Origin of the sequence: Bifidobacterium minimum (assembly GCF_000741645.1) — a bacterium.
Lineage (GTDB): Bacteria > Actinomycetota > Actinomycetes > Actinomycetales > Bifidobacteriaceae > Bifidobacterium > Bifidobacterium minimum.
In genome coordinates, this window is the sequence record NZ_JGZD01000009.1 from 459781 (window position 1) to 575123 (window position 115343).

The 115343-nt window shown below is 64.3% G+C and carries 89 protein-coding genes, 3 tRNA genes, 6 pseudogenes and 1 riboswitch (2 of these 99 only partly in view); of the genes and pseudogenes, 79 read left to right on the plus strand and 19 right to left on the minus strand.

The genetic code is table 11. The features are described 5' to 3' along the window. Nucleotides 1–190 carry the end of a DEAD/DEAH box helicase gene (locus tag BMIN_RS05680; protein WP_026647292.1) on the plus strand. Its footprint begins 2405 nt before the window's first position, so only the last 190 of its 2595 coding nucleotides appear in the window; its start codon lies off the left edge, out of view; it ends in the stop codon at nt 188–190. A gap of 10 nt (nt 191–200) precedes the next feature. Beyond that, nucleotides 201–1643: a replication-associated recombination protein A gene (locus BMIN_RS05685; protein ID WP_022860519.1), complete on the plus strand. Its 1443-nt coding sequence runs from the start codon at nt 201–203 to the stop codon at nt 1641–1643. Here the strand turns inward: BMIN_RS05685 and BMIN_RS05690 are convergent. Both BMIN_RS05690 and BMIN_RS05695 read right to left on the minus strand, forming a co-directional pair. Then, a complete protein-coding gene (locus BMIN_RS05690) occupies nt 1640–4045 on the minus strand; it encodes an energy-coupling factor transporter ATPase (protein WP_022860520.1) in 2406 nt (801 codons plus the stop codon). The genes BMIN_RS05685 and BMIN_RS05690 overlap by 4 nt on opposite strands. Further along, nucleotides 4032–4647: pseudogene (locus BMIN_RS05695) on the minus strand (ECF transporter S component). The gene BMIN_RS05690 and the pseudogene BMIN_RS05695 overlap by 14 nt, the downstream one beginning before the upstream one ends. Nucleotides 4648–4653: 6 nt before the next feature. After that, nucleotides 4654–4804, minus strand: a riboswitch (FMN riboswitch). Between the two features lie 162 nt (nt 4805–4966). On the opposite strand from BMIN_RS05695, the gene BMIN_RS05700 reads away from it, so the two are divergent. The 3 genes from BMIN_RS05700 (at nt 4967) to BMIN_RS05710 (ending at nt 8073) form a co-directional block, all read left to right on the plus strand. Then, entirely contained in the window at nt 4967–5992 is a 1026-nt protein-coding gene (locus BMIN_RS05700; protein WP_152595196.1) for a glycosyltransferase, read from the plus strand. 114 nt (nt 5993–6106) lie between these two features. Further along, nucleotides 6107–6874, plus strand: a complete 768-nt coding sequence (gene ppgK, locus BMIN_RS05705; RefSeq protein ID WP_022860523.1) for a polyphosphate--glucose phosphotransferase — start codon at nt 6107–6109, stop codon at nt 6872–6874. 5 nt (nt 6875–6879) lie between these two features. After that, the gene (locus BMIN_RS05710) at nt 6880–8073 is read left to right on the plus strand and encodes a pyridoxal phosphate-dependent aminotransferase (RefSeq protein WP_022860524.1); all 1194 of its coding nucleotides are present in this window, start codon (nt 6880–6882) and stop codon (nt 8071–8073) included. A 106-nt stretch (nt 8074–8179) separates the two neighbouring features. On the opposite strand, the gene BMIN_RS05715 is transcribed toward BMIN_RS05710, so the two are convergent. Together BMIN_RS05715 and BMIN_RS05720 are read right to left on the minus strand one after the other, a co-directional pair. Next, nucleotides 8180–8986, minus strand: a complete 807-nt coding sequence (locus BMIN_RS05715) for an ATP-binding cassette domain-containing protein (RefSeq protein WP_162138745.1) — start codon at nt 8984–8986, stop codon at nt 8180–8182. A 115-nt stretch (nt 8987–9101) separates the two neighbouring features. Further along, complete coding sequence (locus tag BMIN_RS05720) at nt 9102–11312, minus strand: hypothetical protein (protein ID WP_026647296.1); 2211 nt, start codon at nt 11310–11312, stop codon at nt 9102–9104. Nucleotides 11313–11365: 53 nt separating this feature from the next. Here BMIN_RS05720 and BMIN_RS05725 point away from each other — a divergent pair, with 53 nt between their 5' ends. From BMIN_RS05725 to BMIN_RS08990, 4 genes are all read left to right on the plus strand, one after another. After that, the gene (locus BMIN_RS05725) at nt 11366–14815 is read left to right on the plus strand and encodes a tetratricopeptide repeat protein (protein ID WP_022860526.1); all 3450 of its coding nucleotides are present in this window, start codon (nt 11366–11368) and stop codon (nt 14813–14815) included. Between the two features lie 128 nt (nt 14816–14943). Next, complete coding sequence (gene ligA, locus BMIN_RS05730) at nt 14944–17601, plus strand: NAD-dependent DNA ligase LigA (protein WP_026647298.1); 2658 nt, start codon at nt 14944–14946, stop codon at nt 17599–17601. Between the two features lie 94 nt (nt 17602–17695). Beyond that, entirely contained in the window at nt 17696–18823 is a 1128-nt protein-coding gene (locus BMIN_RS05735) for a P-loop NTPase (protein ID WP_022860528.1), read from the plus strand. A gap of 405 nt (nt 18824–19228) precedes the next feature. Then, a complete protein-coding gene (locus tag BMIN_RS08990) occupies nt 19229–21151 on the plus strand; it encodes an ATP-binding cassette domain-containing protein (protein WP_081647945.1) in 1923 nt (640 codons plus the stop codon). Nucleotides 21152–21305: 154 nt separating this feature from the next. Here the strand turns inward: BMIN_RS08990 and glnA are convergent, their stop codons facing one another. From glnA to BMIN_RS05770, 4 genes are all read right to left on the minus strand, one after another. Continuing rightward, the gene (glnA, locus tag BMIN_RS05755) at nt 21306–22742 is read right to left on the minus strand and encodes a type I glutamate--ammonia ligase (RefSeq protein WP_022860531.1); all 1437 of its coding nucleotides are present in this window, start codon (nt 22740–22742) and stop codon (nt 21306–21308) included. 96 nt (nt 22743–22838) lie between these two features. Continuing rightward, nucleotides 22839–23624 carry a DUF4191 family protein gene (locus BMIN_RS05760; RefSeq protein ID WP_022860532.1) on the minus strand — a complete coding sequence of 262 codons (786 nt, stop codon included), beginning with the start codon at nt 23622–23624 and terminating at the stop codon, nt 22839–22841. A gap of 208 nt (nt 23625–23832) precedes the next feature. Next, entirely contained in the window at nt 23833–25341 is a 1509-nt protein-coding gene (locus BMIN_RS05765; RefSeq protein WP_238565631.1) for an FAD-dependent oxidoreductase, read from the minus strand. An 88-nt stretch (nt 25342–25429) separates the two neighbouring features. Continuing rightward, complete coding sequence (locus tag BMIN_RS05770; RefSeq protein ID WP_022860534.1) at nt 25430–26053, minus strand: DUF3043 domain-containing protein; 624 nt, start codon at nt 26051–26053, stop codon at nt 25430–25432. A 104-nt stretch (nt 26054–26157) separates the two neighbouring features. Between BMIN_RS05770 and BMIN_RS05775 the strand changes: the two genes are divergently transcribed. From BMIN_RS05775 to BMIN_RS05785, 3 genes are all read left to right on the plus strand, one after another. Then, nucleotides 26158–27528, plus strand: coding sequence for a dipeptidase (locus BMIN_RS05775; protein WP_022860535.1), 1371 nt, complete (start codon nt 26158–26160; stop codon nt 27526–27528). Nucleotides 27529–27799: 271 nt separating this feature from the next. Next, nucleotides 27800–28435, plus strand: coding sequence for an ECF transporter S component (locus BMIN_RS05780; protein WP_022860536.1), 636 nt, complete (start codon nt 27800–27802; stop codon nt 28433–28435). Nucleotides 28436–28448: 13 nt separating this feature from the next. Further along, nucleotides 28449–31109 (plus strand): ATP-binding cassette domain-containing protein, encoded by a 2661-nt coding sequence (locus BMIN_RS05785; protein ID WP_022860537.1) that lies wholly within the window; start codon nt 28449–28451, stop codon nt 31107–31109. Between the two features lie 103 nt (nt 31110–31212). On the opposite strand, the pseudogene BMIN_RS05790 reads toward BMIN_RS05785, so the two are convergent. Together BMIN_RS05790 and BMIN_RS05795 are read right to left on the minus strand one after the other, a co-directional pair. Continuing rightward, nucleotides 31213–31865: pseudogene (locus BMIN_RS05790) on the minus strand (ABC transporter ATP-binding protein). Between the two features lie 218 nt (nt 31866–32083). Beyond that, nucleotides 32084–33790 (minus strand): ABC transporter permease, encoded by a 1707-nt coding sequence (locus BMIN_RS05795; RefSeq protein ID WP_022860538.1) that lies wholly within the window; start codon nt 33788–33790, stop codon nt 32084–32086. A gap of 234 nt (nt 33791–34024) precedes the next feature. Here BMIN_RS05795 and BMIN_RS05800 point away from each other — a divergent pair, with 234 nt between their 5' ends. The 12 genes from BMIN_RS05800 (at nt 34025) to argH (ending at nt 48679) form a co-directional block, all read left to right on the plus strand. Further along, a complete protein-coding gene (locus BMIN_RS05800) occupies nt 34025–34927 on the plus strand; it encodes a TrmH family RNA methyltransferase (RefSeq protein WP_022860539.1) in 903 nt (300 codons plus the stop codon). A 64-nt stretch (nt 34928–34991) separates the two neighbouring features. Further along, nucleotides 34992–36059, plus strand: coding sequence for a phenylalanine--tRNA ligase subunit alpha (pheS, locus tag BMIN_RS05805; RefSeq protein WP_022860540.1), 1068 nt, complete (start codon nt 34992–34994; stop codon nt 36057–36059). Nucleotides 36060–36066: 7 nt separating this feature from the next. Continuing rightward, nucleotides 36067–38667, plus strand: a complete 2601-nt coding sequence (pheT, locus tag BMIN_RS05810; RefSeq protein WP_026647302.1) for a phenylalanine--tRNA ligase subunit beta — start codon at nt 36067–36069, stop codon at nt 38665–38667. Between the two features lie 47 nt (nt 38668–38714). Then, entirely contained in the window at nt 38715–39383 is a 669-nt protein-coding gene (locus BMIN_RS05815; protein ID WP_051913498.1) for a hypothetical protein, read from the plus strand. A 135-nt stretch (nt 39384–39518) separates the two neighbouring features. After that, a complete protein-coding gene (gene argC / locus BMIN_RS05820; RefSeq protein ID WP_022860543.1) occupies nt 39519–40613 on the plus strand; it encodes an N-acetyl-gamma-glutamyl-phosphate reductase in 1095 nt (364 codons plus the stop codon). Next, entirely contained in the window at nt 40610–41779 is a 1170-nt protein-coding gene (argJ, locus tag BMIN_RS05825; protein ID WP_022860544.1) for a bifunctional glutamate N-acetyltransferase/amino-acid acetyltransferase ArgJ, read from the plus strand. The genes argC and argJ overlap by 4 nt, the downstream gene beginning before the upstream one ends. Before the next feature lie 41 nt (nt 41780–41820). Then, entirely contained in the window at nt 41821–42777 is a 957-nt protein-coding gene (gene argB / locus BMIN_RS05830; RefSeq protein WP_022860545.1) for an acetylglutamate kinase, read from the plus strand. 85 nt (nt 42778–42862) lie between these two features. Then, nucleotides 42863–44155 carry an acetylornithine transaminase gene (locus BMIN_RS05835; protein WP_033395306.1) on the plus strand — a complete coding sequence of 431 codons (1293 nt, stop codon included), beginning with the start codon at nt 42863–42865 and terminating at the stop codon, nt 44153–44155. A gap of 103 nt (nt 44156–44258) precedes the next feature. Further along, complete coding sequence (gene argF, locus BMIN_RS05840; RefSeq protein ID WP_022860547.1) at nt 44259–45224, plus strand: ornithine carbamoyltransferase; 966 nt, start codon at nt 44259–44261, stop codon at nt 45222–45224. A 10-nt stretch (nt 45225–45234) separates the two neighbouring features. Then, nucleotides 45235–45783 carry an arginine repressor gene (locus BMIN_RS05845; protein WP_022860548.1) on the plus strand — a complete coding sequence of 183 codons (549 nt, stop codon included), beginning with the start codon at nt 45235–45237 and terminating at the stop codon, nt 45781–45783. A 73-nt stretch (nt 45784–45856) separates the two neighbouring features. Next, nucleotides 45857–47095, plus strand: coding sequence for an argininosuccinate synthase (locus tag BMIN_RS05850; RefSeq protein WP_022860549.1), 1239 nt, complete (start codon nt 45857–45859; stop codon nt 47093–47095). Between the two features lie 81 nt (nt 47096–47176). Continuing rightward, nucleotides 47177–48679, plus strand: a complete 1503-nt coding sequence (gene argH / locus BMIN_RS05855) for an argininosuccinate lyase (protein ID WP_022860550.1) — start codon at nt 47177–47179, stop codon at nt 48677–48679. Between the two features lie 171 nt (nt 48680–48850). On the opposite strand, the gene BMIN_RS05860 is transcribed toward argH, so the two are convergent. Further along, the gene (locus BMIN_RS05860; protein WP_022860551.1) at nt 48851–49795 is read right to left on the minus strand and encodes an aminodeoxychorismate lyase; all 945 of its coding nucleotides are present in this window, start codon (nt 49793–49795) and stop codon (nt 48851–48853) included. A 238-nt stretch (nt 49796–50033) separates the two neighbouring features. Between BMIN_RS05860 and BMIN_RS05865 the strand changes: the two genes are divergently transcribed. The 10 genes and pseudogenes from BMIN_RS05865 to BMIN_RS05915 all read left to right on the plus strand — a co-directional run bounded on the left by BMIN_RS05865 (nt 50034) and on the right by BMIN_RS05915 (nt 62574). Beyond that, entirely contained in the window at nt 50034–50840 is an 807-nt protein-coding gene (locus BMIN_RS05865) for a putative hydro-lyase (RefSeq protein ID WP_022860552.1), read from the plus strand. Continuing rightward, on the plus strand, nt 50824–51729 hold the full coding sequence (locus BMIN_RS05870) for a LamB/YcsF family protein (RefSeq protein ID WP_238565632.1): 906 nt from the start codon (nt 50824–50826) through the stop codon (nt 51727–51729). Before BMIN_RS05865 ends, BMIN_RS05870 begins: the two co-directional genes overlap by 17 nt. Next, a complete protein-coding gene (locus BMIN_RS05875) occupies nt 51726–53669 on the plus strand; it encodes a 5-oxoprolinase subunit B/C family protein (protein ID WP_022860554.1) in 1944 nt (647 codons plus the stop codon). Before BMIN_RS05870 ends, BMIN_RS05875 begins: the two co-directional genes overlap by 4 nt. Before the next feature lie 14 nt (nt 53670–53683). After that, a complete protein-coding gene (locus BMIN_RS05880; RefSeq protein ID WP_026647305.1) occupies nt 53684–55429 on the plus strand; it encodes an acetyl/propionyl/methylcrotonyl-CoA carboxylase subunit alpha in 1746 nt (581 codons plus the stop codon). 107 nt (nt 55430–55536) lie between these two features. After that, nucleotides 55537–56475 carry a glutamate cyclase domain-containing protein gene (locus BMIN_RS05885; RefSeq protein WP_051126244.1) on the plus strand — a complete coding sequence of 313 codons (939 nt, stop codon included), beginning with the start codon at nt 55537–55539 and terminating at the stop codon, nt 56473–56475. Between the two features lie 197 nt (nt 56476–56672). Further along, nucleotides 56673–57988, plus strand: a pseudogene (gene tyrS, locus BMIN_RS05890) (tyrosine--tRNA ligase). Between the two features lie 884 nt (nt 57989–58872). After that, nucleotides 58873–60126 (plus strand): annotated as a pseudogene (locus tag BMIN_RS08600) (tetratricopeptide repeat protein); the annotation flags it as partial. Between the two features lie 515 nt (nt 60127–60641). After that, complete coding sequence (locus tag BMIN_RS05910) at nt 60642–61682, plus strand: HAD-IIA family hydrolase (RefSeq protein ID WP_022860560.1); 1041 nt, start codon at nt 60642–60644, stop codon at nt 61680–61682. 3 nt (nt 61683–61685) lie between these two features. Further along, nucleotides 61686–61841, plus strand: coding sequence for a hypothetical protein (locus BMIN_RS08605; RefSeq protein ID WP_022860561.1), 156 nt, complete (start codon nt 61686–61688; stop codon nt 61839–61841). Continuing rightward, entirely contained in the window at nt 61834–62574 is a 741-nt protein-coding gene (locus tag BMIN_RS05915) for a TlyA family RNA methyltransferase (protein ID WP_022860562.1), read from the plus strand. The genes BMIN_RS08605 and BMIN_RS05915 overlap by 8 nt, the downstream gene beginning before the upstream one ends. Here BMIN_RS05915 and BMIN_RS05920 read toward each other — a convergent pair. From BMIN_RS05920 to BMIN_RS05930, 3 genes are all read right to left on the minus strand, one after another. After that, entirely contained in the window at nt 62556–63233 is a 678-nt protein-coding gene (locus BMIN_RS05920; RefSeq protein WP_022860563.1) for a hypothetical protein, read from the minus strand. The genes BMIN_RS05915 and BMIN_RS05920 overlap by 19 nt on opposite strands. Before the next feature lie 309 nt (nt 63234–63542). Beyond that, nucleotides 63543–64193 carry a potassium channel family protein gene (locus tag BMIN_RS05925; protein ID WP_022860564.1) on the minus strand — a complete coding sequence of 217 codons (651 nt, stop codon included), beginning with the start codon at nt 64191–64193 and terminating at the stop codon, nt 63543–63545. A 151-nt stretch (nt 64194–64344) separates the two neighbouring features. Next, nucleotides 64345–65808 carry a potassium transporter TrkG gene (locus BMIN_RS05930; protein WP_026647307.1) on the minus strand — a complete coding sequence of 488 codons (1464 nt, stop codon included), beginning with the start codon at nt 65806–65808 and terminating at the stop codon, nt 64345–64347. Between the two features lie 149 nt (nt 65809–65957). Between BMIN_RS05930 and BMIN_RS05935 the strand changes: the two genes are divergently transcribed. The 3 genes from BMIN_RS05935 (at nt 65958) to BMIN_RS05945 (ending at nt 69458) form a co-directional block, all read left to right on the plus strand. After that, nucleotides 65958–66923 (plus strand): NAD kinase, encoded by a 966-nt coding sequence (locus tag BMIN_RS05935; protein WP_081647960.1) that lies wholly within the window; start codon nt 65958–65960, stop codon nt 66921–66923. After that, entirely contained in the window at nt 66916–68649 is a 1734-nt protein-coding gene (gene recN, locus BMIN_RS05940) for a DNA repair protein RecN (RefSeq protein ID WP_022860567.1), read from the plus strand. Before BMIN_RS05935 ends, recN begins: the two co-directional genes overlap by 8 nt. A gap of 149 nt (nt 68650–68798) precedes the next feature. Continuing rightward, the gene (locus BMIN_RS05945) at nt 68799–69458 is read left to right on the plus strand and encodes an HAD family hydrolase (protein ID WP_022860568.1); all 660 of its coding nucleotides are present in this window, start codon (nt 68799–68801) and stop codon (nt 69456–69458) included. Nucleotides 69459–69564: 106 nt separating this feature from the next. Here the strand turns inward: BMIN_RS05945 and thrC are convergent, their stop codons facing one another. After that, nucleotides 69565–71055 carry a threonine synthase gene (gene thrC, locus BMIN_RS05950; protein WP_022860569.1) on the minus strand — a complete coding sequence of 497 codons (1491 nt, stop codon included), beginning with the start codon at nt 71053–71055 and terminating at the stop codon, nt 69565–69567. 313 nt (nt 71056–71368) lie between these two features. Between thrC and BMIN_RS05955 the strand changes: the two genes are divergently transcribed. From BMIN_RS05955 to BMIN_RS06000, 10 genes are all read left to right on the plus strand, one after another. Beyond that, nucleotides 71369–72688: a glutamate-5-semialdehyde dehydrogenase gene (locus BMIN_RS05955; RefSeq protein WP_026647308.1), complete on the plus strand. Its 1320-nt coding sequence runs from the start codon at nt 71369–71371 to the stop codon at nt 72686–72688. After that, nucleotides 72685–73281, plus strand: a complete 597-nt coding sequence (locus BMIN_RS05960; RefSeq protein ID WP_022860571.1) for a hypothetical protein — start codon at nt 72685–72687, stop codon at nt 73279–73281. Before BMIN_RS05955 ends, BMIN_RS05960 begins: the two co-directional genes overlap by 4 nt. A 92-nt stretch (nt 73282–73373) precedes the next feature. Beyond that, entirely contained in the window at nt 73374–74060 is a 687-nt protein-coding gene (nadD, locus tag BMIN_RS05965; RefSeq protein WP_026647309.1) for a nicotinate-nucleotide adenylyltransferase, read from the plus strand. 189 nt (nt 74061–74249) lie between these two features. Further along, nucleotides 74250–75269: a ribose-phosphate diphosphokinase gene (locus BMIN_RS05970; protein ID WP_022860573.1), complete on the plus strand. Its 1020-nt coding sequence runs from the start codon at nt 74250–74252 to the stop codon at nt 75267–75269. Nucleotides 75270–75345: 76 nt separating this feature from the next. Beyond that, nucleotides 75346–75416 (plus strand) — tRNA-Gln (locus BMIN_RS05975). Nucleotides 75417–75484: 68 nt separating this feature from the next. Continuing rightward, entirely contained in the window at nt 75485–76867 is a 1383-nt protein-coding gene (glmU, locus tag BMIN_RS05980; protein WP_022860574.1) for a bifunctional UDP-N-acetylglucosamine diphosphorylase/glucosamine-1-phosphate N-acetyltransferase GlmU, read from the plus strand. Between the two features lie 3 nt (nt 76868–76870). Beyond that, nucleotides 76871–77308: a ribosome silencing factor gene (gene rsfS, locus BMIN_RS05985; protein ID WP_022860575.1), complete on the plus strand. Its 438-nt coding sequence runs from the start codon at nt 76871–76873 to the stop codon at nt 77306–77308. After that, a complete protein-coding gene (locus BMIN_RS05990; RefSeq protein ID WP_022860576.1) occupies nt 77301–78062 on the plus strand; it encodes a histidine phosphatase family protein in 762 nt (253 codons plus the stop codon). The genes rsfS and BMIN_RS05990 overlap by 8 nt, the downstream gene beginning before the upstream one ends. Nucleotides 78063–78367: 305 nt before the next feature. Next, the gene (locus BMIN_RS05995; RefSeq protein ID WP_022860577.1) at nt 78368–78571 is read left to right on the plus strand and encodes a hypothetical protein; all 204 of its coding nucleotides are present in this window, start codon (nt 78368–78370) and stop codon (nt 78569–78571) included. A gap of 580 nt (nt 78572–79151) precedes the next feature. Further along, on the plus strand, nt 79152–80501 hold the full coding sequence (locus tag BMIN_RS06000) for an alpha-amylase family protein (RefSeq protein WP_026647312.1): 1350 nt from the start codon (nt 79152–79154) through the stop codon (nt 80499–80501). 45 nt (nt 80502–80546) lie between these two features. On the opposite strand, the gene BMIN_RS06005 is transcribed toward BMIN_RS06000, so the two are convergent. Together BMIN_RS06005 and BMIN_RS06010 are read right to left on the minus strand one after the other, a co-directional pair. Beyond that, nucleotides 80547–81371: an aldo/keto reductase gene (locus BMIN_RS06005; RefSeq protein WP_022860579.1), complete on the minus strand. Its 825-nt coding sequence runs from the start codon at nt 81369–81371 to the stop codon at nt 80547–80549. Then, the gene (locus BMIN_RS06010; protein WP_026647313.1) at nt 81322–81726 is read right to left on the minus strand and encodes a pyridoxamine 5'-phosphate oxidase family protein; all 405 of its coding nucleotides are present in this window, start codon (nt 81724–81726) and stop codon (nt 81322–81324) included. Before BMIN_RS06010 ends, BMIN_RS06005 begins: the two co-directional genes overlap by 50 nt. 257 nt (nt 81727–81983) lie before the next feature. Here BMIN_RS06010 and BMIN_RS06015 point away from each other — a divergent pair, with 257 nt between their 5' ends. The 8 genes from BMIN_RS06015 (at nt 81984) to BMIN_RS06050 (ending at nt 91108) form a co-directional block, all read left to right on the plus strand. Further along, nucleotides 81984–82991: a DMT family transporter gene (locus BMIN_RS06015; RefSeq protein ID WP_022860581.1), complete on the plus strand. Its 1008-nt coding sequence runs from the start codon at nt 81984–81986 to the stop codon at nt 82989–82991. A 36-nt stretch (nt 82992–83027) separates the two neighbouring features. Continuing rightward, the gene (locus BMIN_RS06020) at nt 83028–84044 is read left to right on the plus strand and encodes a hypothetical protein (RefSeq protein ID WP_152595190.1); all 1017 of its coding nucleotides are present in this window, start codon (nt 83028–83030) and stop codon (nt 84042–84044) included. Nucleotides 84045–84240: 196 nt separating this feature from the next. Beyond that, nucleotides 84241–84313, plus strand: a tRNA-Ala gene (locus BMIN_RS06025). 435 nt (nt 84314–84748) lie between these two features. Next, complete coding sequence (locus BMIN_RS06030) at nt 84749–85750, plus strand: VanZ family protein (protein WP_022860584.1); 1002 nt, start codon at nt 84749–84751, stop codon at nt 85748–85750. Between the two features lie 130 nt (nt 85751–85880). Next, on the plus strand, nt 85881–87287 hold the full coding sequence (locus BMIN_RS06035) for a DHA2 family efflux MFS transporter permease subunit (protein WP_022860585.1): 1407 nt from the start codon (nt 85881–85883) through the stop codon (nt 87285–87287). A 193-nt stretch (nt 87288–87480) separates the two neighbouring features. After that, nucleotides 87481–88926 carry a cation:proton antiporter gene (locus BMIN_RS06040; protein WP_022860586.1) on the plus strand — a complete coding sequence of 482 codons (1446 nt, stop codon included), beginning with the start codon at nt 87481–87483 and terminating at the stop codon, nt 88924–88926. 181 nt (nt 88927–89107) lie between these two features. Next, the gene (locus BMIN_RS06045) at nt 89108–90313 is read left to right on the plus strand and encodes a sensor histidine kinase (protein ID WP_022860588.1); all 1206 of its coding nucleotides are present in this window, start codon (nt 89108–89110) and stop codon (nt 90311–90313) included. 114 nt (nt 90314–90427) lie between these two features. Further along, nucleotides 90428–91108, plus strand: coding sequence for a LuxR C-terminal-related transcriptional regulator (locus BMIN_RS06050; RefSeq protein WP_026647315.1), 681 nt, complete (start codon nt 90428–90430; stop codon nt 91106–91108). A 315-nt stretch (nt 91109–91423) separates the two neighbouring features. Here the strand turns inward: BMIN_RS06050 and BMIN_RS06055 are convergent, their stop codons facing one another. After that, nucleotides 91424–91639, minus strand: a complete 216-nt coding sequence (locus BMIN_RS06055) for an ADP-ribosylation factor GTPase-activating family protein (protein WP_022860590.1) — start codon at nt 91637–91639, stop codon at nt 91424–91426. A gap of 244 nt (nt 91640–91883) precedes the next feature. Between BMIN_RS06055 and BMIN_RS06060 the strand changes: the two genes are divergently transcribed. The 6 genes from BMIN_RS06060 to leuS all read left to right on the plus strand — a co-directional run bounded on the left by BMIN_RS06060 (nt 91884) and on the right by leuS (nt 99059). After that, nucleotides 91884–92900, plus strand: a complete 1017-nt coding sequence (locus BMIN_RS06060; RefSeq protein WP_022860591.1) for a YdcF family protein — start codon at nt 91884–91886, stop codon at nt 92898–92900. Continuing rightward, on the plus strand, nt 92900–93067 hold the full coding sequence (locus BMIN_RS08610) for a hypothetical protein (protein WP_022860592.1): 168 nt from the start codon (nt 92900–92902) through the stop codon (nt 93065–93067). Before BMIN_RS06060 ends, BMIN_RS08610 begins: the two co-directional genes overlap by 1 nt. After that, complete coding sequence (locus BMIN_RS06065) at nt 93064–93897, plus strand: histidine phosphatase family protein (protein ID WP_022860593.1); 834 nt, start codon at nt 93064–93066, stop codon at nt 93895–93897. The genes BMIN_RS08610 and BMIN_RS06065 overlap by 4 nt, the downstream gene beginning before the upstream one ends. 179 nt (nt 93898–94076) lie before the next feature. Then, nucleotides 94077–95030, plus strand: coding sequence for a magnesium transporter CorA family protein (locus tag BMIN_RS06070; protein WP_022860594.1), 954 nt, complete (start codon nt 94077–94079; stop codon nt 95028–95030). Between the two features lie 143 nt (nt 95031–95173). Next, nucleotides 95174–96067 carry a transporter substrate-binding domain-containing protein gene (locus tag BMIN_RS06075; protein WP_022860595.1) on the plus strand — a complete coding sequence of 298 codons (894 nt, stop codon included), beginning with the start codon at nt 95174–95176 and terminating at the stop codon, nt 96065–96067. A 19-nt stretch (nt 96068–96086) separates the two neighbouring features. Then, the gene (gene leuS, locus BMIN_RS06080) at nt 96087–99059 is read left to right on the plus strand and encodes a leucine--tRNA ligase (RefSeq protein ID WP_022860596.1); all 2973 of its coding nucleotides are present in this window, start codon (nt 96087–96089) and stop codon (nt 99057–99059) included. A 692-nt stretch (nt 99060–99751) separates the two neighbouring features. On the opposite strand, the gene BMIN_RS08995 is transcribed toward leuS, so the two are convergent. Next, nucleotides 99752–100087: a hypothetical protein gene (locus BMIN_RS08995; RefSeq protein ID WP_238565634.1), complete on the minus strand. Its 336-nt coding sequence runs from the start codon at nt 100085–100087 to the stop codon at nt 99752–99754. Here BMIN_RS08995 and BMIN_RS09195 point away from each other — a divergent pair. The 18 genes and pseudogenes from BMIN_RS09195 to BMIN_RS06170 all read left to right on the plus strand — a co-directional run. Then, nucleotides 100059–100199, plus strand: a complete 141-nt coding sequence (locus BMIN_RS09195; RefSeq protein ID WP_420796718.1) for a ComEA family DNA-binding protein — start codon at nt 100059–100061, stop codon at nt 100197–100199. The two genes, BMIN_RS08995 and BMIN_RS09195, sit on opposite strands and share 29 nt — an antisense overlap. 152 nt (nt 100200–100351) lie before the next feature. After that, complete coding sequence (locus tag BMIN_RS08095; protein ID WP_162138747.1) at nt 100352–101995, plus strand: ComEC/Rec2 family competence protein; 1644 nt, start codon at nt 100352–100354, stop codon at nt 101993–101995. Nucleotides 101996–102053: 58 nt separating this feature from the next. Further along, on the plus strand, nt 102054–103061 hold the full coding sequence (gene holA, locus BMIN_RS06095) for a DNA polymerase III subunit delta (protein ID WP_026647317.1): 1008 nt from the start codon (nt 102054–102056) through the stop codon (nt 103059–103061). 232 nt (nt 103062–103293) lie between these two features. Beyond that, nucleotides 103294–103791 (plus strand): annotated as a pseudogene (tsaE, locus tag BMIN_RS06100) (tRNA (adenosine(37)-N6)-threonylcarbamoyltransferase complex ATPase subunit type 1 TsaE); the annotation flags it as partial. A 191-nt stretch (nt 103792–103982) separates the two neighbouring features. After that, on the plus strand, nt 103983–104861 hold the full coding sequence (tsaB, locus tag BMIN_RS06105; protein ID WP_026647318.1) for a tRNA (adenosine(37)-N6)-threonylcarbamoyltransferase complex dimerization subunit type 1 TsaB: 879 nt from the start codon (nt 103983–103985) through the stop codon (nt 104859–104861). Then, entirely contained in the window at nt 104858–105460 is a 603-nt protein-coding gene (gene rimI, locus BMIN_RS06110; RefSeq protein WP_022860602.1) for a ribosomal protein S18-alanine N-acetyltransferase, read from the plus strand. The genes tsaB and rimI overlap by 4 nt, the downstream gene beginning before the upstream one ends. Further along, nucleotides 105457–106500, plus strand: a complete 1044-nt coding sequence (gene tsaD, locus BMIN_RS06115) for a tRNA (adenosine(37)-N6)-threonylcarbamoyltransferase complex transferase subunit TsaD (RefSeq protein ID WP_022860603.1) — start codon at nt 105457–105459, stop codon at nt 106498–106500. Before rimI ends, tsaD begins: the two co-directional genes overlap by 4 nt. A 165-nt stretch (nt 106501–106665) precedes the next feature. After that, nucleotides 106666–106741: transfer RNA gene (locus tag BMIN_RS06120), tRNA-Asn, on the plus strand. A gap of 222 nt (nt 106742–106963) precedes the next feature. Beyond that, nucleotides 106964–107725 carry a DUF1345 domain-containing protein gene (locus BMIN_RS06125; RefSeq protein ID WP_022860604.1) on the plus strand — a complete coding sequence of 254 codons (762 nt, stop codon included), beginning with the start codon at nt 106964–106966 and terminating at the stop codon, nt 107723–107725. A 14-nt stretch (nt 107726–107739) separates the two neighbouring features. Further along, on the plus strand, nt 107740–108156 hold the full coding sequence (locus BMIN_RS06130) for an energy-coupling factor transporter transmembrane component T (RefSeq protein WP_051913499.1): 417 nt from the start codon (nt 107740–107742) through the stop codon (nt 108154–108156). A gap of 163 nt (nt 108157–108319) precedes the next feature. Next, on the plus strand, nt 108320–108988 hold the full coding sequence (locus BMIN_RS06135; protein ID WP_051913500.1) for an ABC transporter ATP-binding protein: 669 nt from the start codon (nt 108320–108322) through the stop codon (nt 108986–108988). A gap of 139 nt (nt 108989–109127) precedes the next feature. Then, nucleotides 109128–109316 (plus strand): hypothetical protein, encoded by a 189-nt coding sequence (locus BMIN_RS08620; RefSeq protein WP_051126219.1) that lies wholly within the window; start codon nt 109128–109130, stop codon nt 109314–109316. 139 nt (nt 109317–109455) lie between these two features. Beyond that, on the plus strand, nt 109456–110730 hold the full coding sequence (locus BMIN_RS06145; RefSeq protein ID WP_022860606.1) for an ROK family transcriptional regulator: 1275 nt from the start codon (nt 109456–109458) through the stop codon (nt 110728–110730). 80 nt (nt 110731–110810) lie between these two features. After that, a complete protein-coding gene (locus BMIN_RS06150; RefSeq protein WP_022860607.1) occupies nt 110811–111707 on the plus strand; it encodes a carbohydrate kinase family protein in 897 nt (298 codons plus the stop codon). Between the two features lie 269 nt (nt 111708–111976). After that, a complete protein-coding gene (locus tag BMIN_RS06155) occupies nt 111977–112777 on the plus strand; it encodes an amino acid ABC transporter ATP-binding protein (protein WP_022860608.1) in 801 nt (266 codons plus the stop codon). 147 nt (nt 112778–112924) lie between these two features. Next, entirely contained in the window at nt 112925–113758 is an 834-nt protein-coding gene (locus tag BMIN_RS06160) for a glutamate ABC transporter substrate-binding protein (protein ID WP_022860609.1), read from the plus strand. 110 nt (nt 113759–113868) lie between these two features. Then, complete coding sequence (locus BMIN_RS06165) at nt 113869–114546, plus strand: amino acid ABC transporter permease (RefSeq protein ID WP_022860610.1); 678 nt, start codon at nt 113869–113871, stop codon at nt 114544–114546. After that, a pseudogene (locus BMIN_RS06170) lies at nt 114543–115343 on the plus strand (amino acid ABC transporter permease); its annotated part runs 87 nt beyond the window's last position; the annotation flags it as partial. The gene BMIN_RS06165 and the pseudogene BMIN_RS06170, both read left to right, overlap by 4 nt.

Consider the following 115343-nt stretch of genomic DNA (forward strand, 5'->3'; position numbering starts at 1 on the left):
TGACGATTCGTCGGAGGCTCGGGATCATCGATGGCGTGTCCGTCAGGTGATCGACGACTCGGACGGCGACCGCGACTGGGCGATCACGGCGAGCGTGGATCTCGATGCCACCCAGGAGCGCGGCGAGGCGGTTTTCGTGGACTATTCCGTCGGCAATGACATCGAACAGACGTTCGACGCGTCCGACTAGACTGGGTGCCATGACCGAGGATCTGTTCTCCGCGAGCGGCGTGGACGATGAGGTGACCAGACCGCTGGCCGTGCGCATGCGTCCCCGCACCCTTGATGAGGTCGTGGGGCAGGATCGTGCTCTGGCGCAGGGATCCCCATTGCGCGGGCTGGCCGACCCGGCGTCGGCCGGATCTCTGACGTCCCCGACGTCCGTTCTGCTGTATGGCCCCCCGGGCGTGGGAAAGACCACGCTGGCGAATATCGTCGCGCGTCAGTCGGGCCGCGTCTTCGAGGAGCTGTCGGCGGTGACGTCGGGGGTCAGGGATGTCCGCTCGGTGCTGCAGCGCGCCCATGAGCGTCTGGTCACCAGCGGGCGTGAGACGGTGCTGTTCATCGACGAGGTCCATCGGTTCTCGAAATCACAGCAGGACGCCCTTCTGCCCAGCGTGGAGAACCGTGACGTCACCTTCATCGGGGCGACGACGGAGAATCCCAGCTTCTCGGTTATCGCGGCGCTTCTGAGCAGGTCGGTGGTCGTGCGGCTGGACTCGCTGGGTGCCGACGATCTGCGTTCGCTTGTCCTGCGGGCGGTCGTCGACGAGCGGGGTCTCGACTCGAAGGTGTCCGTCGACGACGATGCCGTCGATGAGATCGTGCGCATGTCGTCCGGGGATGCGCGGAAGGCGCTGACGATTCTCGAGGCGGCCGCCAATGGGGTGGACCCCGACAAGCCCGTGATCGACGTCGGCGTGGTGGGACGCGTCATGGACGTCGCCACGGTGAGGTACGACCGCGACGGCGACGATCACTACGATGTGGCGTCGGCCTTCATCAAATCCATGAGGGGATCGGACGTGGACGCGTCGCTGCATTATCTGGCGCGCATGCTGCGGGCGGGGGAGGACCCGAGGTTCATCGCCCGAAGGATTATGATCGCCTCCGCGGAGGAGGTCGGCATGGCCGCACCGCAGATTCTTCAGGTCACCGTGGCCGCGGCGCAGGCGGTCGCTCTGGTCGGCATGCCGGAGGCGCGGATCATCCTCTCCGAGGCGGTGATCGCCGTGGCCACGGCGCCCAAGTCCAATGCGAGCTACGAGGCCATCAACAAGGCGCTGGCGGATGTCGACTCCGGTCGCATCGGTCCCGTTCCACGGCATCTGCGCAATGCGCCGACGGCCCTGATGGCGAGTTGGGGAAACCATCAGGGCTATGTCTACGCGCATGACGCGCCCGACGCCGTGGCCGCACAGCAGTATATGCCCGACGATCTGGTGGGGACCGAATACTATCACCCCAACAACCGCGGATACGAACGCGAGGTGGGACCGCGATTGGACGCCATACGGGCCATTCTGGCGTCGGCGCCTCGATCCGGGACGGCGCCTCGATCCGGGACGGTACCGGAGCCGCGGGCCGACGGATCCGCGCAGTCCAGCCGGGATGGGGACGGGACCGACCCGGAATCCGACTAGAAGGCGACTCCCAGAACGATCAGCGCGATCACGTACAGGACGCTGACGATAATCGCCACGACGTCCATGGCCCCGATGGACATCGCCCGCCAATGGGTGCGTTTCCCATCGGCCTCGTAGCAGCGTGCGTCAAGCGCCAGACTGAGGTTGTCGGCATGCCGTAGGGTCCCGGCGAAAACGGGTATCGTGATGGCGACGAGCGCCCGGATGCGCCGGCCCGGGCTTCCGGATCCCACATCCCCGCCGCGCGCGGACTGGGCGTCGATGATCGAACGCGTTTCCTCGCCCAGCGTGGGTAGAAAACGCAATGCGAGACTGAGAACCAGGGCCAGGGCGTCCGTATGGATGCCGAGGCGTTTCCAAGGCGACAGCAGGGATCCCACAGCGTCGGTGATGCGCGTGGGCGTGGTCGTCAGAAGGACAAGGGCCCCGATCACGATCACCAGCGCGAAACGGCATGAGTACAGGACCGCCGTGCGCAATCCCTCATCCGTGACGACAAGCGGTCCCCATGCCAGCAGCGTCGTCCCCGTCCTGATCACAAGCACATTGAGCAGTCCGGTGACCGCAAACAGGACGAGAAAAGCGCGGATCGAACGACCCAGCCGGCGCGCCGGAACACCCGACAGGGTGACGAGCAGAGCGGTCAGCACGGTCGTCAGCGCCAGCTGCATGGGGTTGGTGATGGAGAATGCGGTGAACATCAGGGGCAACGCGCTGAGAAGCTTGACCCGGGAATCCATGCGTTCCAATGGTGCCGGACGGTTATGCGAGGGGTTCCGGCCGCTCCCGCCGGTGGCTCCCTCGTTGCCGGGGAGGGTCACGACGCGGGACGCCTTGCGGATCTGGCTTCTCTCGTGGGTGATGAGGATGACCGCTACGCCGTTTTCCGACATCATGTCCAGAAGATTCTCCACGCGGGCGACGGCGATGCGGTCCAGCCCGGCGGTGGGCTCGTCCAACACCAGGACCCGGGGCCGGGATGCGATGATGCCGGCGATGGCGACCAGACGCTGCTGTCCGCCGGACAACGCGAATGGCGAACGGTCCGCCAGGGATGACACGCCCATCATTGCGAGCGCCTCGTCGACGCGGTCGGCGACCTCAGCCGGGGGAAGGCCCTGATTGCGCGGACCGTACGCCACGTCGTCCCGGACGGTGTCGGCGAACAGCTGGCGTTCCGGATGCTGCATGACGAATCCCACGTCCCGGCGCAGCGAACGGCTTCGTCGTGATCTCTTTCGGGTCATGTCATGACCGGTCACCATCAGCGTTCCCGAGCTCGCAGCGCGGCCGAAGCCGCAGATCAGCCGTGCCAGAGTCGTCTTGCCCGAGCCGTTGGGGCCGGTCACGGCGACGCGCTCGCCGGCGTGGACGTCCAGATCAACATCGTGGAGGACCACCCGGCCGGTGTCCCTGTATCTCAGGCACAGATGGCGGGCGAAGACAAGCGGCTCGTCATCATGCGTCCCGGTGTCTGATGTTCCGGTGTCTGATGTCCTGGTGTCAGGCGTTCCGGCGCCGTGCCCCGCGTCTTTCGCCTGGACGTCTTTTGCCTGGGTCCCGCCGCATGAACGCCCGCCGCATGAACAGGAATGAATGCGCGTCTTCGGAGCGCATCCAACGTCGCCGGCTTCTCCGGCTTCTCCAACGTCTCCAACGTCTCCAACGTCACTGGTGTCGCCGGCGGCGTTCCGGTCGTCCTCGCCGGGTGGCGAATCGGACACGATGCGGCCGTGCTCCATGCGTATGACGCGATCGGCATGGCGGGTCTCATCGTGATGGTGGGTGACGTGGATGATGGTCGTCCCGCGCTTCTGGAGGGAATCGAGGATGCGGAGGACCGATCGGCGTGAATCGACGTCAAGCATGGCCGTGGGCTCGTCGAACACGATCATGTCGGGGCCCATCGACAGGGTTCCCGCGATGGCCACGCGCTGCTGCTGGCCTCCGCTCATGCGGGTGGGATCCGACGCCTCATGCCCGGACAGCCCCACTGCGGCAAGTGCGGAGTCTACCCTCGTTCCCATGACGGAACGAGGCATGGCCAGATTCTCCGGGCCGAAGGCCACGTCATCGGCGACGACCGTCGTGACGATCTGATCCTCCGGATTCTGGAAAACCGCGCCAATGGAGCGGCGCGCCCGCCGATAGCGTTCAGGATGGACGCCGTCATGATCACGGACCGTCAGCCCCAGAAGCGTGACCACGCCTTCGTCGGGGGCCGCCAGCCCGGACATGATCCGGGCCAGCGTGGACTTCCCCGACCCGTTGGGCCCCACCAGACAGATCCTCTGTCCACGGGTGATGGACAGATCGACGCCATCGACGGCCCAGGTCCGTCCCGCATCATAGCTGAGACGGACTCGGGCGAGGGTCAGTGCGTTCTCAGCGTTGGACAAGATTCGACACCGGTTTGTATATCAGGAACGTCACCACGCTATGCAGGGCGAATTTGAGGACATTGAAGGGAAGAAGTACCGGAACGATCATCGCGGCGACCGCGGCGACGCTCATCTTGGCATAGATGGGAGTGATCAGCAGATTGCCGAGGATGGCCACGGCGAGCGCGGCGACGGATCCGACGACAAGCGCCAGAGCCGCGCCCTTGCGCGTGTGCATCCGGCGGTAGATAAGTGATGCCGGGACGCTCAGGGCCAGAGCCACGGCGACCGCCATCACCGTACCCCACGGATTGGTGAGGAGATGGGGTGCGAATCCCAGAACGCTTACGATGGCCGCCGCCGAAGGGCCGAAGATGAATCCGGCGATGAGGCAGACGATGCCGGAGGGGTCGTATTTGAGCCATGGTGCCGCGGGCATGAGGGGGAACTCGACGAAGGCTGAGTGCCATGGCCAAGGCGACGAAAAGCGCGTATACGGCGATGAGACGCGTGGACCAGCGTCCCGAATCCGAAACGCCCGTCCCGTGGGGGGATTCGGTCCCGTCCGTTGAGTGGCTGCTGGAATGCGTCGTGTTGGAGGCATGATTGAATGTGCTCATGGAAGAGCCTCGTTTCTTTCATCCGGACTGTAACCGTTGGCTCCGGACTTCGACCGGGATCAACCGTCCTTCGACGGGTCGCGGGCTTCGCAGGGAATCGACATCATCGAATATGCGCCACCGCCAGTAAGGATTTTCACCTTCCCTGAAACTTGCAGGATCATCTATACACCCAACGGCGATGGCCCGCAAGGCCGTTCCCAGAAGGCGCCCGATGCCGGAGAGTTCGGTGGTGCGGCGGCGGGACTCGGCGGCGGATGGGCTCATTCCCGTCTGTCCCAGCCGGTGCGACAATGGACGTATGAGCTCTGATACCGATATGGCCAACCCACGCGAATCGGCCACCAAGGATGCCCCTATCGAACGGCTGGCGATGGTGGTCGTCACCTATAAGCGGCAGGAGCTTCTGTCCACGTTGCTGGACTCGATCGAGCGGCTGACGGTTCCCGTATGGAGGATCGTCATCGTCGACAACGAGAACAGCCCCGAGACGGAACGCATGGTAGATGCGTTCCGGGAGCGGGTGGCGCAGCTGTGGGGTGACGCCGATGCCGATGCCAGTGGAGCGCACGGCCGTGTCGTGTACGCCCCGCAGTCCGAGAACCGAGGCGGCGCGGGGGGATTCTCGGCGGGCGTCGGTCTGGCCTACGGTCTTGGCGCCGAATGGTTCTGGGTTATGGACGACGACGTGGCCGTCCTGCCCGACGCCATCGAGAGACTGGCTCCATGGACCCGATCCCACGACGTCATCCAGGGAAGCCGGTACGACTATGACGGAGGGCCGTTCTACTGGCAGTATGACTTCCTCGTTCCCCTGGGAATCCCCAATCCCATAGCCCCGTCGGCCTTCGGCCCCGCCGGATACCGCGTGATGGACACGCTGTGCTTCGAAGGGGGGCTGTTCCGCCGACGCGTCGTCTCACGGATCGGACTGCCCGATCCCCGGTTCTTCATCTATTGGGATGACACGGTCTATGGCTATCTGGCCAGCAAGGTCGCCACGCCCATCATCATCCCCGACATGATCCTCCGGCGCACCCGTGAGATCGGCAACTGGGACATCGCGGGCGTCCGTCAGCTCAATTCCACGTCGGATATGAACAGGTACCACATCATGCGCAATCGTGGCTACATGGCCCGATACTTCATGGTTCACGGTGATTTCCGGCCGTTCCTGTTCGCCGTCGGCACCGTAGCCACCTTCGCCAAGGAGCTCATCCGTCTGGTGGCCGTCGACCGTTCTCACGTATGGACGGGGATCGGACGTCTTCTCGCCGGATGGCGGGACTCGCGATCGATTCTGCGCGACGGTTCCTGGAGTCCGATGCCTCCCCTTGGCGATTGACCCGTGCCACGGTCCGTGACGGCGGGATGACGCGCGCGCCATCCGCGTTACAATGTCACGGTACCGTCTGACGGCATGGGTACGACACGCAAACATCTCGGGGAAAGGTCGATGATGATTGAGACAGCACAGGCGTTCGGCGTCGATATTGGGGGTTCCGGGATCAAGGCCGCTCCGGTCGATCTCGGCAAGGGGGAGTTCGCGCAGCCGCGTCTGAAGATCGCCACTCCGGAGGAGTCGACGCCCGAGGCCGTGGCGCAGATCGTCCGGCAGCAGCTTGAGCATTTCGAGGTTCCGGCCGAGACTCCCGTGGGAATCGCTTTCCCGGCTCCCATCAAGCCCGGGAAACCGTTGAATTTCATGGCCAATCTGGATAAATCGTGGATCGGCGTCGACGTGACGGCGGTTTTCTCGGAGGCGTGCGGAAGACCGGTGACGGTGGTGAACGACGCGGACGCCGCGGGAATAGCGGAGCAGCAGTTCGGCGCGGCGAAGGGGCAGAAGGGGCTGGTCGTCGCCACGACGCAGGGGACGGGCATCGGGACGGCGCTGATCTACAACGGAGTGCTCATTCCGAACACCGAGCTCGGCCATATCGAGCTTCCCGACGGCAAGGGGGACGCCGAGAAGTACGCGGCCTCCTCGGTGCGCGACAGGGAGGGCATGAGCTACAAGAAGTGGGCCAAGCGCCTGACGAAGTACTACGGTCTTCTGGAGAAGTATCTCAATCCCGATCTTTTCGTCGTTGGCGGCGGAGTCAGCCGGGTCAGCGAGAAGTTCCTTCCGTATGTGGACATCGCGACGCCGATAGTCGCGGCCACTCTGCATAACGACGCCGGCATCATCGGAGCCGCCTACTACGCCACGACGAAGGCGCACTGAATTCCATGGACTCGTCGGTCTCCCGCCCCATCACCTTCTCCTCGCGGATGGGACGGGACACCCCCAACGCCATCGCGCGCGCCGAGAGGCGGGCGCGCGCGGGGGGACGTGTTCTTCGCAGTCTGAACGATTCCAATCCGACGCGGCATGGTCTGGCCCCCGATGTTCTTCCGGGCGTCTATGAGGCCGATCCCCGTGGTCCCCGGCCCGCCAGGGAGGCCGTGGCGTCCCTGCTGTCCCGACGTCAGGGCGGGCACCGCGTCGATGCGGATCATGTGTACCTCATGGATTCCACGTCCCAGGCGTATGCATGGCTGTTCATGCTGCTGTGCGATCGGAACGACGCCATTCTGGCTCCCCGTCCGGGCTATCCCCTCATCGAATCCCTTGCCACCCTCACGGGAGTGCGGGTCGAGCCCTATCACCTTCGATACGACGGCTCGTGGACCGTGGACATCGGGGACGTCGAGAGACGGCTAAGCGGACCCGAGGGCCATCGCATACGCGCGATCGTCATGATCAATCCCAACAATCCCACCGGATCGTTCATCCATGAGCCCGAACGCGACGCCGTGGTCGCGCTGTGCCGTCGCCATGGCGTGGCGCTGATCGCGGATGAGGTGTTCTATCCCTATCCTCTTGAGCCGCTTCCGGGCCGATGCCGTCTGGCGGGATGCGGGGAGGTGCTGACCTTCGCGCTTGATGGACTGTCCAAGAGTCTGGCGGCGCCGCATGCCAAGGTCGGATGGATCGAGGTGTCCGGTCCGCGCGGGGATGTGGACGACGCCATGCGGCTGCTGGATCGCATCGCCGATGACTTCCTTCCGATGGGATCGTGCGTGGCGGGCAGGGTTCCGCAATTGGTGGAGTCGATTCCCGAGCAGGTCGGGAGGGTCTCCCTCAGAACAAAAGCGAATCTTGAGGCGTTGAAGCGGACGCTTGCTGAGACTCCGGGCTGTCTTCTGTCGCTGCTCAGGCCCGAGGGAGGATGGAACGTCCTGCTGAGGATGCCCGCGACTGTCGATGAGGACGACGTCGTGCTCACTCTTATCCGCGACCATGGCCTGACGGGGCAGCCGGGATACTTCTTTGACATGCCGGGGAACGGCTATCTGGCCCTGTCGCTGCTGCCGGAGCCGGACGTCTTCCTCGACGGGGTCAGGGCGGTGACTGGCGTCGTCAACGACCTGACGTCATAGGCGACCTGACGTCATAGGGTCATGGGTCTGACGACAACCGACTCGGAATCATGCAATCCGGAATCATGCAATCCGGAATCATGACCCGTCCCCTGTGCACGGCCGTTCAGCGTGCGCGGCCGTTCAGCGCCGCGTCGATCAGGGCGTCGTACCGACGCACTCCTTCGGACAGGGGGCATTGGGCGGCCAGAGCGCCGCGGTCAAGCACCAGCGCCTCGAACGTGGGATGGCCGTCGGCCATAAGGGTGGCGAACGTCATGTCATGGGTCGAGAGGACGATCTGCGCCCCGCAGCGCAGCAGGACATCCGCGACCTCCCTCACCTGCGGCCCCTCCAGGCCCCGGGTCGGTTCGTCGGCCACGATGAGCCACGGATCGTGTGCCAGCGCCGTCGCGAGTGACAGCAGATGCGAGTGCAGGGAGTCCAGGGACGATACGGCCGCCGCTCCGTGGCCGCTCAGATGGCAGACGGCCAGCAGGTCGGCCGTTCTCGCGAGCGTGTTCGAGCCTTTGCCGTGACCGTCGCGGACGGACGCCGATACCGTGTCCGCCACGGTCGGATCACGACGGGCAGGGATCGTGATGGTCCTCGTCGATGAGACGATGGAGTCCGGAACGCGCCTGTTCCGTTTTCCCGAGGTCGACCATGAATGCGATCCATCGGCCGTGGTGACGGTGAGCGTTCCCCGTGTGGGGGAGAGTTCACCCGCGATAAGCCGCAGAAGCGTGGTCTTCCCCGATCCGTTCAGACCCACGACGACGGTGACCGGGGAGGATATGTCGCAGGAGGGCATCGTCAGGGCATGGGTGCCGTCGGGATAGGAGTAGTCGACGTCGCGTAGGCCGATGGTCAGCGCCTGACGGGAGCGTGGGACGTCTCCGCGCCGGAGGAAGGGAAACCGAGGAACACGCATGGCTCCATAGTATGCGGTCCCTCTGGATCCATGGCCGCGACGGGTCATGGTCACGACGGGTCATGTCCATGACGGTTCACATCCGGGTCGGGATCACATCCGGGCCGCGGACGGGTCACAGCCACGGCAGGAACCATGACTGCACCGTGTGGAACAGCATGGGATCCGAACGTATCAGCGCGTTGTCGCGTCCGATCACCAGCATCGAGGACACCGCCGCCAGAATGGTCCAGAAGAGCACCATGAGCAGTACCGTCCGCATCGTGATGGTCAGGATCCGTCGTGTGATCGACCGCCCCGTCTTGTCCGGCGCCGGCAGGCTGGATGGTGGCGGCGCCGGAAGCAGCCATGCGAGCACGCATACGGCCGGGATGGAGAGGATCCATCCGAAGTCGGACATGTACCGCCATCCCAGACCGCCCTTGATCGTGTCGAGCGTCATCATCATCAGGCCCAGCGCCGTGCATGACGCGAGAACGGGCCACATTCCCGTCCCTCGCCATCGGCGGCGCATCAGGGGAGCGGCCAGGGACAGCGCGACGAGCGGACAGGACACGAACAGGCCCATCGTCAATGGTTCGGTATAGCTCCAGTGCGTCAGAGGGGTGGGGGATGTGGCCAGCCAGGGGAACGAGTCGATCGTATGGAAGGGAAGCGCGAGGTAGTAGCCCATCATGGGAAGGATGTTCGCCGCAGGAGTGCTGTAAGCGGTCATGTCCACGACGGTGATCTGATAGTCCACTCCGAAGTCGAAGAGGGAACCGAATCGTATCCGGTTGTACCAGAGCAGGGGTGCTACAACAATCGCCGCGGGAAGGATGCTCACGCCGGCCGCGGTCAGCAGTCCGCGAACGGCGTGCCCGGCATGAGGCCGTATGGTCGTGGCGATGATCTGGGACAACTGGCGATGGAAGATGGGAATCGCCAGCAGTGACAGCATGATGAACGAGGGTCGACTCCCCAGATTGGCGGCCATAAGCAGGGATCCGGCCGCGATCCGAGGAATGCTGACACCTGGTGCGGTGCCCCAGCGCGCCACCCATCGGCCCGTTCCGTCGGTTTCCGCCGTCAGCCACAGGATGAGGCCAGCCGCGCTCAGAGCGAGGGAGAATACCACGGGAACGGAATAGAAGTCGCGCTGGTACGCCAGATAGGCCGCGCCGGCCCCGAGAACGCTGACGGTGACGGCCATGGAGGCGATGGCCAGCGAGACGTGCGGCCGTATGCGGCGGATGAGAAGGAGAACGAGGGCGCTGTCGAGGATGACGAAAACCGTGAGAAGGAGGGCCACCGCACATGATGGTGGCATCGTCGCCCCGCCGGACACCCACAGACGGGAGACGAGATGGTAGGGGAGGAAGAGGGCCACGGCCGGAAGGACTCCGAAATAGGAATACCACCGGCCGTCATGGAAGGCATAGTCCCAGTAGATCGGCGTCACCCCTTCCCTCAGCAGGCGCTCGCGCTCTATCGGGTCATAGGGGTTCGCGCTCGAGGCGAGCTCCTGCGGAACGGGAAGATCGAGCCATGTGTGGCCCTGCGACAGGGCTTCGGCGACATGGCCGTACTGGTTGAAGTCATAGGTGTAGTTCCCCGGCGCGTGGAACGAGAGAGATCCCGGCGAGATCAGCTGGGGGATGACGTACGCGGCGCATCCCACGCCAAGCGCCATCCACGACCCCACGAGAACCGCCCGCTGACGGCGGCGGCTCAGATCGAGCTCGATCGTCCACCACGACGATCCCGGCCTCCACGCGATGAGCAGCAGCCCCAGCGCGGTCATGGCCAGAACACGCGTGACGCTTATCTGGAAGGGAACGTGGACGTTCGCTCTCAGCGCCGATACCGGCAGCAGCGTCCCCTTGGGTTCCTGCACCCAGAGGCGGATGGTCGCGGTCGCCGTGGTGCGCAGATAGAGGGAGCGGGGAACGTCCACGTCGATCGACCGTGTCCGGCCGGCGTGTCCGTCGGAGTCGAGACGGACATGAACGGTGGACGGCACCGGACGCATCCGGCGTTCCGAGACGGACCGTCCGGTCGCCGACGTTGATGAGACGGGGTCGATCCGGGCATAGGATGACGAGCCGTCGGCGGAGACGTCCATCCATGCGGTAGTCGGGTCGGTCACCTGAAGCAGTCCCGAATCCAGCCGCGACAACCCCGGCCCCAGCGTGTTCGCGGCGGAGGTGCTGTCCGTGCTCGCCGACAGGGTGCTCCAGAAGGGGAGGTTGAACACGCCGATCTCCAGAACCAGTATGGACGCCGCCACAAGGGCGACGGCCATCATGGTTCCGCGCCGTCGGATCCGGCTGTTGGGGGAGGTCATCACACCGTTATTCTATAAGCGTTATGTCTCAGAGCCTTGGAAGGATGATTGCCATGCCGAGATTGACCAGGTTCGCCGATGCGTTCGTTGATTCCGTGCGTCATATCGGCCGGTCGCTCAGGCTGCTGCTGACGCCGCCCGATGGCCTCGTGGACGCCTCCGGTGATGACCCGGATCCGTCGGCGTCCGATCGACCCTCATCGGATCGGGGGCCGGAGGAGTCCGGGACGGCGGAAGGTCCCGCCCGGTGGGCGAAGCCGCTGCCGTTGTGGGTGAAACGCCGCGTATACGAGGGGATGCGCCTGCGCCCGCAGGGGTTGGCCCTGGGATGGGTGCAGATTCCGCGTCCGGCGTCGCGTGGATTCTCGATCGGCGTGTTCCCGGAACGGGGACGCTTCGCCCAGATCGCTTTCGCCGACGGGCATGGCCGGGTCTTTCTGGGGTCCGATCCGGAGATGGACACGTGGGGCCGAGAGCCCGATTTCCTTTTCACGAAGGAGTCCGACATCCCGAACGGCGGTCATGGCGTGACGCCGGATGCCCGGCGCCTCCGTGGCGCGTCGCGGCCGGTGCCGGACGTTCAGGGCAGCATGGTCGGGCGTGATTCGACGGGGGAAACGATGTGGCTGGCGTCATGGACCCGTGTCGGAGGGCTCTACTCGCTGGAGCAGCTGCGCGAAACGCTTCCCGAAGAACTCCGCGTCTCGCTGCGCTTCCGCGACGCGGTGACGCTGGGGTTCATCGCGTCGTACTTCCTTCCCCGATCCGAGGGCGCGCTATGGGGCTTTGGTTCGGGGAACATCTTCAGAAGACTCAACCGGGAGGCGCCCATAGGAGCCATCCGCGGAAGCGTCGCCGACGCCCGCATGGCCCGGTCGCGCGGTCTGAGGGTGTCCGGATTGGAGGAGTACTTCGTCGACCTCATGGATCAGGCGGGGGCGTTGGAGCCCATTCCCGCGCTGGAGGCCGTTCATGGGGCCGAGCCGCTTCACCTGTTCGCGTCAAGCTATTCGGGAAGCTACATCCTCGGGTGGAACTCTTCCCTTCCCTTCCCCGCGATACTGCGGTCGTTGCGGATCGAGGGCAACCTCAACCGCTTCGCGGCGGTGAGCTCCTGTCTGGAGCGTGGCATGAGGCAGGGCACGGGGTTGTCCGAGGACACGGTGACGCATGAGCAGGCGGCGCAGATGGACGCCGCGCTTCTCGCGGATCCTGCGCTGATGGCGCTGCGCACGCAGGATGACGCCGTCGTCGATCCCCTCCATGACGATGGCGTGGCGGCGGTCGTGCGGTTGATGGACATCGCGGCGCGGACCGCGCGGACGATGGCCGAGGAGAATCCCTCGCCGTATGCGGGCGCGGGCCGGAGACCACGGCCATCGGAGTGGGTGTACCGCCAGACGATGTCCAGGCTGCTGAGGAGTCTGCGTCTTCCCTACCGGTTCGACGTCGAGTTCCGTGCCAATATCGATGAGGGCAACGTCGCGCTGGGCTTCACCACGGCGGGCGTCTCGATGATGCCGACCCGCCGATACGACGAGTCGTCCGGTCGCTGGATCCATTTCGACGAGGACCAAAGGTCGGCCATGAGCGCGGACTACAACCTCCGCATCGGGCTGATCATGGCGGCGATCGGATTCGGGGCCGACGCGGGTGTGTCCACGGTGTCCCTGCACATCGACTCCCTGGGACTGGAGGAGGCCGTCGCCGAGCAGGACTGCGCCATCGAACGCCTGATGAGCCAGGCGCTGAACGCCTTCGAAAGCATCCGCACGACGGACAACGGATTCCGTGGGTCCAAGGCGGATCCCAAGGACGGCGACCTCCATGGGGATTCCGTGGTGTCCGCCCAGGTGGGGGAGGCCATTCGCCATTCCGATCATGATGATGGACACGATCACGATCATGATGATGGACACGATCACGATCACGATCACGATCACGGACATGACCATGACCATGACCATGAATCCATGGACCATCGTTTCGAGGAGCTCGTCCGGGACGCGCAGATCGACGAGGTCGCCTTCAGCGTTCCCACGGACAACGGCGTCGGCGAGGACGACGGACAGGGGGAGTCCGGTGATGCCTCCGCCGATGGCCCGCAGCCATCCACGGCGGATGACGGGGAGGACGACGATTCCGGCGTCACGACGGATCCGCTGGCCGCCTTGCGGAGCAACCCCACCGTGCGCAACGTCGTCACCGTGACCTTCACCCGTGATCGTTTCGTGCGGATGCTCGGCGCCTACGGCCTGACCGATCCACGGAGACTGTACCGCTGCTTCGAGGCGTCGATGGACGTCGATGAGCACGGGGGGCTTCGTCCCGTCGACGCGGGATTCGACCTGCGTGACGCGCGCTTCGCTCCCACGGGTTCGCAGGAGGAGCCGGAGTTCTCCGAAATGAGACCGTCGGATGTCGCGAGGACGGTTCTGGGCATCGATGACGTCACCGGTCTCTCCATCCAACGTGTTGATCTGCTGCAGCGGGCGGTGGCGGAATTCCATCGCCTCGCCGCGCGCAACGAGGTCGACAGCGTCACCCGCGCCCAGAAGGCCATACGCGTGATCGACGCGGTGGGTGATCCCGAGCTGCGTGATATCTCGTCGCAGATCGGCGGGGCGATCATCGACGGGCAGGACACTCCCGACCCCGTGTTCGAGATATCCACCGCGCTGGATGCGGATCGGGTCAAGGCTCGCGACCTTCTTTTCTCGGGGCAGGCCGGCGAGGCCGTCGACCATCTGGAGAAGGCCGTTGCACGGGTGGATTCGATCTTCGCGTCCGCTCCGGGGGTGCCCCGGTACTTCAACTCCTATGCCGAGCGCGTCGTCTACAACAGGCTGTTCGCCACGCCGGAAGAGAAAACGGTTCTGGTCCCCGACAATCTCTTCTACGCCCATATCGAACTCGCGGACGTCCTGGCCCAGATGGGAGGCTCCCAGGCGGCACTCGCGCATCTCAACGCGCTGGTGGCCTATGCGCCGGCCTATGCCCTGACGCACATGAAGCTGGCGATCCAGCTGGCGCGTGATGAGGATTGGGATTCGGCGCGCGCCGCCTGCCTCAACGCCCTGCGCGTGTCGCTTGATCGTGACGACGCCGCTTTCGCCTACTATCGCTTCGCCTACGCGGCATGGATGCGTGACGAGTTCGATCTCGCGGCCGCCTCCTATATCGTGAGCGCCTCCATCGCGCCCGGGCACATCGCGGCCCTTGATGGTGAGCTCCACGAGCTTGCCGTTCGCATGAAGTCACAGCATATGGGAGTCCCCGCCGACGTCGACTCGGCCCGGGCGATCCTCAGGGACAACGGCATCCCCCTGTGGCCTCACACGGAGGTGTCCCAGATCGTCAGGGACGCGGCGCGCGTGTGCGTGGACGAGGGACTGTTCGTTCCGGCCCGCACCCTCTCGCTTGCGGCCGCGCGCATGACGGACGCCGACGTGGAGGGGCTCGACCTCGTCCAGATGCAGTTCCTCCGTTCCCTTAACGCGTGAGGGATGAGAGCCGCGATGACGGACAGCGAAGGACGAGGACGACAACGAAGAACGAGGGACGACGAAGAACGCGTGACGGCGAAGGACGAAGGAGGAGAGGCTCGATTGGTGATGGCGAAGGAGGGGACATGGCAATGACAAGGGGGATGGCACCGGCTGCGGATGATGCCCCGGACGCAGTACGCCTCGACGGGGCGCGGCTGTTTTCCGCCGAGGATATCGCCTCGCTGACGGATTCCGACGCCGACGCGATGGCTCTGGACGAACTTGACGTGGCCGCGCTGTCGACTGAGATCGCCCAGCGTCTGTGGACGAAGGTGGCGGCGTGGGTGGAGTCCGATCAGGTTGCCTACTATGACCGGGACTCGCCGGTGTCGTCGGACGCCGCCTATGACGCCCGCATGAGATGCCTCCAGCGTCTTGAACGCGCATTTCCCGTGCTGGACTCGGACCAGTCGCCCACACGACGGGTGGGTGGTCGTGCCTCCACGGATTTCGCCTCGGTAACGCATCCGTCGCGCATGCTGAGCCTCGATGACGTCTTCTCGATCGGCGAGCTGCGGGATTGGTACGATGGCGTGATCCGAGATCTGGAGTGGAACGCGGACGAACCCCTGCCCATGACCTGTGAGGTGAAAATCGATGGGCTGGCTCTGAACCTGCTGTATCGTGACGGCGTTCTCGAGCAGGGTCTGACCCGTGGCGATGGCGTCACCGGCGAGGACATCACACCCAACGTGCGCACCATAGCCACCATCCCGAAGACGCTGTCGGGCCCCCCTGACGGCGTTCCCGAATTCGTCGAGATCCGCGGCGAGGTGTTCATGCGATGGGATGATTTCCGCGCCCTGAACGATTCGAACGAGGACGCGGGGCGGGCCCCCTTCGCGAATCCTCGCAATGCCGCGGCGGGATCCCTCCGTCAGAAGGACCCCCGCATCACCGCAACGCGAAGGCTCAGCTTCTATGCCCATGGGATCGGACGGCTGACATGGCGCCGCTCCCTTTCGGAATCCGCGCATGACCCGATCAAGGACCAGTCGCAGGCCTACGACCTGTACACGACATGGGGGATACCCGTCTCCCCGCACAACAGGCGGGTCACCTCGTTCGATCAGATCGTGGCGATGATCGACTATTACGGCGAGCACCGCGGCGACATCGAGCACGCCCTGGATGGCATCGTCGTCAAGGTGGACGATCTGGCCCTTCAGCGTAGGCTGGGCACCACGTCACGCGCGCCACGATGGGCGATCGCCTATAAGTATCCGCCGGAGGAGGTCAACACCGAGCTTCTCGACATCCGCGTCCAGGTGGGCCGTACGGGCCGGATAACTCCCGTGGCGATCCTCAGGCCCGTGTATGTGGCGGGATCGACCGTCTCCCGCACGACGCTTCACAACGGATACGAGGTCAGGCGCAAGAACGTGCTTATCGGCGACGTCGTCGTGGTCCGCAAGGCGGGCGACGTCATCCCCGAGCTCGTCGGTCCCGTCCTTGCGCAGCGCCGGGGCCGGGAGGATTCCCTGCGCGAGTTCGTGATGCCTGCACGGTGTCCGTCGTGCGGGACGCCCCTGGCGCCGGCCAAGGAGGGGGACAAGGACATCCGCTGTCCGAACGTCGAATCCTGCCCCGCGCAGCTTACGGAACGCGTGATCAGCCTTGCGGCCCGGAAGGCCTTCGACATCGAGCATCTGGGCGAGCAGAGCGCGATAGCGCTGACCAATCCCGAGCTTGACCGGCCCGATTCCGTTGCATCCTATGCCCCGGATCTTCATGAGATCGTCGTCGCGCCCGGAGAGGAGCCGGAACCGTACCGGCCCGCGGAGGGACTGGAGCTTCCCGCCCCGCAGCGTCCCGTCCTTGACGGCGAGGCGGGCATCTTCACGCTGAATGCCGAGGCGCTGCGTGACGTCCGCGTCTGGAGGGAGATTCCCATCATCGAGGTCGACCATCGTCTCGGTGACGACGGCCGGCGGCACAAGAAGACGCGTCGGCGGGGTGGATCCGGTCTGTGGCGGCAGGTCCCGGCGTTCTGGACGACTCCCGCCAAAGCCGCCAAAGCCCCCAAGGATGCCGGAGACGCCGGAAACACCGGAAACATCGGAGAGGACGGGGACGCCCGATTCGTGATCCCCGAGGATGCCGTGGTCGTCGGCCATATCCGGCACGTCCGTAGGGATGGGACGGTTATCGACCAGCCATTGATCATCAGACCCGCGGAGAACACCAAGGCCATGCTCGACGAGATAGACAAGGCTCGTCACGCCGATCTGTGGAGGGTTCTCGTGGCGTTGTCGATCCGCCATCTGGGTCCGCCGACCGCGCGTCTCGTGGCCTCGAGGTTCACCGCCATCGAGGATCTCGAATCCGCCACCGTCGATGAGCTGTCGCAGATCGATGGCGTCGGTCCCGAGATCGCCCGATCCATCGTGGAATGGTTCGAGGCCGCCCGCGATCCGGATGACTGGCGTGGACGGATTCTGAGGGCCTGGACGGCGGCGGGTGTGGGATCCGTCGTCGACAGGCCGGACGTCGCCCAGACGCTGGCGGGATTGACCATCGTCGTGACGGGTTCGCTGGAGGGATTCAGCAGGGATTCCGCCAAGGAGGCCATCGTCGACCATGGGGGAAAGGCCTCGGGGTCGGTTAGCTCGCGTACGGACTACGTCGTCGTCGGGGCGAACCCCGGCTCGAAGGCCACCAAGGCCGAGGAACTTGGCGTTCGGACGATCGACGAGGGACAGTTCCGCGCGCTGCTCGAGACGGGATCCATCGACCGTTGAGATTTTGTCGTCATGGATTTTGTCGTCATGGACTCTGGCATGCCGCGTGCCCGCACGATAGTGTGATCGGGTACGCACAAGGAGGCGGGGACGGATGACGGATGCAGATGAAAGGACCCGGGCGATCGAGGGGGATGTCCTCGACAGGCTCGCCAGGGTCATCGATCCGGAACTTGGACGGTCGGTCACGGATCTGGGCATGATCACCGGAGTGAAGGCGCGTCCTTCGAAGGATCATCCGGATGAGGTCGATCTGACGGTCCACGTGGAGCTCACCATCGCCGGATGCCCATTGTCAAGGACCATCACCGATCAGATCACCGGTGCCGTGGCGTCCTATCCGGGCGCCCATCTGACGCCCCATATCGAGGTGTCCACGATGAGCGCGGACAAGCTAGCCGATCTCGTGGCATCGCTGAAGGCGGAGCGCCGTCGCAACCCCTTCACGAAGGACACGTCCCGGACCCGGATCTTCGCCATCGCGTCCGGCAAGGGAGGGGTGGGAAAGTCCTCGGTGACCGCCAATCTCGCGGCCACCTTAGCCGCGCTGGGCTACAACACGGCGGTTATCGACGCCGACATATACGGCTTCTCGCAGCCTACGCTTTTCGGCGTGCACCAGCAGCCCACGAACGTCGACGGCATGCTGATGCCGGTGGTCGCCTGGGGCGTCAAACTCATATCGATAGGGATGTTCGCGGGATCCGAAAGGGCGATTCTGTGGAGGGGCCCTCGGCTCCAGCGTTCCCTTGACCAGTTCCTCTCCGACGTGTGGTGGGGGGAGCCCGACGTCCTTCTTCTGGATATGGCCCCCGGCACGGGGGATATGGCGATATCGGTGGCGCAGGCGCTTCCCAACGCCGAGCTCGTCATCGTCACGACCCCGCAGATCGGCGCTTCGCAGGTCGCGGTGCGGGCCGGGCTTGTGGCTCTTCAGGTCCCTATGAGGGTATGCGGCGTGGTCGAGAACATGAGCTGGTTCGAGCATCGCGGCGAGCGGCTGCGTATCTTCGGCGAGGGAGGCGGCAGACGGGTCAGTGAGCAGCTCACCACGGCGTTGGGCGTCGACGTGCCGCTGCTGGCCCAGTTGCCTCTGGAAACCGACATCCGCGAGATTGGCGAATCAGGGCGGCCCGTGGTGCTCGATCAGTCCGGTGCGCTCGCCGACACGCCGCTCGCCTCGGAATTCGCGTCGCTCGCCCGTCGGCTTATGGGGTGCTAGCATGGTGCCCGCAATCATCCTCGATATGCCAGAGGGTGCCGTGGCGAACAAAGGGGACGGAGCCTTGCGCAGCCGATAGACGACGAATGCATGATGACGCGATGCGCGGCGGAGATGCCATGCGCGGGAATGCCATATGACCGTATCGTCGCGCACTGTCCGCGCATCCGCGGCGGTTCCCCGTCGAACGGTTCCCCCTCGCGATCATCATGCGTTCATCGTCAATGGACGGAATCGGGAATGCTGCATGTCTTCCGCCGCGAACCGTATGACGCGCAGAGAACCATATGGATGGTCACGCCCGTGCCGCGTTGAACGCCTCTTTTCCGATTCCGGACCGTGGATTTCGTCCGTTTGCCATGCGCCGTTGCCGGCCATGAGCCATTGTCGTAATCGGAGTGTTCAATGTCTCAACCTTTTCAACCCTTTCAACGATCGACCATCCAATGTTCGTCGCTGTCGTTCAGTTATCCCCAGTCCGCCGCGCCTTTGTTCTCGGACATCACGTTCACGCTGTCGAAAGGCTGGACCGCCGTACTTGGGGACAACGGCATCGGCAAAACCACGCTGATGCGCGTCGTCACGGGCGATCTGCATCCGAGTGCGGGATCGGTCGCGCCAGACCCGGCCGATGTGGTGTCGTACTATTGCGAGCAGCGCATCGACATGCCGCCGCTCGGCATCGACGCCTTCTGCGACGATTGGTCGCCCGAGACCCTCAGCATCAGACGCCTGCTGGGCATCGGCGACGACTGGCCATACCGGTATGGCACGCTGTCCGGAGGAGAGGCGAAGCGGCTGCAGATAGCCTGCGCGTTGAGCGGTCGTCCTGATCTTCTGGTCCTCGACGAGCCAACCAACCATGTCGACGAGCCGACGCGCCATGCCATTGTGACGGCGCTGCGCGGATATCGCGGCATCGGCGTCATCGTCAGTCACGATCCCGGACTGATCGACGCCGTATGCGGGCAGTGTCTGTGGCTTCGCAGACGTCATATCGGTGGAGTGAACGTCACGGTGGCAGAGACGTATCCCGGCAACTACACGTACAGCGCCGAGCGGATCAGGAATGCGGACAGCCATGACGACCGTGAGATGGAGCGGGCCAGGGCCGATCGCATGCGGCTGAGCGCGGCGCGCGACCAGCGTTTCCGGGCCGTGCAGCATGCGGAGGCGATCAAGCGGAAGGCGGGATTCCGTATCGACCCCCACGACCATGATGCGTTGGACAGGCGCAAGGGGGCCAAGGCGACAAGCGTGGACGGCCACAGTACGCGGTCGTACGCCGGCATGGAAGGCCGGCTGAATCGTGCGCGTCGGCGGGTCGAGACGATGAGTACGGCTGCTCAGCGCTATGACGGCGATATCTGGTTTCTCAATTCCGTCAGCGGACACGGCGAGCTCATGCGTCTGGAGCCGGGAACCATCATGTTCGGAGAGGATCATGCCGGAACGGGCGATGCGAATCCCGACGCTCGGGCGCTCTCCGCCGCGGGTGCCGCCGCAGTCAACGCCACGACGGGCACGGACACAAGTACGGACACAGGTACAGATACAGATACAGATACAGATACAGGCACAGACACACGCACAGACACACGCACAGACACAGGCACAGACACAGGCACAGGCGATGATCGGCCGGATGATTGCGGCGAGTACGCGCGGTTGATCATCGACGGACAGCGGAGCGAGGAAAGGCGACATGACGGTCAACCGGGAGATGGCCAAGGTGGTGCGGGAGACGGCCGTGGTGGTGACGCGACGACGCCACCCGGTGGAGTTAATGGCGATGGAGTCAATGGGGCCGATGGGCGTCACCCCATCGGGCTGCGGACTCCGATGCTGAGCGTCGGGCCGCATGACCACATCGGCGTCAGCGGGCCGAACGGACTGGGAAAGACGACGCTGATCAACCGTCTGCTGCAGTCGGCCGCGGACGTTCCGAAGCTCGTCATCGACCAGACGCTGCCGCCCGATTCGGGTGGGCGGACGCTGGCCCGATTGCGTGGGCTGCGTCCCGAATCGCGCTCGCGCGTGATGAACGCCTATGCCCAGCTCAACTCGGATCCGGATCGGTTGCTGGATGGTCAGGGGAATGGGGAACCGTCTCCCGGTGAGCTGCGCAAGCTGCTGCTATGTCTGGGCATCGTCGACGAGCCGCAGCTCATCGTTATGGACGAACCGACCAATCATCTTGATCTGGGATCGAAAAAAGCGCTGGCCGCGGCCTTGCGTGATTTCACCGGAGCCGTCATCCTGGTCAGTCATGAGGGGTGGTTTCTTGACGCCGCGACGGATATCCGATGGACCATCGACCGTCCATAGCAGTGTCCATGCCCATGGTCGTCCGGCATGGAAAGGCGAGCCGACGCGGAAAGACGAGACTCGTCGCGAATACGATAGCGTCCGCACCGAGCTTATTCTCGGTGCGGACGCTATCGTTCGGAATCGTCCGATGCTCAGATCAATCCGCGAGACTTCAGATGTTGAAGTACAGCTCGTACTCCAAGGGGGTCGGAGCCAGACGCGCCTGATCCACCTCGCCGCGCTTGAGGTCGAGCCACGTCTCGATGAGATCCTCGGTGAACACGTCACCGGCCGACAGGAAGTCGTGATCCTCCTCGAGCGCGTTCAGGGCCTCGGAGAGGGATCCGGGAACCTGCTTGATTCCCGCATGCTCCTCGGGAGGAAGCTCATACAGATCCTTGTCCACGGGAGCCGGTGGCTCGATGTGGTTGAGTATTCCGTCCAGACCGGCCATCAGCTGCGCGGAGAAGGCCAGGAAGGGGTTGGAGGACGGGTCGGGGGCGCGGAACTCGATGCGCTTGGCGGCGGGGCTTGTCCCGGCGAGCGGGATACGGATGGCCGCCGAGCGGTTGCGGGCCGAGTAGACCAAGTTGACGGGCGCCTCGAAGCCGGGAACCAGACGGTGGTAGGAGTTCAGCGAAGGGTTCGTGAAGGCCAGCACGGAGGACGCATGCTTGATGAGGCCGCCGACGTACCACCGGGCGATGTCCGACAGACCGCCGTAACCCTTCTCGTCGTAGAACAGGGGCTTGCCGTCACGCCACAGCGACTGGTGGCAGTGCATTCCGGTGCCGTTGTCGCCCGCGATGGGCTTGGGCATGAAGGTGACGGCCTTGCCCGCCAGAGCCGCCGTCTCGTGGACGATGTACTTGTACTTCATCAGATCGTCGCCGGCATGCTGCAGGGTGTTGAAGCGGTAGTTGATCTCCTGCTGGCCCGCTCCGGCGACCTCATGGTGGGAGCGCTCGAGGACGAGGCCGACCTTCTGGAGATTCGCGACCATGTCGTCGCGGAGATCCTGGTTGTGGTCGATGGGCGGAACGGGGAAGTATCCTCGCTTGACGCGGTTCTTGAAGCCGATGTTGGGCGTGCCGTCTTCCTCGGTGTCCACGCCGGAGTTCCATGGGGCCTCGATCGAGTCGACCTCGTAGAAGGACCTGCGCATGCTGTTCTCGTAGCGGACCTTGTCGAAGATGAAGAACTCGGCCTCGGGAGCAAAGGACGCGGTGTCCGCGATCCCCGTCGACTTGAGATACGCCTCGGCCTTGCCCGCCACCTGACGGGGGTCGCGCGAATAGGGTTCGTCGGTGATGGGATCGACGATCGAGAACGCGACGTCAAGAGTCTTGTGCTTGCGGAACGGATCGATGAACGCCGTCGACACATCAGGCACGAGCTTCATATCGGACTCGTTGATGGCCTGGAATCCTTGGACGGAGGAACCGTCGAACGGCATTCCCTCATCGAAGGCGTCCTTGAGGAATTCGCTTGCGGGCACAGTGAAGTGCTGCTGGACGCCGATCAGATCCGTGAAGCGCACGGAGACGTACTCCACGCCCTCCTGATTGATCAGAGCCTCGGCATCCGCCTTGGTTTCGAGTGCAGTCAATGGACCGCTCCTTTCATAAGAACCTACGCCTCACCAGTCTAAAAGGGTGGTCCGCACTGACTCGCCCTGCTGGGTTACGAGCATGTTTCGTTCGTGTCAGCGCCCACGCATGGATCGGCGGCTCATTCGCGGAGGGTGCAGCGGGTCGATGCCCTTGGGGACGCCGTATCCCTTGGCCAGCTGCAGCGTCCTGAGACGGTCGTTCAGCGTGGCCAGCTCCGGTTTGGTGAGGATGAAGCGCCTCCGCGGGTGGATCCGTGCAAGCAGCCCGTTCGTGTGGCCGGACGGTTCGTAGCTTTTGCACCGCAGAACCGTGCGCCGCAGGTCCTTGAGCTTGACGTCGTGCGGCCCGGTGCCCACGATGATCCGGTAGACCGGAATCGAGGATCCTGCGGTCACGCCATGGATGGCCCGCTCCTGACGGTCCATGGCCTTGATGAGGCGATCGCCGTTCCCCTCGCCGAGCAGGTACACGCCGTTGTATCCGGTGCCCCGCCATATCGCGTCCTTCGTCCGGGGGTCGATCCAGACGGGTTCCTGCGGGAAGGAGAATCCCGCCTTGCTGATGTTGCCGAGGATGCCGATCGCGGCACCAGGCTTGCCTTCGAGCTGGGCGTAGCCCACTCGATCCGCCCTGTTGGTGAGAACCATGGTGAAGAGCAGCATGCCGAGCATCACCGCGGTGATGACCACGAATATCCAGGTGATGACGGACCAGCGGAATATGAGGCCGATGACGACGGCGGCCACGACCGGGGCGACGAAAGCGGTCCACACGAGCCAGGGCATGGTTTTGTCGCCGGCATACGTGTATCGGTAAATCTGTATGAGCTGCTTAACCATTCCCGGTTTCTTGCCGGGACGGTCCTTGGTCGCTGCCATGAATCTCCTCACCTTGGCGAACGTCTCACCCTCGCGGGCCTTCTACGAACACTGCGCTACTTTACCAGTCGGGGACAACGCGTCATGCCCCTCCAGCACGTCGCGGCACGGAGTACCAGTACGTCGTGACGCGGGGTATTCGCGTCTTGGGGGGTTCGCGTCCATGGACGGATGCCGCGCGACGATCGGGACCGATGGCCCATCGACCTCATCGCGTGTGCAGGGGACGCCCATCCGCTTTGAGAAGCGCCTCGCCCAGGGTCTCGCTCATCGTGGGATGCGGATGGATCAGAGCCGACGCCCGATGGAGCGGACTATGCTGTCCGACGAGCTGCTGGGCCTCCGCGATGAGGTCGCCCGCCAGCGGGGATGCCATATGCACTCCCAGAACGATCCGCTCGGAGGATTCCTGCGGCCGGATCCCGCTGACGATGGACAGCGACCCGGCCGATCCCGACATCAGCATCCTGGCATTGGCCATCATCGGATAGATGCTCTCCTCGACGTCGGTGACGTCGTCACGGCGTCGCGCGGCCTCCGCGGTCATCCCCACGCTTGCGGCCTCGGGCGAGGAGAAGACCACGCTGGGGACGGCGTCGTCGTCCACGGGGTCGGGCGATAGTCCCGCGATGGATTCGGCGGCCACGATGCCCTGGGCGAAAGCCCTGTGGGCCAGGGCGGGTCCGGGGGTGATGTCCCCGACGGCACGGATTCCCGGAACCGATGTGCGTCCCCAGCCGTCGGTGGGGACGCATCCGGCCTCGTCGCGGGCGATGCCCAGATCGTCCAGCCACGGCATGTCCGTCGCGGGATCCCTGCCGATGGCGGCCAGCGCGTATTCCCCGTAGGCGCTTTTCCGCTCTTCGGACCCTTCCACCGTGTAGTGGACGGTGGCTCCGAGATTGACGCCGGTGTCGACCGTGACGACGCGGGAATGCGCGACGACGTCGACCCCCTGACGTCGCAGTTCCCGCGTGATCGTGGAGGAGGTCCGGCGATCCCAGGAGGACAGCACCCTGTCGTGTCTCATGAGCAGGGTGACGGAGCATCCGGCCTCGTTCCACATCGAGGCGAATTCGACCGCGATCGCTCCGGACCCCACGATGACGACGCTTGAGGGGAACCGATCGAGGGAGAGGGCATGGGTCGAGTCGATCAGCGCTCCCGAGAACGGGATCCCCGGAAGGGGACGTGGGGACGATCCCATCGCCAGAACTATGGATCCGGCGTGGACATCCATCGATCCACCCGCATCCTCGGGCACGCCGGCCCGCTCCGTGCACTCGACGGCATCCCTTCCGGGGGAGGGGGATACGCGGACGCGTCCCGGCTGGGTGACCATGGCCTCGCCGTGGAAGACCGGTACGTGACGGTGTGCGAGAAGGCCCGAAAGCCCCTTGGTCATGGTGTCGATGATGCCGAGGCGATAGGAGCGCAGACGCCCGAAATCGATGCCGTCGACGGAGGCGTTGATGCCCAGCTCCCGGGCATGCCGGATCGTCCCGATGGCATGGGTGGCGGTTATCAGAGCCTTCGAGGGAATGCACCCCCGGTTGAGGCATGTGCCTCCGACGACCGCGTCCCTGTCTATCAGCGCGACCGACAGCCCCAGCTCGGCGGCCCGCAGCGCGGTCGAGTATCCGGCTGGGCCGGCCCCGATGATCGCGATGTCATAGTCCCGCCTCTGGTCCTGCTCCTGAGTCACGTCCTGGGTCACGGATGCTCCCTTCACAATCGACGGGTGTCATGCCGGCGCCCGTCCATGGGCGACGGCCGAGAAGACATGTTTCCGGCTCCCGGACCCGTCATTCGGGCCAGTGGCCGCGTTTGTCGTGAGTGGGCTTGGGAAGCCTCCAACGGCGTATCTGCAGGCAGCGCGACCAGGCGTAGGTCGCCGACCGGGATCCCTTCGCCACCGCGCGGTCGCCGAACTTCGCGACCAACAGCTTCCTGAGCCGGCGCCACATGATGACCACGTCGATGATGGCGGCGAAGAGATACACGTACATAAGCAGAAGGATGATGGTGGTGAGCCCCGGCGAGATGGAGGTCAGAACCATGGCCACGATGATGATGGCGAAGGCCACCGGCATGAAGAACTCGGCCACGTTGAAGCGGGCGTCCACATAATCGCGGATGTAGATGCGCCAGGGCAGTCTTTCCGATGCGGGCATGTGCGCGAGATCGCCGGATCTCATGGCATCGTACTGGGCGTTCTCGCGCTCCTTGATGCGCTTGCGCGCGGCTTTGGCGCTGGCCTTGCGGTTGGCGGGAACCATGGGACGGAGCCTCTCCTGCTCGGCCTCGCGGCGTTTGGGCGTCGGCCTTCCCTTGCCGTTCCGCTCGTCCTCGCCGGTGGGGTTCCGGCGCTCGTCGGCGTCATTGTTCCCCTGCCCGTCTTCGGGCTTCCTTCCGAACTTCCATGTCATGTTTGCAGGCTACGGTGACGCCTAGACTCCGCGCGACCATGCAGGCCGTGCGAGATTGACGGGCCGGCACCACGGCCACACCGCATCATGAGGAGGGCACGCATATGTCTTACCACTCTCCGGAGGAGCTCCGGACCAGAGTCGCCGAGGGATTCACGGATGTCATCGCCATGCTCGAACGCAAGATCGCCCTGCGTTCCGTATCCTCCGAGGGCATCGACGGGGAGCACATGCGCCGATCCGCGCAGTTCGTGGCCGACCGTCTGCGCGATGTCGGCGTCGAGGCCCGGGTCGTCCGATCCACCGGCGCCTCGGTCGGCGCATGGGAGGTCGTGGGCTCGCGGATCGTCGATCCCCACGCGCCGACGGTTCTGTTGTACGCCCATCATGACGTGCAGCCGGTTCCGGATGCGGGGGAATGGGACACCGATCCCTTCGTCGCCGCGATCCATGGCGATAGGATGTACGGTCGCGGATCCGCGGACGACGGCGGCGGAATCGCCATGCACTATGGCGCGCTGCGGGCTCTGGGGAGCGATCTCGGCGTGAACGTCAGGGTTTTCATCGAGGGTGAGGAGGAGATGGGATCGCCCAGCTTCATCCCCTTCATCGAGGCGCATCCACAGGAGTTCGAAGCCGATGTGATCGTCGTCGCCGATTCGGGGAACTGGTCGGCCGGGATTCCCAGCCTGACCACCAGCCTGAGGGGAAACACCTGCGTCGACGTCACGGTCACCGTGCTGGATCATCCGGTTCATTCGGGGCAGTTCGGGGGGGCCATTCTCGACGCCGTGACGCTGTCGTCCATGGTGATCGCCTCCATGTATGACGAGAACGGCGATCTGGCGGTTCCCGGCGTGACGTCGCAGGAGCCCGTCGGAGGGCTGCAGCGTGATCTGGATGAGGGCACGGTCCGGACCGATGCCGGCGTCGTCCCCGGCTACCGCATGGCGGGAACGGGAAGTCTGGCATCGAGGATGTGGACCAAGCCCAGCGCCACCGTCATCGGATTCGATGCCCATCCCGTGGAGGGATCGTTCAACGTCATCGCGCCTCAGGCGCGGTTCAGGATATCCCTGCGCACCGCACCCGATCAGGATCCCGCCGAGGCGCAGAGGGCTCTGTCGGACTTCCTCGTCGCGCATGCTCCCTGGGGATGCCGCGTCGAGGTGACTCCTCTGGAGAATGGTCGCGGATGGGCCATGGATCCGGATGCGCGCGCGACGGAGGACGCCCTGGACTCGATGAGGACCGCCTTCGGTACGGATCCGGTCAACAAGGGCGAAGGCGGGTCGATACCGTTCATCCCCGAGCTCCAACGCCTGTTCCCGAACGCGCAGGTCCTTGTGACGGGGCCGGAGGACCCCCAGTCCAATGCCCACAGCCCCAACGAGTCGATTTCGATATCGGGGCTCCGCAAGAACATCCTCGCCGAGGCGCTGCTGCTCGACGCGCTGGCGTCGTCCGTGCGGTAGATCGGCGCGGGACGCGGCATGGACCGAATCATTCCCGTGAATCGTGAATCATACGAATCACCCGCGTGTCCTGTGATCCGCTCCATCTGACCGGGCCTGCCTCTAGACTCGGCAATCGACACGGGGGCTGTGCATGAACGCATGGCTGAGATGAGGCCGGACGGCCTCGACCGCATGAACGTGAATCCGGGTAATGCCGGCGCACGGACGTCGCGAATCCCGTGCCTTACGAGATGCTCCATGGAGCATCGGATGAAGAAAGGCACAGAAAATGTCACAGGACAACAGCAGAACGGATGCGGAGACTTCATCGGCGTCTATGCGGTGGCGCGTGGTGGACATCGCCGTCGCCTCGGTGATCGCCGTGGCCAGCGCGTTGATATATTGGGGCGTCGCCATCGCCACCTATGCGCCGTGGAGCGCGTTGGAGGCCATCGTTCCGGGACTCGCCGGAATCTTCAATGGATTATGGCTTTTCGCGGGGCCCCTTGCCGCGATCATCGTGCGCAAGCCCGGTGCGGCCGTCTACGCCGAGGTCGTGGCGGCCGTGCTCGAGGCGTTGATGGGCAACGTCTGGGGCGGCGTGGCCACGGTCCTCATCGGACTGGTTCAGGGGTTGCTCGCCGAAGCGGCTTTTCTGGCGTTCGCCTACCGCAGATGGACGCTTCCCGTGGCCGCGCTGTCGGGCGCGCTGTCCGGGATCGGATGCTGGGGATACTCCTTCTTCACGCACCTCCAGGCCATAAGCGCCACGGGCAGCTACGGAATCATGTATTTCGTCACCACCACGTTGTCGGGCGCCGTCATCGCGGGAGTGCTGATGTGGTATCTCTATATCGCCATCGCCAGGACCGGGGCGCTTGATGCGTTCGTGTCGGGACGTCAGATCCGCGGAACGCAGGACTAGAGGCAGCAACCATATGTCGACAAGCAGCGAACGCGTCCGTTCCTCCGACGCGGTGGATCCGTCGTGCACCCGGGATTCCGTCTCGAAGGGCGCGGGCGGCGCTTCCCCCGAGGCTTCCGGGCGCGGGCGAGGCGCTTCGCTGCGGTTCGTCGATTGGGGGTTCCGCCACGCGTCTCGACGGCGGTTCGCCGTGCGCGGACTCAACCTCGACATTCCCGCCGGGCAGCGGGTTCTTCTTCTGGGCGCTTCGGGAATCGGCAAATCGACCATTCTCGAGGGATGCGCGGGGATTCTCGGCGTCGATGCCGGCGAGTCCCCGGAATCCCGGGCAGTGGAATCCCGGTCAGCGCGGACGCAGACAACGCAGACGCAGACAACGCAGACAGCGCAGACGCGGCGTGTGGAGGATTCCGATGGGGGAGTGAGCGAGGGGCGGGTCCTCGTCGACGGGGTCCCCGTCGCGCGCGCGCGTGGACGGGTCGGACTCGTTCTGCAGGATCCTGAGTCCCAAACCGTCTTCCATCGCGTGGGGGACAATACGGCCTTCGGCCCTGAGAACCTTGGGATCCCCCGCGAGGAGATATGGCGGCGCGTGGAGGACGGCCTCGCGCAGGTCGGTCTTTCCGGCATCCAGCTGCACCATTCCACCGCGCATCTCAGCGGCGGGCAGACGCAGCGTCTGGCGTTGGCCGGGGTCCTGTCCATGAAGCCCGGTGCGATCCTTCTGGATGAGCCGACCGCCAATCTGGATCCGGACGGAGTCGATCAGATCGTCGCCGCGGTGGGAAGCGTCCTTGAATCGACTCATGCGACGATGCTTCTGGTCGAGCATCGCGCGCAGCCATGGATGGACATCATCGACAGAGTCGTCGTTCTCGGCGTTGCGGGGAATGGGGATGACCGTGAAACGGTTGTCGTCGCGGATGGGACTCCCGATAAGGTGTTCGGGAATCCGACGATCGACTTCGATCGGCTGGGGATATGGGTGCCGCGGCGATACCGGCATGACGGTGGCCGCATCGGCGTGGTCCATGTTGACGGGGAGCCCGCGTATGGCGCGAAGGAGGGAACGGGGGACCCTCTTCTGGTTGCGACCGGACTGTCCATCGGTCGTTCGGGACGGGCGTTGGCCGGGAACATCGACCTCGCGTTTCGCACGGGTCAGATAACGGCGTTGGTCGGTGCGAACGGAGCCGGCAAATCCACGCTGTCGCTGACCCTTGCGGGATTGCTGAAACCGGTCGCGGGGGAGGTCCGTGCATGCGGTGATCTGGCTCGTGGCGTCGACGACCCCCATCCGCTGTCGTGGAGTTCACGGGAGCTGGCCGCCAGAATCTCCTACGTGTTCCAGAATCCCGAGCATCAATTCGCACGAGGGACCGTTCTCGACGAGGTCATGCTGGGGCCCCTGCGCACGGGCATGGACGAGGAGAAGGCCAGGGCGCGCGCCGAGGATCTGCTTGCCCGATTCAATCTCGGACGGTACGCAAGGGCCAATCCCTACACGCTTTCGGGCGGGGAGAAGCGCCGTCTCACGGTCGCCGCCGCGTTGGCGGCCGCCCCCCGGGTCCTGATTCTCGACGAGCCGACCTTCGGACAGGACCGGCGCACCTGGATGCAGATCGTCAGACTGATCCGCGGACTGCGCGGGGATGGCGTCAGCGTGATCGTGGTCACCCATGACAGGGAGCTGGTCTCGGCCCTGGACGCTCGAGTCGTCGAACTCGTCCCCTCGGGTGCTGACGGTGAATGGGTGGCTAAGGAGAGCCCGGTCACATCGTCCGCGCCGTCCGAGCCGTCCACGTCGGTCGGAGCGGTCGGAGCGACGACGGATCAGGATGACGGACGTCACTCATCCATCAGGATCGCCGTCAGCCCGGTCAGCCATCGGTCCGAGGACGAGAAGCCGTCAAGCAGATCCCCCGTGCTGGCGTCCCTGAACCCCTCCATCCGACTTATCGGGGCTTTTCTGGTGTCGCTTCCCCTTCTTTTTAGTCTGGACGTCGTGTCGGCCGGCGTCGCGTTGGGATTGGAGATGGTTCTGCTGGCGGTGATCGGGTATGCCCCATGGCATGTGGCGCGTTCGTGCTGGCCGATAATCGTCGGCGCTCCGGGATCGGCCCTGGCCGTTCTTCTCTATGGGAAGACGGGAGGGGATGTCTGGTGGAGCTGGGCGATGATCGTCGTCAGCGATAAGTCCGCGACCCTTGCCGTGGCCACCGCGGTGCGCATACTGGCGGTCGGCATCCCCGCCATCGTGATGGTTCTGGGCGTCGATGCCACGGATCTGGCGGATTCCTTCAGCCAGATCCTGCATCTTCCGGATCGGTTCGTGTACGGGGGGCTGGCCGGGATGAGGCTGTTCTCCGTGCTGCGCGACGACTGGTCCGCCCTGGCCGCCTCGCGCAGGTCTCGTGGCCTGGGCGACGACAGCGCGGTGAGGTCCTTCATGCCGCAGGCCTTCGCCCTGCTGGTCCTGTCCATACGACGGTCGACGTCTCTGGCCGTGGCCATGGAGGCGCGGGGCTTCGGCGGCGACATGGCGCGAACCCATGCCCGGATCAGCGCCGTCCACGTCCGTGACGCGGTGTTCCTCGCGGTGTGTCTGGCGGTTCCTCTCGTCGCCCTGTTCACGGCGTGGTGGTGCGGAACGTTCGCTTTCCTTGGAGGCTGAGGCCTCGTTGCGGATCGTTCCGTACCACTCGTTCTCTCGCTGCCCTCTCGCCGTTCTCTCGCCGCCACGCCCCGGGTGGCGGCGTTCCGGCTAGCGATTCCGGCTAGCGCTTCCTTCTGCGCTGCAGCGGTGCCAGCTCGAAAACGTCGTCCGAGGCGTCGGCCACTTGCGGGCTGTGCGTGACGATGATCACGCAGCGGTTCTGCTCATGGGCCAGGGACCGGAATATGCCCATGATGTCGCTTTGCGTCGTCATGTCGAGGTTGCCCGTCGGCTCGTCGGCGATGATGACTTCCGGGTGGTAGCCGATGGCCCGGGCGATGGCGACGCGCTGCTGCTCGCCTCCCGAGAGGTGCAGGATGCGTTCGTTGGCGTATTCGGGAGGAAGATGCACCTGCTGGAGCAGATCCTGGGCCAGCTCCTTCTTCGGACGGTCGAACGTCTTTCCGGAGGCGTCCATGGACAGGATGATGTTCTCCGACACCGTCAGGGAGGGAAGAAGATTGAAGCTCTGGAAGATGACGCCGATGTCATGGCTGCGGTAGCCGTAGCGATCCTGCTTGGCCAGATCGCGTCCCTGATACAGGACCGCTCCGTGGGTGGGCGTCGTCAGCCCGGATATCAGGGACAGCAGGGTGGTCTTCCCCACTCCTGAGGGGCCGGTGATGGCGTGGACCCTGCCGGCGGAAAAGCTGTGGCTGACATCGTTAAGAACTTTTTCCCGCCTTTCGTGTAGGAGTAGCTCACCTCGCGCATCTCCAGAACCGGCGTGGCGTCGGACGTGGCCGATGGATCGGCGGCGGGGGTCGCCTCGGTGGGGTGAGTGGGTGGGATGTCCGCTGATGTTCGTGGTTTCTGTGATGCTGTTTTGGTCATGGATGGCGTCCTTGTGCCTTGTTTCCTTGTACCTTGTTCCGTAGGTGTGGAGCTGTCTGCGTCGGCCGATGCGTGGCCGCGGGATGAGTGAATGTCTGTCATGACCGTTCCGCCAGTATCTGGAGGGGTTCATAGCGCATGACGAACACCACGGCCACCAGTGACGACACCAGGGTCAGCGCCAGACCGATCAGCATCAGTTGGCCCACGACCGTCATGTTCACGCTCGCATTGATGGACGAGAGATATTTCGTCGTGCTGGTTCCCCAGGATCCCGGCCCGTTGGAACTCGACGACGGGGCCTGGCTGGTGGTGGACGAGTTGGTCGACGAGCCGCTGCTGCCGGAGGTGGATGATCCGGATGTGCCGCTCTGTTGTCCGCTTCCTCCCGCAGTGCCGTTCCCGCCCTGCATCTGACGGCCGAACCGCTGCATTTGGCTGGTCTGCTGGCTTTGCTGGGACGAGACCTGGCTTGCCAGAAGCTTGTTGGACACGGGCACCGACGTCACGGCTCCGGCCGCCGTGCCTATGGCCAGTCCGATCATGGTCACGACAAGAAGCTCCAGAACGAACTGCGCGGCGACCTTGGCCTTTTTCACGCCGATCGCCGTGAGCACCCCGACCTCGTATTTGCGTTCGCGGACCGTGAAGAGGTTGAGCGCCACGAGGACTACCGCTCCGACGCCGAGGACGACCAGAAGAAGAGTCAGGGCGAAGGACGAGAGGTTGTTCAACGGCACCAGGCTGGATTCGTACTGATCCACATCCGTGGAGCTCACCGTGTAGTCGCTGGAGAGACCGGCCTTCTTGACGTCCTTGACGAAGGTCTCGTAATCGTCCTTGCTGGAGAAGACGTAGGTGTACGTCAGCTGCGCGGTGGCGTCGTCTCCGGTGGTGGAATCCATCCCCAGGGATTTGAGCGTGGAGACCGAAGTGTAGATCGCGTTCGCCGGATCCGACGCCGTGGAGGAGTTGGGGCCGCTCATCGTGGACCCGGAATCGCTCGAGTTCTTGTAGATGCCCACGATGGTGAGCTTGTGGGTCGTGGACGAGTCGCTCGAATCCGCGACGCTGATGGTGTCCCCGACGCTGAGGTCGTTGAAGTCCGCCAGCGATTTGGAGATGATCACGTCACCGTCGGAGGCGGAGGTGTAGCCGAACACCTTGCCCGATGACATGGTGAAGCTGCCGTTGCTGGCGTTGGACACCGCGGTGTCGGAGGAGAAGCCGACGAGTTGGAAATCCCCTGACTGCGTCTGCTCCATGGTCGATCCGGGCATGCCCGACTGCCCGGATTCCCCCGGTCCCTGCTGCGAGTTCGACGAATCGGACGAGTCGGAGCTCGACGATGAGGACGAGCTGGAATCCGAGCTCTCCACGGGCTGGAAGAAATCGGTTTTGGCCACTGATGCGGTCAATGAGTAGTACGTTTTCGCTACCGCCGATGATGACTTCGCGTATTTCTTGTAGGCCGACAGGGTCAGCTGCTTGTCGCTCAGCGACTTGCGCAGAGAATCGAAGTCCGGCGTTCCGGAGCTTGACGATGACGACGATGACGATGACGATGACGACGATGACGATGACGATGACGACCTTTGCTGGCTGATGAGCTTGCTGCGGTCGAGATCTATCTGCGCGGTGATCGTCGTGTTGCTCAGTCCGGATTCGCGCGCCGTCTGCGCCGCCTGACGGATCGAGAGGCCGATGGTCGCGGCCGCGGCGATGATCGCCACGATGATGATGATCAGTATGTTGCGCCCCTTCGAGCGCGTGACGCTTCGCAAAGCGTTCTTCACTATGAACATAGGAGTCCTTGTGATGGATGGCCAGTGTGTGGCGCCGCCGGTGGGGCGGCATGGAACCGTAAGACACCCGGCGCATTGCCATGACCTGCATCGGGCATGGACGTGGTGTGTGGAATGGATGAATGGTTGCTGTGAATAGACGTGGACGATTCTGAGAACGGTGATCGTCGCATGACCAATGCCGAGCGGCGACGGCGCGCGTGACCGGGCGAACGCCGGGCGTACAGTGGGACCATGCCCGTGGATTCCATAGTGACAGACAACCCGCGTTCGGGACGAATACGCAAGGCCGCGGATCTGGCCGACGCGCGGTGCCGAAAACGCTTCGGACGGTTCCTGGTCGAAGGCCCCCAGTCCGTTCGCGAGGCGGTGTCGTGCGCGCCCGGGACGCTCCGTGACCTTTTCGTCGACAAGGACCTCATGGCCGCCCCGGGGGATGCCGCCGGGACGGAACGCTCGGGTGGCGCGCGGATCGCGGCCATAGTCGGTCAGGCCGTGGACGCCGGAGTGTACGTGCATCCGGTCACCTCCACGGTTATGCGCCATCTGGCCCCCGAGGCGCAGGGAATCGTGGGAGTGGCGGACATGCCCTCCCCGGACGGCGCCGTTGCGGGGGATGTCTCCGGGGGGCTGGTCGCGGCGTTCTGGCAGATACGCGATCCCGGCAATGCGGGTGCGGTGATTCGCGTGTGCGACGCCGCGGGATGCTCGCGGGTGGTGTTCGTGGATGAATGCGTCGATCCCTATTCGCCCAAGGTCGTGCGTTCGACGGCCGGGTCGATGTTCCATCTTCCCATAGCCCGCATGGGAACGGAGGAGTTCCTCGATTGGGCCCATCGCCGCGCGGGGGACGTGATGGCGGCCGATGTCCACGGGTCGCCGGAGCGTCCTCCCGAATCCCTGCCGGATGTGGCGGCCGCCATGCCGTCCGTCCGCGGGGTCAGCGTGCTTTTCGGCAACGAGGCCCGCGGCCTTCCCGATGGCATCCTCTCGCGGGTGGAGCGCGTCGTGTCCATCCCCATGTATGGTCGTGCCGAGTCGATGAACCTCGCCACCAGCGCCGCCGTGATGCTGTTCACCATGGCGATGGCGGACCGTGGTATGTCGAGTCGTGTTGGGAGAATCGTGCGTCGATGAATGGCCTGTCGGCTCACCGGGGGAAGCGTTCCCCTCAGGGCCGGTCGATGCGGAAAGGGAACTTGTGTCACAGGATGCGGTGTTCGATGCGCAGGCGGTGACCGATGCGGTCAACGCGGGCGTCGATGAGATAGCTCAGGCCTCCAGCTCCGAGGAGCTCGCCTCCATCAGAACTCGTTACGCGGGCCCTCAGTCCGTGCTTACTCTCGCCGGTCGGTCCCTGGGATCGCTTCCCGCGGATCGCCGCAAGGATGCCGGGAAGCTTGTCGGCAGGCTCAAGGCCGAATTCGGGCGCGCTCTGGCCGCCCGTCAGGCTGACGTGAGCCGGGAGGAGGAGGAGCGCGTTCTGGCCTCCCAGAAGGTGGATATGACGCTTCCGGTGCGCAGGAAGCCGTTGGGCTCGCGCCACCCGCTTGCGAAGCTTATGGAGGACGTCGAGGATCTCTTCGTGTCCATGGGATGGCAGATATCCCAGGGACCCGAGGTGGAAAGCGAGTGGTACGACTTCGACGCGTTGAACTTCGGCCCCGACCATCCTGCGAGGCAGATGCAGGACACCTTCTACGTCAAGGGAAATCAGGCCCGGGACGCCGCGGGATTCGTGGGATCCAACATGGTTCTGAGGACCCAGACGTCATCCGATCAGGTCCGCGCGCTGCTCACTCGCGGCGTTCCCCTGTACATCGCGTGCCCCGGACGGGTGTTCCGCACCGATGAGCTGGATGCCACGCACACGCCCGTCTTCCATCAGTGCGAGGCGCTCGCCGTCGACAGGAATCTGACGATGGCCGATCTCAAGGGTGTTCTCGACAAGCTGGCCGTCGCGATGTTCGGACCGGAGGCGAAAAGCCGACTGCGTCCAAGCTACTTCCCCTTTACCGAGCCCAGCGCCGAACTCGACCTCTGGTTCCCCGACAAGAAGGGGGGCCCCGGATGGATCGAATGGGGCGGCTGCGGGATGGTCAACCCCAATGTGCTGAAGTCGGCCGGGCTCGATCCGGATAAGTACACCGGTTTCGCCTTCGGCGTGGGTATGGAGCGCACTCTGCTCCTGCGTCATGACATCAACGACATGCACGATCTGGTCGAGGGTGACGTGCGTTTCAGCAAGCAATTCGTGATGGGGGAGTGAACGGCACATGCCTATGGTGGACATTGATTGGCTCAAGGAGCATGTGGAGGTTCCCGAAGACCTCACATACGAGCGTCTCGCGGCGGATCTCGTCAGGGTCGGCCTTGAGGAGGAGGAGATTCATCCCTCTCAGGTGACGGGGCCCATCGTGGTGGGGTACGTGGTGGATGCCACCCCCGAGCCCCAGAAGAACGGCAAAACCATCAACTGGTGCCATGTCGATGTGGGTGACCGATACAACGCCGTCGATGAATCCGGGCGCAAGGTGCCACGAGGAATCGTGTGCGGGGCGCCCAACATGGCCGCCGGCGAGAAGGTCGTCGTCACGCTTCCCGGTGCCGTCCTGCCGGGGGATTTCCGAATCGAGCCGCGCAGGACCTATGGCCACGTCTCGGACGGCATGTGCGCGTCCGAGCGTGAGCTGGGACTGGGCGACAACCACGACGGCATCATTCTGCTCGATCACTACGGGCTGCCTTCGCATGAGGCGGAGTCGCTCAAACCGGGCGATGACGTGATGGGGCTTCTCCATCTCGACCAGCCGATCCTCGAGATCAACATCACGCCCGACCGTGGGTACGCCTTCTCCTACCGCGGCGTATGCAGGGAATACCATCATTCGACGGGAGCCGCGTTCTCCGATCCCGTCGATCGGCTCAACAAAAGCGTTCCGCAGGCGGCGGATCCGGCGACGGCCGAGGTCGAGGTCGAGATCGAGGACGGCAACCCCATCCACGGCGTCGCAGGCTGCAGCCGCTACTACGCGAGGACGGTCAGAGGATTCGACCCCGGGGCGTCCACGCCCCAGTGGATGCGGCGCAGGCTCATCCGCGCGGGGATCCGTCCGATCTCGCTGGCCGTGGACGTGACGAACTACGTGATGATGGACCTGGGCCAGCCGATGCACGCCTACGACCTCGACAAGGTCGAGGGTCCCATCGTGGTTCGCCGCGCCCTTGAGGGCGAGAGCCTGACGACCCTTGACGGCAAAACCCATGAGCTGAGCGTCGAGGATCTTCTCATCACCGACTCGCCCCAGGGAAACCGTGGATTGCGAATCCTCGGACTCGCCGGGGTGATGGGCGGTCTCTACGGGGAGGTGACCGCGGATACCCGCAACGTGCTTCTTGAGGCTGCGTGCTTTGACCAGGTGTCGGTGGCCCGTTCCGCCAGAAGGCATAAGACCCCATCCGAGGCATCGCGACGCTTCGAGCGGGGCGTGGATCCGCGGATCCAGCCGGCCGCCGCGCAGATGGCCGCGGAGCTTCTGTCGAGGTATGGGGAGGGCAATCCTTCGGAGCATCCCACCGATGTGGACCATACGACCCGGCGTCGTCCCATCGCCTTCCGCGCGTCCGAGGTGTCTCGCCTGACGGGTCTCGACACCGATGTCAATCGCATCAGCGACATCCTCACGGATATCGGATGCACCGTGGCCGGCGGCGGAAACGGGGAGTTCTCCGTGTCCGCCCCCAGCTGGAGGCCGGACCTCAACGAGGCGTGCGATCTCGTCGAGGAGGTCGCGAGGCTCGTCGGCTACGACGAGATTCCGGTGACGGTTCCCCCGGCGCCCGTCCATGGAGCCGTCGGACTCACGTCGGACCAGCGTCGGCGGCGCGAGGTCGCCGATGAGCTGGCGCAGTTCTCCATGACGGAATCCCTGAGCTATCCGTTCGTTGGCCCCGAGGATTTCTCCGCGTTCCGGTGGAGCGTGGATGAGCTGGGACCCGTCAGCGTCGAGATCGCGAATCCCCTGGCGGGGGATCGTCCCTATCTGCGGCGGATGATCCTTCCCACGCTGGCCCAGACCGTGCAGCGGAATCGTCGGCGTGGCATCGACGACGTGGCGTTGTATGAGGTCGGTCACGTGTACCTGTGGGATCCGCAGGCGCCCGCCATCCCCGCGCTCCCCGGCGGAACGAGGCCCAGCGACGAGCAGCTCGCGGCGCTGGACGCCGGTCTTCCCGACCAGCCGATGCATGTGTCCGGCATATTCACCGGCATGGCCGTCGACTCGGGGTGGCTGGGCGACAAGCGTCCCGTGGATTGGACCGATGCAGTGGAGGCCGTCCAGCGCGTGTGCGCGCGTCTCGGCGCCGGAGCGCGTCTTGACCAGCCTCGGTATGGCGACGTTCCCGCGCAGTGGCATCCCGGTCGGTTCGCGTTCGTCGTCCTCGACGGGGTCCGGGTGGGAATGGTCGGCGAGCTTCATCCCCATGTCGATGAGGCTTTGGGCTTTCCCGAACATTCCGCCGCCTTCGAGCTCGATCTCACCGCGTTGTTCGCCCGGCTCGACGACAGGCCCGTTCAGGCCCGTCCGATCTCGACCTATCCTCCCGTCAAGCAGGATCTGGCCTTCACCGTTCCCGACTCCGTCTCCGCGGCGCGTCTGACGGATGCCATCCGCGAGGCGGCTGGTGATGAGCTGGAGGATATCGAGTTGTTCGATGTGTTCACGGGCGGGCAGCTTCCGGAGGGGTTCACCTCGCTGGCGTTCTCCGTCACGTTCCGCGCGATGGACAGAACGCTGACCTCAGACGACAGCGAGCGCATCAGGGCCGAGATCGTCACGGCCGCGCGGTCCCTGGGAGCCAGTCTCAGGGCATGATCCGCGACCGCATCGGCGGTCGTGGGAAGGGGCGGATGGATATGGCGATGCATGACGGGAGCGACTCCCGGACGTCCCGTGATCCGCATGACGGCGGGCGGGACCAGTCCGATGACGGTTCGGACGGTTCCCGGCCGCTCTCGTCGCAGGACGAGGGGAGGCCTTCGTCGCGAGGCGGGCGGAAGCCCGAGTACGGCCAGATCCGTGTTCCCAAGTACGGGGCCTCCGCCGCATCGTTCCCGGAATCCTATGATCCCTATATCTATGGCGCTCCGCAGAAGGAGGGGGATGACGGCGATGGCGGGAAACCGCCGGCTGGATCTTCCGCGCCGACGACGCCGCGTGACGGGAACCCGGAGACGAACCCAGGTGCGCCCGGTGCCGGTCGCGTCGATCCGTCCGACCCTTCGCGGAACCCCCTGTACGGGCAATGGGATGTCTTCGGACCCACGTCTCTGGTTCTGGCGCTGCTTGGCCTTCCCATCCTCCCCACGGTGATGGGGCTTCTGTGCATGTGGCGCACGAGAAGGTTCCATATGCGAGGTTTTGGGTGGGGGCTGGCGGCCGTCATCGTCAACGTCCTCACGCTCGTCGTGGACATCTGGCTCGTCCGTCAGGGAGTTACCGCCGACCAGCTGTGGAGCATGGTGATGGGGGGAACCATGCCGGGTTCGGGTTCGGGTTCCGGTTCGGGATCGGATTCCGTGTCGGCCTGAAGACGATCCGTCGCGCATGTGATGGCCGGGGCATGCGGTCATGACGACACGCCGTTGCATATGTATACGCATGTCTGTATATTATGTGTCCATTGGTAGGCAGAGCGGTGATCGTCGAATGGGGGAGGGCTAAACATGTCGGTGCTATCCGTTGCGGTGGCCGGGGCGACGGGATATGCGGGCGGTGAGGCCCTGAGGATTCTCGCGCGGCATCCGGATTTCGCCGTCACATGCGTGACCGGGCATTCCTCGGTCGGAGAGCGTCTGGGATCCTTTCTTCCGCATATCCCCCAATACGCCGACCTCCGTGTTCAGGACACGACGGCGGATGTGCTGCGGGATCATGACGTCGTCATCATGGCCCTTCCGCACGGGGCCTCCGGCACGCTGGCCGACGACATCGGCGATGGGCCCATCATGGTTGATCTTGGGGCCGACCACAGGCTGCAGACGCGGTCCGCGTGGGAGGACTTCTATGGGGGTCCCTATCATCCGGCGTGGGCGTATGGGATGCCCGAGCTGATCCTGGGGTCGAATGCGGACGGAACGATCAGACGCGGCCGCGACGAGCTGCGCGGGGCGCATAGGATCGCGGGTCCCGGGTGCAACGTGACCGCCGTGACACTGGCGATTCAGCCTGCCGTCCATGATGGACTCATCGATGAGCGAGGAATCGTGGCTGATCTGGTCGTGGGCTACTCCGGCGCGGGTAAAAGCCTTAAAAGAACGGGATTGCTGGCGGCCGAGGCGTTGGGGTCCGCGGTCCCCTACGGCGTGGGTGGAACTCACCGACACATTCCGGAGATCCAGCAGAACCTCGCCCACGCCGCGGGTCTGGCGGCCGAGGAATCGGCGAGGTTCCCGGTGTCGTTCACACCCGTTCTCGCGCCTATGTCCCGTGGCATTCTCGCCGTGGTCTCGGCGCCGTTGAGCGCCGAGGCGATGGCGGCCAGCGACGCGCAGATCCGGGAATCGTGGGAACGCGCCTATGCCGGGCAGTCGTTCATGGTCCTTCTCGATCCCGGGACCATGCCCGCAACGGCCAACGTGATCGGCTCGAACGCGGCGCACATCCAGGTGGCCGTGGACCGTCGAGCGGGACGGCTGATCGCCATGTCGGCGATCGACAATCTGACCCGGGGCACGGCCGGTCAGGCCGTGCAGTCCCTTAACATCGCTCTGGGCCTCCCCGAGGACCAGGGCCTGACGACGATAGGAGTGGCGCCATGAGCGTGACGTTTGCACAGGGTTTTTCGGCGGCTGGTGTCGTGGCGGGAATATCCTCCGTCCCCGGTAAGCGCGACGTGGCCGTTGTGGTCAACGATGGCCCGCGTGATGCCGCCGCGGGTGTGTTCACGTCAAACCGTTTCTGCGCGGCCCCCGTGCAGTGGTCGCGTGGGGTGGTCCGCGACGGTCATGCTGTGGCGGTCGTGCTCAACTCAGGTGGCGCCAACGCCTGCACGGGTCCCGAAGGGCTTGGCCAGTCCAAGGCGACCGCCGAGCGTCTGGCCCAGCGGCTTGGCGTGGATTCGGATCAGGTCGCCGTATGCTCGACGGGATTGATCGGTGAGCTTCTGCCTTTGGACAGGGTCCTCTCCGGCGTCGACGCGGCGTATGCCCGACTGGGCAGTGACGACGGATCGGGGCTTGACGCCGCGCATGCGATCATGACGACGGACAAGACGCCGAAAACGGTCCGCATCCAGGGCGATGGCTACCGTCTGGGGGGCATGGTCAAGGGGTCGGGGATGATCGCACCCCAGCTGGCGACGATGCTGTGCGTGATCACCACCGATGCCGTCGTGTCCTCCGATGATCTTCGGTCGGCCCTGGAATCCGCGGTCGACCGCTCCTTCAACAGGATCGACGTGGATGGCTGCATGTCCACCAATGACACGGTTCTCCTTCTTGCGTCCGGTGCATCCGGCGTCGAGCCCGACCTGGACGAGTTCCGTGGGAACGTCGCCGCCGCATGCGGGTCGTTGGCGCGCCAGATCGTCGGCGACGGCGAGGGGTCGAGCCATGACGTGCGGATCATGGTCACCGGCGCCGAAAGCGAGGAATCCGCTTTGGTCTGCGCCAGAGCGGTCGCCGCGTCCAACCTCCTCAAATGCGCGATCTACGGCAACGACCCGAATTGGGGCCGTGTGGTCAGCTCGTTGGGAACCGTCCCCGTCTCGCAGGCCAGATTCTCGCCCGCCGATGTGACGGTCGACATCAATGGGGTGCGTGTGTGTGACGGCGGCAAGCCTGGCAGGGACCGCTCGGAGGTCGACATGACCCCCCGGGAGGTCCATATCGACATCGATCTTCATGTGGGCGCGTCTGAGGCGACCGTGTGGACCGATGATCTGACCCTGGACTATGTGCATATCAACGCCGACTATGAGAGCTGACCGGTTATGGCCCGGATGCGGGCCGAAGGGAAGGAATCGTCATGACTGACCCACTGCGGGGTCCGGGCTTCCACTTCGATGTCCACAACGATTTGAGGGCCGACCAGAAGGCCGAGGTCCTCATCGAGGCGCTTCCATGGCTGGAGGAGTTTGCCGGGCAGCGCATCGTCGTCAAATACGGCGGCAACGCCATGGTCGACGAGCACCTCAAGAAGTGCTTCGCCGAGGACATGGTGTTTTTAAGGCAGGTCGGCATACATCCCGTCGTCGTCCATGGCGGGGGGCCGCAGATATCCCATATGCTCAAGGCCCTGGGCATCAAGTCGGAGTTCAAGGGTGGACTGCGTGTAACCTCCCCGGAGGCCATGGACGTGGTGCGCATGGTCCTCACCGGCAAGGTCTCCAGGGAGCTGGTGGGACTGATCAATTCGCACGGCCCCTTCGCCGTGGGACTGTCCGGCGAGGACGGGGGGCTGTTCTCCGCCATGCAGAGACGGCCGCTTATCGATGGTCAGGCCACGGACATCGGTCTGGTCGGTGACGTGGTGAGCGTGGATGCGTCGGGGGTCGAGGACCTCATCGCCGCGGGGAGGATTCCCGTCGTCTCGTCGGTGGCTCCTAACGAGGAGGACGCCACGGAGGTCCTCAACGTCAATGCCGATTCCGCGGCGGCCGCCCTGGCCTCCGCTCTGGGTGCGAGGAAGCTGGTCATCCTCACCGATGTCGACGGCCTGTACGCGAACTGGCCGGATAGGGATTCGCTGATAGGACATGTGGGCGTCGACAGTCTGCGCGACATGCTCCCGGAACTGGAGTCGGGGATGAGGCCCAAGATGGAGGCGTGCGTGCGCGCTCTGGACGGTGGCGTGCCGCAGGCGCATATCATCGATGGGCGTCAGCCGCATTCGATCCTCAATGAGATCTTCACGCAAAACGGAATCGGCACGATGGTGGTTCCCGGGGATGGACTGGAAATGAGGAGCTCCTATGGGGAATGAGCTGGGCAAGAAAACGTTTGAGAAGAAAACGTTTGAGAAGAAAACGACGGAGGATGAGACGATGGGGAAGGACGCGACGATCGGCATGGAGGCGCGGGCGGATGCCACGCCGCTGGGTCCTGAGGACGCGCGCTGGCTCGGGGAGTATTCGCACGTCCATATGAACGTTTTCGGTACCCCCCTGAGGGTGATGGACCATGGCGAGGGTACGCGCGTCTGGGACGTCGACGGGAAGTCCTATCTGGATTTTCTTGGAGGCATCGCGGTCAATTCGCTGGGGTACGCGCATCCCCGTTGGGTGGCCGCCGTCGCCGAGCAGGCCGCGAAGGTCGCCCACACCAGCAACTACTTCGCTACCGAGCCGCAGATCCGATTGGCGCGGAAGCTGGTGTCCATCGCAGGAGCGCCGAGCGGTTCGCACGTCTACTTCGGCAATTCGGGCGCCGAAGGCAACGAGGCCGCGATCAAGCTCGCCAGACTGTATGGGCGCACCATGATGGAGGGCCGTGAGATCACGCCCCGGTCCGTTCCGCGGATACTCGCGCTGACCCACGGCTTCCACGGGCGCACCCTCGGAGCTCTGAGCGCAACATGGAAGCCCTCGATCCGGGAGCCCTTCGAGCCGCTGGTCCCCGGCGTCGAATTCGTCGAATCCGGGGACATCGCGGCCATGCGCAGAGCCTTCGACGGCTCCGGTGACGATGGTCGTGGCCCGGTGGCGGCGGTTATCATGGAGCTGATCCAGGGGGAGGCGGGCGTCCGTCCCCTTGATCCGGGGTACGTTCGTGCCGTGAGAGATCTCTGCGACGAGCGCAGGGCGTTGATGATCGTCGACGAGGTGCAGACGGGGATAGGGCGGACCGGACGCTGGTTCGCCTTCCAGCGTGAGGATCTGTCAGGTGGTGCCGTCCCCGATGTCGTCACATTCGCCAAAGGAGTGGCAGGGGGGTTCCCCATGGGTGGAATGATCGCCTTCGGACAGGAGCTGTCGGACCTTTTCACGCCGGGTTCTCATGGATCGACGTTCGCGGGTAACCCGCTGGCCGCCGCCGCCGCCGTGACGACGCTGGACGTCATCGAGCATGACGGTCTGGTGGAGAACGCCGAATCCCGTGGTCGGCAGTTGAGGGACATGATGGTCCACTGCGGCAACCCCCTGGTCGTGGGCGTGCGGGGCAGGGGACTGCTGGACGCCGTGCAGCTGTCCCATCCCTGCGCCCATGCCGCCATGGAGTGGGCGCTGGACAGGGGCCTCATCGTCAACGCCGTCGCCCCGGACGCCCTGAGGCTGGCCCCGCCGCTGATCGTCAGCGGGGACGACGTCGAGGAGGCGGTCGCGATACTATCGGGTATTCCCGTTGATCTGGAGGACGACTGACCATCACGGTCGGATCGGAGGGCCGGATGGGAGAGAACGATCCGTATGGAGACGGTCATCCGTACGGAGGGCAATCGATGGACCGATGCGTAAGGAGACCACAATGAGCGGTGAGCTTCGCCATATGCTGCGCGATGACGATGTCAGCCACGACGAGCAGCGGCAGATTCTCGAGTTGGGGATGAGGTTCCGTGGGAACCGCTTCCACCATCGCCCCTTCGGGGGGCCCCAGGCCGTTGCCGTCATCTTCGACAAGCCCAGCACGCGCACGCGTTCGAGTTTCTCGATCGGGGTCGCGGAGCTGGGTGGATATCCGCTGGTGATTGACAAATCCGGCTCCCAGCTGGGAAGGGGCGAACCGGTCGCCGACACGGCAAGGGTGCTTACCAGAATGGCCTCCGGGATCGTATGGAGGACGTTCGGGCAGGACAGGGTCGAGGAGATGGCCGCCAACGCCACCGTGCCGGTGGTCAACGCCCTGACGGACGAGTTCCACCCCTGCCAGGTGCTGGCGGATTTCCTGACGCTCGCCCAGTTCCGCGGGGGGGTGGACGCCTTGTCGGGCATGTCCATCGCCTATGTCGGCGACTCGTCCAACAACATGGCCAACTCCTATCTGCTTGCCGGTGCCACCGCGGGCATGGACGTTCGGGTGGCGGGGCCGAATGGGTTCCTTCCGGATCCGTCGATCGTCGCAGACGCCCGGCGCATCGCCGAGACGACCGGGGGATCGGTGCTCGTCACGACGGATCCCGAGGAGGCCGTTTCGGGAGTGGACTGCGTGTTCACGGACACATGGGTATCCATGGGCGAGGAGGGCGAGTACGAGATCCGGTCGAAGCCCTTCTGGGATTATCAGGTCAACGACCGCCTGATGTCATACGCCAAGGACGATGCGCTCTTCCAGCACTGCCTTCCCGCGTATCGAGGCAAGGAGGTCACGTCGTCCGTGATCGATGGGCCTCGGTCGGTGGTATGGGATGAGGCGGAGAACCGTCTGCATGCGCAGAAGGCCCTGCTCACCTGGCTGATCGGCAGACAACGCGGCGACGATTCCCTGCTGGTATGAGGTGGTTCCGATGACGACGCCCATGCACCGTCCCGCTACGCGCGCGGCGCGGTTGAGTGCCATCGAACAGGCGCTTCTGTCGTGGACCATCACGTCCCAGTCCCAGCTTGCCGATGTTCTGTCCCGTCAGGGGATCGATGTGACGCAGGCTACGCTGAGCCGCGATCTGGATGAGATCAATGCCACGAAGACGCGGCTCTCCGATGGAACCATCGCCTATGCCGTCGCTCCGCATCCGATGGCGGATGGCGTCGAGGACCGTATGCGCAGGATCGAGCAGCAGATGTCCCGCGTCATATCGGGTCTGGTGACGTCCGTCGCGTCCGCGCGCAATCTGGTGGTCATCCACACGCCTTCCGGCGCGGCTCAGTATGTGGCGAGCGTCATCGATGGAAACCCCATGGAGGGGATACTGGGAACGATCGCCGGAGACGACACGGTCATGATGGTGTGCGCCGACGACGATGAGGCGGCCCGTCGCGTCAAGTGGCTGGTGGACGTCGCGTCCGGGACGGCGTCGGACGGCGATGAGGACACGCCGACGACCGAGAATGCGTAAGTATGAGAATGCATAAGTATGCAGGTATCTGTATTATCTGAAGCCAGACTGGCAAGCGTGAGAAAGGGCAGCCATGAGTGAGAAGAATCGTATCGTTCTTGCCTATTCCGGAGGTCTTGATACCTCGGTGGCGATTTCGTTCCTCAAGGAGCGTACCGGTAAGGACGTCGTCGCCGTCTCTCTGGACGTCGGCCAGGGAGGGGAAAGTCTGGAGACGATCAAGCAGAGGGCTCTGGACTGCGGTGCGGTGGAGGCCTATGTAGTCGACGCGCGTGACGAGTTCGCCACGGAGTACTGCATGCCCGCGCTGAAGGCCAACGCCATGTACGAGGGCGTCTATCCGCTGGTCTCGGCGATTTCACGCCCGCTGATCACCAAGCATCTGGTGCGGGCGGCGCACCAGTTCGGCGCCGATACCATAGCCCATGGCTGCACGGGCAAGGGCAACGATCAGGTGAGGTTCGAGGTCTCGATTCAATCCATCGATCCCACGTTGAAGGCCATCAGCCCGATCCGGGACCTTTCGCTGACCCGCGACGTGGAGATCGCGTTCGCCACCGAACACCAGCTTCCCATCGTCCAGACCGCGAAAAGCCCCTTCTCCATCGACCAGAACGTCTGGGGGCGGGCCATTGAGACGGGCTTCCTCGAGGATCCCTGGAACGGTCCGACGAAGGACTGCTACAGCTATACCGACGACCCCGCCTTCCCCCCGGCCGAGGATGAGGTCGTCATCTCCTTCCGCCAGGGCGTTCCCGTCGCCATCGACGGCAGGGAGGTGACCCCGCTGCAGGCCATCGAGGAGATGAATCGCAGGGCGGGCGCGCAGGGCATCGGGCGGATCGACCTCATCGAGGATCGTCTCGTCGGCATCAAATCCCGCGAGCTGTATGAGGCACCCGGCGCGGTGGCCCTGATCGCTGCCCATGAGGAGCTGGAGAACTGCTGCCTCGAGCGTGAGCAGCACCGCATCAAGCGCGACATCGACAAACGGTGGGGCGAACTCGTCTATGACGCGCAATGGTTCTCGCCGGCGGTGCGGTCGCTCGGGGCGTTCATCGAGGACACCCAGCGGTACGTGTCCGGTGATGTGCGCATGGTCCTTCATGGCGGGCGCGCCGTGGTCACCGGCCGTCGCTCCGAGACGTCGTTGTATGACTACAATCTCGCCACCTACGATTCCGGGGACAGCTTCGACCAGCACGCGTCCAACGGATTCATCGAGATATATGGGCTGCCGAGCAAGGTCGCGGCCGCGAGGGACGTCAAATTCGGCAATGGCGTGGAGGTGCCGGACAACACCGTCGAGTGACGGTATCGGCCGACTGGCGGTATCGGCCGAGTGATGGCATCGTGGAATCGGCACTGCGGGAAGGACAAAGGGGACATACGGATGGATGAGCAATCACGGAATGCGGACGAGCATCTGGCCCTATGGGGAGGACGTTTCGCGTCCGGTCCTTCCCCGGAACTGGCCAGATTGTCGAAATCAACCCAGTTCGACTGGCGCCTTGCCGATGACGATATCGCCGGGTCACGCGCGCATGCCCGGGCGCTGGGGCGGGCGGGGCTGCTGACGCCCGACGAGCTGGAACGGATGGAGAACGCGCTCAACGATCTCCAGGTGCAGGTGGATGATGGCTCCTTCACCCCCATCGAGGCGGATGAGGATGAGGCGACCGCGTTGGAGCGCGGGCTGATCGATATCGCCGGCGATGAACTGGGAGGCAAGCTGCGGGCCGGACGGTCGCGCAACGACCAGATCGCGACATTGATCAGGATGTGGCTGAGACGTCACGCACGTCGCGTTACACGCGAGGTCCTCGCCCTTGTGCGCGCGCTGATCCGGCAGGCGCAGGACGCCGGCGGAACGGTTATGCCCGGACGCACCCACATGCAGCACGCCCAGCCGGTTCTTCTGGCTCATCAGCTTCTGGCGCATGTCTGGCCTCTGCTGCGGGACGTCCAAAGATTGAGGGACTGGGACAGACGCGCGGACGCGAGTCCCTACGGGTCGGGCGCTCTGGCGGGAACGACGCTGGGACTCGATCCGGTCGCCGTCTCCCGCGAGCTGGGCTTCTCCACGGTGGTCGATAACTCCATCGACGGGACGTCCAGCAGGGATGTCGTTGCGGAGTTCGCCTTCGTGGCGGCCATGATCGGCGTGGACATCTCCCGGCTGAGCGAGGAGATCATCATCTGGAACACCCAGGAGTTCGCTTTCGTCAAACTTGACGACGCCTACTCCACGGGATCGTCGATTATGCCCCAGAAGAAGAACCCCGACATCGCGGAGCTGGCCCGCGGAAAGTCCGGCCGTCTGATCGGGGACCTCACCGGCCTGCTCGTGACGCTCAAAGGACTTCCCACGGCGTATGCCAGGGATCTTCAGGAGGACAAGGAGGCCGTGTTCGATCAGGTCGACACCCTGGAGGTCCTGCTTCCGGCGTTCACCGGAATGGTGGCGACCATGACCTTCGACGTGGACCGTCTGGAGTCCGAGGCGCCCACGGGATTCGCGCTTGCCACCGACATCGCGGAATGGCTGGTGAAGAACGGCGTCCCCTTCCGCCATGCCCATGAGCTATCGGGAGAATGCGTGCGTATGGCCGAATCGAGGGGCGTGGAGCTCTGGGATCTGACGGATGACGACTATCGCGCCGTGTTCGCAGGCTATCTCGACTCCGAGAGCGCCCCGCGCGTGCGTCAGGTGCTGTCGGCCACGGGATCCGTCGCCGCGCGCAACGGACGCGGCGGGACGTCTCCGGCACGTGTGCGTGAGCAGATAGCGGCCGCACTGCACTCGGTGGAGGATCTCGTCCCCTTCATGAATTCCATCTGCGACGGGTCGGCCTATCACGCTCCCGGATCGTTGGGGAAGTCGTTGGGGGAGTGAACGGATCGGCGGGGAGGTGATCCCGGCCGCGGCTGTTTACCATGGCTGGGATCAGACCCGATTCGGAACAGACCCGAATCGGATCAGATTCGAATCGTGGCCTGAACCATACTGAACCATATCTGACCGTGATCCGGCCGTGGCCAGGCCTGTCCGGCCGTGTGGCCGTGGTCAGCCCGCGTAGTCCCCGGTCGGGGCGATGGACAACGCGTCGTCATGCGTGCGCCCCGAGTGGACGGCCTCGTTGATGGCGTCGACCTCGGCGGCGTCCACCGTGTAGTCGCGTCCATCAAGGCGCGATATGGGAATGATCCATCCGCCGTGCGTCATGTACAGCATGTCGGCCTCTCGCAGCTCGGCGAGGGGAAGCTTGCGGTAATCCGTCCGCATGCCTTCCCGCCGGGCATAGGAGAACAGCTCCCTTTGCGAGGTTCCGTTGAGGATTCCGATGCGTGGGTCAGGCGTGACGAACAGATCGTCGTATCGTGCGACGATGGAGGAGTTGGGGCATTCAAGCGTGTAACCGTCGGTGGTGACCATAATCGCGTCGTCGACGTGGCGGCGGTCGCATTCGCGATGGATCGACTGGTTGACCGCGTAGCTGAGTGTTTTGGCCCCGTTGAGCAGCCATGGGGCCTTTGCGGTGATATCCGACGCGTACCCGCGCGTCAACGAGGTCAGCGTCAGCGGATCGAGGCTGTGAAGCTTGCCTCTGCCGTCGAGGAAAATCCATACGCGGGGCATGCGGTCGCTGTTCTCGCCAACCCCCGTCGTCGGATCCATGCCGCGGGAGATCAGGATACGCAGCATCGGACCGGGTTCGGGATCGTCGTACCGGTCGATGACCATCTCCACCGCCGTGGTGAAGGCGGCGATGGAGGGTTGCGGCATGTCCATCAGACGCGCCGAATCGGCGAGGCGCCTCAGATGGTTCTCAAGCGAGACGGGAAAGCCCTTCCACACCGTCGTGGCCTCGAATATCCCGTCCCCGCGCAGAACGCTCAGATCGAACACGGACACCGGCGTGTCCGTCGGCTCCACGAACCGCACGGGATCGTCCGTCGACGATCCGAACAATGCCTCGGGATTCCCCACCGCCAATACGATTGCCGTCATGATGCCCCTTCTCTAGTGGTGTGCCATGCGTGTGCCATGTGTGCCATGCCGATGAACATGGACTCTTGAGGACGCCGGCCATAACCGTAGATAGTCCATATTTCCGTCCGGGAAACGGCACCGTCCCATCCGCGGTGTGGACCCACGGGCGTTATGAGCGCGTAACGCCTTTTTAACGGATCCGACCTAGCGTGGTCACCGTCTATGGGGGAGGTCCCGTGGCGGGAGGAGATGCGTGATGCCGAACGAGTCGGATATGACAATGGGCGCGGCGACCGCGCCCGAAGCCGCGCGGCGGATCTTCCGCTCCGGCGTCGTGCGTCCGACATGCGGCGTATCACGTGGCTACGCGCAGGCCAACATGATCATGCTGCCACGCGAGTACGCCTACGATTTTCTCCTGTTCGCGCAGCGCAATCCCAAACCCTGTCCCATCCTTGAGGTTCTCGACGAGGGTTCGCCGTTCCCCTCCATCGCCCGTGGATGCGACATCCGAACGGACATCCCCCTCTATCGTGTGTGGGAGAACGGCGAGGCCGTGGACACGGTGGACGATGTCACCGACCTGTGGTCATCGCATGACGATCTCGTGACCTTCCTCATCGGATGCAGCTTCACCTTCGAGTTCCCGCTGATGGACGCGGGAATACCCATGCGGCACATCGCCGCCGGACGCAACGTGCCCATGTACGACACGTCGATTCCCTGCGTGTCCGCGGGACGGTTCTCAGCCACGATGGTCGTGTCGATGCGTGGCATACAGCCCGATCGCGTGGCGGACGCCGTGAGGATCTCCGGATACTATCCGCGCGTCCATGGGACGCCGGTGCAGATCGGGCATCCGGAATCCATCGGCATTGCGGATATGGAGCATCCGGATTACGGCGATCCTCCCATTCTCGAAAGGAACGACGTCCCCGTCTTCTGGGCGTGCGGGGTCACGCCTCAGGCGGCGGTTATGTCCTCCAAGCCGGCTTTCGCCATAACCCATGCCCCTGGTCACATGCTTATCACCGATGTTCCCGATAGTGACTACATGGTGTGATGCCGCTGATGCGACGACCGAGGACGACGATGATGACCAAGAACGCGAGAACGCGATGACCGAGAACGCGGGGAAGCGCGGCGGATCGGAGAGGGGTGACGCACGCATGCGTGTCGATCTGAACAGTGACATGGGGGAAGGCTTCGGGCGGTGGCCCTTGGGGGATGACGGCGCGCTGCTGTCGATCGTCTCCAGCGCGAACATCGCCTGCGGGTTCCACGCGGGGGATCCCTCCGTCATGCTGTCGACCCTGACCATGGCGGCCCGGCGTGGCGTGAGCGTCGGCGCCCATGTGTCCTACAGGGATCTCGCCGGCTTCGGACGTCGGTTCATGGATGTCGCCTCCGACGATCTGACCGCCGACGTGGCCTATCAGCTGTCGGCGATCCGGGGCATGGCGCGGATCGCGGGGACGTCCGTGGGATACGTCAAGCCGCATGGAGCGTTGTACAACCGAATCGCCGCCGACCCCGTGCAGGCGGAGGCCGTTGTGAACGCTTTGGTCCGGGTGGATCCCGGAATGGCTTTGGTGACTCTTCCCGGCTCGGTCGTGGGCGATATCGCCGCGAAGGCCGGGATTCGCGTGATCCGCGAGGCGTTCGCGGACCGAGCCTACACGCCCCAGGGGGCCTTGGTGTCGCGCAGGGTTCCGGGAGCGGTGATCACCGACGTGGATCAGGTCGCCGCTCGGGTGTCCCGCATGGTGCGCGAGGGCGTCGTGACGGCCGATGACGGCGGCGACATCAGCATTCAGGCCGATTCCGTGTGCGTCCATGGCGACAGTCCGGGTGCCGTGGCGATGGCGCGGGCCATTCGGGACAGGCTGGTCGCGGACGGAATCGATATCGTTCCCTTCGTCGACGTCGCATCCGGTGGAGACCGCGTATGACGCGATCCATGCGCATCATGACCGCGGGACGGTCCGCGTTGCTCGTCGAGGTCGACGATCTCGCCTCGGCCATAGAGCTGGGCGAGAGCCTGCGCGTCTGGCGTGCGCATGGCTCCTCGGCCTTGCGTGACGTCATTCCCGCGGCCCGGACGGTTATGGTCCGGTACGATCCCGTACTCGCGACGCGCGAGGACATTGAGTCGGCGCTTCATGACCTTCCGCCGGTGGAGGACCACGGCTCGGATGGTCGTGACGTCACCATTCCGGTGGTCTATGACGGGGCCGATGTGGACGCCGTCGCACGGATGTGGGGGGTTTCTGCCGACGCCGTCGTCGGATGGCATGCGGCGAGGTGCTGGTCCGCCGCGTTCCCGGGTTTCGCGCCGGGATTCATGTATCTCGTCCGGGACGGTGGCGTGCGGAGGGGTGGCGGCGCGCGGAGACTCGGCAACGGTGATGGTGGTGCCGCGGAAGGGAACGACACTGCGGAAGGGAACGGTACCGCGGAGGAGGACGGCCATGATGTTCCCCGGCGGGCGACGCCGCGGCTTCATGTTCCCGCCGGCGCGGTGGGATTGGCCGGACGGTTCAGCGGGGTGTATCCACGCGACAGTTCCGGCGGATGGCGGCTTATCGGCACCGCCGACGCCGTGATGTGGGACGAGTCAAGGGATCCTCCCGCATTGCTCAGACCGGGGGACAGGGTTCTTTTCACTCCCGTTCGGGGGAGGGTCCACGTCCATGCCGTGACGGGGACGGAATCGGGCGAGTCCGTGGCCATGGCGTCCGTGACTGCCCCGTCCGTGACTGCCCCGTCCGTGACCACGACAGCCGTGACGGCGCCGCCTTCTGGCGTGCCAAAGCGCATGCACGGCCATCCCGTCGATTATGGACGTCCTGGTCCACGCGTCATCATCGAAAGGACGGGGATGGCCGCGCTGTTCGAGGATGACGGACGGTCCTCCAGCGATATGGGCGTGACGGGATCCGGGGCGGCCGATCCCGTGGCGCTTCATCAGGCCAACGATCTTGTCGGCAATGATCCGGGAACGGCCGCCATCGAGATCACCGCGGGTGGCGCGAGGCTGCGGGCCGTGGGGGACGTCGTGGTCGCCGTCGCGGGGGCGAAGACCCCTCTATCCATCGCGACGGAGGACGGACGGATGCTGCCGATCATGGATCAGCGCCCGGTTCTTCTTATGGATGGCGAGTCGCTCGTTATGGGAAGGCCCGTGATGGGGTGGCGCGACTATATAGCGGTTCAGGGGGGATTCAGGGTCACCGCGGTCGTGGGCAGCGCGTCACGCGACACCATGTCCGGCATAGGGCCGCGTCCTCTGGCCCCCGGCGATGCCGTCGACATCGCGAGGGGTCCTCATACGACCGTGGGGGAGCCGTCCGTCTGGCCTTCCCTGCCGATGAGCGGTCGGACGACGACGCTTGACGTCGTTCTTGGCCCGCGGGACGACTGGTTCTCCCGAGATGGCATCGCCGGATTTCTGTCGACGCGGTGGACGGTCACGCCCCAATCGAACAGGGTGGGTCTGCGGCTGGCGGGAGGTCGGCCGGTCGGCGGGCGAATCGACGGCGAATTGCCCAGTGAGGCGACGGTTCCAGGATCCATCGAGATCCCTTCGGACGGGATGCCCGTGGTGTTCCTTCGCGACCAGCCGGTGACGGGCGGCTATCCGGTGGTCGCCGTTCTCACCGAGGACTCGCTGCGTCTCGCCGGGCAGCTTCCGGTGGGAGCCGAGATCACGTTCCGCGCCGTCGGCTCGTCGGCGGGGGCAGATGGCCGGATCGATGACGCCGCCATGACGGATCGGTCGGCCGTGGCAGCTTGTTCGGCCGTGGCGTCTCAGCCAGGCAAGGCGTCCCGGTCGGACGACGGTGCCGACGCTGACGACGGTGACGGCGATGGCAAGGATATTCGCGCATGACGGAAGGATCATCCATGACAAGGGTTCTGATCGCCAATAGGGGGGAGATCGCGGTACGGGTCATCCACGCCTGCCACGAGAACGGCTGGACGGCGCTGGCGGTGTATGCGGACAGCGACGCCGACGCATTGTTCGTCCACCTCGCCGACGAGGCCTACGCCCTTGGCGCCGACTCCCCCAAGGACACGTATCTTGACGCCGCGCGGATAATCGAGGTGGCGGTGCGCAGCGACGCCGACGCCATTCACCCCGGATATGGTTTTCTGTCGGAGAACGCCGATTTCGCGCAGGCCGTCATCGACGCGGGTCTGGTCTGGATAGGGCCGAGTCCCGACAGCATCCGTCTGCTGGGCGACAAGGTGGCGGCCCGGAGGATAGCCGCGGAGGTCGGCGCCCCCATGGCGCCTGGCACCACCGAACCGGTGAGGGATCCCGCCGAAGTCGTCGGATTCGTCCGTGAGCATGGCCTGCCCGTCGCGATCAAGGCCGTCCATGGCGGTGGAGGGAAGGGACTCAAGGTCGTCAGGCGTCTGGAGGATGTCCGGGAGGCGTTCCTGTCCGCCACAAGGGAGGCCGAGGAGTCCTTCGGCAACGGGGACTGCTTCATCGAGCGTTTTCTCTCCAGGCCCCGTCATGTCGAAGTGCAGGTTCTCGGTGATGGCGACGGTCACGTGATCGCCGTCGGAACCCGCGACTGCTCCCTCCAGCGACGCAACCAGAAGCTCATCGAGGAGGCTCCCGCGCCCTTCCTGGGAACGGACGTCGTCACCCGCCTGTGCGACTCGGCCGTCGCCATATGCTCGCGGGCCGGGTACGTCGGCGCGGGGACGGTGGAGTTCCTCGTCGATCCCGATGGAACCATCTCGTTCATGGAGGTCAACACCCGCATCCAGGTCGAGCATGCGGTCACGGAGGAGGTCACCGGCGTCGATCTGGTCAAGGCGCAGTTCTCCATAGCCCAGGGAGCGTGCGTGTCCGATATGGACATCCATATCCATGGGCATGCGATGGAGTTCCGGATCAACGCCGAGGATCCTGCCCACGGCTTCGTGCCCTTCCCGGGGCGGATCCGGTCGCTCCGAGTCCCCAGCGGCCCCGGAATCCGATTCGACACGGGAATCGAGGCCGGATCGGTTGTCCCCGGCCGGTTCGATTCGATGCTCGCCAAGCTCATCGTGACGGCGCCCGATCGGGCCTCATGTCTGGCCCGGGCCAGACGCGCGCTCGCGGAGCTGAGGATCGAAGGCGTTCCCACGGTCATCCCCTTCGACCGTCTGGTGCTCCGGGACCCCGATTTCACCGGCGACGACCGTCTGAACATCTATACGCGATGGATCGAGGAGAGCTTCCTTCCCCGGACCGATCCGAAGGATCTTTCCGGCCCCCGGCCGTCACGCGACCAGGGCGGGGATCCGGTCACGCGCTCGTGGATCGAGATCGACGGCCGTCGCATGGAGCTGGGCATCCCCTCGGGGCTGCTGCCCGCCATGACGGGGGCCATCGCCGATGGCGGCGATGCGGCGCCCGATGATTCCACGACGACCGCATCGCCCGGTGACGTTCTCGCTCCGCTTACGGGGACGGTCACGTCATGGCTTGTCGACGAAGGCGACCGCGTCGAGCGGGGGACGCCGGTGGCGACCCTTGAGGCGATGAAGATGGAGACGCAGGTCATGGCACCCGTATCGGGCGTCATCCATAGAACGGCCTCCATCGGCGATCTCGTGGATTATGGGGAGCCCATGGGACGCGTCGAATGACCGGCGAACGGCAACCTTGGATGGGTTGCCCGCATGCCGGCCCGTCAGCGCATGCCGGCCCGTCAGAGAGGGGAATAGGGATGGACCAGACCATCACGACAGCATCCATGCATCGATCCGAGGCGTGGAAGCGGCTGCGTCATTCCGGCGACTGGCGATGGTACCGCCGTGTGGCCCGGATCCGGGATCTGGCGGCGCACGATGTCGGTCGTGGCAGCGAGACGCTGATGACGTTCTCTCGCGCCGATCTGTTCCGGGCCGCGCGCGCGCTCGCCACGGGCCGCACGAGCCGGGCGTTGGTGGTCACCGGATTCTATATCCCCGCCGCCAGTGAGCCCGCCGCCGAATCGGACGGTCCCGTCGGCGCCGTCGAGATATGCGCGGCGTTGAGGGCCATGGGCGGTGATGGGTGGATGGTGACCGACCATTGGTGTCGACCCGTGGTGTCGGCGGCCGCGAAGGACGCCATTCCCGAGGACCATGTCCTCATCGCCCCGCGTGATGAGGGGGATTTCGATTCATGGATGGGGTCCCTGCGCGGACTGGTGCGCGATCACGCCATAGACACGGTTATCTACATCGAGCGTGTGGGGCCTTCGCGCGACGGGGAACCGAAGAACATGAGGGGCATGAACATCCGCCAGTGGACGGCTCCGCTGAGCAGGCTCACCGAACTCGGTCTGCACACGATAGGCGTCGGTGACGGAGGCAACGAGATCGGCATGGGACGCATCGACCCTCTCCCCATCGAGGCGGTGGTGGATCATGGCGTGCAGATCGTCTGCACCGTCCCCACCCGGGAGCTCATCATCGCCGGCACGTCCAATTGGGGAGGCCACGCGCTTGTCTGCGCCATGAGGGCGATGGGCCATGACGAGCTCGATCCGTTCCTGGACGAGGCGTGGCACCGCGACGTTCTTGGTGCCATCGTGGATGCCGGCGGACTTGATGGAGTCACCCTGCGGAACACCCCTACGGTGGATGGTCTGAGCGAGGATGACTACTACGCCACGGTCCGGGCGATGTCGGTCGCCGCCGCCCGGTGACGATCGGGACGGTCACCGGGATGATCCTTGACCGTCGCTGCGCATCAGCCGTTATGCGATGACGTCGTTTTCGCATTGCCGTAAGTCCGTGGGGGTTCCGCGTCGGAACGCGTGGCCGTGTCCTCGTATGGCCGTTTTTCGGGTAGGCTGGTCTGAGTCGTTCGATGGTTGGCCAATGGATGGGAGATGCAGGAAGTATGGCTCGTGTCACTGATTTCGCCGAGGCGGGATTCGGAACCCTCATGGAGGAGTTGCAGTGGCGTGGGTTGATCACGCAATCCACCGATCCGGAACAGCTCGCCCAGGCCCTCAATGGTGATCCCGTCACCTTCTACTGCGGGTTCGACCCCACGGCGGCCTCGCTTCATGTGGGCAATCTCGTCCAGCTCATCATCATGCGCCATCTTCAGGCCGCGGGACACCATCCCATCGCGCTGGTAGGCGGCGCCACGGGACTGATCGGCGATCCGCGGCAGAGCGGCGAGCGCACGCTCAACCCCAAGGACGTCGTCGCGGGATGGGCGGATCGACTGCGCTCCCAGATCGGCGGCATCCTCGATACCACGGGCGACAATCCGGTCCGGTTCGTCAGCAACTACGACTGGACCGCGCGGATGTCGGTTATCGATTTCCTGCGTGACGTGGGGAAGAACTTCCGGCTGGGCACCATGCTGTCGAAGGACACGGTGGCGCGCCGCCTGAATTCGGATGAGGGCATCTCGTTCACGGAATTCAGCTATCAGGTCCTCCAAGGCAACGACTTCCTTCATCTGTTCGATGAGTACCACTGCACGCTGGAGATCGGCGGATCCGATCAGTGGGGGAACCTCACCTCGGGGCTCGATCTCATCCGCAAGGTCAGAGGCGAGACCGTCAACGTCTTCACCAGCCCCATCATCACCGACGCCAGGGAAGGAAGTTCGGCAAATCCGAGGGCAATGCGGTGTGGCTGGATCCCCAGATGCTCAGTCCCTACCGCTTCTATCAGTTCTGGTTCAATCGTCCCGACGAGGAGATGGGGAATCTGCTGAAGGTCTTCACCTTCCTCCCCAGAACGGAGATAGAACGTTTGGTCCGACTGACCGAGGAGCGTCCCGGAGCGCGTGAGGCCCAGCGGCGGCTTGCCTGGGAGGTCACGAGTCTGGTTCATGGCGAGCGGGCCACCACGCAGGCGATCGAGGCCTCCGCCGCGCTTTTCGGCCGGGGGGAGTTGTCCGCGGTCGATGCCGAGGTTCTGGAAACCGCTCTGGAAGGGCTTAAGGTGGAGTCGGATGGAGTGCGGCGTTTCGCGCGGGCCACTACGGGAACGCGTGTCGCGGAGGCCGGGGTCAGGGCGGGACTGTTCCGATCCGTGTCCGAGGCCCGTAAGACCATCGCTTCCGGAGGCGTCTATGTGAACAACGTTCGTGTGGAGGATCAGGACGCGGTTCTGGCGGATGATGATTTCCTGTCCTCGCGCTTTGCGCTGATACGCAGGGGAAGAAAATCGGTGGGTGTGGTCACGCGGGATTGAATCCGCCCGCGGCGCATTCCGGGGAGCGTCCGTGGAGCATTCCGCAGGACATGCGTGCGGCTGCATCGATCAGGGGCGTGAAGGGCATGTTCGGGCGGTCGAGTCGGCCCGCCGCGTGCGTCGCCGTCACGGCGGGTATGCGGATCGGTGAATTACGGCAATCGGCATGGTCCACCGGAATCGACATAGTTCAACGTAGTTATCAATCATCAGCAACGTAAGGAATGGCAATGGCTCAGGAGCACGGAGAATCACAAGAGGGCGGATCTCATTCGCACGGATCGTCGCATGACGCCCATGGCGGCCACCGGTCGCAGCCCCGTTCGGGCAGGAGTTTTGGATCCCACCGTGATTCGACCGGGGAGGGGCGCGGCGGCAGGTCCTCCGGATACCGTGGTCATGACGGCGACCATGGGCATGGACGCGACGGCGAAGGACGGCGCTTCGGAGGGGACCATCGTGGTCGTCAGGAGCATGGCCGTCAGGGGGGATCTCGTTTCGATCGTTCCCGTGGCGACGGCGATGATCGTCGGCGTCGCGACGGTGAGGGCTATCGCAGCCATGGATCGTTCCATAGCGACCATGATGGCGGAGATAGGACGCGTTCGGGATCGTATCGGGGCGAAGGCCATGGCCGTTTCGATCGCCGGCGTGATGACCGTCCGCGCGACGGTGGATACCGCGATCACCGTTCCCATGACGACCGTCCTCGCGGAGACTCGGAACACCGCGATTCGCGCCCCGCGTGGCGTGATGGCGAGGGACGGGACCGGCGTCCTGCCTTCCATGACAGGGACGATCGCCGGCGTGACGATCGCAGGGGGTTCGACCGTCGTGACGACCGGCGTGATGATCGGCATTTCGACCGTCGTGACGACCGGCATGGTGAGGGGAACTCCGGTCGTCGTGACGACCATCGTGGCGGATACGGTCGTGATGAGCGCCGTGGCGGGTATGGCCGTGATGATCGTCGCGGCGGCGATCATGGGCGTCGTGATTTCCGTGGTCCCCGTCGTGACGGTGATGGGCGCTCCTTCAATCGGGACGACCACCGGCGTGACGACCGCAGGGGGTTCGACCGGCGTGACGACCGGCATGGTGAGGGGAGCTCCGGTCGTCGTGACGACCATCGCGGCGGATACGGCCGTGATGATCGCCGTGGCGGATACGGTCGTGACGACCGGCGTGATGATCGCCGTGGCGGATACGGTCGTGACGACCGGCGTGATGATCGTCGCGGCGGCGATCATGGGCGTCGTGATTTCCGTGGTCCCCGTCGTGACGGTGATGGGCGCTCCTTCAACAGGATGATGCCCCTCTCGAATTCCGACGGCACGATATCCTTCCCCTCGCAGAACCCCTATACGGACAGGCGCCCCGGCGAGCCCCGCATGCCCAAGGGCATGGAATGGTCGATGCTGTCGAAGGATGAGCGCGAACGTCTGAGGGGATTGTCCAAGGAGCATGCCGAGAACATCGGACTGCATATTCTGGCCGCCTACGCTCTGGAGTCCGATGATCCCCAGGCGGCGCTGCAGCATGCGCAGTGGGTTGCCAGACAGGCGTCCCGCATCGATTTCGCGCGGGAGACGCTCGCGTTCGTCGCCTATCGGCAGGGCGATTATTCGCTGGCGTTGCGGGAGTTCCGCACGGCCCACCGTATGAATGGATACCCCGATTATCTGCCGTTCATCGCCGATTGCGAGCGGGGTCTGGGACATCCGCGCAAGGCCATTGACGTGGCCGTGTCCGATGACGGCCGTGCGCTGGATGGCGAGGCCAAGGTCGAGATGTTCCTGGTCTACGCGGGCGCCATGGCCGATCTGAAGCTGTGGGACAAGGCCGTCGAGGTCGTGCGCAAGCTCGAGCGGGTGCGCGGTCTGTCCGGTGAGTATCGGATGCGGGCGACCCAGGCCGAGCAGCTGTTCCTCGAGGAGGCCGGACGGACCGAGGAGGCGTCCGCACTGGACGATGTCCTTGACAAGCTCGAAAGCCAGTACGCCGATGCCGACGAGGATGACGAGGATGCCGAGGAGATAGTCATCGATTATGACCTTGAGCGGCTTCCTCCGGAATTGTTCGACGAGGCCGGAATCGACCTCGGGGACGACGGGGACGGTGCCGATGGACGTGACGCTCGTGATGGACGTGACGACTCCGAGGACGACTCCGCATCTGCCGATGACATCGATGCCGCCGATGACATCGATACCGCCGATGCCGCCGATACCGCCGATACCGCCGATGCCGCCGATGACATCGATGCCGCCGTTGAGGTTGCTGACGATTCCGAGTCCGAGAATGCTGCCATCGAGACTTCCGATGGCGAGACTTCCGATGGCGAGACTTCCGATGGCGAGACTTCCGATGGCGAGACTTCCGATGGCGAGACTTCCGGTGACGAGACTTCCGGTGACGATACTTCCGGTGACGTGACCCCGGCGTCAGAGGTCCCCGGGAACATGGACGACGCCCCTTCGGCTCCCGATGCCGCTGGTTCGGATCCCGACGGCTCCGATGCCGGAGCGGCTGACGCTTCCGGTGATTCCGATGGCTCCGGCGTCGACGCCGTTGTCGCTGACGCCGATGCCTCCGGCGACGACGTCGCCTCCGACGATGATGAGAGGCGGTCCGACGGCTCGGAGGAGGCACGGTGAGGTATCTTTCAGGTTCGGACGAGCCACTCTGCACGGCGTATTCCCTGGCGCTGCTCGATCTTGACGGCGTCGTCTACCGCGGCGGGGCTGCGGTGGAGCATGCCGTAGCGTCCATCGGACAGGCTCGTTCCCAGGGGATGCGGATCGAATACACCACGAACAACTCATCGCGTTTTCCGAGCGTCGTGGCGGACCAGCTTCGCGGGTACGGCCTTGAGGTGCGTGATCGCGACGTCATCACCTCGTCCATCGTGGCGGCGCGCATGGTCGTGAGGGAGCTTGGAACGGGTGCGAAGGTCCTCGTCGTCGGAGCGGATCATCTTCGTGACGAGGTGGCCGCCCAGGGACTTGTGGTCGTGGACGGCGCCGAGTCCCGTCCCGATGCGGTGATCCAGGGATGGTATCCGCGAATCTCGTGGAACGAGCTCGCCCAGGCGGCCTACGCCGTTGAATCGGGTGCGCGGTATTTCGTGACCAATCGTGATCTGACGATTCCACGGGAGCAGGGGATCGCTCCCGGCTGTGGGTCGTTGATCGCAGCCGTCGTCACCGCCACGGGGGTCGATCCCGAGGCCTCGGCAGGCAAGCCGGAGTCCGCCATGTATGACGAGGCCAGGATGCTTGCGACCGATCCTGGAGAGTCGCCCGTGGATCGTGAGCGCTGTCTTGCGGTGGGGGACAGGCTTGACACCGACATCGAGGCGGGGAATCGCGGAGGATATGATTCCATGGTCGTCCTCACGGGTGTGGCCACCGTCGGAGATCTCATGCGCGCTCCGGTTCCTCTGCGACCAACGTACATCTGTCCGGATCTGCGTGGTCTGGGACAGGCGCAGCCTCGTCCCCTGCGCGATGGTCTGGGCCAGTGGCGATGCGTGGATGCGGAAGCCTATGTCAGGGATGGCGCGATGGTCGTCGAAGGCGGCACGCGCGCCGATCGGATCCGTGCGGCATGCTGTGCTGCCTGGGACCTCACGGACAACTCGGATGGTCCGGAGGGTCTGTCCCTTCCCGACGTCGTTGGCGTGGAGGACTGATCGATGACGTCCGAGGACGAGGGTTTCGACGCGAGGTTCCCGGGTCTGGTGGCCGCCGATCCTCATGATTCGTCGGTTTTCCTCAGTGAGCTTCGGGCGGTGGCCGAATCCCTTCAACGTGAGCTGGACGATGCGACCCGGGCCGGTTCACATGGGTGAACGCCTTGACGTGGCGCTGGTTCGTCGGGGAATGGCGGATTCCCGCACCAAGGCGCATCGTCTGATCGCGTCCGGTGCCGTAAGCGTCGACGGATCCGTCGTGGCGAAGCCGTCGGCCATCGTGTCCACGGACGTGCCGATCGAGGTCGAACCCGGTCCCGGTTACGTCTCGCGTGGCGCATTGAAGCTGGTCGGCGCCTTCGAGTCCTTTGCGAGATACGGGCTGACGGCTCCTCGGGGCATGGACTGTCTGGACATCGGGGCGTCCACGGGAGGATTCACCCAGGTGCTTCTGCGTGGCGGCGCCGGAAGGGTGATCGCGCTTGACGTGGGGCATGGGCAGCTGCATCCCGATCTCGCCCATGATCCGCGCGTCGTGGAGATGAGCGGCGTCAACATCCGCGACGTCGAAGCCGGCGACCTCCCCTTCGTTCCGGAGCTCGTCGTCTCGGATGTGTCGTTCATCTCCATGACGCTGGTGATTCCCGTCATATCGCGGATAACCCGCCCCGGGGCGCGAATCGTGGTTCTCGTCAAGCCCCAGTTCGAGGTGGGACGTCGCAATCTGGGGCATCATGGAGTGGTTCGCGACGAGGGACTGAGACGATCGAGCCTGGATGGCGTCAGCCGCTGCGCCGCCGACCATGGTCTGGACGTCGTGTCGACGGCGGAGTCCCCGGTCGTCGGCATGCATGGAAACAGGGAATATCTGCTCTACGCCGTGCGGCGGTGAATGCGGCGCCGGCTCCCCTCGATGAAGAGTACGGACGAGGTGCCGTCCTGGACGAGACGCGAGGTGAACCGGATCGTGTGCACCACGCATCCTCCTGTGAGGACGACGTCCGTGCCGGTGACATGGCCGCAGGTGATTCCCTGAAGCCTCACGATGGCTCCATGGATGCTTTCGACCCTGCTGCCGAGAAGATAATCCTTGGCGTATCGGCTGAGCGCCATGCCTCCGAGAGGCCTGACGAGGACGCTTCGCGCCGCCCTCATACCGGCGTCAGACACCACCGATCCGTCGATGAGGACGTCCTTCCCGGCCATATGCTCTCCCGAGCGCACCAGTCCCTGAATGAACAGCTCGTGACGGGCGGTGATCGATCCTCTGGCGACGAGGCTGCCGGTTAATTCAAGCGTCTGGCAGCGCAGCGATCCCGATATCGTGACGCGTCCATGCCCCTCGATCCGTTCGACGCTTACATCGCCGCCGCAGAAGACGCTGCCGGAACGCATGATGACGGTTCCGCCATGGCAGCGGAGGCAGCGCACGGTTCCCGAGACGATGAGATTGACGAAGGTGACGTCGTCCTCCAGCACGGCGTCGCCAAGAACGGTTATCGTTCTATAAGTCCCGCGTCTCACCCGACCCGAGTCGATGACAATGTCCATGGTTGGCTCCCCCGACGAGAATTCCTCCGCGATGAGGAATCGGCTATCGTCTGCCCGTCCATGCCGGCAGATATGGACAACAATAGATGGGAAGTCGCCTCTTCTTGAATGTATATCGGAGTGTTGTGGCGAATGACATGAATTGAGGGTGATGGATTCCGGTTATCTGACCGTAATGGAGGGAATCGGGAACCCGGAAAACGGGAACCAGAAACGAGGGCCTGACGCGCGGGAATGGATGACGAGAGGGTCCATCCGACGGCCATGGATCGGCACGACGGCCGCGGACCAGATTGTTCGCGGACAGGATCACCCGTGGAGGAAATGGTTGATCTGATCCTGCGTTCCCATGATGATCAGCTCGTCATTGCGTTTCATGACCAGATCCTTCGAGCCGTAGGCGAGCTCGCGTCCGGAGGATTTGATGGCCACGACGGTGACGCCGAAGCGCTCATGAATCCGTGCGTCGCCGATGGACATCCCGACGGCGTGGGAGGGGGTGTGGATCTTGACGACCGAATGGGGGCCCTCGATCTCTATGTAGTCGAGGTAGTCGCCCGACACCAGATGCCCCACGCGTTTTCCTGCGTCGGTTTCGGCGTTGATGATATGCCGTGCGCCGATCCTTTGGAGGATGCGGGCGTGCTCCACGGAAACCGATTTCGCCCAGATGTCCGTGATGCCGACGTCGAGGAGATTCCCGGCCGTGATGACGGAGGCCTCGATGCTGTCCCCGATGGCGACCACCGCCGTGGAGAAGTCCTTGACGCCCAGCTGCTCAAGGGCCAGCACATCGGTCATATCCGCCTGGACCGTGGGAATCTGCGAGGACCATCGGTTGACCAGATCCGCATCCTTGTCCACCGCGAGAACATCCTGACCCAGACTGTCCAGCGTCGTCGCGACGGCGACTCCGAATCGTCCCAGACCGACGACCAAAACGCTTCTGTCCCTCGTCATATGTCGTTCCCCTTTCGTGAAACTGACGCCAATGACGCCAGCGGACGCCGGCCGATGCGCGGGAACCCCGCTCGAAGCCATGCCCGATGGCGGCAGGGGTCGGCGGCGAGGCGTTCGCTCCGGCGCATACGACGTTTGTGGACGCCCATGATCATCCCACCACTATAGATTCGGTGGGATAGTGGACGACTTCGTTGCCCGAGGGACGGTTGATGGCATAGGCGATGGTCATGGGCCCCAGCCGTCCCAGCACCATGACCAGAGCGAGAAGCGTCGTCGCGCCGGAGTCCGCGGCACTGGCGACGCCGACGGAATAGCCGCCCAGACCGAACGCCGAGCACGTCTCGAAAAGAGCGTCCGTCAGCGAGCAGCCCGTCAGAAGCATCAGCCCCACGGATGCGCTGAGGACGAGGGTGAGGCATGAGGCGGTGATGCTCACCGCCGTCATAAGCGTGCGTGTGTGCAGACGTCGTCCGAAGGCGTTGACGTCGGTGTGCCCGGTGAAGGCCGCGCGGCAGATGAGGAGGATGACGGCGAAGGTGGTCACGCGGATGCCTCCGGCGGTGGACGTGCTGCCGCCGCCGATGAACATCATCACGCTCATGAAGACCTTGGTCGGCTCGCTGACCTGGGGGACCCAGGAGGGGTCGAATCCGGAGGTTCGAGGCATGACCGCCGCCGCCAGCGCGTGCCTGATCCGCGTGGCGGTGTCGGCATGCTTGAACAGCGAGGGATTCTCCCATTCGACCGCGAGGAACCAGACAAGGGACAGGGTGACGAGGATGCCGGTGGTCAGAAGGGTCAGCTTCGTGTGCAACGTCCACCGTCGCGGGCCGTCCCCTCGTTGCGCCGAGCGAAGGAGGTTGAGCAGAACGGGGAATCCCAGGGTCCCCGCGAAGGCGCTGAGCAGTATGGGGAGGCCGACCGACCAGCTGTTGACGTGGAGACCTGCGTAGTCCGGCGTGAACCCGGCATTGTTGTAGGAGGACACGGCGAAGAAGACCGCCTCCCAGAGGGTTCGTCCGAGGTCCTTGTTGTTGATCTTCCACAGCCCCGGGAAAAGCGCAACGAAGGTGATGAGCTCGATGGACAGGGTCGTGGCGACCATAAGCGTGAGAACGCTGCGGATCTCGCTGAGCCGGTTCGTGCCGAGCTCCTCGGCCGTCAGAACCCGCTGTGACGCTCTCATGTGCCGGTTGACGGCGATGGTGATGATGGAGGCGAAGCTCATGACGCCCAGTCCGCCGAGCTGAACCGAGATCAGGATGATTCCCTGACCGAACATCGTCCAGTGCCCCGCGGTGTCCACGATGGAGATTCCGCATGTGGAGAGTGCCGACACCGCGGTGAAGAAGGCCACCGACAGAGGCGTGTATCGCGTGGGGCGAGACGCCGCGGGGCACATGAGCAACGCGGTCATGACGACGATGAGCGTCGTGAAGTATGCGATGGTGAGCCGTCCGGGATGCCCGAGGAGCCGCAGGGGCGGACGATGCCGCCGACGGTGGTTCGCGAAGCGCGCCCTGTCGTTGATCGTGTGTTCGGAGAACCACCACGCGTATCCGTGCGACCGGTCGCTGTTGCTTGGATAGTCGTCGATGAGGGGACTGAGCATGCGCGCGAAGTCTCCCATCATCAGGCAATCCGATTCCATCGTCATTGTAGCGACGCTTCCGCTAGGATGGTGAATCGGGTCCGGTCGACGGGGCCCTGATGGTGACGTTCGTGCTTGACGCGCGTCGAGGGGACGGGAACGGTTCGCAAATGACAGGCAGAAGGCATGCGGTGGTGGTGACCCACACCAGACTTCGTGAGAACGGAACGGTGATCGAGGAGGCCGTGGACCAGCTGAAGGCAGCGGGATTCGTGGTGTCCATCGTGGACAACTCCGAGGCTCCCGAATTCGGTGGACGGGCGCCGGTCGTCGACGATGACACGGAGATCGTCGTGGTTCTCGGAGGCGATGGGACGATACTGCGGGCGGCGGAACTCGTGCACTGCACGAATGTGCCGATCTTGGGCGTGAACCTGGGGCATGTGGGGTTCCTTGCGGAGTTCGAGAGCTTCCAGATGGCCGAGGCGATCCGTCGCGTCGCCGAGCATGACTATTCCCTGGACGACCGCATGATCGCCCATGTCGACGTATGGCTTCCTGGTTCCGACAGCCCCCTGCATGATTGGGCGCTGAACGATATCACGCTGGAACGGGACGAGCAGGGTCGGATGGTGGAGGTCTCCATCCGGATCGACGATGTGGAGATGAGCTCGTTCGGCTGCGATGGCGTGATCGTCTCCACGCCCACGGGATCGACCGCCTACGCCTTCTCGGCCGGCGGCCCCATCATATGGCCCAACGTCCAGGCCCTCCAGCTCGTGCCCTTGGCGGCGCACGCCCTGTTCGCCCGCCCGGTCGTCATCGGCGCCGGATCGACGTTCACCGTCGACGTCCTTGAGGATTCCGCATCCGAGGGCTGGATCTGCTGTGACGGTCGACGACAGCGCTCCCTGCCGAGGGGGACGCGCGTGGAGGTGCGAACCTCGCGTGACATCCTCAGCCTTGCGCGGCTGTCGGGCGTGCCCTTCACCCAGCGGCTCGTGAGCAAATTCGATCTTCCCGTCGCCGGATGGAGGGAACATGCGCGTCCCGCCTCGGCGCCGCCGCTGACGGGCGTGGCGGTTTCGGGCCATGCGTCGGCATGTCCGGGGGAGGGAGCCGGTTCGGATGCTTGAGGAGCTTGAGGTTCGCGGTCTGGGACCCATCCGTTCCGCGGTGATCAATCCCGGTCCGCGCATGACGGTGGTGACGGGCGAGACCGGAGCGGGAAAGTCGATGCTTCTCGATGCCATCCGTCTCATCTCCGGAGGGCGTGTCGATTCCGCGAGGATCGCCGGCACCGGTACCCAGGAGTGCTGGGCGCAGGGGGTTTTCCGGGTCGCGCAGGATTCACCGGCCTGTGATGAGGCCGCCGAGGCGGGTGTGGACGTCGAGGACGGGGAGCTGTTCCTCACTCGTGCGGTTCCGGCGTCGGGCCGATCGCGTTCCATGCTGTGCGGACGCACCGTTCCGCGGAACGTCCTCGCGCAGGTGTCGCGTTCGCTTGTGGTCATCCACGGGCAGTCCGACCAGCTGAGGATCGCTTCTCCCGCTCGCCAGCGGGAGTTTCTCGATTCCGTGGGGGTGGACGACGCGGTCTGCTCCGCGTATGCCACGGCATGGAGCGAATTCCAGCGGGTCGATGAGCGTCTGGCGCGGCTGCAGGGGGAGCAGGCCGAGAACAGGCAGAGGGCGGATTATCTGCGGGACTGTCTGGCGCGCATCGATGCCGTCGACCCGGCACCGGACGAATACGGGGAGTTGAGGGACAAACGCTCCCGCATCGAGCATGCCGCGGCCATCGCGCAGGGCGTGTCGGAGGCGTTGGGCGTTCTCGACCCCTCCCAGCTGGGCGAGGAGGGATCGGGCGTCGTCGATCTCATCGGGCGTTCAGTGCAGTCGCTTCGGGGCATCCATGTCGCCGAGCCCTTCGCGGATCTGGCCGACCGGTTGGAGAATGTGTCGCAGGAGATATCGGACGTGGTTTTCGCGCTGTCCGACGCCGGCGCCGTGATGGACGGAGAGATGGATCTGGATGCCATCAACTCCCGGATCCATGAGCTTGACGACCTTCTGCGCCGATGGGGTCCCACCATCGCGGACGTCCTCGCATGGCGCGACCATGCGCGGCTCGAGCTTGAGGACGTCGATGCGTCTCCGGAGCAGGTCGATCTCCTTCGACGGGAGCGGCAGGATCTTCTCGACAAGGCATGGAAGACGGCCGAGGCCCTGAGCGGGGAGCGCGCCAAGGCGGGGGAGGCCCTGTCGCGCATGGTCGATCAGGAACTGGGATCCCTGGCGATGTCCGGATCGCATCTGGAGATCCGCGTCACGCGCCGAACCGATCCCGGGCTTCTGGATGCGAACGGCGGCGACGATGTGGAGTTCCTGTTCACGCCATACCCCGGTGCCGACGCCCTTCCTCTGGGGTCCAGCGCGTCGGGAGGCGAGCTGAGCAGGCTTATGCTCGCCCTGGAGCTGTCGGCCGTGTCGTACCGGGCGGCGGAAAGGCAGGGGCGTGACGCGGTTCCTTCGCATGATCGATGCACGTACATCTTCGATGAGGTAGACGCCGGGGTCGGCGGACGTGCCGCCGTTGAGCTGGGACGCCGATTGGCTCGTCTGGCCCGTGAGGAGCAGGTCATCGTCGTCACCCATCTGGCTCAGGTGGCCTCGTGGGCGGATGACCAGATAGTGGTGAGCAAACGTGTGGATCCGGACGCGGAATCCGTGGACACCGTCGTGCGGCCGGTCACGGGGGATTCGCGGATCGCCGAGATAGCCCGCATGCTTTCCGGCGACCAATCGCAGGCGTCGATGGATCACGCGCGGCAGCTTCTGCATTCCAGCGTCCTTGGATGACGTTCCTTGGATGACGTTCCTTGGGTGACGTTCTTGGGTGCGTCCATGACGGGGTTCGTGCCCGCAGGGGCTGGTCCGGAACCCCGGGTTCGGGACCCCCTCGTGAGCCCGCGCGCGGCGGGACCGGGGTGCGGCGCTACGATGGGCTTATGACGGACAACAAGGGTAAGGGCGCCATATTCGACCTTGACGGGACGCTTCTCGATTCGATGGGCGTATGGGACCAGATCGACGTGGACTTCCTTGGACGGCGTGGGATCGAGGTTCCGGACGACTATATGGCCAAGGTGTCGGCCATGGGATTCCGAGACATCGCGGAGTACACGATCAGGCGCTTCGGTCTGTCCGACACGCCAGAGGATCTGATGGATGAGTGGAATCGCATGGCCGTCAGGGCCTACTCCACGATGGTGGAGGCCAAACCCCACGCGATCGAGTACGTGACGCGGCTGAAGGAATCGGGAGCCCGCCTGGCGATCGCCACGACGCTTCCCGTCGAACTGCGCGGACCTGCCATGGACCATGTGGGCATGAGCGGTCTCTTCGATGTGGTCTGTGGAATCGAGGCCGTCGATCACGTGGGCAAGGATCGTCCGGACATCTATCGCCACACCGCCGGTCGTCTCGGGGTGGAGCCCGATAAGTGCACGGTGTTCGAGGATCTTCTGGAGGGCGTCAGATCGGCGAAGAAGGCCGGCATGACGGTGTGGGCGATGCACGATGACTCGTCGGACCGGTCATGGCCGGTGATATGCGACGAGGCCGACGGCGTGCTGTTCGACTTCGATCAGGCGCCCCTGTCACTGTGACGACCCCTGCCACTGTGACGAGCGGTGGCCGCGACCATGACACCGTGGTGATGCGCCATGAGATGATGCGCCACGACGTGCCGTGAAGCCGCCGTCCGGTTCCCCGTCAGACCGCCGCCGAAGCCGCCGCGGTGACGAACTCGCCCATGCCGCCGATTCCCACCACATCGGTGAAGCGGACCTGAGCGCCTTCAAGCGAGCGCAGGGCGGTCGGCGCGGTCGTGCCCGTCGCCTGCGACAGACGGTCCATGCAGGTGAAATCGTCCCCGGAGGCATCCAGCCCAAGGGCGGAGTTGACCACGCGCGGGAACTTGTAGGGGCTTGCGGTGCTCAGCAGGATCCGGCGAACGCCGTCCTGCCGGGGCATGCGGTTCATGACGTAGTATCCGCAGGCGGTGTGGGGGTCCAGCACGTAGTGGTTGTCCCTCCAGCAGCGGTCGATGGCGTCGTTGACCTGGTTCTCGTCGGCCCAGCCGCAGCCGAAAAGGGAGCGGATGCGCGCCATCATCTCTTCGGGGGCCTCGAAGGCCCCCCAATGGGACAGATCGTTCATAAGCGTGTTGATCAGACGCGTGTCCCCCTGGGACATGTAGTACAGCATGCGTTCCAGGTTGGAGGAGACCAGGATGTCCATGGACGGCGACGTCGTCTGGAAGAACGGGCGCTCGCGATTGTAGGTTCCCGAGGTGAGGAAGTCGAAAAGGACGTTGTTCCTGTCGCTGGCGACGACAAGGTGACTGACCGGCAGACCGAGCCTTTTCGCGTAGTATCCGGCCAGAACGTTGCCGAAGTTGCCGGTGGGGACGATGAACTCGACGCCATCGCCCATGGAGATCGCGCCCCTTCTGAGAAGCTGGGCGTATGCCGCGAAGTAGTACACGACCTGCGGGACCAGCCGTCCCACGTTGATGGAGTTCGCCGAGGAGAGGACGACATGCGACTCGTCCCTTAGCGCGTTGGCGAGCTTCCTGTCTCCGAAGATGCGTTTGACGGCGCTCTGCACGTCGTCGAAGTTCCCGCGCACCGCGCACACCCGGACGTTGCCGCCCCGCTGCGTGGTCATCTGGAGCTGCTGGACCTGACTGACCTTGCCTTCGGGGTAGAAGACCGTGATGGCGGTTCCGGGGACGTCCGCGAAGCCGGCGAGGGCCGCCTTGCCCGTGTCCCCGGAGGTCGCCGTGAGGATCATGATCCGTTCGTCGGGGTCGTCCGATTCCGACGTCGTCCTCGCCATGAGTCTGGGCAGCATCTGGAGAGCCACGTCCTTGAAGGCCGACGTGGGGCCGTGGAACAGCTCCAGGACGTAGTCGTCGCCCAGGGGCTTCAGCGGGGTTATGGCGTCGTCCTCCCACTGGTCGCCGTAGGCGCGTTCGATGCATTCGTGCAGTTCGTCAGTGGTGAAATCGGGAAGAAGGGCGGAGAGCACCCGTTGCGCGATCTCCTGATAGGACAGGTCGGCGATGTCGGCGATGTCGACGTGCGATGCTCCCAGAGCGTCGCTGACGTAGAGGCCGCCGTCGGGAGCCAGTCCCTGCCGGATGGCCTGCCTGGAGGTCAGCGGATCCGTGGTGCTGCGTGTGCTGTGGAAGGTGTTCACTGTATCGCGATCCCCCTATGTGACTGTGTTGTCGCGTGTGTGACTGTGTTGTCGCGTGACTGTGATGCCGCGCGTGGTCCGGTGCGCTGCGCTCCACTGTATCGTCCGGGCTGGGCAACGGCCGCGGCGCCTGCGCAAGTTCGTCCGGCATTCGGCATGGGGACGCGCACGGACGAATCGATCATGGGACGGTCGGGGATACCCGGCGTGAGCTATTGTGGTGGTGCCATGCCGGGGACTATGATCGCACGGTATTCCTTTTGGGCCCACGATTTGGATGGGCTCGCTCCGGCGCTGCGGAAAGGCGGATGGTATGACTGCGATGGATGGTCGGATCGTGTCCGTGCCCGACGGACGCGACGCCCTTGAGGACGTGATCGGTCGTGCCGACGCCGCGCGTGGTGCGCAGGCCGGATACGCCTCCCGTACGACGGGGGAGAAGAACGCGCTTCTCATGGCCATCGCCGACGCCGTGGAGCGCAACGCCTCGACCATTGCGGCCGCCAACCGCGAGGACATGGAGGCGGCGCGTGACGGGGGAATGGACGAGGGAAAGCTGGACAGGCTTCTTTTCGATGAAGGGCGGATACGTGCCGCGGCCGATGGCGTTCGCCACGTGGCCTCGCTTCCCGATCCGGTGGGCAGCGTCGTCCGTGGCTACCGTCTGGAGAACGGCGTGCGCCTTGAGCAGATTCGCGTGCCTCTGGGCGTCATGGGCATGATCTACGAGGCGCGTCCCAACGTGACGGTGGACGTCGTCTCCCTATGCCTCAAATCCGGTAACGCGGTCGTGCTGCGCGGCGGCCATGAGGCGAGCGGAACGAACAGGGCCACGCTGGACGTGATAGGCCGTGCCCTGTCCGATCAGGGTCTGGATGGGGCCCTGGTGGCGAGCGTGGACGATCTGGGGCGCGCCGGAGCCCAGGCGATGATGCGCGCCTATGGGCACATCGACGTTCTCGTTCCCCGGGGAGGGGCGGGGCTGATCCGCTCGGTGGTGAGGAACTCCATCGTTCCCGTCATCGAGACGGGGTCCGGCAACGTCCATATATACGTGGATCGCAGCGCCGACCTGTCGCAGGCCATCCCCATAATCCTCAACGCGAAGACGCAGCGCGTGGGCGTGTGCAACGCAGCGGAGAAGCTTCTGGTCGACCGGGCCATCGCGGCGGACTTCATTCCGAAGGCGGCGCGCGCCCTGTACGATGCCGGCGTCGAGATCCGCGCGGATCGCGAGTCCTTCCCGCTTGCCGACGGATGCCGCACTGGGGCCGATCGTCTTCTGGAGGCGACCGACGAGGATTGGGACACGGAATATCTGGCGTTGCGCATGGGGGTGCGTGTGGTCTCCGGCGTGGACGAGGCCATCGCCCATATCAACGCCCATTCGACGGGGCACACGGAGTCCATCGTGGCCCAGGACTATCGGACCATCGAGGAGTTCACCTCGCGGATCGACTCCGCGGTGGTCATGGTCAACGCGTCGACCCGGTTCACGGACGGCGGGGTGTTCGGCTTCGGGGCGGAGCTGGGGATATCCACCCAGAAGCTCCATGCCCGGGGTCCCATGGGCCTGCAGGAGATGACGACCACCAAATGGATCGGCTATGGGGACGGGCAGGTGAGGCAATGAGTTCCTTCTCGGATGATGAGACGCGCGATCTGGCGCGCAGCAGGGGAGTCGACGTGTCCAGCCGCGCGCTGCCGATGAGGCTGGCCGCAGAGAGGCTGAGCATCGTCCGCTATGTCTTTCTGGTTCAGATCGAGGAGGGTATCGCCTCGGCGGATCAACGGGCTGCGTTGGAATATGCGGATGCCGTGCTGATGGGGTGGCCGAAGGATGACTCCGAGCGGATCGCCGACCTTGACGACGCCTCGGTGGTGAGGGTCGGTGAGCTCGCGGATGCTATGGAGGAGCGAATAGCGCGGTTCCGTGGTCTTGAGCGCGAGGGGGACGTGTCCGGCATGACCGAATGCCTGGTGTCCATCACTGAGCAGGTCGCGGGCGTGCGCAGTCTTTTCCAGCCGAGATTCGAGCTCCCCACCTTCGCCGAGATCCATCGCGTGGTCCAGAAGGAGTGGGACGACGACATGGGACGCATAGAGACGTCGGGCAGGGAGGACTCCGTCGACGAGCGTCTTGAACGTGATTTGCGCAGCTCGGTGTCGGGAACGGATGGTTCCGAGGCGGGATCGTCCGCCCAGAAGGGCGACGGTCGCCAGTGAGCCGCGAGGATGACGTTCCGTCCGCCATGTCGTCGCCGCATGTCCGGACGTCGGGGGAGGCCCCTTCGGCCGTCACGGCGTCCGCCACGCCGATGATGCCGATGATCGAGGGCGGAAGACGGATGTCGGAGCTGTCCATCGAGGCGGATGACGGCCATGGCCGCCGGCGGCGCTCGGTGCGCGGGCATTGGCATGACCGCCTGCGCATAGGGATCATGGGCGGCACGTTCGATCCCATCCACAACGGGCATCTCGTCGCCGCCTCCGAGGTGGCGTGGGTCTACGACCTCGACGAGGTCATATTCGTGCCGACGGGGCGTCCCGTGTTCAAGCTCGACAAGAAGGTGACCAACGCGGAGGACCGCTACCTCATGACGGTTATCGCCACCGCGTCGAATCCGAAGTTCACCGTGTCCCGGGTCGACATCGACCGTCCGGGGGTCACGTACACCATCGACACCCTGCGCGACATCCACGCCCAGTACCCGGACGCCGACCTGTTCTTCATCACGGGCGCCGACGCCGTGGCCGAGATCGCACGGTGGAAGGACGCCGCGTCGATGTGGGAGCTGGCTCATTTCGTCGCGGTGACGAGGCCCGGTTATTCCAGCCCCGAAGGCTCCGTTCTCCCCGCCGGACGCGTGGATGTTCTGGAGATTCCCGCGTTGGCGATCTCGTCGACCGACGTGAGGCGCCGCGCCGAGCATGACGAGCCGGTGTGGTATCTCGTTCCGGACGGCGTCGTCCAGTACATCGCGAAGCACGGGCTGTATCGGTGACGTTGTCTTCCGAACCCGGGCGGCCGGATCCCGTATGGTCTGCAGCCCGCGCGTCGTGACCATGGCGGGCGATGGCGGGCGATTGTCGAGAACCCGGCCCGTGGCGGTGTGTGTGGTCGGCGTCGTGTCGGTCTGTTCGGATGACTAGGATGAGTCAGGTCAGCGTCAAGACCAGTGTATGGAGAAACGGTGAGCGCAATCCTCGAGGGAAAGCCTGATAAGAATCTCATACTCGTTACGGGGAGGGCCCATCCCCGATTGGCGAGGAACGTCGCGGAGCAGATGGGGATCGACATACTCGAGACGACCGCCTACGACTTCGCCAACGGCGAGATGTACGTGCGGTACACCGAGTCGGTTCGTGGCGCCGACGTCTTCGTCCTCCAGAGCCATTGCGCGCCGGTGAACAAATCGATTATGGAACAGCTGATCATGATCGATGCGCTCAAAAGGGCCTCCGCGCGGTCGATCACCGCCGTGTGCCCCCTACTGGGATATTCGCGCCAGGACAAGAAGCATCGGGGACGCGAGCCCATCTCGTGCCGTCTGGTCTTCGATCTGCTCAAGACGGCGGGAGCCGACCGCATCATGAGCGTCGATCTGCATGCCGCGCAGTCGCAGGGCTTCTTCGACGGGCCCGTCGACCATCTCATCGCCATGCCCGTTCTGGTCGACTACATCCGGGACCGCTTCGCCAACCAGCTCGACAACGTCAGCGTCGTGTCCCCAGACGCGGGCCGCATCCGCGTCGCCGAGCAGTGGGCCCAGAGGCTTGGTGGCGGACCGTTGGCGTTCATCCACAAGACCCGCGACATCACGCGCCCGAACGTCGCGGTCGCCAATCGGGTCGTCGGTGATGTGAGCGGGCGCGACTGCGTGCTCGTGGACGATCTCATCGACACGGCCGGAACCATAGCCGGGGCGTGCACGGTGCTCCGCGAGGCCGGAGCCAAATCGGTGACCGTGGTGGCGACGCATGGCGTGCTGTCCGGTCCGGCGGTCGATCGTCTGAGGAATTCGGGCGCCCGCGAGGTCGTCCTCACGGACACCGTTCCCATCGGTGACGACAAGCGGTGGGACGGCCTGACCGTCCTGTCGATAGCGCCTCTTCTTGCCAGTGCGATCAAGGCCGTTTTCGAGGACGGTTCGGTCGCGGAGCTGTTCGACACGTATCCCGAGCATCACGGGCAGGGCTTCCTGTTCGCATAGTCCGGCGTCCCCGTGTCATGCTCATGACGTCCGGACGTATGGCATAATGAACATTTGGCGGGATTCGTCCCGCCGGTCCCCCATGGTGTAATGGCAGCACACGGGTCTTTGGAACCCTTTGTCTTGGTTCGAATCCAGGTGGGGGAACCCGATGGGCGGCTTGGCCGTATGCGTGCGGCCGGGCCGCCCGAATTCGTCGATGGGAGCATGACGGCATGGCTTTGGCAGCGGCAATTATCCTCGCGGCAGGTGAGGGGACGCGTATGCGGTCCTCCCTTCCCAAGGTCCTCCACCCCTTCGCGGGGTCGACGTTCCTGCATCGGGTGATGCGGTCCGTTCAGGGGCTTGGCCCGGAGACGACCGCCGTGGTGGTGAGGTACCAGGCGGATGCGGTGGCCGAGGCGGCGAGGTCGTATGACGCCGGCGTCGTCATCGTGCGGCAGGACGAGATCCCCGGAACCGGCAGGGCCGTCCAGTGCGCGTTGAGGGAGCTGTCCTCGCGCGGCCCTCTTGAAGGGTCGGTGCTGATCGCGGCGTCGGATATGCCGCTGCTGGACACCGCGACCCTCCGGTCGCTGGTGGACTATCACGAGTCCAGCCACGATTCCGCCACCGTCCTCACCGCCAATCTGGACGATCCCACGGGCTACGGGCGCATCATCCGCGAGGCCGACGGGGACGTGCTGCGCATCGTGGAGCAGAGGGACGCCAACAGCAGCGAGCTGGCCGTCCATGAGGTCAACACGTCGGTGTACGTGTTCGAGGCCGACGTCCTGCGCAAGGCCGTCGCCGGGCTTGATTCCAGCAATGCCCAGGGGGAGTTCTATCTCACGGATGCCGTGGAGGCCGCGTCGGGATACGGCAGCGTGGGCGCCGTGGCCGCGACTGATCCCCTGGCGGTCGAGGGCGTGAACGACCGCGTGCAGCTCTCCGTGCTGTCCCGCGCCCACAACGCGCGCGTGTGCGAGCGCTGGATGCGCGAGGGCGTCACCATCCTCGATCCGGGAACGACGTGGATCGAGGATGACGTCCGTCTCGAGCGCGACGTCACGATCCTGCCCGGAAGCTTCCTGCAGGGGGGGACGACGGTCGCGTCGGGCGCCGTGGTCGGCCCCTACACCACGCTGATCGACGCGCAGATCGACGGGGGCGCCGTCGTGGAGCGTTCGCGGGTCGAGGGCACCCATATCGGTCCCAGGGCCACCATCGGTCCCTGGACGTATCTGCGCCCCGGCAACCACCTGGAGGAGGGGTCCAAGGCCGGGGCCTTCGTCGAGATGAAGAAGGCCCACATCGGACGGGGTTCCAAGGTGCCGCATCTGAGCTACATCGGCGATGCGGAGCTGGGGGAGGGCACCAACGTCGGCGGCGGCACGATCACCGCCAACTACGATGGCGTCCACAAGAACCGCACGGCCATCGGATCGGGCGTCCACGTGGGCGCGGGCAATCTCTTCGTCGCTCCCGTCGAGGTGGGCGACGGGGTGACCACCGGCGCCGGGTCGGTCATCCGCCATGATGTGCCGGACGACTCGATGGCGTATTCGGAGAACACCCAACATGTCGTCGAGGGCTGGAAGCCGGAGTGGGAGCGCTGATTCATGACCGCACAGAGGAATTCGATCGAGTCCGCACGCATCGCGGCCCGCGCGGCCGACAGGATCAAGGCCGATGACATCGCCGCGTTCGACGTGTCCCAGCCGCTGCCCATCACCGACCTCATGCTCGTCGCCACGGGGGAGAGCGAGCGGCAGGTCATCGCGATAGCCGACGAGATCCAGAAGGACCTGTACCTGCAGGACGGCGGGCGTCAGCCCCTGACCGTGGACGGACGCTCCGAGGGACGATGGATCGTGCTGGACTTCGGTGACATCGTCGTCCATGTGATGCACCGCGAGGCGCACGACTTCTATGGCCTCGAACGACTGTGGGGCGATTGCCCGCGCGTCGATCTGCAGCTGCCCCCATCGTCCGCGCGGCCGGATTCCGTCGACGAGCGTGTCGCCGTGGAATCGGGCGCGGAGGGCTCTGATGTCTGAGGGGTCCGTCGTGGAGGATGCGTCGCGGGACGTGCCCGTGGAGGGCTCCTTGGTGGCTCCCGTGCGGTCGCTTATCCTCGTCAGGCACGGTCGAACATCCTATAACGCGGGCAATCGCCTTCAGGGGCAGATCGACATCCCCCTTGACGAGGTCGGGCGCTGGCAGGCCGGCAGAACCGCCGAGGCCCTGGATCGCCTATACGTGGAGGGGCATGATGTACGTCCGCCGGTCGTCGTCTCGTCGGATCTGGGACGCGCGCTGAGCACCGCCCACGCCTTCGCCGATGTCGTGGGCGTGGACGTGCATCCCGACCCCCGTGTGCGGGAGCGTGATTTCGGGGAGTGGGAAGGAATCCCCGTCGACGAGCTGAGGCGCGACTTCCCCGAGGACTACCGGCTGTGGACGCAGTTCAGAGGCGGCGAGATGCGCCACGGGGCCGAGCCGAAGACGCATGTGGGGCTTCGCGGCGTCGAGGCGCTGAGGGACGCGTCGCGGGACATGGCGGGGGATCGTGATCGGGACCTTATTGTGTTCTCGCACGGGGCGTGGATCGCGCAGACGGTGCAGACGCTTCTGGGGATCGAGCGGATCGATCCCGGTCTGGGGACGCTGCCCTCGATTAGGAACGCCCACTGGGCCCGGCTCGTTCCGCTGGTCGTTCCGGACGCGCCGGTTCGGTGGCGTCTCGTCGATTACAATCACGGGCCGGTCGAGGCCGATTCCGGGTCGTGGGAGGATCCGTTCCGTCGCTGATGCGGGCATGATGCCGAGCCGGGATCGCGCGTGGACCCGTCGCATGATGGGCGGACGCTGGCGGACCCCGGTCGGTTATGCCTGACGCATAAAAAGCTAATTCCATTCGCTATTATAGAAGTCATCGCGTTGTGGCGGCTGTGACGGATACGACACAGATGATCGCAACGTGGCGTGACGGCTGATTGACGTGGTGCATCGTCCATCGCCGGGATCTGCATCAGTGCACCGAACGCGGAGGAGGATTGCCCCCTCCGACGTGGCATAACCGATGTGAACCGATGTGATACGACCCACGGGAGGACATGATGGGAATTCTTGACGATGCGAAGGATCTCGCCGACAGCGCCGGAAGGCATATCAGCGAGAAGGCGAAGGACCTCAGGGAACAGGCGTCGGATGCGCTGGATGGAGCCAAGGCCGACGCCAAGGTCGCGAAGGCCGAAGCGGAGCGTGACAGCACCGAGGCCAAGAACGAGGCCAGGAAGGCCATGCGGGACGCCGGCTGACACGATGCCGGAAGATCGTTGATCGACGACGGTCCATCAGGGACGACGGTCTATCTCGCATATGGAGGGACGGGATCCGCATCGGGCCCCGTCCCTTTTCCATGCGGCAATTCCATGGCGATGCTCAAGGGTCGTTCCGTGGCATGGCCTGCGGTATGACCATTTCGGGGCAGGGTGTTCCATGGTCATCGGGCGGTGGGTCGTTCTGCGGCGTGGCCGTTCGGAGGCACGGCCATTTCGCGGTGTTAGTCTGAGGGCTAGCGGGGCATATGGATGAATGACTCCGCGCGGACGTCGATCCGCAGAGACGTCGATCCGCAGAGGATGCGGGGCGGTGGATGCCGTCGCGTATGGACTTCGCAGGAAGGCGTGGAGAGCAATGCAGGATTCCGTAATGAAAAACCCATCGGCTGGCGATGACGGAGGTGCCGACTATGACGGAGGTGCCAACGACGGCAGAGGTGCCGACGACGACGGAGGCATGAAGGCTGCCGCGAATACGATGCCCCGGTCAGCTGCGTCGTCTCCCGCTGCGTCGTCCCCGGCCGTGTCATCCTCTGTTGTGTCGTCACATGCCCCGATGCTTCCCGCTGCGTCGTCCCGCACGATATGGTGGCATGTGTATCCTCTGGGCTTCACCGGCGCGCCCATCAGATCCGATGACATCGCCGGGCGCCGAACCGTCCACCGGCTGACGCGGATCATCGACTGGCTGGATTATCTGCGCGATCTGGGATGCGACGGCCTTCTTCTGGGGCCGATCTTCCAATCGGCGACGCACGGATACGATACGGTCGACTACTATTCGATCGATTCCCGGCTGGGGGATGAGGATGATTTCCGCGCTCTGGCCCGGGCCTGCCATGCGAAGGGGGTCGCGCTGATGCTCGACGGCGTGTTCAACCACGTCGGCATCGACAATCCCCTGTTCCGCAAGGAGCTTTCGGATGTTCGCGCGGGCGCCGGCTCCGATGGCGCGGATGCGATCGGCGGGCGGCTGTTCTCTATCGTTGCGAAGCCCGACGGCACTGTCGACTATCCCGTTTTCGAAGGGCATGGGGATCTTCCCGAAATCAACCATGACGGCGCCGCGGCGGCCGATCTCGTCGGTGACGTCATGGACTACTGGATGGACCGGGGGGCGGACGCGTGGAGACTCGACGCCGCGTATGCCGTTCCCGCCGGCTTCTGGAGGCGGGTCCTCCCCGGCGTGCGTGCGCGGCATCATGACGCCTGGTTCCTCGGTGAGGTGATCCACGGCGATTATCCGACGGTGGTGCAGGAGTCGGGCATGGACTCCGTCACCCAGTACGAGCTGTGGAAGGCCGTGTGGAGCTCCCTGCAGTCGGGGAACTTCTATGAGCTGGACTGGTGCCTGAAACGGCACAACGGGTTCCTTGACCATTTCATCCCGCAGACGTTCATCAGCAACCATGACGTCACCCGCATCGCGAGCACCGTGGGATTCGGGTCCGCGCGTCTTGCGGCGGTGATCCTTTTCACCGTGGGTGGCGTCCCCAGCGTCTACTACGGGGACGAGATCGCCATGACGGGGATCAAGGAGGATCGTCTGGGCGGCGATGACGCCGTGCGGCCCGAGTTCCCGGAGCGTCCTGAGGATATGGCGATGGGTCGGGAGGCCGAGTCCATGCGTGACCTGTACCGCGCGCTGATCCGCATGCGCAGGGACCGACCGTGGCTGTCCTCCGCTCGCACCGTTCCTGTCGAGGTCGACAACAGGCGCTATGTCTATGACGTCGTCGGCTCAGCTGATTCCGATGCCGGTGACGACGGCAGGAATCCGGGGTATGCCGGGGACGGAGGACGCGCCGGAGGAGAGAACGGCGAGTCCCTGCGCGTCACCCTCGCTCTTGACCCCGAACCCACGGCGACCATTCGCGATGCGAAGGGCGTGGTACTGTCCCTGTGACTCCCGCGCCATCCGACTCCTGAAGGGAATCAGACGAAAAGGGAATCAGGCGAAGGGTGCGGAGACCTTGGTGAGCGTGGCCATATCCTCCGCACCGAGAGTCAGCGAGACGGATTCCATCAGGGCGGGCAGCTGATCGACCGTGCGCGCCGAGGCGATGGGGGCGCTGACCGACGGACGCTGCCTCAGCCATGCCAGTGCGACGGTGGCCGGCTGGACGTCATGCTTCGCCGCGATGGCGGAGAGCTGCTTCACGACGGCGAAGCCATCGTCGGTCACGACCTCGGAAAGCATTCCCTCGCGGTCGACGCCCGAAACGTCCGCCGCGGAATGGTATTTTCCGGTGAGGAAACCGGAGGCCAGTGAGAAATAGGGGAACACCGCCAGCTCTTCCGATTCGGCCAGCGAACCAAGCCCGGACTCGACGTCGGCGCGGTGCACCAGATTGTAATGAGGTTCCAGAGCGACGGGAAGGGAAAGGCCTTCGCGACGCGCGATGGCGAACCACTCCTCGATTCGCTGCGGCGTGTAGTTGGACAGTCCTATCGCCCGCACCAGTCCCTGTCGGACCAGAAGGTCGAATGCGGTGGCGGTCTCCTCCAAGGGAGTCTGCGGATCGTCGAAATGGGCGTAATACAGGTCGATGGAATCCGTGCCCAGGCGGAGCAGGGACTCGCGTGCGGCCGCGGCTATCGTATCGGCTCCCAGACCATGGTATTGGGGATGGATATCGTGACGCGGGGCGACGTCCGGTAGGAGACGGCGCCCCGCGTCGGGGATCAGGACGGTCGGCAGACGGATCGTCCCGGATGAACCGGAATCAGCCCTTGGCGATGGTGGTTCCGGCCTTCGGACCGGCGGACAGGTCATCGATCTCGGTGATCTCGAGCACGGGGACGACGGCGGGCTTCTTGGTTCCCTTCTCCTCCGCGACCTTCACCTGGGCGTCGTAGATGTCGTCGTCCTTGTGCAGGACGACGTTTCCGCGGAAACGGTAGCCCTTCTTCTCGGCGAGGTTCGCATAGGCCACGACCAGCGGGCTGCCGTCCTCGAGATTGCGGTAGTGCTGACCCGCCGTGCGCTCGTGGTAGGCCAGATGGTTGTCGTCGAGGACGAACATCGACATCTTCGGCCCGATGTCCAGATCCCCGTCCTTGCTGATGGTGGTGATCCAGGCGAGGTTGTTGGCGATGAAGTCCTTCATCTCCGGTGTGAGAGTTGCCATAATCATGGTCCTTTCCTTTTGTGAGTCAAGTCCCTTCTAGCCTATCGCTGTTGATGGTGGTTGACATGACGATGTGATGTACTTCACGCTCCCACGCCTTGGAATACGGGGCCTCAGGACTGGCGTTTGGCCGCTGGCGCAATCCCGCGGACCGCGCGTGTTCGCGATTGGCGCAGAGTATGGTGTGTGGGGCCCCCCTGCGGGCGTGGCCGGGAACGGAACCGTGGCCATATCGGGTCAAGGAAACGGGAGGCGTGATGAGGGAGTCGATGTCCGGCGGACGGCGCGGATGGATGCGTGGTTTCAGCAGCCGCATGTCCCGCTCCTTCCCGCCCAATCTCGCCCGAATGATGCTTCTGGCCTGCGCCGCGTTGTGGGGCGGAAGCTATCTCGTCGCCAAAATCGCCATTTCGACGATCCCACCAATGTGGCTGATGTTCATCAGGCTCGGCGTCGCCTGCGTCATCATGCTGGCCCTGTTCCACAAAACGATCATTCCCAATCTGACCAAGGCGATTATCGTCCCGTCCCTTGTGGTCGGCGTGACCTATTTCGGCTCGATGGCCCTTCAGACCAAGGGCCTGGAGACGATCGACCCCGGAAGGAGCTCCTTCCTCACGGCCTCGTATGCCGTTCTCACGCCCTTCGCACTATGGCTTGTGGCGCGTTCGGCGCCCAAGGCCATACACATCGTCTCCGCGATCATCTGCCTGATGGGGGTGGGGTTCGTCGCGCTCAAGCCGAGCACGGCGACGCTGCAGCTCTCGTACGGCGATGTCCTGACATTGCTCAACGCCGTCTTCGTCGCCTTCAACATCGTGTATCTCGGCGTTTACATCAAACGCTTCAATCCGATAGCCATGACCTTCGTGCAGTTCGTGGTGGCCTCCGTCCTGTTCCTCGTCGCCGCGCTGCTGACCGAGCCGGGGCCGAATTCCTCGTGGCTGGCTCCGGACGTCATCTGGAGCATCCTCTATCTTCTTCTGGCGGCGACCACGCTGGCCCAGATCATGCAGAACATCGGACTCGCGCATGTTCCCACATCCAGCGCCTCGATCATCATGTGCAGCGAGAGCATCTTCTCCGTGTCGTTCTCGGCCATGTTCTGGGGGGAACGCGTCGGCTGGACGTCATTCGTGGGATTCGCGCTGATCTTCTCGGCGATGGTTCTGTCGTCGATGGGCGCCAGACCGTCCGACCGATCGCGCGAACGCACGCGCATGACCGTCATCCACGGAGATTCCGAGGATGTCCGGCTCCCATAGGGGTGGGGCGCCTCCGCGTCGTTTACTGTGTGTCCTGTGAAGAAGTTTTTCCAGGGCTTATCGATAACGCAGATACTTGCGGGGGCATTGGCTGCGGTGACCTCGTTTCTTCTCGCCGCCAAAATCGGCATAGCCGGTTCGGTCATCGGCGTGGCCGTGGGCTCGATCGTCTCCGCGGTCGCATCGCAGATCTATCAGAACGTCTTCAAGGAATCCTCGAAGAAGATCCAGACGACTCCCCAGGAGGACTCGTCGCAAGATGCCGTGAAGGATGCGGGGGAGGGGTCTTCGGAGGGTGCGGACGATACCGCTGTGGCGGGTGCGGACGAGACCGCTGCGCTGTCCGCGACGCCGAATCCATCCGGGACGGACGTCGTCCGGGTCGGGGGGAGCGCCTCCGAGTCGTCCGAGTCGTCCGAGTCGTCGTCGTCTTCTTCGTCCTCCTCCTCCTCTGCCCGTCGCCCCCGCGTAGTCTCTTCGCACGATGATCACCGGCGTGCGGCGGTGGCACCGCCACCCTCCTCCACCAAGGGCACATTCGGCGAACAGCGCCGTCATAAAGAACGCCGGAACGTCATCATCGTGGCCGTGGTCAGCGGACTGGTCGCGGTGCTGGTATCCGCAGGCGTGGTTCTGGCCGTCACCAACGGGCATGGGACGGACGATGTGGTGCGCACCATAGTCAGCAACTCACGAACGGGAAGGCGTGACACGGGAAGACAGCCCTCTCCATCGGACAGTCAGTCGCCGTCGCAGTCCGAAGGCCAGTCCGGCGATGCGACCTCGACGACGTCCCCCTCCACCGGGGAGTCCACGGGGGAGTCCACCGACTCGGACAATGGGTCGAGCGACGGGTCATCCACGCAAACCCCCACATCCTCGCCGACCACTCCGTCGACGACATCGCCGACAACGGAGCAGTCCGATTCGTCCTCGCCCACGTCGTCCGGATCATCCGATGAGGGTTCCACCGCGAATTCGGGAAGCGGCGGACAAGGGAGATCCACCAGCGGAAGCACCACTCAGTCCACCAACGGGAACGCCGATCAGTGACCCGGGTCGTGCGGCCGTCGTCGGATGGGGGCCTGCGAATGCCGCCAATGAGTGTCGGATGAGGGGCGGGTAAGCGTCGGATGAGGATCGGCGGTGGAAGCAGAGACGAGGGTTGATCGAGGCCGAATCGACACGCCGGGTTGTTCATCCATACGAGGTGTTGTAACCTGTCATAGGCCCCAAAGGGCCGAGTATCGGGGCTATGGCGCAGCTGGTAGCGCATCTCCATGGCATGGAGAGGGTCAGGGGTTCGAATCCCCTTAGCTCCACGGGCATGTTGAGGCCGCTCCTTCGGGAGCGGCCTTTTCGTTGATGTTGTGGCCTTCATCGTTTCGTGACGGCCGTTTCGCGACGGCGGGCGTGGGCGGATCCCGCCGTTCCGCGCCACTTCGTTCATGAACCTTCTAGGTATCTTCCATGGATTCCGGACGTCCTGCCCATGTACCGACCAGAACCGGCCTCCATACTGTTCATCAAGGCCCCGGATTCTCCCTTTCTCTTCCCCGGGGCCTTGCCTATGCGTAAGGCTGCTGCCCGGTGAGGATGATGCCCAGTAAGAAGGATGATGCACGGTGAGGCGGCGCATCGTGGAACGCCATGGCATGGACTCCGTCCGGGACCATGCGAGCGCGGTCGTCTTCCGGCTTCTCGCCGCCGTGTCATAGTGTGTCTACATACAATGCCGGTTCATGGAAAGGTCCGCCGTGTCTTTCATCGCAGGTTTCACGGGTCCCTTCATTCTGTCGGTCGTGCTATGGCCGTTCGCCTCGCTGATCCTCACGCTGCCGGTGTTCGCGCTGCTCTATCACCGTGACAACCGGCTGACCTTCCGACCGGCTCTGGTCGCCTATCTCGTGGTTCTGTATCTTCTCGCGCTGGTGTGCTTCACGATGTACCCGCTGCCGTCCGATCCCGTCGGCTTCTGCTCGACCCATCATCTGTCGCCGCAGCTCAATCCTTTCGAATTCGTCCACGACATTCGCGCCGATGGCCTTACCGCCGTTCTCCAGCTTGTTCTCAACGTCGTCTTCTTCGTCCCGTGGGGGTTCTTCATGGGACGTACCTTCCGGTGGCCCCTTCGCGTCGCCCTCCCCGTGGGTTTCCTTACCTCCCTGTGCATCGAGACCGCGCAGCTGACCGGACTCTTCCATCTGTATCCGTGCGCCTACCGGCTGTTCGACGTCGACGACCTTCTGACGAACACCATGGGGGCGCTTATCGGCTTCGGCATCGCGGCGGCCTTCACGAAGGCGTATCCCCACGAGCCTGTCGACGGTGACGCGATCGACGACGATCCGAAGCTCATGCGACGCTTCGTCGCCTTCACCATCGATATGACGCTTGTCCTGGCCGCGTTGCTGCCGATCGTGTTCCTCATATGGATGGCCGCCGGTCACACGGAGGGGAATCCGTTCAACACGTGGTACAGCGGCGTGGTCGAGGTGCTGGTCTTCCTCGTGTTCGAGGCCGTGATCCCATGGATAAGGGATGGACGCACCATCGGAGGGGGATTCGTCCGTATGACCGTCGAGACGCGGGAGCGTGGGCCCGTTCGTCGCGTCACGTTCTATGCGGTCAGGGCTCTCGTTCTTTATGCGATGACCTTCAGCTGGCTGGTGTGGGTATCGGTGCTTCCGCTTGTCGTCGCGGCGGTTCTGTGGCTTTTCTGGATGGTCGCCCGACGGATGCCGTACGACATGATCTGAGAGCGGATGGTTTGAGAGCGGATGATCTGGGATAGGGCGTTCCAGGAGCGGGCGCGTGGCGGTTCATGCCGGCATCGGGCTTCGAGGGGCGTGTCGTCGCTGTCCTGTTTATCCGCTAGACCTGCGTCTGGTGACCTATCAACGAGTTATTGACGCGCGATTTCTGGTGTCCGTGCTGTGCACGGGCATCCTCTCGTTCTCCGGAGTGCTGGTCGAGACGGCGCTGAACGTGGCCTTCCCCTCCCTGATGGAGCAGTTCGGCATCGAGACGTCCACCGTCCAGTGGGTAACCACGGGGTATCTTCTCGTTCTGGCCATCGTGCTTCCCGTGTCCTCGTATCTCAAGAGAAGCTTCGCCACTCGGCATCTGTTCGTCGCCTCGACCGTTCTTTTCATCGCCGGGACGGTGCTGTGCGCGGTCACTCCGGTCTTCGCGGGACTGCTCGTCGGACGCATGCTGCAGGGGCTGGGCACGGGCATGGCGTTGCCTTTGATGTTCTCGATCGTGCTGGAGCAGGCCCCCTTCAATCGTATGGGGATGATGATGGGTGCCGCCTCCGCCATCACCGCGTTGGCGCCCGCGGTGGGCCCATCCGTGGGCGGACTGGTGATCGAGCGCTGGGGGTGGAGGATGATCTTCGTCATCCTCGTCCCTCTCCTTCTGCTGTCGTTGATCGCGGGCGTGTGGGCGATTCGCCAGGTGGGAGCGACGACGCGCGAGAGGTTCGATGTGTGGGGGTGGCTCGTTCTCGCCGGTGGATTCGTCGCTCTTCTTCGTGGGCTTTCGGCGTCGTCCGAACGGGGGTGGGGCTCTCCGGAGGTTCTGGGGGGAATCCTTCTGTTCGTCCTTCTTATGGGCGTTTTCGCGATGAGATCGAGAAGGATTCCCGATCCGCTGATCCGCGTGTCGGTTTTCTCCCATCCGGCGTTCGTTCTGGCTCTTGCCGGAATCATGCTCACCCAGTTCGGGATACTTGCGCTGGGTTATCTGCTGCCGAACGTCGGACAGGAGGTCCTTGGCGCCAGCGCGTTCCAGGCGGGATGCATACTTCTTCCCGGATGCGTGCTGGGCGTGATCTTCGCGCCTCTGAGCGGCGGCATTCTGGATCGCTTCGGGGCGTCGAGGCCGATAGTCCTGGGATCGGGCGCCATCGTGGTCTCCCTGACCCTCATGCTGGTCGTCCAGCGTCAGGGTGGATCGGTGGCGGCATATATGGCCGCATACGTTCTGTTCGCCGGTGGCCAGGGACTCTGCGTCCCCACGGGCATGACGCATGCCTATGGCCACGTGCCGGAGGACAGTCGGAACGATTCGAACGCCGTGGTGAACACGCTGCAGCAGCTGGCCGGGGATTCGGGAACCGCCGTGGTCGCGTCGATCGTGTCCGCGGCCCAGCGCCTGCCGATGCCCCGGGCCGACTCGACCAATATCGGCGCGGGAACGGCTTTGATCGTTCTGGCAGGGGTCGCCGCGGCGGCGATGGTCTGCTTCCTCGCATCGCTGGTGTGGTCCGCTCGACGCGGAGACCGGCGATGATCGGTGCGGATGCAATTCCATCGGAACGCCGTATGTCCACCGGAACGCCGCATGTGGGATCATGTGCTGGTGGCGTCATCGCAGCCCAAGGTCTTACAAACCAAGGTCCTGCGAACCGGAGTCTCGCAGCCCATGGTCCTGCGAACCGCAGCATCGCAAACCCCAATATCGCAGCCCACGGAAGGATGATGGTATGACCGAGGATCTCATATCATTGACGGTGATCATGGCCGTAGCCGTGGCGTGTCCGATAATCGCCGGGCTCGTGCCTCGGCAGGCCGTTCCCCAGACCGTCCTCCTGCTGGCGGCGGGGGCGGCCATCGGCCCCTATGGACTGGGCGTCATCCATATCACCAGAGCGGTCGATCTGGTCTCCGAGCTTGGGCTGGCGTTCCTGTTCCTCATCGCGGGATACGAGATCGAGCCCTCGCGGCTCGGCGGGCATCAGGGACGACTGGGTCTGGGAACGTGGATCGGCACCTTCGCCCTGGCCTGGGGGCTGGTCATCGTGCTCCCCTTCTTCACGGCCCATGACATGAACGGCGCCGCGGCCGCCATCTGTCTGACGACGACGGCCCTGGGCACGCTGATGCCCATACTCAAGGAGCGCAACCTTGAGGACACGCCGGTCGGTGACGCGGTGATCGCCTATGGGACGTGGGGAGAGCTGTGTCCCATCATCGCCATGGCGGTTCTGCTGTCGGCCCGGGCGCAGTCGCAGACGATCATCATCCTCGTGTCCTTCGTCGCCGTGTGCATCCTCGTGGCGGCGGTTCCCGTGGCCGCGCGGAAAACCGGCGGCTGGCTGTATCGTTTCGTCTCGAACACCGCGGACACGTCCTCCCAGACGCTGATGCGGTTCACGGTTCTGCTGCTGCTGGTGCTGGTGACGTGCTCGGCGGTGTTCGGACTTGATCTGGTGCTGGGAGCCTTCGCGGCGGGATTCGTCCTGCGGATGATCCTACCCCGGGGTTCCGGCTCCCTTGACGTGAAGCTGGACGGGGTGGCCTACGGTTTCCTGATTCCCGTGTTCTTCGTCGTGTCCGGGGCATTGATCGACGTGCGGGCGGTGGCCGGCGACCCCATGCTTTTCGTGGGCTTCATCCTCATGCTGCTGCTGGTCAGATCGCTGCCGGTGTTCATCGTGATGGCCTTCGACCGCCGTAATCCGATGTCCTCCCACAACCGCGCCACCGTGGCCCTGTACTGCGCCACGGCGCTGCCGCTGATCGTGGCCGTCACCTCCGTCGCGGTCTCGTCCGGCGCGATGCGGCGTGCCACGGCGTCGACGCTTGTCGCAGCGGGTGCCGTCACCGTGCTGGTGATGCCGCTTCTGGCCTCGATGACGTCCCGCGTGGCGGATGCGCATCCCGCGGGCGCGATTCTTGAGATCGCCCATTCGCCTCGTCGCGCCGGCGATATCCTTGCCGAGCATTGGGATCTTTTCGAGCTGATGAGGACCATCGAATCCCTGGACGGCTCGGGCGCCGACATCCGGGAGGAGATACGTCGCGGCATACGCGAGGATGTGGGCGAGGCCGCGCAGGCCGCCCGTGAGAGGCGCCGCAAGGCCGTGGAGCGGGCGTTGGAGGACCATCGCAGGCTTCAGGAGGAGCTGTCCCGCAGACACCATTCGTAAGGGTGACCGCATCGGACCCGGAAATCTCCGTGAAGGGAGACGAACGGGCCATCGCATCGGGTGGTGCGGGGAGCGTCGCGTCGCGGCGTTTCCTCATGCGGCGTTTCCTCATGCGGCGTTTCCCTATGGTCGTCGTTTCCCTGTGGTCGTCGTTTCCCGTGGTCTGACGGATAATCGAAGTATGAGAAACGCGGGAAAGGCGTGGAGGCGTTGGTGGGGGGTCGGTGCCTCGTCGGCCGGACAGGTCGTGGATCTCCCCATCGCCGCCATGCTCGGGATCCTCCATATCGGTGTGGTGCTCCAGCTGTGTCTCTGCATGGCGTCCCTGATCCACGATCCGCATATGGTCTGGCAGATCTGGGTCATGACGGCGGCGGCCATCGCATGCTCCTCCGTCATCGCCGTATGGATGTTCACCCATAGGTCCTACCGTCTTCCCTGGGGGTTGGGTGCCGTGCATCTGGCCATAACCGTCATGGCGCTGGTCGTTCAGGGGATCTACATGCCGCGAAGGTCCCAGCTGGGCGACTGGGATGTGTGGGCTCCGGCGTATGCGGATCTCACCGTGGCCACGCTTCCCGCGTGGATATCGGGGGCGGCGCTCGCCATCGGGGTCGGCGCGGGCGTCGCGGCGGTGTACGTGGCGGTCGTTCTTCCGGGGAATGCCGATTTGCTGTCCTCGGTGACGATGAACGTCGTCGGCTATATGATGTTCGTCGTCGCGGCCGTCATCCTTCTCAGGGTCGCGCGGCATATGGCCGAGCAGGTGGAGCGTTCGCATTCCGAGGCCGTTCGGTTGGTCGGGGAGCTCAGGATCGACCGCTACCTTTTCCATATGCACAACGCGAGCGGTCTGCTTGCACGCCTGTCGCGCGACGACATACCGGATTCGATGATGCCGGCGTTGCGTATGCAGGCCGCGAGGGAGGCGTCTCGTCTCAGGGTGGCTATGACGTCGAGGCCGGAGAGCGGATCCCAGCGGTGGTCCCTGGGGCGGGTCATCGCCAATGCCACAAGCGGTTTCGGTCATCTTCCGCTCGAGGTCAACGATCTTCTCGGACGCCATGTCATGCTGCCCATCCATCAGGCGATGGCTGTTCAGATGGCCCTGATCACGGTGCTGTACAACGTGCAGTTCCACGCCCGGGCCACCGAGGTCACCATCCATGCCGAGGATCATGGCGATTGGTGGGAGGTTTCGGTGGCCGATGACGGCGTGGGGTTTGATCCTTCCGCGGTGCACTACGGTTTCGGGCTGCGGCATCAGGTCGTTGAGCCATTGCGGTCCGAGGGGCTGGCAGTCACGGTCACGTCGGCGCCCGGTGAGGGCACCGTCGTGATGATGCGCTCGTGTCCCGACGGAACGTCCCATGCCGGGTGGAATTAATCGCTCAAAGCGATATGCGTTCTTTTGGTGGTGGTCGCGGCGAGTCTGGCGGTATGGTCATGCAGGGGGTCCCATCGCGTGGTGGGATGTAAAAGATGAAGGGGATTCAGGCATATGCCCAGAGAGAGACGCCCGCGTGTGGTGGTCATCGATGATGAGACGCAGACGCGGCGCACGTTCGCCATGGCCTATCCGCAATTGAACGTTGTGGGATCGTACCCGTCGGTCGAGGAGGGTGTCTCCCGTTCCTCCGACGCGGATCTGGTGGTTCTTGATCTGATGCTGGACACGGGCGCGTCCACCGATGGGGTTCTGCAGGGGACGGCCGCTGTCCGCAGGCTGTCCGAATTGTCGAAGGTGTGTCTGTACACCGATGAGAGGCGACCTCTGGTGATAGCGCGGTGCTTCGCGGCTGGCGCATTGGGATTGGTCCGCAAGTCCGACTCGCTGGAGGATAACATCGCCGGTTTTCTCAAGGCGGCGGCCGGATCGCCGGTCGTGCCGAGATCCATGGTCGGGCTTGCCGAGCTTCTGGCCAAGCGCGATCGTCTTCCTGAGCTCACGGAGCGTCAGGTTCAGGTTCTTAACGCCCGCGCCCGCGGGGAGTCGTGGAGGTCGCTATCCCGCCGTCTGGAAATATCCCCCAAGACGGCATATGACCATCTCGAGGCCGTCACAGCCAAGATGGTGTGGTATCTCCATAATGTCGGTCTGGACTATGACGCGTCGCCCGCGGACATCGAGCGCGCTCTGGGATTGGCTCCCGGTGACCTTGATGATCGTCATCTGGAGTGACTTCATCGATCCGGAGCTGATCCGCAGTGATCCGCCGCCGGCGACGCCATATGAACCCGTGCTCACCTCAAGGCGGTCAAACCCGCCCTCCCCTTCCCCGAGCAAGCAGTATGACTATTACATCAGGAGGATGATAAAGAAGGCAAGAGGAAACACGCACCCTCCATTTTCCGGTGCGTCGTTTCGATGACGTTCATAAGCGGGTGAATCGAAAACCGCGTCATGACATATATCCCTAATGGGAATGCCCGGAATGATAAGCGACAAAAAACCGTGATGAAAAGGCCGCCCCAAGTGGGGCGGCCCGGCGCACCCTTACGCCATGGCGAGTTCGCGGATGGCCGCGCCCTCATGCTCCATCGCGCATCTGTCACAGATGGGCAGGAGGTCCGGAGCCGAATCGTCGGTGGGTGTGGGGGAGCCGCAGTAGGCGCAGCGTCCCCTGTTCTCGGCGAGAATCCGTTCGATCGCTGTGTCGACGATGCCGTCGACGTCATCATCCAACGTGAACGCAACTTGTGGTTTGCTCATGTCGAACCTTTCTGTCCGGAGTCGTGTTCCGGAACGCTGTCATTGTAGACAGGCGTTCCGGGAAGCGCTAGGGGCTGTCCGACAGGGGAACGACCTTCACCATCCCTTTTCCTGTCCCTTTCCGGCACCTTTTCCGGGTTCTTTCCGGCGATGCGATGCGGGCTCCGAGCCGTGGGGAGCTTCGCATGGGGGTCTTGTGTCACAATGGGAACGTCCGTGGGAGTCCACGGCTGAAGGGAGTGCCATGGATGGACCATGGGGCGTGCTGCTCGTCTATTCCCCGGCGATGGTGTTCGGTCTGCTGTTCATCGTGTCCCTGATCCGGGAGCCCCGGCAGTTCCGCAACGCCATATGGCTGCTGCTTTTCCTGACGACATTGTGCGGCTGCCTCTTCCTCCAGTTCGGCACCATCTGGATGCTGGTCCCCATCGGGGTCATCATCGCGCTCACCCCGCTCGTCGTCGTGGTGTTCCTCGTGTCCAACACCATCGTCGTGGCCAGACATGAAGGCGTCTCGATGGCCACCATGCTCCCGGCGGCTCTCGCAGTCGCCGTGGTGGGCTACATCATGCTCATCCCGGTGCTGACGGTGTTGAAGGCTCCTGTCTGGGCGCTGGACATGGCGATGCTCGTCATGGTCGAAGGATTGTGGTTCTTCGCATCCTTCGTCGCTCTTCTGCTGTATTCATGGCTGTATCGCATGCTCCCGCGTCGGCGCCACTACGACTACATCATCATTCATGGGGCCGGCCTGAACGGCGACAGGCCCACGCCACTGCTGCAGGGGCGCATCGACCGTGCGGTGACGCTGTGGGAACGACAGGGGAGACGGGCATCCCTGATAGTCTCGGGTGGTCAGGGCGCTGATGAGATCGTCAGCGAGGCGGAGGCCATGAGGCGATATCTTGTGCGCGATCGGGGGATTCCCGAATCCTCGATTATCATGGAGGACCGGTCGACGACCACATTGGAGAATCTCCGTTTCTCCAAGCGGATCATGGACGAGCGAAGTGGGGAGAACTCCTATCGCGCGGCGCTGGTCACCAGCGACTACCACGTCTTCCGGGCCAGCGAATACGCCCGCGTCCTTGGCCTTCATGCCGATGGGGTGGGAAGCCACACCAAGGGATATTACTGGCCGGCGGCGTTCATCCGGGAGTTCATAGCCATCAGCCGTTCCCATATGTGGCCCTACTATGTCATAGCCGGAGTGTGGGTCGCGTGGTCGATGCTGGCTGCCGTGGCCTCCATGGTCGCCTGATGCATGGTCGCCTGATGCGCGTCGTGAGCAGGGCGGCGCCTGACGGGGGCGGCGTCCGACGGGTGGGATGGCGGCTGGCGGAGGGCGGGTCCGCGCTGCTGCGTGCACGGCTGATGCGGGTTCCGGTTCTGGTGGGCGGTTCGATAGACGGAAAGAGGATCATATGATCGACGAGGTGGTGTTCGTTCGGCATGGGCGCACGAAGTACAATCTGGCCCGCAGGCTGCAGGGGCAGATCGACATACCTCTGGATGCCGTGGGCCGATGGCAGGCGGACATGATGGCGTATGAGCTCGCGCACCGGTACTACTGGGCCAAGGCCGCGGCATTGTCGCGGGGCGTGGGCTCCTCCTCCGTCGGTATGGGTGCAGGCTCGGGCGATGATTCGTCATGCTATCGGGACCTTCCCGTTCATTCCCGTGTCCTGAGAATCGTCTCCTCCGATCTGATGCGGGCCAGACAGACCGCGGAAGCGCTGGGAACTCTTCTCCACGTCGGCGTGGAGGTGGACGCGCGGCTGCGTGAGCGCAGCTTCGGTTCATGGGAGGGCATGACCCGCGAGGAGATCAAGGCCATGGATCCCGACGCATACCGGTCGTGGAAGGACCACACGGGAGGCGAGAGGGCCTACGGGGTGGAGGACCGGGGGCACGTGGGATCGCGCGGTGCCGATGCCATGAGATCGCTCGTCCGAGCGGACGACACGGGCCGACCGGGAACGCTGATCGTGGTCGGGCACGGATCCTGGATCGTCGCCACCATCGCCACGCTGCTGGGACTGTCGGGAACGGAGGTCAGCTCCATAGGCGCGATGCGCAACTGCCACTGGTCACGGATGCGTCCCGTGCATGGCGGCGAGGGACGACTCGATTGGACTCTCGAGGAGTTCAACCACGGGCCCGCGACGACCGAGGACTGGGAGAACGGCCCCGGATATCTCCGCGTCCCCGGGGCGCCGCTATGGGTGCCGTTGGATACGGCGGCGGGTGCGGCGTGAATCGGCGGCTGAAGGGACATGCCGATGAAGACCCCGGGAAGTCCGCATCGGGATGTCGGACTATCGTATAGGGGGCGCTTGTGGAGGTGTCGGCGGATCGTCATGATTCGCACCGTACCGGTGGGAGATCGACATGATGAGGGGACCTGTTCCCTCTAACGGTGAAAGGCAGGTGAGCCATGCTGAGGATGTTCAGCACCGTCAACGGTCAGATAGAGCGGATAGAGAGACCCACGGATGGCGCGTGGCTCAGTCTCACCGATCCCACCGATGCCGAGCTCGCCTCGGTGTCCCAGGAGTCCGGCATCGACCTGGCCGACCTGCGCGCCCCTCTGGATGACGAGGAGCGCTCGCGCGTCGACGCCGAGGACGACTACACGATGATCATCGTGGACATCCCCACGGTCGAGGAGCGCAATGGCCGTGACTGGTATGAGACGATCCCGTTGTCGATCATCGTCACGGAGAACCTCATCATCACCGTCTGCATGCAGGACACCCCCGTGCTCCATCCCTTCATGGAAGGCACGATCCGGGGTTTCAACACCTATATGAAGTCGCGTTTCATCCTCCAGATCCTCTATCGCAACGCGACGATGTATCTGCGGTATCTGCGCATCATCGACCGTGAAAGCGACAGACTGGAGCTGAAGCTACGCCATTCCATGCAGAACCGCGAGATCCTCATGCTTCTGGAGCTGAGCAAAACCCTGGTCTACTTCACCACAAGCCTCAAATCCAATGAGATCGTGATGGAGAAGCTCACCACGTTGTCCCGCATCAAGCAGTACCCGGAGGATGAGGATCTTCTCGAGGACGTCATCACCGAAAACAAGCAGGCCATCGAGATGGCCAACATATACAGCGGCGTTCTGGCGAACATGACCGACGCCTTCGCCTCGATCGTGTCGAACAACCTCAACAACGTGATGCGAATATTCACCATCATCTCCATCACGCTGTCCATTCCGACGCTGATCTTCTCCATGTATGGGATGAACTTCCAGCAGGGCGGAATGCTGGGCATGCCGTTGACCGGCAATCGGTGGGGGTTCCTCATCGTGATCGTGGTGTCCATGCTGCTGTCGGCGATCGTCACCTGGTTCCTCACCCGTTCGCGGCTTTTCCGTTGATAGATGGACGAAGCCATGGCGATCGTCCCGGCGGGTGCGTCCATCCCCGTCGGACGGCTGCCGGGGCGGCTCCCGAGCCCCGATTATGCTGGTTCACCATGAAACCATCGAGACCGTCGAGACCATCGAGACCATCGAGAACCATGCCGGCGTGGTGGACCTCCGGCGTTCGGTGGCGTCGTCCCTGGCGGCGGCTTCACCGTGCTCTGGCCCTTATGATGACGGGGCTCGCGCTGTTGTCGCAGGTCGCTTGCTCTCCCGTGACCGGATCCTCGACGCTTCCGCAGGGGCCTGCGATTCCGGTGGGCATCACCATTGATGAGCCCGGGGTGTCCCTTGAGCACGACGGCGCGTATTCGGGCCTCGACGTCGACGTGGCGCGCTACGTTACCGGCGTTCTGGGATATGGGCAGTCGCAGGTCGTGTTCGTCCCCGTATCCGTGCAGGACGTCTCCGAGAAGCTGGAATCCGGCACGATCGACGTGGCTTTCTCCGCCTTGCCGGCCGATGCGGGATCCGGGAAGGCCTGGCAGTATGTCGGTCCCTATCTGTCGGCCCGACAGGGTCTTATGGTGCGCGCGGACGACAGGAAGGACATTTCGGGACCCGGGGCGTTGGCGAATCGTGTCGTGTGTGTGGTCGACGGTTCCGGGGCTGACGTCGAGGTGGGCAGAAGAAGCCACGACGCGGTGATCTCATCGCGCGCGAGCTACAAGAAATGTCTGACGGCCCTGATGGTGGGACAGGCCGACGCCGTCGCCGGCGATGACGCGGTTCTCTCCGGTCTGGTCAAGGCGGAGGGTGCCGGACTCGTCGCGATGTCCTCCTGGAGGTATGGTCAATCGCCGCATGGCGTCGTAGTCCGCAGCGGTGCCACCGAGCTGTCGCGAACGGTGAAGGCGGCGCTGGTGAGGATGGTGCGTGACGGATCGTGGGCGAAGATGGCAGCATCACTCAGGGAGAACGCGGATTATCGGGTGGCGTCGACGCTCACCATTGACCACATAGAGATACATGGCGGCTCCGTGTCCAGCTGACGCACGATAATCCACACTTATGAGCGACAACGAGAAGAGCGTGGACAGGGACTCCGACGACGCGGCCAGGACGCCGTTCCGGTACAATGCCGATCTGGCGCAGAAGATCGAGGGGAAATGGCAGAGCTACTGGGATGACGAGGGCACGTTCTGGGCGGCCAATGTCTCCGGGGATCTGAAGGATTCGCGAGGTCGCAACGCCGAGGGGCGGCCATCGTACTTCGCCATGGACATGTTCCCGTATCCCTCGGGCAAGGGCCTTCACGTCGGGCATCCTCTGGGGTATCTGGCCACGGACGTCGTCAGCCGCTACCACCGCATGAAGGGCGAGAACGTCCTGCACGCCATGGGCTATGACGCGTTCGGTCTTCCCGCCGAGCAGTACGCCGTCCAGACGGGGCAGCATCCACGCGTCACGACGGAGGCCAACATCGCCAATATGCGCCGTCAGCTTCATCGCATGGGACTGAGCTTCGACGACCGTCGAAGCTTCGCGACGATCGATCCCGGATACATGCGCTGGACGCAGTGGATCTTCTCGCGCATCTATGACGCCTGGTACGATCCCGACGCGATCCGCGCGGATGGCGGCAAGGGGTCTGCGCGTCCGATTTCGGAGCTGATCGCCCAGTTCGAGGATGGGAGCCGCGTTATTCCCGGGCATGGGTCCGGCTCGTGGAACGACCTGACCGCAGCGGAGAAGTCCGATGTCCTCAACGGGTACCGTCTGGCCTACATCTCGAAGTCGCCGGTCAACTGGTGTCCAGGCCTCGGGACGGTGCTCGCCAACGAGGAGGTCACGGCCGAGGGGCGCTCCGAGCGGGGGAACTTCCCGGTGTTCCAGCGCGAGCTCCGTCAATGGTCGATGCGCATCACCGCGTATGGTCATCGACTTATCGAGGACCTTGACACCATCGACTGGCCCGAGAAGGTCAAGCTCATGCAGCGAAACTGGATCGGGGAGTCCCATGGGGCCTCGGTGCACTTCGCCGTCGAGACCGCCGAGGGCACCAAGGACATGGAGGTGTACACCACGCGCCCGGACACGTTGTTCGGCACCACGTTCGCGGTCGTCTCTCCCGAGCACGACCTTCTGCAGTTCGTTCCGGAGCGGTGGCCCGACGGCGTTCCCGCGTCCTGGACCGGTGGATACGCAGGCCCGCGTGAGGCCGTGGCCGAGTATCGACGCTCCGCGGAATCGAAGACGGCGAAGGACCGCGTCGACGAGGCGGGGGAGAAGACCGGTCTGTTCACGGGCCTTTACGCCATCAACCCCATAACCGGGGCGCGTCTGCCGCTGTTTACCGCCGATTACGTCCTCATGGACTACGGCACGGGCGCCATCATGGCCGTGCCGGGAGGGGACCAGCGCGATTACGATTTCGCCGCCAAATTCGGCCTGCCGGTGATCTACACGGTTTCACCGCTCCCCGAATCGGATGACGGCCTCGAGAACTACGTCGGCAAAGCGCCTTTCGTCTCCCATGACGGCATCGTGGTCAACTCCAGCGTCGAGGCCACCGCCACGACGGGCCGGCCTCTGTCGCTGAACGGACTTCGGGTCGACGAGGCCATCGCCAAGGTCTCGCAATGGCTGGAGTCCGCCGGCGTGGGAAAGGGAACGGTGAGCTATCGCCTGCGCGACTGGCTGTTCTCACGACAGCGGTATTGGGGCGAGCCCTTCCCGATCGTCTACGACGAGGACGGCGTGCCGCATCTCGTTCCCGACGACCAGCTGCCGATCAACCTTCCCGAGGTCCCCGACTACAGTCCCAAGACGTTCGACCCCGACGACTCGGCGTCCAATCCCGAGGCGCCTCTGAGCCGCAACGAGGATTGGGTCAGGGTCGTGATGGATCTCGGAGACGGTCCGAAGACCTATCACCGTGACACCAACACCATGCCCAATTGGGCGGGATCCTGCTGGTACTACATGCGCTATCTTGATCCCCGCGACGAACGTCACATGGTGGAGGGCGACGAATACGACTATTGGATGGGTCCCCATCACAACGCCACGGCGGGTGATTCCGGCGGAGTCGACCTGTACGTCGGCGGCGTCGAGCACGCGGTTCTTCACCTGCTCTACTCGCGCTTCTGGCACAAGGTGCTGTACGATCTGGGCTTCGTGGATTCCCCGGAGCCGTTCCACAAGCTGTTCAACCAGGGAATGATCCAGGCCTTCGCATACACGGATGAGCGCGGACAGTACGTCCCCGCGGCGGAGGTCGAGCAGGGGCCGGATTCCGCCTCGGGCGAGCCGACCTTCACATGGCACGGCGAACCGGTCAACCGCGAGTTCGGTAAGATGGGCAAGAGTCTGAAGAACATCATTACGCCCGACGACATGTACCGCGATTACGGAGCGGACACGTTCCGACTGTACGAGATGAGCATGGGGCCATTGGACGAGTCCCGGCCATGGAACACCCGCAACGTGGTCGGCGGGATGCGCTTCCTGCAGCGGCTCTGGCGGAATGTGATCGATGAGCGCACGGGTGATCTGGTGGTGGTCGACGACGCCCCCGATGTGCGCACCCTCAAGCTGCTGAACAACACCATCGTCGACGTCACGGCCGAGATGGAGGGGATGCGTCCTAACACGGCGATCGCAAAGCTCATCGTCCTCAACAACCATCTCACATCGCTGCCCGTCGTTCCGCGTTCCGTGGTGGAGCCTCTCGTCCTCATGCTTTCGCCCATCGCCCCGCATATCTGCGAAGAGCTTTGGAGCCGTCTGGGCCATGAGGGTTCGCTCGCGCATGTTCCGTGGCCCCGGGCCGACGAGCGTTACGTGGGTCAGGACACCGTCACGGCCGTCGTCCAGGTGGCCGGCAAGGTCCGTGCGAAGCTCGAGGTGAGCCCCGACATCGACCCCGCCGAGCTCAGGGCCATGGCTCTGGACGCGGTCGCGTCCCGCCTGGGAGGCAAGGAGCCTCGGAAGATCATCGTCAAGGCTCCGAAGATCGTCTCGATCGTTCCCGCCCTGTAGATGCTGTAGATGCTGCCGTCCCATGTGGCGGGAGCCTCCTGTGGCGGGCGTCCTGGTGTCGTGAGTTTCCGTCGGCGTCCGGTAGGAGGCCATGGAGGCGTTCCGGTGGCCGATAGCGGGTGAGGCGTCCGACCACATGGGCCGTTCCCGTTGCCGCGCTCCGCTTGCGCCCGGCATCATGGGGGCATGTCTGTCTCTCGTTCCATGCCATGGTCCGCGCGTGGCGCGTCGTCCCCGCGAACGCCCTGCGGGGGAGGCCGGACTCGTCTGGTAGGAGAGTCCGCGCTGTGTCGTCTCCGGTCTCTTTCCGATCGTCCTGAGCCTTATCGCGGTGGTTCCGGTTCCTGCGGTGGTTCCGGTGATCTACGGTCCGTTCCGCAGCCGCATGACGGCGTTTCCGCGTCTCCGTCTCCCGTCCACGCGACTTCCTGTCCTTTGGCTTCCCGTCCTACATCGTCGTGCGACGAGACGGTGCTGCGCATATCCGGTGTTCCTGAAGCGGCCTGTGACTCGCGTTCGTCGTCCGATCTCGTGGCGGCTTCCATGCATGGCATGGCGGGCATTCGCGGCGTATCCCCGCCTGACGTGTCGTTGCGTGATGCCGCGCCGCGCGGGGACGCCCTCCGCGGAGCATCCCCACATGATCCTCCCTCCGATCCGCGGCGCCGTCCGTATAGGGGCTTTGGACCCGTTCAGGCGGTTGCGGTCATGATGGTTCTATTGTGCGCGTTTTCCGCCAGTGTGACGATGCTTGTCACGAGATCGGTGAATACCGCGGCCACGAGCTCCGTCGCCCGGTCGGCATCCCCTATGTCCCCCAGTGCCGCGGGCGAAGAGGAGAGCCGGAATTCACCGCAGACGATCGAGACCCAGCCTGTTGCGACCCAGAATCCACAGAACCATACCGAGGAGGGTGAGAACGAATCGGAGCCGTCCCCGACGGCGGAACCGCTTGATCTCAACAGCGCCGATGAATCGGATCTGGATGCCCTACCGGGTGTGGGACCCGTGTTGGCGGGACGGATCATGGATCATCGACGTTCCGTAGGACGATTCGACTCCGTTGACCAACTTCGCGATGTTTCCGGTATCGGAGCGAAGACAATGGAGCGGTTGAGACCGCTGGTGAAAGTGTCGTGAGCGTCATGGGTGTCGTGGGTGCCCTGATTCGGAGTGGCGGAGACGATCCCATCGCCATGGCTCCGGTGACCGGGGATGGGTCCGTCGGCCACCGGAGCGCCGTCGGTGGGATGGAACGGAGCCGTCGGCGGTCTCCGTGGCGGAGCTGGGATATGCGGATGGTGCTGGTGGCGTCGGCGACGTGGGCCGTCTCGCTTTGCACGCATCTGGTCGGATCCCTGATATCGCAGCGGTGGCCGGTCGGCGCGTGGACGGGGACGTTGATATGGGTGTCGACTGCGGTGGCCCTCGCCGTATCGGGGATACTGGTGATGTCGATTTTGCACGCCCGCCCCTTCCTCGCGCCGACGGTGGCTCTTGTGGTCGTCGTTGTGATGCTGTCGGCGCTTACCACGCTCATGCAGGATGTCGACAGAGCCCTGTCAGCCGGCGCGCTTCTTTCTCCGGGTCGATCCCGTATCGACCCGGTGAGAATGACGTTCACTGGTCTTGTGGAGGTCTCGTCATCGCGCGGGGCTGATTGCCAGGTCGCGGTCATGGTCCGTGGCGCCGGGTCGTCGTCGACGTACCGGCGGATGGCTCTGCCCGCCCTGGCGTTCGGCGATGACGCGGCATGCGAGCGCATGGCGTCCGGGGCGACGGTCGATGCCGTCGTTGATGCGCGGGCCTCGCCTCTGGGCGGCGATGAGCCGTGGCTGACTATGGAGAACGCGGATTCGATCGTCGTCATCGCTGAGCCATCCGGATTCGCGCGATGGAAGGCGGCCCTGTATGACGACTTCTTCGGCGTGTGCCAGCGTCTTTCCGATCAGGGGAGGATGCTGGTTCCCGGTCTCTCCCTGGGGTTACTGGGTGCTGAAAGATATGACGCCGATGATCAGGGGGCGCTCGACCTAGCGTACGTCGATTATGTCCGGGAGGGATTCTCCCATGCGGGCATCATGCATCTGATGGCGGTTTCTGGCGGTCATTTCATACTCATCACGGGGGCAATACATGGCGTATGCCGTCGCGTGCGCTCGCCTCGATGGCTGACGGGACTGATCTCGGCCGTGGGATGTGCGGTTCTGGCCGCCGTCATGGCCCCCTCCGATTCGGTGGCCCGGGCGCTGATCATGGGGGTGTGGTCCAGTGGCTGGATGGTTCTTGGCCGTCGCCCTCGAAGCCTGGTGGCGCTGTCATGGACGGTGATCATCTCCATCATCGTGGATCCCTCGATGTCGAGAAGCTATGGATTCTCCTTGTCCTGCGCCGCCGTTCTCGGCATCGTCCTATTCGCCGACGGATGGCGGGAACGCCTGGCGTCCGTGATGGGGAAGTCAATCTCCGCGGCGCTGTCGATGACGCTGGCCGCGCAGATGGCGACCGCTCCGATACAGGTTCTTCTGGAGCCGGAGATTCCTCTGATGGCGCCTATCGCCAATCTGATCGTTGCGCCGATCGTCGGCGTATCGACCATCGCGGGGCTGACGGCGTTCGCGTTGTCGCCGGTTCTTCCTCTGCTCGCATATTGGTGTGCGGTTGCAGCGTCATGGGGAACCGCGGTGATGGAGGCGGCGGCGACATCGTCCTTGTCCGTCCCGCATTCCATCCTTCCATGGCTTCCGTCCCCGTGGGGATCGGCGGCCTTGGTGCTCACTTACGTCGTGGTCGCCGTCATGGCCGCTGCCTGGCGTGGAAGGGCCGCGCGGCGGCGGGCCATGAGCGGTCCGGGACGTGCGTTCCACCGTTCCCCGTTATCGCGCTTGCGTCGATGGACGACGGAGACGAAGAATATCGTGGAACGATTGTGGTAGTCCGGGTTGTGCAGTCCGGGTTGTGGATTTGTCCACCGATGACGGGACATTGAGGATTATGGCACGACAGGCGACGGTACCGATGACCATAGTCATCGGGAAGGATGACTATCTGGCCTCCCGGTCGATCAGGGAGTGTCGTGAAAAGGCTCTGCGCGTGCACCCGGATGCGGAACTGGTGGACGTGGATGCTGCGTCCGACGACCGCTACGCGTTCGAGGAAGCCGTGGGGCCCTCGCTGTTCAGTAGCGTGTCCATCGTGACGGTATCGAATCTGGCCTACGCCGATGAGGGGCTGCGTGATTCGATGGTGGACTTCTGCAGGTCCGCGCGCGGTGGCACGGATGGTCGGCGGGACTCCGAATCCGTGGTCATCGCCCGACATGATGGGGGAGCCAAGGGGCGCGGAGTCGTCAACGCGCTTGTCAAGGCCGGGGCGGTCAAAGTGGCGGTTCCTGATCTGACCAAGCCCGAGGCGCAGCTGAACTTCGTTCTGCGATGCTTTGAGCGACGCCGCAAGCGCGTGACGCCGGAGGCGGCCCAGCAGCTGGTCGCGGTGCTGGGAGACTCGGTCGGCGAACTCGCCGCCATGTGCGAGCAGTTGTGTGATGATTTTCCCTGCGATCCCCTCGGCGTGGACACGGTGTCCGATTATCTGACGGCGAACCCTCGGATGACCGGATTCGCCGTCGCGGACAAGGCGATGTCGGGGAACGCCGGTCTGGCGGTGTCCGCGGCGCGTGATGCCGTGGCGCAGGGAGTCCAGCCATTGGCGCTCATCGGAGCTTTGGCCATGACGTTGAGGACCATGGCGAAGGTCTCGGCGATCCGGGAGGGCACCCTGTCCGCTTCCGAGGCCGGGTTGCGGCCATGGGCCGTGACCAAGGCGACGCGGCAGCTGCGCGGATGGACCTCGGAGGGGATGTGCCGGTGCGTGCGACTTCTGGCCGACGCCGACGAAGCAGCCAAAGGTGGCGCGGGGGATCCGATGTATGCTCTGGAACGGTCGGTTATCGCAATCGCCGCGCGCGGCAGGGAGGATGTCGGTGGCCATGCCAGTATTTGAGCGCATACCGGACAGGGGGTCGTCGGTCGGACGCGCGTTCGGGTCGGTCGTATTCGCCGATTCCTCCGCATCAGGAGGATCCGGTCCTTCCATCCCGTCGGATTCGTCCACCCTGCACGATGATCCATCATCCAGGCCTTCCGTCCCGTCTTGCCTGTCCGTCCCGTCCGATTCGTCCGTCCCGTCTTCCCTTTCCGATGCCCTCGTGGTGACGGTTCGGACGGCGGATGGGATGAGAAGGCTCGGCGGACTGATCTCGTCGATATGCCGAGGAGGGGACGTGGTCCTTCTATCGGGACCTTTGGGATCGGGCAAGACGACCTTCGCCCAGGGGTTCGCGCACGGGTTGGGCGTCACGTCCCCGGTCGTGTCTCCGACGTTCACCATCGCCCGCGAGATGTCGGGACGCTTCACCGATGGGAATCCTGCCCATCTGGTGCATGTGGACGCCTACCGCATGGGGGGCGATGGATTCGCTCCGGGGCAGGACGCCTCCGATCGTCTGCTGGACGAACTGGAGTCGCTGGGTCTGGACGAGGAGATCGAGTCGCCTTCGGGGGGCACCGTGGTTCTCATGGAATGGGGCGAGCAGATGGCCGTGGCCCTGGCTCCCGTCCGACTTGAGGTGCACATCGACAGGTCGGTGGCGGAACGTTCTGCGCACGACGATGACGAGATCAGCGCGGACGGGCCGCGGGTCGTATCCATCATCGCGGTCGGAGGCTCATGGAAGGAGCGGATGTCAGCGATGCGTGCGGGGAACGGTGGCGTGTATGGTGTAGCCGGTGCGCTTCGTGAGTCTGGAACCGTTCGTCTGCGCGGGACCACCGAAGCGGGAACGCCGGGAATCTCTGGGATGACTGGAACCTCTGGAACGACGGGAATGGCTGGATCGACGCGATGACGATGGATGTGAAACCGATGAGAATGACGGGCGATCGCCATCGGACCTTGGTGGTGGACACCGCTTTCGGATCCACCGTCGGAGTGGTGGGCTGCGAGCCCGTCATCGAGCGGGACTCCCGAGGCCATGTCGAAAGGCTGATGCCCGACATCAGCCGCGCGCTCGCGGCGGCGGGAATGTACGTCTCCGATCTGTCCCGCATCGTGGTGGGGGTGGGGCCCGCTCCCTACACGGGATTGCGCGTGGGCATCGTCACCGCCAAATCCTTGGCCTACGCCACCGGAGCGGAGATCATCGGCGTCGATGACCTCACGCCGCAGGCTCTTCTGACCGGATGCCTGCGACGGAAGGATCCGCGACTGCCATCCCTGGACGTTCGGACCCGCCGTCCACGGAGCGTCATGGGCGAGGCGCGTCGCGACGATCTGATCCATCTCACGCTGGCCGTGAACGACGCGCGACGTCGTCAGCTGTACTTCCTTCTCATGGACGAAAACGGCGACCCGCTGCCCTCCGGGCACGCTGCCGCTCATGCGGACGCTTCGACGGCCATGGGAATCGACTATCCGGATACCATCGTCGACCGGGTCAACAGTCGGATCGAGACGCTGCGTGAGGCCACCGGCCGCGACTATGCCGTCGATGTGGCGGGCCGCGGCGCGGCGCGCTACGACGGTGTGTGGGACGGACTCTCCTCGCCGGGGCTGGTCACCGATGCGATGCTTCTCGATTCGGGAGCCGTGGGACTGGAACTCATGGAGGAGGCCGCGGCCGATCGGGGCGACCACGGTCGGATCCCCGTGGAGCCTCTGTATCTGCGCCGTCCCGACGTCTCCGTTCCCCATCCCCTCAAGCAGGTTCTCGGGTCGGGGCCCGCCAGAGGCGTCGCCCGATGATCGTCACGCAGGAACGCTACGGCCATGATCGGGCATGCGCGGCCATCGCCGGCATGGAGCCGCGGATATTCGGCCCGGATGCCTGGACGCCGTCCATGGTCGAGCAGGAGCTGGAGGCCCCGGCCCGCACCTATGCGCTTGACGTCGTCGATCCCGTTGCTCGAGATGGCACTGGGGATGGTGTCGGGAACGCCGATGAGGGTTCCGGCGGCGGTGTCGTCCGTGGCTACGCGGGGTTCTGGTATGACGGGGACGACGCCGAGCTTATGACCGTTGGCGTCGCAGACGCCTATCGCCGTCAGGGCGTCGCGACAAGGCTTCTCGGCTGGCTTATAGCCGAGGCCCGCAGACAGGGCGCCCGGCGCATGCTGCTGGAGGTGAGGGTCGACAATGATCCCGCCATCGCGCTGTATCGACGGTTCGGCTTCACCATGCTGGGGCGTCGGCGGGGATACTACCAGCCGGCGGGCGTGGACGCCTACACCATGTCCTGCGACCTACGACGACACGGTGATTCGCAACAAACTCGTGACCCACGCCGAACGGAGTCCGCGGCGGCCCGGATCGGCGCCACGTATAACCAAGGAGACGAGAGATGAGCGGTCCCACGGTTCTGGGCATCGAATCCACATGCGACGAGACGGCGGCCGCCGTGATATCCGGACGGGATCTGGCGTCGAACGTGGTCGCGTCGTCCATGGACGAACATGCGCGATACGGCGGCGTCATACCGGAGATAGCCTCGCGCGCCCATGCCGAGGCCTTCGTCCCCGTCGTGTCGAAGGCTTTGGCGGACGCCGGCATGACCATTGACGACGTCGACGCCATCGCCGTGTCCGCAGGGCCGGGATTGGCGGGATGCCTCGCCGTCGGGGTGTCCGGAGCCAAGGCGCTCGCCGTGGCCGCGGACAAGCCCATCTATGGCATCAACCACGTCATAGGGCATATAGCCGTCACGCAGCTTCAATTCGGCGATTTTCCATCGGACGCGCTGGCTCTGATCGTCTCGGGCGGCCACACGTCGCTTCTGCATGTCGCGGACGTGGCCAGACATGTCGACGTCGTGGGGACGACGCTCGACGACGCCGCGGGCGAGTGCTTCGACAAGGTGGCGCGATTGCTGGGATTCCCCTATCCCGGTGGTCCCCACATCGACAGACATGCCCGGCTCGGCGACCCCCATGCGGTCAGGGTGCCCCAGGGACTGACGCAGGGCAGGGCCGGTCATGAGCATCCCTATGATTTCAGCTTCTCGGGGGTGAAAACCGCCGTCGCCCGATGGGTGGAGGGACGCATGGCCGACGGGAAGGACGTCCCGGTCGACGACGTGTGCGCGTCGCTGGCGGAATCGGTGTCGACGGTCCTTGCAACCAAGGCCATCCGCGGCTGTCTGGCGGAGGGGTCGGACACCCTCATCGTGGGCGGGGGGTTTTCCGCCAATTCGCAGCTGCGTGAGAAACTGATCGAGGTCGGGGCCCGCAATGGCGTCGAGGTCCGCATCCCACGCATCGATCTGTGCACGGATAACGGCGCGATGGTGGCGATGCTGGGGGTCAACCTCGTCGAGGCGGGGATCCGGCCATCCGCTCCGGATTTCCCCATAGATTCATCCATGCCGCTGACCACCATCAGCGTGTGAGAGCGGCCGTCGCGGCAGAGTCGTGCACGGTTGGAGATCGGCGGCGTGCCGACGGAGCGGCGGAATCAATGCGACACGCACAACGGTCCGGCGTCTTGCGAAAATCCGGGAGACGTATAGAATCTAATTCTTGTGCGCGGTAGTCAATTGCCTCGCATAACGCATTCCTGCGTAGCTCAGTTGGCAGAGCATCCGACTGTTAATCGGACGGTCACTGGTTCAAGCCCAGTCGCAGGAGCCATGAGAAGCCCCACGGTCACAGCGACCGCGGGGCTTGTTGTTTCCCATATGCGGCAATACGATCTATGCGGCAGTACTATTCGTCCGGAACATGCTTGCGCGGCGATATGTGGTAGACATCCGGAGGATTCGCGTGGATGAGGGATGTCGTAATCGGGGTTGCACTGGCATGAAACGCCGGTACGAAAGGCTTTTTTGCGGGATCCGCCACGGTCGCAGTGTTATGGCCATCGAGAAGGCACATGGTTTCGGATTTCAGGTAAGCTCCGGCAACGCCGCAAGACGCAGGCCTGATGGCAGGGCTTCCTCGTGGGTGGACGGTGCTATCATCGCGCGCATGACGGCTTTGTCGGGATCGGGATGGCGGTCCACCCGACGGCTCCTGCTGATGTTCGGTGCAGGGGCCGTCGGCGGTGCCGTGTCGTTGTTGCTCAGGGTAGATGTCGCCGTGTCTCTGGTGATCGCGTGGATCGTGGCGTGCGCCACCTATCTGCTGTGGGTGTGGCTGCGCGTGGGTCATCTGGATGCGCAGGCCACGCAGGCCGATGCCCAGGATGAGGAGCCGAGCCGTACCACCGCCGATCTGCTGCTGATTCTGTCGAGCCTCGCTTCGGTGGGCGCCGTGATTCTCGTGATGCTCAGGGTCCGTGACAAAAGCGATTCGGTGAGCATCGCGGGACTGCTGACGTTGCTGAGTCTGATGCTGACCTGGGCGCTGATTCACACGTTGTATACCTTGCGCTACGCGAGTATGTACTACGCCGAGCCTGTCGGCGGCATCGACTTCAACGGCGACGAGCCTCCGCGATACGCCGATTTCGCCTATGTGGCCTTCACGATGGGCATGACCTATCAGGTGGCCGACACCAGTCTGACCACGGGTGCGATGCGTCGTGTCGCGCTGGGACATACGCTTCTCGCGTTCCTCTTCACTACGTTGCTGTTGAGCGCGACCATCAACCTCCTTGCGGGGCTGCTGATCTGATGCTGCTGATCTGAATGATCCTGAGCGGGCTATGCCTGTGGCTGGTCTACGCCACCGTGGGAATTCTCACGCAGATGCTTCCGGGGTTGATGGCGGGTTACTGGATGGTGTCCTCGATATCCGTGGGCGAACTGGCCGCGGCGCTGCAGCGCATGCGCGTCCCTCTTTCCGTCACCGTTCCGCTGACCGTGATGTTCAGATTCTTTCCGACCGCCGTTTCCCAGCGGCGTGCCATCCGTGACGCGATGTCGATGCGTGGAGTGCGCTGGGGAGGGGGGAAGGCCGTCCAGATGGTCGAATACCGCGTCATCCCATTGATGGCCGGTGCCATCCGCTCGGCGGACGAGCTTTCCCCAGGCCGCGGTCACCCGTGGTCTGGGGTCGGGTCGGAGCCGTACGAGCATCGCGCGCATCGGATTCTCCGCGTATGACGCCGTCGTTCTCGTCGCCTGCGCGTCATGTTATGCATGCTGGCTTCTGTCGACCATGGGGGCGCTGTGATGGGCCTGAGGATGCCGGATCCGGCCGTGGAGCTGGATCACGTGTCGTTCCTGTACGACGTGGGGGAGGAGCGGCACAGGAGGAGTCGATGATGTGAGCACGGTCATTCCGCGGGGGCAGGTTGTCCTTATCTGCGGTGATTCCGGCTGTGGTAAGACCACGGTGACCCGGCTTATCAATGGTCTGGCGCCGCACTATTTCGAGGGGAACCTCACCGGAACCGTGAGGGTCTGCGGTCTGAGCGTTGCCGACAGCCCCCTGACCGAGCTTTCCCGGGATGTGGGATCGGTTTTTCAGAATCCCGACAGTCAGTTTCTTGCCCTTGACGTCGAAGGCGAGCTTGCCTTCGGATGCGAGAATTACGAGATGGATCCCTCCGAGATCCGTCGGCGGATTTCCGCGGCGGAGAGGGATTTCCGATTGGTCGGTCTGCGCGGACGGTCGGTACGTTCCCTGAGCGGCGGGCAGAAGCAGACCCTGGCGTGCGCCGGCGTGGCGTGCGTCGACCCCGAGATCATGGTTCTTGATGAGCCCAGCAGCAATCTGGATGCCAGAGCCATCGAAAGACTACGCGGGATCATCGCGATGTGGCGCGCCCGCGGGAAAACCGTCGTAATAGCGGAGCATCGACTGTACTGGCTGAATGGTTTGGTGGATCGCGTGGCCCATATGACGATGGGTCGCGTCGACTATGAGATGGACGGGGAGGAATTCTTCTCGATGGAGGATGGGCGTCGGCGGGAATGGGGCTTCGCCCGCTGACGGTGGAGCAGATCGTTTCGGATGCGGGCGTCCAAGGCTCCCGTGGGCGTGCCGCGCATACGGGACCCCATCCAACCCCCGTCGCAGGTTTCAGGACGTCGAATGCGAGCTGTTCGCGCAGTCGGCGCTTGATGAGGTGATGCTCGCGCAGCCGGTGGAGGACGAGGAGGCCGCCCTGCGGATCCTTGACGTGGTGGATTTGGGGGATTGCCACGAACGTCACCCCCTGTCGCTGTCCGGCGGGCAGAAGCAGCGCGTCGTCTGCGGCATCCGCAATCTTCCGGATGCGGCGGGGGCGTCGCGCGGACGCTGGTGCCGGTGCCGATAGCGGTATCGATGCCGGTATCGGTCGCGGATCCCTTCCGCGTGTCATATATTAACTAGGTTAATATATCAACTTAGGAAATATATGAGGACGATCATACCGCTCCATCCTGCGTGTCCACCGTTCCGTGTCCACCATGGGAATGCAGCTACGGGGCGGAATCGGTCGTTCTGGTCAGCAGGGGGTCGTCGTGGAATCCTTGTCATCCGGGCCGTCTCAAGAGAGCTCCGAGTACACCCGCTCGCGCGTGGTGGCCCTTCTTCATTCGCACGGCGTCAGTTCGCGGGCGGCCATCGCTCGGTCGCTGGATCTCACTCCCGCCGCGGTCACCAAAGTGGTGTCCAGGCTTTTGAATGAGGGCGTGGTCGAGGAGACCGGCGGCATCGAGGGTCGTGGCGGCCGCCGTTCCATCGGCGTGCGGATCGATGGGACGCGATTCCACGTCATCGGCGTCAAGTTCGCCCGAAGCCTTGTCCGGATCGGCGTGTTCGATCTTGACGGGCGTCCTCTGTCCATGGAGGATCTTCCCACCGTCACGGAGGACACCATCGCCGAGACGATCTCGTCGATCCGTCGTCGGATACATGCGCTTCTCCGAGCGGATGACTCGATACGTGCGGTGGGAATGGCGGTTCCGGGGCCTTATCTCCGTGAGGTCGGACGCACCGCGGTCGTGTCGTCGATGCAGGGATGGCGGAGCGTCAACTTCCTCCATGAATTCTCCGGTAGGTTCCCCGTTCAGGTCTTCGTCGAGCAGGACGCCCGAGCCGGCGTCCTCGCGCATCATCTGTTCGATCCCGAGTCCCAGACCCCGGACCTCGCCTACTATCTGCTTGGCGAGGGCGTGGGCTTGGGGGTGCTCGACGCGGATCGTCTCATCAACGGTCAGCAGGGCGCGGCGACCGAGATCGGCCATGTCAGTGTCGACGTCAACGGGCGGCCCTGTGAATGCGGGAACGTCGGATGTCTTGAGCAGTATTGCTCGGCCGTTGCCATCCACCGTGAGGTCGTGGAACGGGGGATGGTGCCCGGTGCGCGGGATATGAGCCATGCGCAGGCCTGCGAGGCGGTTTTTGAGAGCGCTCGATCCGGGGAAGCCGACGCCGTCGAGCTTGTTCGGCGAATAGGCCGGTACGTCGGATACGGCTGCGTGACGATCATCAACTCCTACAATCCGCGACGGATCGTGATCGGCGACATCGTCGCCGGGGGCGGAGAGATTTTGCTCGATTCCGTGCGTGACGTCGTCGAGAGCCGTGCCATTCCCGAGGTCAGGGACGAGACCGAAATCGTTCTGTCCACCATGTCTCCGGACGCGGCGGTGACCGGCGCCGCGGCGGTGGCCATCCAGCACCTTATCGATCGTCCTTCCCTGCTCGTCGGTTCGGGGAAGGCAACGGAGCATCCGGTCGCCTGATCGTCGAGGCGGCTGCATCGCATCCGTCGCATCGCATCCGTCGCATCAAGAAATACCGCATCAAGAAAGGAACGATCATCATGACAAAGCCCATAGTCGTCGCATTGGGGGAGCTTCTCTGGGACAGGCTTCCCTCCGGCAAGCGCGCCGGCGGAGCGCCGGTGAACTTCGCCTACCACGCGACCATGAACGGAGCCGACGGATACGCCATCAGCGCGGTCGGCGAGGACGCCCTGGGGGATGAACTCGTAGGTGAAACACAGAAGGCTGGCATCACCTCGATCATCCAGCGGAACGCCTGGCCCACCGGGACCGTAGACGTCACGCTTCGGGAGGGAATCCCCGAATACGTCATCCGCAGGGGCGTGGCATGGGATCATCTTCTTCTCACCCGTGAGCTGATCGATGTCGTGGAGAGGGCCGACGCCCTGTGCTTCGGTTCTCTGGCGCTGCGCTCTCCGGAGACCCATGACACCATCATCGAGCTGCTGCGGCACTCCCGTCGGGACGCCATGCGCTTCTTCGACATCAACCTCCGAAGCGACTACTACTCGCAGGAGCTGATTACCGAACTTCTGGGATACGCTACGGTTCTTAAGCTCAATGACGACGAACTTCTTCTTCTACGGGACATGTTCTCGATCCATGCAGAGTCCGACGCCGAATCCTGCCGGTGGCTTCTGGCGCGATTCGATCTCGACTATGTGATCCTCACGGCGGGATCGGATTTCAGCATGGTCACCGCGCGTGACGGTGAGACGTCCACCATCGCCACGCCCCATGTGGAGGTCGTGGACACGGTTGGTGCGGGGGATTCGTTCTCCGGGACCTTCACGGCCCGTATCCTTTCGGGCGCCTCGCTATCACAGGCGCATCGGGACGCGGTGAACGTCGCTGCCTTCGTCTGCACAGGCAGCGGGGCATGGCCGGAGTATCCCACAGCCATTCCTGACTATCTGGAGGCTTCGCGCAAGTAGGCGATTGCGCGCGCCGCTTAACGGTCCGCGCGCGTGTCGCTCCGTGCGGGACGCCCCTGAACGGCGGATCCGCACGGAACCATGGGCATCGGTATTGGCCGGGTGTTGAACAACTCGTAACATGGCTTTATTAGTTTTAATCACAATTCGCGGCCGTGTGGTCGTGCCGATCGTATGAGGTTGTGGCTCGTTGCGTGTCCGATTTTCCCGGGGGCGCAGGGGGAACGATGGCAGTCCGCGGTTTCGAGGTCCCGAAGGAAGAAGAAAACATGGTTTCCAGAATTTCGAACACCGTCATTGAGCCCGATGCGGACGCCGTCTGCGCGAGGAGCGATGCCCCTCTGGTGGAGCTGCGTCACGTCGACAAGCATTTCGGCGATCTTCACGTCCTTCGGGACATCAACCTCACCGTCCGCAAGGGCGAGGTCCTGGTGATCCTGGGACCGTCCGGTTCGGGGAAATCCACGTTGTGCCGCACGATCAACAGGCTTGAGCCCATCGATTCCGGCGAGATCATCATCGACGGGCAGCCGCTTCCGGAGGAGGGGAAGGATCTTACGCGGCTTCGCGCCGAGGTCGGCATGGTCTTTCAGTCGTTCAATCTTTTCGCGCATAAATCCATCGTCGACAACGTCACCCTTGCGCCGCGAAAGGTCAGGCATATGTCCAAGGAAGACGCGACAGCGGAGGCGATGCGGCTTCTTGCCAGCGTCGGCGTCGCCGATCAGGCCGCCAAGATGCCCGCACAGCTTTCCGGCGGCCAGCAGCAGAGGGTCGCCATCGCGCGTTCCCTGGCGATGCATCCCAAGGTCATGCTGTTCGATGAACCCACCAGCGCGCTTGATCCGGAGATGATCAGCGAGGTTCTCGACGTCATGGTCGACCTTGCCCATCAGGGCATGACGATGATCGTCGTCACCCATGAGATGGGCTTCGCGCGTCAGGCGGCCGATCGCGTCGTGTTCATGGCGGATGGACAGATCGTGGAGCAGGGGACGCCTTCGGAGTTCTTCGACCATACGACGACGGACAGGGCGAAGGAGTTCCTTGGAAAGATTCTTGCGCACTAAGTGTGGTGCGCGGGGTCCGTGGTGACGCTCGGGAGCCGCGGCATGTATGCGCGGTCGGGCGTCCTGGCCTCTGACTGATGGCCACACGGTTCACATCACGAAGTACGAGAGAGGGAGCACACAATGGCAAGGTTCCACACGAGATCCATGATGGCGGCCGTATTGGCCGTGGCGTTGTCCGGCTCATTGTCGGCATGCGGAGGGACGTCGCAATCCTCGGACGGGGATGGTAAGCGCATCACGATAGGCATTAAATTCGACCAGCCGGGACTGGGATTCAAACAGGGAAGCTCATACACGGGTCTTGATACGGACGTGGCCCGATACGTCGCGAAAAAGCTTGGATACTCGGAGGATCAGATCGTCTGGAAGGAGGCCCCCTCCAAACAGCGCGAGGCCCTGATCCAGAACGGGGACGTTGACATGGTCGTCGCCACGTACACGATGAACAAGGCACGCTCCAAGGTGATCGATTTCGCCGGTCCGTATTTCGTCGCCGCGCAGGATCTTCTGGTCCGGTCGGACGAGACGGGGATCACCGGGCCCAAGAGCCTTGACGGCAAGAAGCTGTGTTCCGTCACCGGCTCGAATTCCGCGCAGAGGATCAAGCAGGATTATTCCAGTAAGGTCCAGCTTATGGAACAGTCGGGCTATGCCGAGTGCGTGACGGCGTTGATCTCCGGAACGGTTGACGCCGTCACCACCGACGACGTCATCCTGGCGGGGCTCGCCTCCGCCAAGGGCAACGGGCAGCTCAAGGTTCTGGGGACGCCCTTCTCCAAGGAGCCGTATGGCATTGGAATCAAGAAGGGTGATACCTCCATGGTCTCCAAGGTCAATAAGGCCATCGAGGATATGATCTCCGACGGCTCATGGAAGAAGGCCGTCGACAGCGCCACCAAGGGAACGGGGTACACACCCAATTCGGAGTTCAACCCTCCGACGAAGATCGGGGACTCCAGCTGGATCCAGGATCTGTGACGAGCCTGAGGATGACGGAACGTGAATCGCCGATCGTCCGGAATCCCCCGCACGCCGGTGGCCGCGGGGGCGGACGAGATGTCGGCCGCATAAGTGGATGAGAGGTTGTGATGTCGGATTTCATCGGTTTGTTCTCCCAATACGATGTGATCGGCGCGTTCCGCGTCAACATCGAATTGACGTTATGGAGCTCTCTCTTCTCGTTCCTCTGGGGTGTCGTGCTGGTCATGTTCCGCATCTCACCGGTGTCCTCGCTGCGGTCATTCTCGTCGGGGTACGTGGAGCTTTTCAAGAACATACCGCTTACCATCATCATGGTGTTCATGGTCCTTGGAGTATTTGGGCAGCTCAAGTTCCAGTTCTCCGACAATTTCGACACCAACTTCTTCTGGCTCGCGGTCGCGGGGCTGTCGTTGTACACGTCGGCGTTCGTCTGCGAATCGCTCCGGTCCGGGATCAACACGGTCCCGGTGGGACAGGCCGAGGCCGCACGATCCCTCGGTCTGGGGTTCTTCTCGTCGGCCGCCATCATCATTCTTCCGCAGGCCCTTCGCGGATCGGTCGCCCCTTTGGGCAATACCCTGATCGGTCTGATCAAAAACACGACAGTGGCGGCCGCGGCATCGGTGGCGACGGAGACGTCCAGCCTGATGAGCACCATGATCGAGTTCAACGCCAATCTGGTGGTGGGAATATTTCTTATGTTCGCCATGGGATACGTGATCATCATCATCCCGGTCGGACTCGTGACCACATGGCTGTCGCGGAGATTGGCGGTGAAACGATGAGCGCGAATCGGCGGAAGGCGTCCGCGGATCATGACGGAAAGGGGAGGAAGGGCTCCGAAGTGGGAGAGACTCTTCTTTTCGATGTCCCCGGGCCTCGAGGTCGGCGGCATATCAGGATTGCGAACGTCATCGGAGTCATCCTTCTGGTGACCCTGGTAATCGCCGTTCTCCATCGCTTGGCCAATCCGCCGCAGGGACAGAATCAGTTGAGCTGGGAGCTCTGGCGTCCGGCGCTTGACTGGACGGCATGGCGGGATTTCTATCTTCCCGGCCTGTGGTCCACGGTGTCGGCCTCGTTCTTCGCCGTTCTGGGGGCATTGCTTTTCGGTGTTCTCTTCGGTATGGGAAGGCTTTCCCGTCATGCCGTGATTCGTTGGTTCAGTTCGGTCGTCGTCGAATTCTGCAGGGCCGTTCCCGTGCTGATGTTCATGATCTTCCTCTGGCGGTGGTTCGCCTTCGCCGATCTCGGCGGGAACGTGGCGTTCTACGCGGTGGTTCTGGCCCTGGTTCTGTACAATGGCTCGGTTATCGCCGAACTGGTGAGATCCGGGGTCGTGAACCTGCCACATGGTCAGCGTGAGGCGGCGAGATCATTGGGGATGGGACCGTTGCGGTCGTTGCTCAGCGTGGAAGTCCCTCAGGCGATATTGTCGATGCTTCCCGCATTGATCAGTCAGATCGTCATCGTTCTCAAGGACACCGCGTTGGGGTATATCATCACCTACACGGATCTTCTTCAGGAGTCACGGCGTCTGGGATCGATGTATTTCAACATCCTGCAGACGCTGCTGGTGGCT

What these genes read in the sequence shown, in the direction of transcription:
- BMIN_RS05785 (WP_022860537.1), top strand. Translation starts at nt 28,449, where the DNA reads ATGTCGACAAGCAGCGAACGCGTCCGTTCCTCCGACGCGGTGGATCCG.
- BMIN_RS05770 (WP_022860534.1), bottom strand. Translation starts at nt 26,053, where the DNA reads ATGACATGGAAGTTCGGAAGGAAGCCCGAAGACGGGCAGGGGAACAAT.
- BMIN_RS06075 (WP_022860595.1), top strand. Translation starts at nt 95,174, where the DNA reads ATGCCGGCGTGGTGGACCTCCGGCGTTCGGTGGCGTCGTCCCTGGCGG.
- BMIN_RS06040 (WP_022860586.1), top strand. Translation starts at nt 87,481, where the DNA reads ATGACCGAGGATCTCATATCATTGACGGTGATCATGGCCGTAGCCGTG.
- BMIN_RS06015 (WP_022860581.1), top strand. Translation starts at nt 81,984, where the DNA reads ATGAGGGAGTCGATGTCCGGCGGACGGCGCGGATGGATGCGTGGTTTC.
- BMIN_RS06005 (WP_022860579.1), bottom strand. Translation starts at nt 81,371, where the DNA reads ATGACCTGTCCGCCGGTCCGAAGGCCGGAACCACCATCGCCAAGGGCT.
- BMIN_RS05990 (WP_022860576.1), top strand. Translation starts at nt 77,301, where the DNA reads ATGTCTGAGGGGTCCGTCGTGGAGGATGCGTCGCGGGACGTGCCCGTG.
- BMIN_RS05875 (WP_022860554.1), top strand. Translation starts at nt 51,726, where the DNA reads ATGACGCGATCCATGCGCATCATGACCGCGGGACGGTCCGCGTTGCTC.
- BMIN_RS06130 (WP_051913499.1), top strand. Translation starts at nt 107,740, where the DNA reads ATGATCCTGAGCGGGCTATGCCTGTGGCTGGTCTACGCCACCGTGGGA.
- argC (WP_022860543.1), top strand. Translation starts at nt 39,519, where the DNA reads ATGTCGGTGCTATCCGTTGCGGTGGCCGGGGCGACGGGATATGCGGGC.
- argH (WP_022860550.1), top strand. Translation starts at nt 47,177, where the DNA reads ATGGATGAGCAATCACGGAATGCGGACGAGCATCTGGCCCTATGGGGA.
- BMIN_RS06065 (WP_022860593.1), top strand. Translation starts at nt 93,064, where the DNA reads ATGATCGACGAGGTGGTGTTCGTTCGGCATGGGCGCACGAAGTACAAT.
- BMIN_RS05715 (WP_162138745.1), bottom strand. Translation starts at nt 8,986, where the DNA reads ATGCGTGTTCCTCGGTTTCCCTTCCTCCGGCGCGGAGACGTCCCACGC.
- BMIN_RS05935 (WP_081647960.1), top strand. Translation starts at nt 65,958, where the DNA reads ATGACAGGCAGAAGGCATGCGGTGGTGGTGACCCACACCAGACTTCGT.
- BMIN_RS06155 (WP_022860608.1), top strand. Translation starts at nt 111,977, where the DNA reads ATGGTTTCCAGAATTTCGAACACCGTCATTGAGCCCGATGCGGACGCC.
- BMIN_RS06050 (WP_026647315.1), top strand. Translation starts at nt 90,428, where the DNA reads ATGCCCAGAGAGAGACGCCCGCGTGTGGTGGTCATCGATGATGAGACG.
- argB (WP_022860545.1), top strand. Translation starts at nt 41,821, where the DNA reads ATGACTGACCCACTGCGGGGTCCGGGCTTCCACTTCGATGTCCACAAC.
- BMIN_RS05880 (WP_026647305.1), top strand. Translation starts at nt 53,684, where the DNA reads ATGACAAGGGTTCTGATCGCCAATAGGGGGGAGATCGCGGTACGGGTC.
- BMIN_RS06070 (WP_022860594.1), top strand. Translation starts at nt 94,077, where the DNA reads ATGCTGAGGATGTTCAGCACCGTCAACGGTCAGATAGAGCGGATAGAG.
- nadD (WP_026647309.1), top strand. Translation starts at nt 73,374, where the DNA reads ATGATGCCGATGATCGAGGGCGGAAGACGGATGTCGGAGCTGTCCATC.
- BMIN_RS08990 (WP_081647945.1), top strand. Translation starts at nt 19,229, where the DNA reads ATGTCTCAACCTTTTCAACCCTTTCAACGATCGACCATCCAATGTTCG.
- BMIN_RS06160 (WP_022860609.1), top strand. Translation starts at nt 112,925, where the DNA reads ATGATGGCGGCCGTATTGGCCGTGGCGTTGTCCGGCTCATTGTCGGCA.
- BMIN_RS05800 (WP_022860539.1), top strand. Translation starts at nt 34,025, where the DNA reads ATGCCCGTGGATTCCATAGTGACAGACAACCCGCGTTCGGGACGAATA.
- BMIN_RS08095 (WP_162138747.1), top strand. Translation starts at nt 100,352, where the DNA reads ATGCGGATGGTGCTGGTGGCGTCGGCGACGTGGGCCGTCTCGCTTTGC.
- leuS (WP_022860596.1), top strand. Translation starts at nt 96,087, where the DNA reads ATGAGCGACAACGAGAAGAGCGTGGACAGGGACTCCGACGACGCGGCC.
- glmU (WP_022860574.1), top strand. Translation starts at nt 75,485, where the DNA reads ATGGCTTTGGCAGCGGCAATTATCCTCGCGGCAGGTGAGGGGACGCGT.
- BMIN_RS06060 (WP_022860591.1), top strand. Translation starts at nt 91,884, where the DNA reads ATGGATGGACCATGGGGCGTGCTGCTCGTCTATTCCCCGGCGATGGTG.
- argF (WP_022860547.1), top strand. Translation starts at nt 44,259, where the DNA reads ATGAGCGGTGAGCTTCGCCATATGCTGCGCGATGACGATGTCAGCCAC.
- BMIN_RS05885 (WP_051126244.1), top strand. Translation starts at nt 55,537, where the DNA reads ATGCATCGATCCGAGGCGTGGAAGCGGCTGCGTCATTCCGGCGACTGG.
- BMIN_RS05795 (WP_022860538.1), bottom strand. Translation starts at nt 33,790, where the DNA reads ATGTTCATAGTGAAGAACGCTTTGCGAAGCGTCACGCGCTCGAAGGGG.
- BMIN_RS05845 (WP_022860548.1), top strand. Translation starts at nt 45,235, where the DNA reads ATGACGACGCCCATGCACCGTCCCGCTACGCGCGCGGCGCGGTTGAGT.
- BMIN_RS08610 (WP_022860592.1), top strand. Translation starts at nt 92,900, where the DNA reads ATGCATGGTCGCCTGATGCGCGTCGTGAGCAGGGCGGCGCCTGACGGG.
- rimI (WP_022860602.1), top strand. Translation starts at nt 104,858, where the DNA reads ATGATCGTCACGCAGGAACGCTACGGCCATGATCGGGCATGCGCGGCC.
- BMIN_RS08620 (WP_051126219.1), top strand. Translation starts at nt 109,128, where the DNA reads ATGCTCGCGCAGCCGGTGGAGGACGAGGAGGCCGCCCTGCGGATCCTT.
- argJ (WP_022860544.1), top strand. Translation starts at nt 40,610, where the DNA reads ATGAGCGTGACGTTTGCACAGGGTTTTTCGGCGGCTGGTGTCGTGGCG.
- BMIN_RS05725 (WP_022860526.1), top strand. Translation starts at nt 11,366, where the DNA reads ATGCCGAGATTGACCAGGTTCGCCGATGCGTTCGTTGATTCCGTGCGT.
- BMIN_RS05850 (WP_022860549.1), top strand. Translation starts at nt 45,857, where the DNA reads ATGAGTGAGAAGAATCGTATCGTTCTTGCCTATTCCGGAGGTCTTGAT.
- tsaB (WP_026647318.1), top strand. Translation starts at nt 103,983, where the DNA reads ATGAGAATGACGGGCGATCGCCATCGGACCTTGGTGGTGGACACCGCT.
- recN (WP_022860567.1), top strand. Translation starts at nt 66,916, where the DNA reads ATGCTTGAGGAGCTTGAGGTTCGCGGTCTGGGACCCATCCGTTCCGCG.
- rsfS (WP_022860575.1), top strand. Translation starts at nt 76,871, where the DNA reads ATGACCGCACAGAGGAATTCGATCGAGTCCGCACGCATCGCGGCCCGC.
- BMIN_RS05860 (WP_022860551.1), bottom strand. Translation starts at nt 49,795, where the DNA reads ATGACGGCAATCGTATTGGCGGTGGGGAATCCCGAGGCATTGTTCGGA.
- BMIN_RS06010 (WP_026647313.1), bottom strand. Translation starts at nt 81,726, where the DNA reads ATGGCAACTCTCACACCGGAGATGAAGGACTTCATCGCCAACAACCTC.
- BMIN_RS05700 (WP_152595196.1), top strand. Translation starts at nt 4,967, where the DNA reads ATGGCCAACCCACGCGAATCGGCCACCAAGGATGCCCCTATCGAACGG.
- BMIN_RS06045 (WP_022860588.1), top strand. Translation starts at nt 89,108, where the DNA reads ATGAGAAACGCGGGAAAGGCGTGGAGGCGTTGGTGGGGGGTCGGTGCC.
- BMIN_RS05835 (WP_033395306.1), top strand. Translation starts at nt 42,863, where the DNA reads ATGGAGGCGCGGGCGGATGCCACGCCGCTGGGTCCTGAGGACGCGCGC.
- BMIN_RS05780 (WP_022860536.1), top strand. Translation starts at nt 27,800, where the DNA reads ATGTCACAGGACAACAGCAGAACGGATGCGGAGACTTCATCGGCGTCT.
- BMIN_RS05920 (WP_022860563.1), bottom strand. Translation starts at nt 63,233, where the DNA reads ATGGACATTGTCATCGACTCGGGTCGGGTGAGACGCGGGACTTATAGA.
- BMIN_RS05685 (WP_022860519.1), top strand. Translation starts at nt 201, where the DNA reads ATGACCGAGGATCTGTTCTCCGCGAGCGGCGTGGACGATGAGGTGACC.
- BMIN_RS05915 (WP_022860562.1), top strand. Translation starts at nt 61,834, where the DNA reads ATGGGTGAACGCCTTGACGTGGCGCTGGTTCGTCGGGGAATGGCGGAT.
- BMIN_RS08995 (WP_238565634.1), bottom strand. Translation starts at nt 100,087, where the DNA reads ATGATCCGTCCCGCCAACACGGGTCCCACACCCGGTAGGGCATCCAGA.
- BMIN_RS05995 (WP_022860577.1), top strand. Translation starts at nt 78,368, where the DNA reads ATGATGGGAATTCTTGACGATGCGAAGGATCTCGCCGACAGCGCCGGA.
- BMIN_RS06125 (WP_022860604.1), top strand. Translation starts at nt 106,964, where the DNA reads ATGGCCATCGAGAAGGCACATGGTTTCGGATTTCAGGTAAGCTCCGGC.
- BMIN_RS06165 (WP_022860610.1), top strand. Translation starts at nt 113,869, where the DNA reads ATGTCGGATTTCATCGGTTTGTTCTCCCAATACGATGTGATCGGCGCG.
- BMIN_RS05945 (WP_022860568.1), top strand. Translation starts at nt 68,799, where the DNA reads ATGACGGACAACAAGGGTAAGGGCGCCATATTCGACCTTGACGGGACG.
- tsaD (WP_022860603.1), top strand. Translation starts at nt 105,457, where the DNA reads ATGAGCGGTCCCACGGTTCTGGGCATCGAATCCACATGCGACGAGACG.
- BMIN_RS05735 (WP_022860528.1), top strand. Translation starts at nt 17,696, where the DNA reads ATGACGGATGCAGATGAAAGGACCCGGGCGATCGAGGGGGATGTCCTC.
- BMIN_RS06055 (WP_022860590.1), bottom strand. Translation starts at nt 91,639, where the DNA reads ATGAGCAAACCACAAGTTGCGTTCACGTTGGATGATGACGTCGACGGC.
- BMIN_RS05865 (WP_022860552.1), top strand. Translation starts at nt 50,034, where the DNA reads ATGCCGAACGAGTCGGATATGACAATGGGCGCGGCGACCGCGCCCGAA.
- BMIN_RS08605 (WP_022860561.1), top strand. Translation starts at nt 61,686, where the DNA reads ATGACGTCCGAGGACGAGGGTTTCGACGCGAGGTTCCCGGGTCTGGTG.
- BMIN_RS06150 (WP_022860607.1), top strand. Translation starts at nt 110,811, where the DNA reads ATGACAAAGCCCATAGTCGTCGCATTGGGGGAGCTTCTCTGGGACAGG.
- BMIN_RS05925 (WP_022860564.1), bottom strand. Translation starts at nt 64,193, where the DNA reads ATGACGAGGGACAGAAGCGTTTTGGTCGTCGGTCTGGGACGATTCGGA.
- BMIN_RS05775 (WP_022860535.1), top strand. Translation starts at nt 26,158, where the DNA reads ATGTCTTACCACTCTCCGGAGGAGCTCCGGACCAGAGTCGCCGAGGGA.
- BMIN_RS05960 (WP_022860571.1), top strand. Translation starts at nt 72,685, where the DNA reads ATGAGTTCCTTCTCGGATGATGAGACGCGCGATCTGGCGCGCAGCAGG.
- BMIN_RS05720 (WP_026647296.1), bottom strand. Translation starts at nt 11,312, where the DNA reads ATGACCTCCCCCAACAGCCGGATCCGACGGCGCGGAACCATGATGGCC.
- holA (WP_026647317.1), top strand. Translation starts at nt 102,054, where the DNA reads ATGGCACGACAGGCGACGGTACCGATGACCATAGTCATCGGGAAGGAT.
- pheT (WP_026647302.1), top strand. Translation starts at nt 36,067, where the DNA reads ATGCCTATGGTGGACATTGATTGGCTCAAGGAGCATGTGGAGGTTCCC.
- BMIN_RS06000 (WP_026647312.1), top strand. Translation starts at nt 79,152, where the DNA reads ATGCTTCCCGCTGCGTCGTCCCGCACGATATGGTGGCATGTGTATCCT.
- BMIN_RS05930 (WP_026647307.1), bottom strand. Translation starts at nt 65,808, where the DNA reads ATGCTCAGTCCCCTCATCGACGACTATCCAAGCAACAGCGACCGGTCG.
- BMIN_RS05955 (WP_026647308.1), top strand. Translation starts at nt 71,369, where the DNA reads ATGACTGCGATGGATGGTCGGATCGTGTCCGTGCCCGACGGACGCGAC.
- ppgK (WP_022860523.1), top strand. Translation starts at nt 6,107, where the DNA reads ATGATTGAGACAGCACAGGCGTTCGGCGTCGATATTGGGGGTTCCGGG.
- ligA (WP_026647298.1), top strand. Translation starts at nt 14,944, where the DNA reads ATGGCAATGACAAGGGGGATGGCACCGGCTGCGGATGATGCCCCGGAC.
- BMIN_RS05760 (WP_022860532.1), bottom strand. Translation starts at nt 23,624, where the DNA reads ATGGCAGCGACCAAGGACCGTCCCGGCAAGAAACCGGGAATGGTTAAG.
- BMIN_RS05710 (WP_022860524.1), top strand. Translation starts at nt 6,880, where the DNA reads ATGGACTCGTCGGTCTCCCGCCCCATCACCTTCTCCTCGCGGATGGGA.
- BMIN_RS06145 (WP_022860606.1), top strand. Translation starts at nt 109,456, where the DNA reads ATGCAGCTACGGGGCGGAATCGGTCGTTCTGGTCAGCAGGGGGTCGTC.
- BMIN_RS05815 (WP_051913498.1), top strand. Translation starts at nt 38,715, where the DNA reads ATGCATGACGGGAGCGACTCCCGGACGTCCCGTGATCCGCATGACGGC.